The sequence below is a fragment of the Bacillus sp. Marseille-Q3570 genome, from assembly GCF_946151055.1.
In the GTDB taxonomy this organism is placed as follows: Bacteria; Bacillota; Bacilli; order Bacillales; family Fictibacillaceae; genus Pseudalkalibacillus.
The window spans coordinates 1-96,413 of the sequence record NZ_CAMGYZ010000017.1; the positions used below are offsets into that span (position 1 = coordinate 1).

Below are 96,413 nucleotides of genomic sequence, written 5' to 3' on the forward strand. Positions count from 1 at the left end.
TATTCATAATTAATTCCCCGTTCTCTCCATTTGTTTTGATTATAACGGGTTTTCTGATTGAATTAACACAAAAAATCCCGAATAGTGGACTTTTTTATAAGTGTCCATTATTCGGGATACAGTTCAATCTTTTAGTTAAGAGCCTTCCTTTTTAAAGAATCAACCTTCGCACAAGGCTAGGCTTTGCCAAGTTTTTTTAAGTTAACGGACACCAGAGCCGTTATTTGGGACAAAATCGCTGTTCCTGAAACGCTAACGGACACCACAGCCGTTATTTGTGAACAAAGCAGCTGAATTTATTGGATATACCCAAAATAAGGTCCCTGGTGTCCGTTAAGTTTGTAAAGTTCCATTAATTTGGTTAAATAAGGTCTTCTGTGTCCGTTAGTGGTAAGTGAAATGTGTGGAGGTAAAACATTGGTTGCTATCCTTATGATTTGGCCCATACAGAGCAGGTCTTTTGGTTTGAGACTCCTCTTCAGTTTTCAATGACTTATGTGACTAATCGGGTTGCTTCAGTGTTTCATTCGCCCACGGAAAGCGGGTATATTTCCACGCCATCCAAGGAATTGAGAAAACAACAATCTTTACTAAAAAAAGCCTAAAATAAATTAGTCAGGTGAAAGTCATGTTCTTATTCGATTTGCTTAATATCGTTTTCCCCGTATTTTTCATTATATTGATCGGCTTTATCGTCGGAAGATATCTAGGAGTAAACCCGAAACCAGTCTCTGATCTATGTATCTATGTTTTCAGCCCCGCCCTGTTCTTTTATTCGGTGACCACTTCATCCCTGGATTTTTCTGATTTAGGGAAAATCGCCCTGTTCGGCGTCACTCTGTTTGTTTTATTTGCAGGTTTGATGAATGTCATCAGTTTTTTCTTCAAATGGGCTCCTTCTTATAAAAATGCGATGATGCTTGCAAGTGCTTTCCCGAATGCAGGGAATTATGGACTTCCGATCCTCATGTTCGCTTTTGGTGAAAAAGGTGTCACAATCGGTATCATTTTTGCGGTCATCCAATCTTTACTTATGAATTCTGCAGGGGTTTATTACGCTTCGAGAAATGAAGAGACCGGTTTTGGACAAGCCTTTTCAAACATTTTTAAAATGCCTGCATTTGTAGCAATCCTATTGGCTATCTTTTTAAATTAGCGGGTATCCAGGTTCCGGCGGCTTTGGCTAACCCGGTTGAACTATTAGGGAACGCGGCCATACCGGCTTTATTGACCTTACTAGGAATCAACCTTTCAAACATCAATGTAAAGAGTGCGATGTCATTCATCAGCATTGCAACTACTTTCAAACTGATCGTCTATCCGGCGATTGCTTTTTTGATCATCGGATTTTTTTATCCGTTAGATTCACTTTGGGCAAAAGTACTCATCCTTTCGTCTGCCACCCCGACAGCGGCGACGACTACTTTACTTGCGACAAAATTCGAGCTGAAATCGGAGTATGTCTCAAGTGCGATGTTTGTCAGCACAGTAACCAGCTTAGCCACAATTTCATTTTTATTATTCATGATTTAACGTTCCAAGCTCCCTCTTTCAGCTATTTTGAAAATATTTCAAGGTGCTAAAGCGCATACATTTTTGATAAGATGTTGGTAGGAGGGATTGTTATGGAGTTAGGTTTATATCAAACACAATCGATGAAACTTGTCATGACGCAAGAGTTACGACAAGCGATAACGATTTTACAATATCCTACACTCGAACTTTCTCAATTTTTACATCAACAGGCAATGGAAAATCCTTTGATCGATCTGCAGGAAAAACAACCAGTGGATGTCAAAAGTGAACGAACTTCTACGACTGAAAGCGATCAGGATTCCTGGTTTTATGATGAAGATAATGATTTCAATCCAGTCAATTTCATCAAATCAGAAGATGATTCTTTACAGTTGCATCTTCTAGAGCAATTGGCCTGGGTTGAATTGACTGATGAAGATAAAGCGATCGCAGAATATATGATTTATTGTTTAGATGAGAACGGGTATCTTGACTGCAGTTTAGGGTGTCTACAGGAAGAGCTCGATGTACCGATTGAAAAAATCGAAATCATTCTGAAGCGAATTCAACAGCTCGAACCGATCGGTGTTGGAGCAAGATCATTGTCTGAATGTCTGATGCTGCAGTTGAAAGCGACGGATTGTGACAAGCCTGTAGTAGAAGAGATCATCAAGCACCACCTTGATGCATTTGCGGATAAGAAGTTTTCCTATCTATCCAAAACGCTGAACATCACGATGAAAGACTTGAAGGAAGTAGAAGATTTCATTCGTTCGTTGAATCCGAGGCCGTGTTCCGGATTTGAAAAAGACCGGCCTGAATGGGTCGAGCCTGAATTCTTCATTGAACAGGATAAGCTGGGGGATCTTTATGTAAGGATGAATGAAGAGCTTGTTCCTGAAGTTTCGTTGAATGAGCGGTATTTCCGGATCTTGAAGCAGCACGGTGAAGCGAAGTCCTACCTTGAAAACCAACTGCAAAAATTCGAATGGCTGAAGCGGAGTCTTGACCAGCGTAGGCAAACGCTCCAAAATCTTGGGGAATACTTGCTGCAAGCACAACGGGCTTTCTTCGAGAATGGATATGAGGCACTTCGACCAATGACGTTGAAGGAAGTCGCAATGCAAATCGATGTCCATGAATCGACGATCAGCAGAGCAGTGAAAAACAAAACGATCCAAACGCCTAAAGGAACAATCCCACTGAAATCTTTGTTCACTTCAAAGTTGGATAAGACAAATCAAATGGAAGATACTTCATCAGCGCAGGTGAAAATACAAATTCAGCGTATGGTGGATGCTGAACCGAAGCACAAGCCTCTTTCTGATCAGAAAATCGCCAACTCTCTTAAAGAAGAAGGGATCGACATATCGAGGCGGACGGTAGCAAAATACCGTGAAGAACTGAGAATCCCATCATCATCGAAACGAAAAAGCATCGTCGTATAACGGTGGAAATGTCGTGGTTCCATCGTTTTCAGCTTATTTTAGTTAGGAATTTGGATCTGAACTATTCACATTTAAATTAGAGGACAACTGTTCCGTTATTTGTGAAAAATAGAGCTGATTTTCTATAGATATCATCGAATAAGATCTCTGGTGTCCGACAAATTTTGTTCCAAAACGTGTGGGGCAATAAAAGATAAACTGATTTGTTTTATATGGTAAAAAGGAGCAAAAATCATGTTGACTGTCCGATTTTATACGAAAACAAATTGTCCATTGTGCGATAAAGCACTCTTGATCCTTGAAGAATTACAGGAAGAAATCGATTTTACCATAGAAGAGCGGGACATTTATACAAATGATCAATGGTTAGAGGCTTATGGGGTGATGATTCCAGTCGTACAAGTGAATGGAGAAGATCTTCAATACGGTATCATCGACCAAAATGATTTAAGAAAACGCTTACTTACATTTTTCGAGTGATTTTTGTTGAAACCATTTGAAGGACTTGCTAATATAATAAGTGTATTAGCAAGTCGTATTTTTTTTACACTTATTGGGACATAATACGACTAACCGGGACAATAACAGTCCCGACCCTGATTAAAGGGGAGTTGCGATGGAACCGTTAATTGATTTACAAAGAAAATTATTACCTGACTTGCTCGATGTTATGCAAAACCGATACAGGATCCTTCAAAATGTACGGTATATGCAACCGGTCGGCAGAAGAAGTCTAGCAGCGAATTTACAACAGACCGAGCGAGTTCTTCGTGCGGAAGTGGAGTTTTTGAATAAGCAAGAACTTTTGAAGATTTCTACTTCAGGTATGACTTTGACTGATGAAGGTAATCATATTCTTCTAGAACTTGAAAACATAATGAAGCAAGTTTCAGGACTTCATGTTTTAGAAGGACAATTACAGGAAAAATTAAAGTTGGCAGAAGTCATCATCGTTCCAGGGGACAGCGATCGGGAATCCTGGGTGAAAAAAGAGATGGGGAAAGCAGCGATCAAGCGGCTTTTACCACTTTTAAAAAACCAGAAGACGATTGCAGTGACTGGAGGAACGACGCTGGCAGCAGTTGCAGACATGATGACGCCGCTTTCAAAGAAGCGGCAGCCAATGATCGTACCAGCTCGAGGCGGTCTCGGTGAACGAGTAGAAAATCAAGCCAATACGATTTGCGCTACGATGGCTAAAAAAGCAAACGGAGAATACCGATTGCTTCATGTCCCCGATCAATTAAGCAATGAATCTTATCAAAGTTTAATTGGAGAGCCAGGTGTTAAAGATGTACTGGAGGAGATCCGGTCAGCGGAAATCGTCATCCATGGGATCGGAGAAGCGAAAACGATGGCTGAACGAAGGAATTCTTCCTCTGAAGTTTATCAGCAGATTGTAGAACACCAGGCTGTTGCTGAAGCGTTCGGATACTATTTCGACAAAGACGGCAACATCGTCCACAAGGTGAAAACAGTCGGCCTACAGCTCGACGATCTTACAAACGACAAGACGATATTTGCTGTAGCAGGCGGCAGCAGTAAAGCCAGCGCAATCGCAGCATATATGAAACGCGGCCCCAACCAGATCCTCATCACAGATGAAGGCGCCGCAAAACAACTGATCGAATTCGATTAAGTGCTATAAGTGTTTCCGTGCCAGGCACCGAAGCAAAACCCTTTCATAGCAAGGCTTTCAAAATGGTGCCAGGCACCGTTCAGGAAGCTAGAATTACCAAGGGGTTTGAAACGGTGCCAGGCACTTATCAAATATATACTTTCAATTTATTTATTAAATCCAAGGAGGAGTTTTATAATGGCTACAAAGATTGGTATCAATGGTTTTGGACGTATTGGACGTAACGTATTCCGTGCAGCATTGAAGAACAATGACGTTGAGGTAGTAGCAGTCAATGACCTTACAGATGCTGAGATGCTTGCTCATCTATTACAATACGACACTGTTCATGGAACACTAGATGCTAAAGTAGAAGTTAACGGTGAAAATCTTGTCGTAGATGGAAAAGAGGTAAAAGTTCTTTCTGAGCGTGATCCTGCTCAACTAGGTTGGGGAGATCTTGGCGTAGAAATCGTTGTTGAATCGACTGGTCGTTTCACACAACGTGACGATGCAGCAAAACACCTTGAAGCAGGAGCAAAAAAAGTCATCATTTCTGCTCCAGCGAAGAACGAAGACATCACAGTTGTTCTCGGTGTTAACGAAGATAAGTATGATGCAGCAAGCCACAATGTCATCTCAAACGCATCTTGTACGACAAACTGCCTTGCACCACTTGCTAAAGTATTGAACGACAAGTTCGGCATCAAGCGTGGAATGATGACAACAGTCCACTCTTACACGAACGACCAGCAAATCCTTGATCTTCCGCACAAAGACTATCGTCGTGCGCGTGCGGCAAGTGAAAACATCATTCCGACTACAACAGGTGCAGCAAAAGCCGTATCTCTTGTACTTCCAGAGCTTGAAGGCAAACTGAATGGTATGGCAATGCGTGTACCTACACCAAACGTATCATTAGTCGATCTTGTAGCTGAGCTTGATAAAGATGTAACTGTCGAAGAAGTGAATGCAGCATTTAAAGAAGCTGCGGAGTCTAACTTGAAAGGTATTCTTGGATACAGCGAAGAGCCTCTAGTATCTCGTGACTACAACGGAAGCCCGGATTCTTCTACAATCGATGCGCTTTCTACAATGGTCATGGAAGGCAACATGGTAAAAGCAATTTCCTGGTACGACAATGAGAGCGGATATTCTCACCGTGTTGTTGATCTTGCAGCGTTCATCGCTTCTAAAGGACTTTAATAGAAAAATTAAGAAGCCACAGGCTTTTTAAACAAACAGTTTTTCAATAGGAAAAAACTGTACCATTTTCATAAGTTTATATAGAATGTGGGGGAGGGGTAATTTTACTCCTCTTTTCACATGTACTTAGGGGAAGTTAACAATTAAGCCGGAGTTAAAAGCAGAAGTTCAACAATTAAATGAAGGATTTATTAAAACGAAGGAGGCTTTTCCGTATATGCAAAAACAGTCTTTGCGTGATGTGAATGTTGAAGGGAAGAGAGTTTTCTGTCGCGTTGACTTCAACGTGCCGATGAAGGATGGAGAAGTGAATGACGAAACTCGAATCCGTGCGGCATTACCGACAATCCAACACTTAGTAGAAAACGGAGCAAAAGTCATTCTAGCAAGTCATCTTGGACGTCCGAAGGGACAAGTCGTTGAAGAATTGCGTCTTGATCCTGTCGCAAAACGTCTAAGTGATCTCTTGAACCAGACCGTTACAAAAACCGATCAAGTTTATGGTGAAGAAGTCGACCAAGCAATCTCTAACCTGAGCAATGGAGAAGTCTTACTGATTGAAAACGTTCGTTTTGAACCTGGTGAAGAAAAGAACGATCCAGAGCTAGCGAAGGCATTCGCTGCTATGGCTGACGTGTATGTAAATGATGCATTTGGAGCTGCTCACCGCGCACACGCATCAACCGAAGGTATCGCTCATCATCTTCCAGGGGTCTCAGGACTTTTAATGGAAAAAGAACTTGATGTTCTCGGAAAAGCACTTTCAACTCCAGAACGTCCATTTACAGCCGTAATTGGCGGCGCAAAAGTCAAAGATAAAATCGGGGTTATCGATAATCTTTTAGATAAAGTGGACAACCTGATCATCGGGGGCGGACTGGCGTATACGTTTGTAAAAGCGCTCGGGTATGACGTCGGGAAGTCTCTTTTAGAAGAGGATAAAATCGACCTGGCAAAATCATTCATGGAAAAAGCGGAGCAAAAAGGCGTAAAGATGTATCTACCGAAAGATGTCGTCGTTGCAGATGATTTTTCTAGAGATGCCAATACGAAAGTCGTCTCGATTGATGAAATCCCTTCAGATTGGGAAGCACTAGATATTGGACCAGGTACTCGTGATGAGTACAGAACCGTGATCGAAGGCTCGAAACTTGTAATATGGAATGGTCCTATGGGGGTATTCGAATTTGATGCCTTTGCGAACGGTACGATGACAATCGCGAAAGCATTAGCCGACGCGAAAGATACGTACAGTGTCATCGGTGGCGGTGATTCAGCGGCAGCAGTCGAAAAATTCGACCTCGCAGATGCAATGGATCACATCTCTACCGGTGGAGGTGCCTCTCTGGAGTTTATGGAAGGAAAGGTTTTACCGGGCGTCGCTGCGTTAAAAGATAAGTAAATAGACAAATGATTATCGTCGAATTTCGTCGTTACTCGGTTTCTCCGGTCCTCACGTATTAGTGACATACGCTCCGGTCCTTGAAACCTTCGTGCCTCGAACTTCTTGATACTAATTTGTCTATGAAGTTGAAAGTAACAGATCACAAATCATCGTCCCTAGAAATCTTGCCCGCGGAATCTTGAAAACAACAATGTAGAACAACATACTTAAATTAATGAAAGGTGGTCCTTAAAGGATGCGTAAACCGATCATCGCAGGAAACTGGAAAATGCATAAAACATTAGAAGAATCCAAGAGCTTTGTAAAAGAGATATCAGGTCTTGTGCCAGATGAATCGAAAATTGACTCAGTCATTTGTGCGCCTGCACTCTTTTTGAACGCTCTAGTGAATGAAACTGCTGAAACAAAGCTGCATATCGGAGCACAGAACATGCATTTTGAAGAAAGCGGAGCATTCACAGGTGAAATCAGCCCGGCAGCATTGAAAGATTTGAATGTCGAGTATGTCATTCTAGGACACTCTGAGCGTCGTGAAATGTTCGCCGAAACGAATAGCTCTGTCAACAAGAAAGTACACGCGGCCTTTAAGCATGACCTTGTACCGATCGTTTGTGTCGGTGAAACATTAGAGCAACGTGAGAACAATGAAACGAAACCTCATGTAAAAACACAGGTAGAGCAAGCCTTAAGCGGTCTTTCTGAAGAACAAGTCGCTAAGACGGTCATCGCCTATGAGCCGATCTGGGCGATTGGAACAGGAAAATCAGCGACTGCTGAGGATGCCAATGAGGTATGTGCATATATCCGCAGTGTGATTACTGATAAATTTTCAAAAGAGATCGCGGAGCAAGTGCGTATCCAATACGGCGGAAGTGTGAAGCCGGAAACGATTGATGAATTGATGAGCCAATCAGACATCGATGGTGCGCTTGTCGGTGGGGCTAGCTTGAAGCCTCAGTCTTTCTTACAGTTGTTGGAGGTTGTAAATAATGGCTAAAAAACCAGTCGCACTCATCATTCTTGATGGGTTTGCGTTACGGGATGAAACAAAAGGGAATGCGGTCGCCCAGGCGGAAAAACCGAACTTCGATCGCTATTGGAATGAGTTTCCCCACTCGCAGTTGCAGGCTTGTGGCGAAGCGGTCGGCCTTCCTGTAGGTCAGATGGGGAACTCTGAGGTCGGCCACTTGAACATCGGAGCTGGCCGGATCGTCTATCAAAGCTTGACTCGGGTCAATCTCTCGATTAAAGAAGGGGAGTTTTATGAAAAGCAAACCTTCCTTGATGCGATGGACCATGTGAAAAAGAAAGATTCTGCGCTTCATATTTTCGGATTGCTTTCAGATGGCGGAATCCATAGTCACATCGATCATCTTTATGCGCTATTGAAGCTGGCTGCAAAAGAAAATGTCGAAAAAGTTTATGTTCATGGATTTCTGGATGGCCGGGATGTTGGACCGCAAACTGCGAAGACCTACATCAAGGCGCTTCAGGAAAAAATGGCTGAATATGGCGTCGGGGAAATTGCGACGTTATCTGGACGTTATTATTCGATGGACCGGGATAAGCGCTGGGATCGTGTAGAACGTTCTTATCGCGCGATGACCTACGGTGATGGCCCATCGTATCACGATCCGATTGAAGTTGTCGATGACTCTTATGCCAACGATATCCATGATGAATTCGTCCTGCCATCAGTGATAACGAAGGAAGACGGTTCTCCGGTTGCGACGATCGAAGATGATGACGCGATCATTTTCTTCAACTTCCGTCCTGACCGCGCAATTCAGATTTCACAGGTCTTTACGAACGAAGATTTCCGTGGATTTGACCGTGGTGAAAAACTGCCGAAGGATCTCCATTTCGTCTGTCTGACTCATTTCAGTGAAACAGTGGATGGGGAGGTCGCCTTCAAACCGACGAACCTCGACAACACGCTGGGTGAAGTTTTAGCACAACAGGATTATAAACAGCTACGGATTGCTGAAACCGAAAAGTATCCGCACGTCACGTTCTTTTTCAGTGGCGGACGGGAGAACGAATTCCCTGGCGAAGAGAGGATTCTCATCGATTCACCGAAAGTTGCGACGTATGACTTGAAACCGGAAATGAGCGCTTATGAAGTGACGGATGCGCTGCTTGAAGAACTGAATGCGGACAAACATGATGTGATCATTTTGAACTTCGCGAATCCGGACATGGTCGGTCATTCCGGTATGCTTGAGCCTACCATCAAAGCAATCGAAACAGTGGATGAATGCCTTGGTAAAATCGTTGACTTGATTTTAGAAAAAGATGGGGCGGCAATCATAACGGCTGACCACGGAAACTCAGATGAAGTCATCACGGTAGATGATAAACCGATGACAGCTCATACGACGAACCCTGTACCGGTCATCGTCACGAAAAAAGGTGTAGACCTTCGAGATGACGGAATTCTGGCGGACTTGTCGCCGACGGTGTTGGACCTGCTTGGCGGGAAGCAGCCGAAAGAGATGACAGGGAAAACCCTTATTAAGGAATAATCCGGATTTTAAAATAGTGTTATTAAAACTAAGGAGATGAAACGTTATGACATCAAATATCGTTAATATTTTTGCACGTGAAGTATTAGACTCCCGCGGTAATCCAACTGTAGAAGTTGAAGTTTGGTTAGAGTCAGGAGCACGTGGACGCGCGCTTGTGCCAAGTGGAGCTTCAACTGGTGAATACGAAGCAGTGGAGCTGCGTGACGGTGACAAAGACCGTTACCTTGGAAAAGGTGTTCTGAACGCAGTGAACAACGTCAACGAAATGATCGCGCCAGAACTTGTATTTTTCGACGCGCTTGATCAAGTGGCGATCGACAAGCAATTGCTTGAACTTGACGGAACAGAAAACAAAGGAAAGATCGGAGCGAACGCGATTCTAGGTGTATCTATGGCCGTTGCGCATGCTGCAGCTGATCACCTTGATGTTTCTCTTTACAACTACCTTGGTGGATTTAACGCAAAAACTCTTCCAACGCCAATGATGAACATCTTGAACGGTGGAGAGCATGCTGATAACAACGTAGATATCCAGGAATTCATGGTCATGCCTGTCGGGGCTGATTCGTTCCGTGAAGCACTTCGTGTCGGAGCAGAAATTTTCCACACGTTGAAGAAAGTATTGAAGGAAAAAGGCTTGAACACTGCAGTTGGTGATGAAGGTGGATTCGCGCCTAACCTCGCTTCAAACGAAGAAGCGATCTCTACGATCATTGAAGCAATCGAAAAAGCTGGTTACAAGCCGGATGAAGAAGTGAAGCTTGCATTAGACGTGGCATCTTCTGAGCTCTATAAAGATGGCAAGTACCACTTAGCTGGTGAAGGTGTAACGAGGACTTCCGAAGAAATGGTCGCATGGTACGAAGAGCTGACTGCCAAGTACCCGATCATCTCAATTGAAGACGGACTTGACGAAAACGATTGGGACGGTTGGGAGAAGCTGACTGCTGCAATCGGCGACAAAGTACAGCTCGTAGGTGACGACCTGTTCGTAACGAATACAGCGAAGCTTTCCGAAGGAATCACACGTAAAGTCGGTAACTCGATCTTGATCAAAGTGAACCAAATCGGTACGTTGACTGAGACGTTCGACGCGATTGAAATGGCGAAGCGTGCAGGATACACTGCAGTCATTTCCCATCGTTCTGGTGAAACAGAAGACAGCACGATTGCTGACCTCGCTGTTGCAACGAACGCTGGCCAAATCAAGACAGGTGCGCCATCCCGTACAGACCGTGTAGCGAAGTACAATCAACTTCTACGCATCGAAGACGAACTCGACTACACATCCATCTATGCAGGAAAAGACGCATTCTACAACATCAAAAAGTAAGTGTAGAGTAAAAGCAAATACTCTTCTTATACTGGAAGAACCCCGAACACCGCATCACAAGCGGCATTCGGGGTTCTTTTTATGGCACTGCGTGCCAGGCACGACAATTTCGCCTTACTTTCCCAAGGGTTCTCAGAAGGTGCCTGGCACCGAAATGGATCCCTTGTGCGGCAACGGATTAGAAATTGTACCTGGCACCGAGCAGCATCGAAGCGTCGCTACATGTCTTCGTTGTCTGCGTGTACGTCACTTCGCTCTAGCTCCATCCCATTGTCGGCCTGGTCAATGAGAAGGTCTAGTGGTTGGAAGGCATCACTTTGAACCGTGAATCCTGGGTTCATATTCGTTGCAGTTGGAAGCTCTTTCTCGCGATTTCGGTTTTTTCTTTGCATCGCATAAACACCTCCATGATTTTAATATGCTTGTCGCATAGTGAAAATATGTTACTCATCATTTTCCAAACCTTTTGACATACTACATGTTAACTGATTGAACGGAGGATTTCAGATGACAGTTGTTCGCCTAGGTTATGTAGCGATGAGCCTCAAGGTTAAAAATGCATCGCCATCTCAGACCATGACCATAAAAAATTTCTCGCAAATTGAAAACCGCAATGCTGCGATGTTGAAGCTGGAACGGATTACGCGTTCCAATCTCCAGAATACGTTAAGGATCCTCCGGCACAATGCCGCCTATGATATCAAGTTTTACCGGATGACCTCGAGATTGGTGCCGCTTGCTACATTCGAAGAACTTCCTGATTGGGATTACATGACGGCAATTGAAGAGAATCTTGACGAAGTCGGGAACTTTGTAGCGGAAAAAGAAATGCGGGTCGATTTCCACCCTGATCATTTTGTATTGATCAACTCACCGAAAAAAGATGTCCTTAAAATGACAGTGAAAACCTTGATGCTGCACAAGAGACTTCTAGAGGGAATGGGAATTCTTCCGAGACATCGATGTGTTCTTCATGTCGGAGGGGTTTATGGAGATCGGGAGCTTGCCCTGGAACGATTTATCCAAAACTGGATGCTCGTACCGACCTCCATTCAGGAGATGATCATATTAGAAAATGACGATAAATCATTTCATTTGAATGATACCCTGTACCTGTGTGAAAAGTTAGGTGTTCCGTTGGTATTCGATTATCATCATCACCTGGCGCATCATGAAAACAAACATTGGGAGGAAGAGTGGGAGAGAATCGTAAACACATGGTCAGAGTCACATCTCCCCATAAAAATGCACATTTCCAGTCCAAAGAACGAAAAACAATTCAGAGCACATAATGATTATATTGATGTCGAGATGTTCATGGATTTCCTCAACGAAATCAAAGGTAGTGTCGATCAGATTGATTGCATGATCGAAGCAAAGAAAAAAGACGAAGCCCTCTTTAAACTCATGGAGGATCTTAAACAACACAACAACATTGAGATCATCGACGGCGCAAGCTTCAAGATCAAATAAACGTGCACAATCAGGCGTGCCTGGCACCAAATGAGAGTCCTTGCGCCTCAAGGGATTTGGAACGGTGCCTGGCACCAAATGAGAGTCCTTGCGCCTCAAGGGATTCAAAATGGTGCCAGGCACCGTCCGAATCTTCCTGTGCGATTTTTGTTGAATTTTCCATCTTCGTTGTGATACATTTATAGTACTGGATTGTGTCGTTGGAGGTGGATGAATTGGAAACATTCTTAATGGTTTTATTGATTATTGATGCGCTTGCAATTATAACTGTCGTATTACTTCAGTCTGGTAAGAGTGCTGGATTATCCGGTGCGATCACTGGTGGAGCAGAGCAACTTTTCGGTAAGCAAAAAGCTCGCGGTATCGATGCTGTGTTCCAAAAGTTGACGATCGTACTCGCGGTATTATTCTTCGTTCTTACGATCTTGTTAGCATACGTATATTAATTTGTTTGCTAGAACAGCAAGTGTAAAAGCTTGCTGTTTTATTTATTTACTTAAAGTTCAGGTGCACAAGCTGGCGGCTTCGGAAGCAATACACCGCACGAAGGAAAAGTAGCAATTTCTTTTTCGAGGAACGAATGGCTCAGCCAAAGTCTAAGTTGGCTATGTATGAGAAAAATAAGGCTGTGAAAAAATAAATTCATATGACAAGACTTGCCCGAAATCACGGCTGTAGTGTCCGTATGAAGGGTTCATACGACAAGTCTGCTCCCAAAACACAGTTTAAATGTCCGTATGAAGAGTTCATACGGCACATATTACCCAAAAATACAGCTCAAGTGTCCGTATAAAATAAATCTTTGGGATATTTCCTCTATCGGATTACGTTACATACGTTTTAATGATTCTTTCAAGGGGCAAACTATAAGAAAGAAATGAAGGAGCACAAGCATGATTGGATGTCTTTGTCTGCATGGTTTTACCGGAAGTCCTTATGAGGTTGAGCCGCTCGTCCATTTTATAAAAGAAAATACCAATTGGCTTGTCGTTTCACCAACTTTTCCGGGACATGATACGGTTGATGGAAGGATGGAACGCGTCACATATCAAGACTGGATCCAGACAGCAGAAAAAGAACTCCGTGAAATGCAAAAGACATGCGACAAAATCTACGTGGTCGGTTTTTCAATGGGGGGAATCATCGCAGGATACCTGGCCGCATCAAATAAAATCGATCGGCTGGTCCTATTAAGTGCGGCTGCTCATTACGTCAGTTTCTCACGCTTAGCGCAGGACATCAAGCATATGCTCCAGGATCTTTTCAAAGGCAATATCAAGGAAAACGAAATGTTCCAGCGATATGTGCGGAAGTTCAAAGGGACTCCGTTATCGATGACCTTCCAATTTCGAAGTCTGATCCGTTCCTTGCGTCCATACCTGAAAAAAGTGAACACCCCAACACTCATCATACAGGGGGAATGTGACGGTGTGGTCCCGAAAAAAAGTGCGCAATATATCTACAACACCATTCGCAGTAAAAATAAAGAAATCATATACTTACCGGAATCAAAACATATCATCTGCCATGATATTGAACAGGAAGACGTCATTAGACACGTCTATCGATTTCTTACAGACACAGAAAGAGATGAAGCAAAAGGAGAGGTAACTTCATGAAAATCGTTTCACCAAAACCATTTTACTTTGAAGGGGGAGACCGTGGAGTTTTACTGTTGCACGGTTTTACAGGAAATTCAGCAGATGTGCGTATGCTCGGCCGTTATCTGCAAAAAGAGGGCTATTCCTGTCTGGCTCCGCAATACAAAGGACACGGCGTCCCACCGGAGGAACTCGTCCACACCGGTCCGGATGATTGGTGGCAAGATGTCGAGAAAGCCTACAACGAACTGAAGGACAAAGGATTTGAAGAGATTGCAGTAGCAGGTCTTTCGCTTGGTGGTGTCTTTTCACTGAAACTCGGCTACACATCTACGATCAAAGGAATTGTACCCATGTGTGCGCCCATGTATATAAAAAGCGAAGAAACGATGTATCAAGGCGTTCTTGATTACGCAAAAGAATACAAAAAATATGAGGGAAAGTCGGATGATCAGATTGAAAAAGAAATGGAGGAGTTCAAAAAGACACCGATGAACACCCTCAAAGCGCTCCAAGAATTGATTGCCGATGTCCGCGATAATATCGATATGATTTACACACCGACATTCGTGGTACAGGCGAGGCATGATGAGATGATCAATACAGATAGTGCCAATATCATCTATGATTCCATCGAATCTGACCAAAAAGACTTGAAATGGTACGAGGAATCCGGTCATGTCATCACACTCGACAAGGAAAAAGAACAACTTCATGAGGATGTTCTCAATTTCCTTAATTCATTAGACTGGTCCAACTAAGTCTATTAAAGGTCCTATAACTGTAAAACATACAGCTCAAAACGAAGGAGGGAAAGAAGCAAATGGATCAAGAAAGAATTTTAGCATTTATGAAAGAAGAAGCGTATAAACCGCTGACTGTGCAAGAACTTGAGCAAGAGCTCAACTTGGATGATGCGGATGAATTTAAAGAACTTGTAATTACATTGAACGAGATGGAAGAAAACGGGGACATTGTGCGGACCCGGAGCAACCGTTATGGTGTACCGGAACGCATGAACCTCATCAAAGGAAAACTCCAGGGACACGCGAAAGGATTTGCTTTCCTATTACCCGAACAAAAAGGGGAGAAGGATGTCTTTATTCCACCATCCGAGTTAAATGGAGCAATGAGCGGGGATACTGTCCTTGTGAGGATATCTTCCCGCCCTGGGGATTCAAAACCTGAAGGGACCGTCATACGGATCATCGAACGCGGCGTAACTGAGGTGGTCGGGACGTTCATCGATAGTAAAAGCTTTGGGTTTGTCGAAGCTGATGACAAGAGGATTCCGAATGACATCTTCATTCCGAAAGAGGCAATCAACAATGCTGTCGATGGCCATAAGGTCCTTGTAAAAATAACAAGCTATCCAGAGGAACGGTCAAGTGCGACAGGTGAAATCATCGAGATTTTAGGGCACAAGAATGATCCTGGTGTCGATATCCTGTCAATCATTTATAAACACGGGCTTCCAAGGGATTTCCCTAACGAGGCATTGGAACACGCAAACTCCGTGCCTGACGAAATCGATGTAGCCGATCTCACTGACCGCCGGGATTTACGAGATGAAACCATCGTTACGATTGACGGTGCAGACGCAAAAGACCTCGATGATGCCGTCAATGTCGTCAAACTCGACAACGGAAATTACAAGCTCGGGGTTCATATTGCAGATGTCAGCCATTACGTGACAGAAGGTTCGCCGATCGATCAGGAAGCGCTTGATCGTGGGACATCCGTCTATCTGGTTGACCGTGTCATCCCAATGATTCCGCATCGACTTTCAAACGGAATCTGCAGTTTGAATCCGAAGGTCGACCGTCTCACTTTATCATGTGAAATGGAAATCACATCGAACGGGGAAGTCGTCAATCATGAGATCTTCCAGAGCGTGATTCGCACAAATGAACGAATGACCTATACAGATGTTCGTAAAATCCTATTGCGTGAAGACGATGAGGTTCTAGAACGTTATAAAGAACTTGTCCCATTTTTCGATTTGATGGGTGAGCTTGCGAAAATCCTTCGTAAAAAACGTTTTGATCGCGGTGCCATCGATTTTGATTTCAGTGAAGCACGAGTGCTGGTCGATGAAGAATCGAAGCCTGTCGACGTCGTCCTTCGTGACCGGACAGTCGCTGAAAAACTGATCGAGGAATTCATGCTGGCAGCGAACGAAACCGTAGCGGAACACTTCCATTGGATGAACGTTCCATTCATGTATCGGATCCACGAAGATCCAGATGAAGAAAAGCTGACAAACTTCCTTGAGTTCATCACAAATTTTGGCTACGTGGTCCGTGGATCTGCGAATTCCATCCACCCGCGTGCACTTCAGCAGATTTTAGAAGAAGTACAAGGTGAACCGGAAGAAGCCGTTATCAGCAAGGTCATGCTCCGTTCGATGAAACAAGCACGATATGAACCGGAAAATCACGGGCACTATGGATTGTCCACTGAGTTCTATACGCACTTCACATCGCCGATTCGTCGTTATCCTGACTTGATCGTCCACCGTCTGATCCGGACTTATCTGATTGAAGGAAAGACAGACGGAAAAACGGTCAGCCACTGGAAAGAGGAGCTTCCGGAAATCGCTCAGCATGCTTCAGAACGTGAACGTCGTGCGGTCGATGCGGAACGTGAAACCGATGACCTGAAAAAAGCGGAATTCATGCAAGATAAAATCGGTGAGGAATTCGAAGGTGTCATCAGCGGTGTGACGAACTTCGGATTGTTCGTCGAATTGCCGAACACGATTGAAGGTCTGGTACATGTCAGCTATCTGACTGATGATTACTATCATTTCAACGAACAGCAATATGCGATGATCGGTGAACGCACCGGAAAAGTGTTCCGGATCGGGGATGAGCTTCAAATAAGAGTGCTGGCTGTCAACGTGGAAGAACGTGCGATCGACTTTGAAATCGTCGGCATGAAAGCACCGGTTCAACGAAAACGCCGGGATCGTGCTCGTGTGATCTCGAGCGGCGGCAAGAGCCCTACAAAAGAGAAAAAGCGGAATGACAAAGGGCAAAACGGCGGCGGATCCCGTAAAAAGAAAGGCAACAAACCTTTTTATAAAGATGTATCAAAAAAGAAAAAAGGGAAAAAGAAAAAGCGTCGTTAGACAGGTTGAACCTCATTCAAAAGCTGGATGAGGTTCTGCTTTTCAACAGACCCGTATCCTTGACTTTTCCTGACCAAAGTTGATAAAATGTATCATGCAGTTTGAAAGGGGAAAACGAAGTTATGGCACGGCACGAAGGAAATCTGATCGCACAAAATAAAAAAGCAAGACACGATTATACCATTGAAGATACGTTTGAAGCTGGTCTCGTTCTTCAGGGTACGGAGATCAAGGCGATCCGTGGAAGAAGAGTGAACCTGAAAGATTCTTTCGCACGTGTCCAGAATGGTGAGGTTTTTCTGCACAACATGCACATCAGCCATTATGAACAAGGAAACCGCTATAACCATGATCCTTTACGGACACGCAAACTGCTTTTACACAAAAAAGAAATCAGCAAGCTGATCGGTGTTTCGAAAGAATCCGGGTATGCGCTCGTACCGTTGAAGCTTTACATCAAAAACGGTTTTGCGAAGCTTTTGCTCGGAGTCGGAAAAGGGAAGAAGAAATACGATAAGCGTGAAGATTTGAAACGCAAGACAGCAAAACGCGAAATCGAGAAAGCTTTCCGTGAACGCCAGAAGATGTAAGTTGTTTCCATTAACAACGTACGTTCGATATGTTATAATAAAAGTTGTCGCCAGTTAGATGAAGTTCTATTTAATTTTGAAAGCAACTTCCAGTAACACTCATTCTATATGGGGACGTTACGGATTCGACAGGGATAGGTCGAGCTTAAGTTGCGAGCCGAGGGGGTCGGCCTCGTAAAAACGCCAACGCCTATAACTGGCAAAGAAAACAACAACTTCGCAGTAGCTGCGTAACAGTAGCTTTGCGGTTCCTCCCTGCATCGCCCATGTGCTAGGGTAAGGGACTCAACTTAAGTGGGCTACGCCGGATTCCACCGCCTGAGGATGAAGGAAGAGACCAACCAGGCTAGCCACACGGAAGCCTGTCGATAGGCTGAAGTGCTGGCGAAATGCCAATATATCGACTACGCTCGTAGAAGCTTAAGTGCCGATATTTCTGGACGTGGGTTCGATTAGGAAATAGTCGCCTTTTGTGGCAACACAAAAGTGATAATCCGGCTTAATCGATGAAACCTAAGTCGCATAAAATTAAATTTAATTTCAAAATCAACAAATGAGAACCGAGAAGTTCGAGGCACGACGGTTTTGAGGACCAGAGCGTATTCAAATACGTGAGGACCGGAAAAACCGAGTAACGTGGAAATTCGAATGTTATCATTTGGTTTGTTTTGAACATCCATAAATGCGATAGGGCAATATCGAGCGGTATGTGGAGCAATCCAACAGCCGTGTATCGACTCATAGGCTGCCTTCAGGGTAGTACTAGGATACGGAATCCTTGCTTGTACTCAAGCAAAAATTACATTTCGTATAATACGCCGGAGGACCTGATCAACAGGTTCAAGATATAGTCAGTGCCATGACGAAAGCATGGAACAGCATGTCCCACCGTCTCCACCATACATAACTATGGTGGTTTTTATTTGCTTAAAATACAAAGAAATCTTTTTCGAATTTAATTTTTTTGATTAATAATTCTTTGTTATACTTTCCATTCCTTGGCGTAACATCATCATAATTTTCTAAGATCCATATTGCGCGCAGTTTTTTCTTTTTGATTCTCAGGTAGGGTGTAATGTTTTGTAAGACATAAAACACATCTTTCTTTTTCTTAATATTAAGAGTAAATGAGTCTTTATGTATACCGGGGTTGTAATTCTTTTTCTTAGTAATACTACCATTTATTAGTGTCTTTATATAATCGAGTAATTCTTTATCAGTCGAGGGTATAGTGACACATGGTCGACGATGCTCTTTTTCATGCATCCTTGTTAAAGTTATACTTCCTTCGCCATCAATTATGCCGGCTAAATAGACTGCTTCCCAATTCTTCATAATATCCCCCCTGAAATAAGAACATTCGTTCTATCCATATTATACCATGATTAATAAAAAAGTATTAGAATAGTAAAAACCCCCGGATAGGACCTTTTCAAAGTCAATGATCCGGGGGTTTTTATTCATTTAAAGAACTTTCTTCATTATAAGCGCAACTAAAGCTCAGCCTGCACCAACGGCTTGGCTTTGCTAAGTTTTCTGTATGGATCAGTAATTGACTGCTTCTCCTTCTTTTTGTTCCTCGTGTACAGTTTTTTCGATCTTTCTGATGTCTTTTTTCATCAGGATCGAGAAGACCAGGGCAATGAGAATCAGCCCGAGGAACACGTAAAATACAGGGGTATAGCTATCCGTTCTTTCCCTGATCTGCGTCACGAGCATCGGACCGAATACGCCTCCTAGAGACCATGTCGTCAACAAGTACCCATGGATTGCACCAAGTTGTTTAGTTCCAAACAGATCACCGATGAAAGCGGGCAGATTAGAGAAACCTCCGCCATAACAACTGACCACCAGTAAAATGAACAGCTGGAATAACAGGACATTTGTCGTAAATGGAAGCGTGAAAAACGCAACAGTCTGGATCAAGAAAAAGATCAAGAACACATTCGGACGGCCGATATAGTCCGAGGCTGTGGCCCAGGCAAGTCTGCCTCCACCATTGAAAATTCCCATGATTCCCACCATCATCGCTGCTGCCCCTGCTGATAATCCGACTACTTCCTGAGCCATAGGCGAAGCGACAGAAATCATCATGATACCGGCTGTCGTATTGATCAGCATCATTGTCCAAAGCAGCCAAAAACGCTTTGTTTTGACAGCTTCTTTAGAAGTCAATTGCTGCAAGTCTTTTTTGAAGACTTTTTTCCCTGAAGCGATATCTTTTTTCATAGATGAAGGCATCCAACCTTCAGGAGGAGGGGCAATGTATAAGGCACCTAACAAAATGAAGACGAAATAAGCAGCACCTATGATATAAAACGTATTCGTAATACCGACGCTGTTCATCAAGTTTGCTGCAATAGGTGCTGTGATGAGCGCACCAGTTCCGAAGCCGAGTACAGCTAGCCCAGTTGCTAAACCTCTTCGGTCAGGGAACCATTTGACGAGCGTCGAGACAGGTGAGATATAACCGATTCCAAGGCCAAGACCGCTTGCCACTCCATATGTAAATAAGAAAAATGGCAATGAATCAATGATGAGTGCGATGCCGGAACCGGCTTGTCCTAATCCGAATAAGATGCCGGCTAGGATCGCTGATTTTCTTGGACCGTTCTTTTCAACAAATTTTCCGAAAAGGGCTGCTGACGATCCAGCAAGCGCCATCATGATGGTAAACGCGACTGTAACTTCTGTCGGTGACCAACCCATTTTCTCACTGATCGGTGTCGTATATACGCTGTAAGCATATGCGCCCCCGATGGAAAGATGGATGGAAATGGCTGATAAAGCAATCAACCACCTGTTTTTCGATGTGTTCATGTTGTTCCTCCTCTATGTCTTGATCTTGTAAGCGTTAACACACACAATACATGGGACGGAATAAAAAATCAAACAATTTAAAATAGTTAAAAAACAAAAACGAATCACTCATAGTTTAAATGATGATAAGGTCTTGGGCAGTTTTTCACCTTAACCTTCCATTCACTTCTTATAGTTGTGACATACCTCACTAACAAACCTGGAGAAAAGGAAACCATACAGAGAGTCCTAGAGAATAGCTTCTACAATATAAAAGTGTGATAATATATGGCCATTTGGAAAGCAGATAATGAAAGGCAAAAAGTCCTGAATTGAATCTGTTTAGTTTCTAAGATATGGATAAACCTATATCAATCTTCCTTATTATTGAAAATGAACATTTTAATACCTTTTTTTATGGTAAAGTTTATTTGTTGAAAAATTTTGTAAATTAAAGGAGGGTATTATTATGTTACGCATGAAAATGTTCATTTTTATCGTTTTAGCAAGTTTGCTTCTCGGTATTACGACAGTATTTGCGAATCCTACTAATTCTTCCTTAGCACATAATGACGACACGAATACCATTAACAAACCCCTGAATCACCAAAGTTGGAAAGGAGCATGGGCTGCGAGTCCACAGCCACCTTATGAAACTGGTATTTCTCAAGAGGGTTTTGAAAATCAAACGGTCAGGATGATCATCCATCCACATGCTTCTGGGGAGGAAGTTCGTCTTCGCTTTTCGAATGTATTCGGTTCAGAGTCTTTGACGTTCGGAAATGTAAGTATTGCGCTTTCAGAAAATGAAGCTGCCACAGTACCCGAATCAAATGCTCCCGTTACTTTCTCAGGGGAGAGAAGTATTACGATCCCACCTGGTGCGGAAGTGATTAGTGACCCATTGGATTTTGAAGTGGAAGATGACCAAAATCTCGCAGTCAGTGTGTACATACCAGAAGCGAGTGGTCCGACGACGTGGCATAATCTTTCGAGACAAACATCTTATATCTCAGAGAGCGGTGATTATACAGAGGCAGAAGAGGGAGTTGCTTTTACTGATTCAGATGTTTCCTGGTTTTGGCTCTCTGGAGTAGATGTGCTGACGAAAAAGAATGATGGTCGGGTTATTGTCACATTGGGGGATTCCATTACCGATGGCCATAGTTCGACGATTGATGCGAACCTGCGCTGGCCGGATATTCTGGATGATCGTCTCGATGAGAAATATCATAATAAGAATTACTCGGTACTGAATGCGGGCATTTCCGGGAATAAGATTTTAAGGGATTCACCTGTTTATGGTGTGAATGCCCTGGCACGGCTTAATCGAGATGTATTGTCCCAAACAGGTGCAACCGATGTGATTTTACTTGAAGGAATCAATGATATCGGTCATCTCCCTCATACCCTTGATTCTGAAAAAATCATCGCTGGTATGGATCAAATTGCAGCTCAAGCACACGCGAAGGGTTTACGGATCTATGCAGGGACAATACTGCCATTTAGAGACACTACGATTAAAAATTACTTTATTGAAGAGGGAGAAATCGTAAGGCAAGAAGTGAATGAATGGATTCGTACAAGTGGGGTTTTTGACGGTGTCATCGACTTTGACATGGTGATGCAGGATCCGGAAAATCCACAAAAGCTTCGGCCGGAATATGATGCAGGAGATCATTTACATCCCAATGATGCAGGATACAAAGCGATGGCTGATGCAATCGATCTAGCTTTATTTCGCCATTAAAATAAACTTGAGGCTGGTCTCATAAGTGTCTGACACTTTTCTTTGAGCTCAGCCTCACTTTTTTGTAAGAAGATTATTTCGCAAATGTTGTTGCTCTTGCACTTAAAGAAACCATAAAATACTTTCTTCAGTATAAGGGCAACTAAGGCTCGACCTACAAAAGGCTTGGTCTCGCTAAAGTTTTCTTTAAAAGTCGTTGACCGGATGCTCGCTTTCCGCGGGGCGTGCGGTGAGCCCACTCGTCGCCTTGCTACCACAGGAGTCTCCTTTGCAAGGAAGCATTTGTGCTCCTGCGTCTACAAGAAAGTCCTGTCGAAGCGAGCTTCCTCGTCGCATGCCTTGCGAGGAGATTATTCAGGTAGTAGGCACGCTGATCCCGCAGAAGTCCCGCACCTTGCTCTCCAATCAACTTGCACAAGGTGAGTTATAAAAATGACTCAAAAGCAACACTCTTTTAGAAAAGGGAATTGCAAGAAGATCATTTCGCTACAAGTACAGAGCAGTCTGCCTCAGATACGACTTTCTGACTGACGCTGCCAAGCACCCATTTTTTCAGCCCGCTTAAGCCACGGCTTCCAATCACGATCAAATCAACCTGCTTGTCTGATGCATACTCACAGATTGCTCTCGCCGGTTCTCCTGCAAGCAATTCGATTTTCACATTATTATAAAAAGGTTCCGTATATTCTTTCGCTTCTCTCAATACTTTTTCGTTCCGTTCCACACTTGTGTCGACTTCTCTCATGCTATCGCGTAAGATCGCCGTATTATCTCCACTTAGTGTATGGCCAACACCGTACGGGGCAAGGGCTAAATCTTCGTCAACATAAACAAGAGTCAAGTCACCGTCTGCCATCTTTGCGATCTCGGCACCGGTTTTTATTGCTTTCTTACTACCATCAGAACCATCAATCGGAATCAGGATATTTTTGTAAATCATGTTCATCCTCCTTTCATCCCTGTAAGCTTCTTTCAACGACATAATCCAGGAATTGCGGGACACGGGGGTACAGTGTGTAAACATGAGGTCTTTTGACGTACATCCTGTCTTCTTTTAAAGTTACATGATGATTCTCCTCCTTTAGTATTATTATAGTACCCTCTGTATTTTCTTTCAAACTTCACCTGGATACTGGAAAATAGCGGAAATAAAAACCCCCACCATCGAGTGGAGGTTTAGACTTATTGCTCCATTAAGCTGTCAACAGGAACACTTTCTTTGCTGTTCGGATTATCAAGTGGATGGATCGTAGCTGTTCCATTCGATTGGTCCACGTGTTCGATGTAAACATTCTGCCCATTGTAGGTCACCTCAACCATCTCGGGGGATGAAGTGATTTCTTGTGCGCGGCGAGCGTCCATTGTGTCACCTCCTTTAGATATCAACAGTACTACTATGTGTTTTGAACATTTGGGATATACGTCTACGTCACCCTTTCGAGATCAGTGATAAAACCCATTCTTTCAGATCTACCGTCCGTAATTGGCTTGGACTGGAACTCGTCCCTGTAACAATCATCGGAATGTAGGAGTCCTGTGCATGCAAACCGCCATGGCTAGCTCCTCCTACATGGGTCGGAGAGCTTTCCCCTTTGAATTCATAACCTGGTTTCACGCTTGCAATAAGGTAATCGCCTTCATGGGAATTCAGACTACTATGGATTCGGGCGAGTGCATCAGGATAGTCCCCGTACTCAAGGTCGTTTTCTTCTTTGGAAATGTCGAGTAATCCAAGATCTCCTTCAACTGACCATGTTTGCCCGTATTCATCTGTGTAATCCCCTTCAGGATGGAATTTCAGCTGTCCTTTTTGAACACCCGATCTCACTTCGATCCAGTTTTCAGCTTTCCAGGCAATCATGTCGATCCGTTCATCTTTTTCAAGAAGAGGAACGAGGTCGGAGATTGGAAGTTTATTTGGATCAAGCGTATAAATGAAGGTCATTCTTTCATTCACACCAAGGACAACTTGATCATCCGGTAAGACACCTTTTTTCAACTTCATCACTTCATAATCTTGAAAAGTCTGTTGCAAATCAACGAGAGCTTCTTGTTTATCAGCATCAATCCATGCTTGGCCATTGTCACCAAGTATGATCCAATTGCATTTATCTAGGGCATCATTCCATGAGTCAAACGAATTCAATACCTTCTGCAATTGTCGATCCACTTTTTCAATTCCTTTTGTATACATTCGTCCATGCTTATGAATCCATTTGTCCAAATCTGGTAAATATACGATTGTAAATGGTGGTAGCTTGTCCTTTTTTATCAAATGGATCAGCTCCTGGGAAGAAAATGTGTTATTGAAACCGAACCTTTGCCAAAAATGCTGATGCTGTGTTGATGGTATGTATTTAGAGAACCTTCCATACGTGAATCCATCTGGAGCTTTGACAGCCATTTCTGACTTCATTCCTGTCAGCCATTTCATAAGCGTCGGGAACGTATAATAATGGTCCTTTTTCCCTCTGAAGATAAGTGCATTGATTGATGTGGAAGTCTGTTCTTGATCACCCAATTCCTCATGAATGGTACGGACCTGTTGACTGATGTGTTTATTGTTCATATTGAAAAATAGATCTTCAAGCGACTGATGAAGTCCGAGCTTAAGGGATTCTTGAAATGAACTTCCATAGTTGATGAGCCGGTTTTCTTGCTTGTTGAACCATACTAACCCTGGAAGCTGGTGCTTATCGGGATAGGTTCCGGTCAACAAAGTGGTATCTACAGTGACGGACATGGTTGGAAAGGGACAGACAAGCTTAGGGAAGTACTGACCCTTATCCATTAAAAATTTGAACGCAGGTGCCTGGTTGTTTTCAAGTGCTTTTTGTAACGTTTCATCCATTAATGTATCAACCATGATCATGATCACAGGTTTTCCTTGGGATTTTTCAGGTATTCTCGACATTGGTTACCATCCTTTATTGTTCTATTGTTGATTGAAGCGAAATACACGACACTCCTGTAGCCAAGTGACCAAGGCAAGAGCGCGAAGCCATGTTTTTTGGTAACGGACATCAGAGCCGTTTTTTTCTCAAAATCCTATGGTTATGATCAGAATTCCTGAAATAAGGTCCCTGGTGTCCGTTAAGTTTGAGGAATTTCCTTATTTTGGCCGAATAAGGTCTCCTGTGTCCGTTAAAAGGGTTGGGACAACTTGGTTTCAGCAAGGATAAAGCGTGGCAAGTGGTTCACCCGCGGATAGGACGCAAAAATTAACCAAGTTATGCATATCGTTCTTATTCTCTCTAAATAAATGGATTTAATAAGCTGAAATGGGGGACTTTCTGTGGAATTGAAAATAATGACCTTTAATATCCGTCATGGCAAAGGAACAGATCAGAAACTTGATTTACAACGAATCATTAAAGTGTTGATGGATTCTGATGCAGACATTATCGGTCTTAATGAAGTGGATAAGCAGTTTTCGAAAAGAAGCGAATTCATGGATCAGGCAGAGTCGATTGCGGGTGCGCTTGAAATGGCGTATGTTTTCGGCCCTGCAATTACAATGAAATCTGGAGGAAATGGTGAATGCCGACAATATGGAAGTGCGATTCTGACACGGTTTCCCATTTTGAAATCGACAAATCATCCATTCGACTTCTTGCCAGGGATCATAGAAGATCGCGCTTTATTGGAAGTCTTGATTGAGATTGAATCAAAAACTGTGGCTGTTTATACGACCCATTTAAGTCTTGCACCTTTTCTGCACGGAAAACAAACTGACTTCATCATTGACCATGTAAAGAAAAAGAATATACCTGCAATCATTATGGGTGATTGGAACATGAAGCCTTATTCAAGCAGCTGGCGATCAGTGACAGAGCAGTTGAATGATACGTGGGTCGAACAGCATGGCGATAAAGAGAGAGGTTACACCTACCCTTCGAAAAAGCCACGGATGAAACTGGATTATATTTTTACGAATGAATTTTTCAAGGTAGAAGATGCGAAGGTGATCAAAGCAAATAAGGAAGCATCCGATCATTTGCCATTATTAACGACATTGAAATTCAACGAATGATTTGTCAGTTTTCGACAAAATAATTGACTTTTTCTATACATTTAAAGAAAGTATTAAATATTTTCTTTAAAATAAGCGCAGCCTGCGCCAAAGGCCTGATTTTGCTAAGTTTTCTTTAAATTTTTACTTTTTTACTTACTCCCACTTTCATCCAAATCACTTCGAAAAACTTATAGAATCATAAAGTTGATTGGAAAAATTAGCTAAATTGAACATCTTAGGAGGGACATCATGGAAAATACAATCAACGAAAATTCGGAAGCTGCAACGAAAAAGAAGCAAAAGCATCCGAAGGGTCTATTTTTATTATTTATTACCGAGATGTGGGAACGTTATAGTTTCTATGGAATGCGTTCGATTCTCGTACTCTACTTAACCGCTGAATTATTCAGTGGCGGATTAGGGATGGACAATGAGTCTGCACTGATGCTATACGGACTTTATACTGGATTAGTTTATTTCACACCTCTCATTGGAGGTTATCTTACAGATAAACTGATGGGGCTCAGGACAGCAATCACCATTGGTGGGATCACGATGGCACTTGGAGATTTCTCCTTGTTCGCCATACAATCTGAATGGGGATTATATTTAGGGTTGATCTTACTGATTATCGGTAACGGATTTTTCAAGCCGAATATTTCTACCCTGGTAGGTGAATTGTATTCTAAAAATGATCCTAGGAAGGATTCAGCGTTCACCATTTTCTATATGGGAATCAACCTTGGTGCATTCATTTCGCCGCTAGTAGCAGGTTTTATCTATGCAAACTGGTTCTACTCGAATACAGGCGGAGTTGAAGTATTCGGATTCAAATATGCGTTCCTAGCATCATCAATTGGAATGATCATCGGACAAGTAACGTTCAATGCGTTATCTAAAAAGTACCTAGGTGATATCGGGACGAAGCCGGCAGCTGCAAAAGCGAAACCTTCACTTGATGAAACGGTAAAACCAAAGCCTCTATCTCGTCAGGAGAAACACCGTACAGCCGTCATTTTGATTTTGGCATGTTTCACTGTCATGTTCTGGGCAGGCTTTGAACAAGCAGGGGCATCGTTCACACTTTATACACGTGACTTTGTAGACCGTACGATTTTTGGATATGAAGTACCAGTATCCTTCTTCCAATCATTGAATCCATTATTCATCCTGTTGTTGGCACCTATCGTTTCAGCTTTTTGGCTTAAGCTATCGAGAACGAAACGTGGTGACTTTGCAATTCCGACAAAAATGGCATTTGGATTGATTTTACTTGGAGCAGGGTTCATGGTCATGGTTCCAGCTGTCATGATGTCTGGAAGCAATGAAGCGGATCCGATCAAGGTATCAATGATGTTCATGATCGTGACTTACTTGCTTCATACGTTGGGTGAATTAGCATTATCACCAATCGGATTGTCACTTGTAAGTAAGATGGCACCGATCAAAATCGCCTCTTTATTGATGGGTGTTTGGTTCTTGAGTAATGCTGCAGCAAACTATGTCGCAGGATATATCGCATCACTTACAACGAAATTCGGATATCTTGAGATTTTCATGTATCTTGGACTTTCAGCAGTTGTACTAGGTGTAGTTCTACTCGTGATTTCCAAGCCACTGCAAAAACTTATGCATCTTGATGAAATCGAGAATGCAACAAAACCTTATTAATTTCAGTTAAGAGGGCTGTCATTAAAAAGTGTCAGAGTAACTCCATCACAATATTTTTATGTGGTTAAGTCGAAGAGGCTCAGACACTTTTGAGGCAGCTTTTTTCTTATGTGAAAACTTATATGGCTTGGCTTTGCCACCATACGAGTGATATCGGTGCAATCTCGAAATTTATCGGTGTAAACATCCGAAATAACGGGGGAAGTTTGAAAATTATCGGTGCAAATCTCAAATATATCGGTGATTCAGAAAGATTAAGATGATAAAAACGTCCAGTAGGGCGTTTTTTCCTATTTTATGTAATACTTTGAACAGATCTGCTAAACATGTTTAACTAGAAGAGTACAGTTGATTAACTGTGTGAGAAAGGAGGAGTCTTATGGCATGCAATATTGACCATACCTTAGAGGATGTAGAAAAGAAATTGGCATCTCAATCTGATTATGTACCAGTTGATCTATACCGGAGCAGTGTGAATTTTCTCAAAGGTGACCCTAATCAAGAAGAACTGAACGAGTTGTTCCATTTACTGAAAAAATATGATTTAGCTTCTGAAGAGGAAAAACTGGAACGGGACAAAAAAATTTCAGCATTGACGAGATAGAATTTGAAGGTAAAAGGCTTCGGCATTAGAGCTGAGGTCTTTTTTGCATTTAAAGAAAGTATAATTGCTTTCTTCGATATAAGATAAGGTAACTAAGGATTGGCATGCCAGGTTTTCTTGATTTGTCACAGAAAATCAATTTAATTAAGCGGTTCAATATTATTATCGATACAGGTGTAAAGGTACCGATTAAAGTCAAACTTCAACAGTTTATGACTACCGGACACAGGAGACCTTATTTAGTTCGTAACGGACATCAGAGACCTTATTTTGGAAAATTTAATCATAATAAAAGGATTTTGAGACGAATAACGGCTCTGATGTCCTCTAGTTGTTTGAAACATCCCTTTTTTCCCAAAATAATGGCGCTGGTGTCCGTTAAAATAGAAGCTGCGTCTTTCATTTTCTATCCTATTCTAGTCATAAAACCCAACTTCTTTAGATATGATTTTAGGAGAATCGAAAGGGAGGGTACTCCATGGCTGATTTTACAAAAACAGCGAGGTTTGAACATGGATTCTGGTTACAGATCCTTGGTGATCACGCCCGTTTCATCCATGACTCGCTTGCCCCGGATCAGACGAAGGAAATTGCTCAGGCGAATCAATTCATAAAGACCTTCGATCAACTATTAAGCCAGGTGAAAAACGGGGATTTGATTGAACTTAGCAAAAAAGCGGAAGAGGAAGGAAAGAAGCTTAGACAATTCAAGCTGGATCTTATCAAACGTCATCTGGTCGGAAAAATCAAAATTGGTTTAGGGCCGACGTTCCTGAACCATATGGTTAATGAATTGGAAGAGTATTTGCGAATTTTACCTTATTTGAAAAAAGGAGAAGTGCCGCCTACGTTGCATGAAGTCCATTATCATCTAATCTGGTTGTTGGATGCGGCTGGCCATGCCGGTGCCATCTCTGATAACATGGATCGGATTGAAAAAAAAATCAAAGAGAAAAGTGATGACTTCACGAAAGACTTTGAATCTTTCTATCTGAAGGCGGTTGAACTGGCAGGATTTCTCCGTACTAACCTGTCCACGTTTCCTGCATTGGAGAAATTCAACGATGATATTTCACTTGAAATGAAGCTGTTCATGAATTTCCTGCAAGAAATCGAGGAAATGGGGTTGAGCAAAAAAGCGTTGGGTACCTTCGCGCCATTGATGGCTGACCATATGATGAGGGAAGAGTGCTATTATCTAATGAAACTCGCTGAGGTTACACAGCTTTCCCAACCAAAATGCGATCCGACAAAACCACGATTGAAAACCTGAGAATCAAAACCATCCTCGCGAAAAGGATGGTTTTATTATAGCTAGCCGCGCTTCCCCTGGTTGAAAACAAAGCTACCGAAACCACCTAACGGACATAGGAGACTTTATTTAACCAAATTAATGGGGGTTTTCAAACTTAACGGACACCAGGGACCTTATTTCACAAAATCTGATCATAACCATAGAATTTTGAGACAAATAACGGCTGTGGTGTCCGCTAAAATTTAGATACAACGATTTTGCCTACAAATAATGGCGCTGGTGTTCGTTGACTAAAATAGCCTGGCTCGTTTTTCCCGCAAGAGCGTTGCAAATTTCGCTAGAAATCAATCTTACTTTGCAAAGCCGATTTACATCATGTATTTATCCATCATATTTTTTCAAATTCATATGGAAAATGAAAGGTTGAAATGGAATTAAGTAGGGTACTGCACCTGTAAATGGGGTCAATGTTCTGTGAAATGAATAATTTACGCAAAACGACAGAACTTAACGTTTAGGTACATATGGAACAGTTGACCTTAAAACTTCGAACGGGGGGAGAAAAATTGGCTTTGAATGTTTCCCAAAAATTGATCAAGGACCATTTGATTTCAGGTGAAATGACACCTGGTAACGAAATCGGTTTGAAAATCGACCAGACCCTTACTCAGGATGCGACTGGTACGATGGTGATGCTGGAATTGGAAGCTATGAAACTTGATCGGGCAAAAACAGAAGTATCAGCTCAATATGTCGATCATAATATTATCCAGGAGGACAGCAAAAATCCGGATGACCATTTGTTTTTACAAAGTGCCACAAAGCGTTTCGGTTTGTACTACAGCCGTCCAGGAAACGGTGTCAGTCATCCGGTTCATATGCAACGTCTCGCTATCCCTGGTAAAACGTTATTAGGCTCGGATTCTCATACATGTGCCAATGGCTGTATGGGTATGCTTGCCATGGGGGCAGGTGGAATTGATGTCGCGATGGCGATTGCTGGAGAGCCGATCTATATCAAAATGCCTCAAATCTGGGGCATCAAATTGACTGGAAAACTTCCAGAGTGGGTGAGCGCTAAGGATGTCATCCTCGAATTGCTGCGCCGTCATGATGTAAAAGGGGGTGTCGGTAAAATAATCGAGTATTATGGTCCAGGGCTGGAAAACTTGAGTACGATGGATCGTCATGTCATCGCGAACATGGGTGCAGAACTCGGAGCGACAACGACCGTCTTTCCATCCGATGATGAAGTGAAGCGCTTTTTAAAAAGCCAAAATCGAGAGAATGACTGGGTGGAAATCGTTGCCGATAAAGGTGCAACGTATGATCTGCATGAAGAAATCGATCTATCAGAGCTTGAGCCGATGATCGCCAAACCATCAAGTCCTGGGAATGTCGTCCCTGTTCGGGAAGTAGCTGGAGAACCGATCTATCAATCCTATATCGGATCCTCTGCAAATCCAGGATATCGGGATTTTGCGATAGCTGCTGAAATGATGAAAGGCAGAAGGGTTGCAGATGGCGTTTCCTTCGATATCAACCCGACGTCCAGACAAATGTTGACAGACCTTGTCGATGATGGACATATCGGCAGCCTTCTCACTGCAGGTGGACGCTTGCATCAAGCAGGTTGTAACGGCTGTATCGGTATGGGCCAGGCACCGGCCACAGGGCGGAACAGCTTACGGACGACACCACGTAATTTTCCTGGGCGTTCCGGAACGAGAGAAGACAGCGTCTTCTTATGTAGTCCAGAAACAGCAGCAGCTTCTGCACTGACAGGAAAAATTACTGATCCAAGGACATTGGATATCACATATCCGAAAGTGAAAGACCCGGACCATCCGACGGTTGATGATGCGTTACTGAATAAGCCGCTTCCACCAGAAGAAGCTAAGAAAATCGAGCTTGTTAAAGGACCGAATATCGCTTCGATCCCTGAAATGGATGAATTGCCGGATGAACTGGAATTACCGATTCTGTTGAAAATGAAAGATAACATCTCGACGGATGAAATCTTAGCGGGTGGTGCCCGGGTCCTTCCATACCGGAGCAACCTTCCGGAAATCAGTAAGTTCACCTTCGAGATCATTGATGAAACCTATTATGATCGTGCGATGGAAATCCAAAAGATAGGCGGCCATGCGATTGTCGGGGGCTTCAACTATGGTCAGGGATCAAGTAGGGAGCACGCTGCTCTTGCACCGAGATTTCTTGGCTTACGTGTCGCATTGGTCAAGGACTTTGCCCGGATCCACTGGCAAAACCTCGTGAATTTTGGCGTCTTACCGCTAACGTTCAAGAATGAGGCAGATTTTGATCTGTTGGAAGAAGACGATATCATCCAACTGAAAAACCTGAGGGCACAGCTTAAACAGGGGAAAGAATTGACTGTCTTCTTAAAGGAAAAACAGAAAGAAATTCAAGCTCTCCATACCTTATCAGATCGTCAAGTAGACATCATGTTGAAAGGTGGACTGATCAACTGGGAGAGGGATCGACAACATTAAACGAACGCATCGAAGAAAGGAATGAGATCCATGGTTGATCGGAACCAAGTTTGTAAAGCGTGTGATGGCAGCGGGCTTTTAGCTGATGATGAGAATTGGCGATATAGCTGTACAGTTTGTGGTGGAGACGGCATTTTCGTCTCGGGAGACAAACCAGAACCGGATCACCTTTTTAAAGTAGATGAAAACAACCGGACAATGGAATAGAAATGAATGATGGCTGTCTCCTGAATAGGGACAGCCATTTTTTATTAGATATGTTATGAATGCAGTTTCTAAAGGACACTATCGATGGTTCGTCAAAATTTCAAGGACTTTCGAGACGAAAACCTCCTCATTGATTCTGAGTGCGATGCGTGAACAGCCCGGGCCGAAACAGTTTCGTGTTCCTGGACGGAAATCTGCGACACTTTCACCGCTCGTATATTCACCTGCATCTTCAACATTGACTTCCCGTCTCCTGTATTGGAATAACCCATCAATTTCAAGTGCAGCCATCAAGGCCGCCAAATCATGCTGTGGTGTACCCTCAATACCTGGTTCAAGTTGCTGATATACCTCGTAATAAAAGTCCAGGATCGGTTTGATGAGTTCTTCTAAAGCGGAATCTGCATGGGAATCGATGAAATTGACTTCTTCGGGAGTGAGGATCGCGTCCCTTGTCACATTTAAAGGAATGATCGTAAGGTTCTTGACATTCTGTGTAATGAAATCCGCCGCGATTGGATCACCAAAAAAGTTCGCTTCCGCTACCTCGGTTGCGTTGCCTGGAACGTGGAATGCACCGCCCATCAAATAGGTTTCCTTTACATCATCCATCACTTCAGGACTTAAATAATGGGCAATAGCTAGTGAAGTGCATCGTCCCACATTCACAATCGTAACTTCTTTAGGATTTTCTTTGATCAAACGGAACAGCTTGCTGAAATTTGTCCGATTCGCGTATCGTTCTTCAGGAATCGGGGGATCAATCGGGCCAAGGCCTTCTGCCCCATGGATGTCAGGAAAAAAGATGGGATCTTCACCGCTCAGGGGACGTGTCGCACCGGCAATGACTGGGATATCAGTACGGCCGGCAAGCTCGAGCAAATACTCGACATTCCGATAGGCTTTTTCCCTATCGATGTTCCCGTAACCACTGACGACTCCGATCAAATCTACTTCTGGATTTTTCAACGCATAAATCAATGCAATTGCATCATCTATACCTGTATCTGCAAATAAGATTATTTTCTTCATTTCTTCACCTCATCCTATCCTATGAAAAAAGGACAAGCATGGCTTGGATGCTTGTCCTGTGGGACTTTTTCAAAAGGAAGAGGTTGTATCTTTATTCGGAGGTTGTGACTCTTTCCGGATCAGCCGGTCCTGCGTGTTCGAGTGCATCAAAGACAAAGTTGAAGGCAAGGGGATCTTGAGCGATGAATTGATGATCGACCTGATCGTAAGGGTAATGATCCTGGATGGTGATGTTGCTTACCATGGCAGCAGCTCCATTCAAGAAGGCTGAAGAGTAAGGCACGACCACTTCATCATTTCTCGTTGTAACCACCGTGTAAGAGGTATCTCCAGGAGTTTCGTCATCCATGTTCAAATTCGTTAAAAAATCCGATCCTTGCAGCTGTTGTTGACAAGCGATACAAGAACTGAGATCTGATCCGGTTTCCGTCAGTTCCCTGAAGCCGGCAAGACCATCCGTTCCATGGTTGGATGGAACAAGTCCGATCAGATCCTCGACTTTTTCACCCTCGACAAGGAACTTCATGAAATAACGTGGCATCATTCCACCCTGACTGTGCCCGACAATCGATACTTTTTCTGCTCCAGTCAGATCGAGCACTTTTTCAATAAAGATTTTGAGCTCTTCAGCTGACTCTTCGATCGGCCCGGTTGAAGGACCCGCAGTACTGAACCCATAGTTCAAAGCGAATACGCAATAGCCTTTTTCTTTTAACGCCGGGGAAAGATTGATGAAGTTCCGTTCCATTGTTTCAAAAGTTCCGGGAACAAGTACGACTGGTTCGGGATGCTCTGTGCTAGACTTACAGTTTGGATCATTCGCTCCAGGTGGGGGAGGTCCTTCTTCAAGCAAAAATCCCGAATCACTTATGGCTTTGGCTTGATGATGATCAAGTGCGGCAATAGCAGCAAACAGCAGGATAGAGAAGACGATCTTGTACATTTTTTTCACAAATTCACCTTCATTTCAAAGATTGGTTAGTCATTATTAAATAGCAAGGGAATGACGAGGTCAATCACGTTAAGGAGAAAACCGGATAAATGTGCACTAAGACTCATTTTATTCAAAATAGAGGTTAATCTTGTTGCGATGATTTAAAATGAAGGTAATCCAGTGAAAGAGGGTGAGTTGATTGACAAGTAATCTTGAAGTGAGAATTGCTGATTTGACCAGGAATGACAAAGGCGATTTGAAAGGACAAGATGTCACTGTCAAAGGATACCTTGCCGCAAAACCCGATGAGCCGCTTGACGATGGGTACAACTATCCTTTTATCGATGAGGATATGAATGGAATCCTCGTCAAGTCGAAAAAGAAGCTTGATGATCTTGAGCCAGGTAAGTGGTTTGACGTACACGGAAGACTGGATGAAGATCACCTGCAAGAAATGCATGTCACGTCTGAAACAGACATCACAAAATCCGATGCTCAGCAAGAATCTCCTTCCCACTCACGCCAATTTTCATCCTCAGTTAAAAAAGTAGTCGATGGCGACACCATTCACTTAGAAAAAGCTGTATTAGGGACGACGAAAGTCCGCTTTGTTTCAATCGACACCCCGGAAACGAATTACCAGGGAGATTCTCAGGGATATTATGCAGAAGAAGCGACGAGACAGCTTCAAAATCTTTTGCCTGAGGGTGAGGATGTATCGATACGTGTCGGTGATGAAGCCTTCGATCAATATGGACGCTTGCTCGCAATTGTCTTGAAAAAAGAACATAATATCAATAGAGAAATGATTGAGATCGGTATGGCAGTACCTTATTTCATCTATCCGAATTTGGACAACTTTGAAGAGTATGGGGATGCTGTCGTTCGAGCGAAAGAAGCGGGCAGGGGACTATGGAATCCTGACCGGCCGATCGATGAACTTCCATACGAGTTCCGTTTCAACAAACGTGGTGGCCCGAATAAATTTGTCGGGCATTTCGAAACGAAGCAATACGTTGAGCCGGAAAAATGGGAGAGCATCCCGATCGAATACCGCGTCTTCTTTTTAAAAGAAAAAGACGCAATTGACGCAGGTTATAAAAAGAATTCAGAAGCACCAGGATGTTAATAGAGATGACGAATCCCGCCTATGATGGCGGGATTTTTCTATATTGATGAAGTGAACAGATTACCTTGGAAAGTGAACAGATTATCTATGGAGTGAACAGAATAATCGGAGAAGTGAACAGAATATTCCGAAAGGCGAACAGATTGAATCCTTTCTGAAAGGGGTACATTGATAGATAGATTGTCTAGAGAGGAGCATCTTTCGTGTCATTCAAGAACAAGGTGGTTATCGTAACAGGTGCAGCGAATGGAATCGGAAAATCGATCGCTAAGGAATATGCGGGGAACGGTGCAAAGGTGGTTCTCGCGGATCTTGATGAAACACAAGGAAAGCGTGTGATCGATGAAATCACTATGCAAGGTAGCGAAGCTTATTTCCTCAAAACAGATGTACGGAACGAAACCGACATCATCAGCCTCATCAACCAAACGAAGAGTGAGGTTGGTCCGATCGATATTCTAATTAATAATGCGGGAATTTCCGAATTCAAATCACCATATGAACTTACCGTAGACGAGTGGGATAACATCATCAATACGAATTTGAGAAGCGTATTCCTCTGTTCGCGTGAGGCAGCGAAACATATGCGTCAAAATGAAGAAGGGGGAGCGATCGTCAATATCGCATCCACCCGAGCCAGTATGTCAGAGCCCAACTCGGAAGCTTATGCGGCTTCGAAAGGGGGAATCACCTCGATCACACACGCGCTTTCTGCATCTTTTTCAGCTGATAAGATCACTGTAAATGCAATATCTCCAGGCTGGATTGAAACTGGAAAGTATGAAGAACTTAGAGATATCGATCATGAACAGCATCTGTCCAAACGTGTCGGAAAACCGGAGGATATCGCTCGTGCCTGTCTGTACTTAACTGATGAAAAGAACGACTTCGTAACCGGAGCGAACCTCGTCATTGATGGCGGTATGACAAGAAAGATGATTTATGAACATTGAATCGATAAAAAAGAAGATGATCCCAACCAAATGCTGTGGCTGGGATCACCTTTTACTATACTACTTAAAGAAAGTATAAAATACTTTCTTCAGTATAAGCGCAACTAAGGCTCAGCCTGTGCCAAAGGCTTGGCTTTGCCAAGTTTTCTTTAAATCAATCACCATTCATGACGTTGAAATAGCGTGCTTCTGGATGTGCGAATACGATTGCGGATACGGAAGCTTCTGGTTCCATCATATAACCATCGGTCAGTTCGATACCGATTTCTTCTGGTTGGATAAGTTTGAACAACTTCTCCTGATCTTCCAATTCTGGACAGGCAGGATAGCCGAAGGAGAAGCGTTGACCTTGATAGCGGGCGGAAAAGCGTTCTCTCATCGTAAAATCAACTGAATCCGGGAAGCCCCACTGGTCACGGATCTGCTGATGGATCAGTTCCGCGAATCCTTCTGCGGTTTCGAGTGCAAGAGCTTGGAGCGCGTGGCTTTCCAGGTACCGTCCTTCTTCTTTCATCTGGGTGGCGAGTTGACGGATTCCTCTCCCTGCAGTTACCGAAAAGAAGCAAACATAGTCCATTAGTCCGCTGTCTTTCGTTTTCAAATAATCAGCCAGACATAAATGAGGTTCTTTCGGCTGTCTAGGAAACTCGAATTGTTCAATGACTCTCGTATGATCGTCCGGGTCATAGATCAAGACCTTTTCATCTTCCGCCTGAGCAGGAAAGAATTGATAGGCAGCAGCTGGTTGGATCAGACCTTCTACTTTTGCCTTGAGCAGGAGTTGATCGACCACCGCTTTGACATTGAGCGCTTTTTCATCCTTTACGTCTAGCAATCTCGAAACCTTGCCTTTGACTCCAAGATGGTGTCCCAATAGCATCTGCCAGTTGATATATGGTTCGATATGCGAGATTGAATGATTCTTCAAAATATGTCGTTTCGTATCCCTTGGAATGAAAACCTGGACATCCCGCGAAACCTTGGACCGTACTTTGACGGCAACTCCGGCACCCCCTCCAGAATCGGTTTGAAGAACGGGTTCAGCGGTATTCCTTTTCTTCTCTTCGTGAGCCCCGATAAGTTCCTCGAATCCGGCTGGTGTTTGGATTTGATTCGCCAGTGAGAGACCGGTCATTGCGTCTTTAGCATATAATACAAGGCCGTTGTATCCGTTCGAAATTTTCGTATCGGTGAATTTCCTTGATAACGCAGCGCCGCCAACCATAATCGGTATTGAAATGTCCGCTTGCTGCATATCACTAGCGGTGATGACCATCTGCTGTGCCGATTTGACTAAGAGTCCAGAAAGACCGATGATATCCGGGTTTTCCTTCCTTACCGCTTCAATCAAAGCCGCAGGGGTCACTTTGATTCCTAAATCGACGACGTCAAAGCCGTTGTTACTGAGGATGATGTCGACCAGGTTTTTACCGATATCGTGCACATCGCCCTTGACTGTCGCCAAAATGATCTTCCCTTTTGACGACCTGGTATCGTTCTTTTCCATATAGGGCTCTAAAAAAGCGACGGAGGCTTTCATCACTTCCGCACTTTGAAGAACCTCGGCTACGATGAGTTGATTGTCGTTGAATAGACGGCCGACTTCCTTCATGCCTTCCATCAACGGACCATTGATGATGTCTAAAGGCTTATCGTATTTTCCCAGCGCTTTTTCGAGATCAGGGAGCAGCCCTTCTTTCGTACCTTCGACCACATAATACGCAATCCGCTCTTCGAGTGTCATTTTCGGAAGCAGTGATTTGACTTCTTTCTTTTTCCCTCTATAAAATTCAGTGAATTTGGCAAGCACGTCATCTGTCGTTCGGAAAAGCAGATCTTCCGCCATCTGGATCTCTTCCTGCGGAATCGAGGCGAAACGTTCGAGCTTTTCTGTATTGACGATTGCATAATCCAAACCAGCCTGGGTGCAATGATAGAGATACACGGCATTCAATACTTCCCGGCCGACAGGAGGAAGGCCGAATGAGACATTGCTTACCCCCAGGATCGTCAGGCATTCAGGAAACTGTTCCTTGATGAGTCGAATTGCCTCGACGGTCTCGTTAGCTGAACCAATATATTGTTCGTCCCCGGTACCGACTGGAAAAACCAGCGGATCAAAGATGATGTCGGTAGGGGAAAGTCCATACTTGTTGACAAGAAGGTCATACGAGCGTTTGGCGATCTCAAGCTTCCGTTCGACCGTCACACCCATGCCTTCCTCATCTATCGTGCCCACGACAACCGCGCCTCCGTACTTATGAAGGAGTGGGACGATCGCTTCGAATCGCTCTTCACCATCTTCCAGGTTGATCGAATTGATGATGGATTTACCCTGGGAATACTTCAGTGCGGTTTCGATGACATCTTCGTCTGTGGAATCAATGACAAGAGGGACCTTGACCTTCTTGACGACTTCCTGGATGAAGACCTCCATATCCGCCAGTTCATCACTGTCCGGATCCGCGAGACAGATATCGATGACATGCGCGCCTCGTTTTACTTGAGCTCTCGCAATTTCTGCAGCTTCTTCAAACTTCTTTTCAGCAATCAACCGTTTGAATTTCCTGGAACCGATGACGTTTGTCCGTTCACCGACCATGATCGGACGCAGATCGGGACTATCATATAAAAACGGCTCGATTCCGGAGACCATGTGGAGTTCTTTTTCAGGAAGTGTCCGCGGTTTGTAACCGGACAGTTTCGTCGCGATCGCTTTGATATGTTCCGGTGTCGTTCCGCAGCATCCACCTACGATGTTCAGCCATCCTTTTTCTGCAAATCCGGCAAGCTTCGTCGCTAGAGATTCTGGTGTTTCATGATATTGACCTTCTTCATCAGGCAGTCCGGCATTCGGATAACAGCTTATAGCTGACGTTGAAAGATCCGCGAGAGCACGTACATGATCCTGCATGAATTCTGGTCCGGTGGCGCAGTTCAAGCCGACAGCGATCGGGTTCATATGTTTCAGTGAAATATAGAACGATTCGATCGTCTGGCCGGCAAGGGTCGTCCCCATCGGCTCGATCGTACCGGATACGATCAATGGAACTCTCCGGCCCGTTTCCTCAAACGCTTTCTGGATGCCTGAAAAACCAGCTTTAACGTTAAGCATATCCTGGCTCGTTTCGAGAAGTAACAAGTCAACATCACCATCTAAAAGTCCTCTTGCTTGCTCAGCGTATGAATCCGTCAATTCGTCAAAGGTCGTTCCACCTGTGACGCTCAGCGTTTTCGTAGTCGGGCCGAGTGCTCCAGCTACGAACCTCGGCCGATCTGGGATTGAAATTTTCCTTGCCGCCTTTTTGGCGATTTCGGCTCCTGTTTTATTGATTTCATAGGCTCTGTGTCCGAGTTCGTATTCATCCAATACGAGGCTTGTGCCACCGAATGTATTTGTTTCGATGATATCTGCACCCGCTTCGAGATAGGTGGTATGGATGGATTCGATCAGATCTGGCGCAGTTATGTTCAAGTATTCATTACATCCATCATAAAATTCACCGCCAAAATCGTCAGGGGTCAACTGGGCCTGTTGCAGCATCGTCCCCATCGCGCCATCCATGATCAGGATTCTTTTATTCAATTGTTGTTCAAATGGTTGATTAGACATTTTGTAGCCTCCTAGATGACTGGTTAAGATGGTGGTTACGTGCGTAGCGGGCAAGCTCTACTGTCATTGAGTATCGCATGAACGGCGTGACAAGGTAAATACCGTTGAATAATCCGATTGCGGTATCGAGAAGGGATTTGGCGATTTCGACGCCCTCCTTACTAGCGCGTTGACGATCATCCTTATATCTCGCCATACGTTCTCGAACCTCCGGGGATAGCTTGATGCCAGGCACTTCATGATGGAGGAAATCTGCATTCTTACTGCTTGTGAGCGGCATGATTCCGATATATATGGGAACATCCAAATGTTTGACAGCCTCATGGATTTCCAGCAGTTTTTCCTTAGAAAAGACGGGCTGGCTGATGAAATAATCTGCCCCGGACTCGATTTTCTTTTCCAATCGCTCGACAGCTTTATCGATGTAACGGACATTCGGGTTGAATGCAGCCCCGACAGAAAAGTTCGTTTTTTGATCAAGTTCTTTTCCTGATAATGAAATCCCCTGGTTGAACTGTTTAATGATTTTGATCAGCTCGAACGATGTTACATCATATACAGAAGAAGCACCAGGGAAATCCCCAACCTTCGTTGGATCCCCGGTAACTGCAAGGATGTCCCGGATTCCAAGCGTGTGAAGGCCCATGATGTGGGATTGCAGGCCGATCAAGTTCCGATCCCGGCATGTGATGTGGATGAGGGGACGGAGACCGATCTGTTCTTTGACGATGGAACCGACGGCAGTGTTGCAGATCCGCGGGGATGCCAGCGAGTTATCAGCAAGAGTAATTGCATCGATTCCTGCATCTTTAAGGGCTTTGGCCCCTTCCATATAGCGAGTGGTATCGAGTTTTCTAGGCGGATCCAATTCGACAATGATCGATTGTTCTTTTTTTATTTTTTCATGTAGAGGAGGAGGTCCTGGATCTACAGATTGAACAGCAGCCTGGGGTGTCTGCCGTTTTTTGACCTCTTTTTCTGTTATAGGCTGTACAGATTCAAGTTCATTAGCGAACGCCTCTATATGTGCAGGCGTCGTGCCGCAGCAACCGCCTAACAAGCGTATCCCTTGTTCTCTGAAAGAACGGGCGCACTCTTTAAAATAGTCAGCATCACTCTCGTATTGCAGCTTTCCATCCACATACGACGGAAGACTTGCGTTCGGATAGGCGGACAAATATGCTTGCTTTGGGAGCGGTACCTCTTCCAATGTTGAAAGCATGTGATAAGGACCGAGTCGGCAATTGATTCCGATGATATCTGCACCTTGTTCTTCCAGCCTGGTAAACGCTTCTGTGATGTGCGTACGGTTTTGCAGATAACCGGTCTCTTCCAACGACACTTGTGCAATGATCGGGAGTGACGTCTCTTTCCGGGCGATCGATAATACTGTTTCCAACTCTTCTAAGTCGTAGAATGTTTCTAGTAAAATACCATCAAGGTCCTCTGAAAGGAGACAATACAATTGCTCACGGAACGTTCGCTTGATCTCATCCATGGTGATCGTATGGGGCTTGATACCACGGATACCTCCGATCGTACCGACCACATAAGCGTGATCTCCGGCAGCTTTTTTGGCCAATCGGACTGCGGCTGTATTGATTTCCTTCACTTGATCCTGTAGACCATAGCGTTCGAGTTTAATATAATTGGCCGCGTATGTATTCGTCTGGATGATATTTGCTCCGGCTTCGATATATGCCCGATGGATATTAAAGATTTGATCTGAATGCGATAAGTTCAATTCTTCAAAACACCAGTCGGAGCCATACGAATGGAGAAGCGTCCCCATCGCGCCATCACCAATCAAAATTTTATCTTGCTTCAAGTCATCTAAAATTCCCATTTGAATCCCTCACTGACATTGTTGTTATTTTCGGGTCTTGCTGATCTAGATATAGAAAACCAGGCGAGGCTGAGCCTTAGGTGTAGGCTGAGCCTATAGTGGAACTTATACTGGAGAAAGTATTTTAGACTTACTTCATGTATAAAAAGAAAAAAGCCTTCTTATAAGAAGAAGACTTTAATAGGCACGGTCGTTCTTCTTATCTTTACAAGTGAATCCACTTGTATGGAATTAGCACCTTTTCAATGTTTGCCACATTGAAGGTTGCTGAGGTGTCATCGGGCCATTCCCTCTACCTCTCTGGATAAGAAACAGAATTTTTAAATTTTATTAACTGTACAACAAATTGTTGTAGAGTTCAACCCTTTTTTAAAAAAAGAAAAGCTTGTTTGTTGAACCTTCGAAACTCTTACTTCCTTTCCGGAGGTGCTTCACAATCCACTTCGCGCGTTCCATGCTGGGGATTCATTCTTTTTCGTTTTCTTGGGGCAAAGGCGTAATTTTTATTCAACCATCTGCTGTTTCTGTCCGGATAAAAGGTGCATTCGGACAGGGGAGCAAGAAAACCAGAGTTAGCTGTCTCGAAAAGAGAAGTTATGGGACAGGAGAGCAAGAAAAACAGAGAATGCTGTCTCGAAAAGGGAAGTTATGGGACAGGGAAGCAAGAAAAACCCTGTTTGCTGTCCCGATAATGGCTGTATTCAGTCAGGAATTCTCTCTAACCTATGCTCGCTGAATAAGTTCCACTTTCATACAACCCTCAGCTTTTTATTTTTTTAAATTGTTGAGACAGCAAAATGTCTATTAAAGACAGTACATTACATAAATTGTCGAATTAATAATTTAGAAAATTTTCAAAAAACTCTTGAACTGAAAAGGCTTTCATGGTAATTTTTTATATAAGGTTATCGAAACGTTTCGACGAAAATGCGAAATAGAGATGTGGAAAATTGGCGATTTTTGGATTAGGAATTTCAGAAACACAGCCCAAGACTATGTCGTTCGTTTGATAGATCACTAACATTTTCACCTTGTCGTTAGTTCTGGAGGAATTGTCCGATATCTCAATTGGACAAGGCATTTACATACTACGATGAATCTGCACCCAAGCCTGGTTTTTCTCTGGAATGAAACGAATAATAAGCAGTTATTTTTCCCTTTTTGAAAGTGTTATCCAACACGATTATGAAAGGGTAAAAATATACGTTTTTATCGATACGTTTCAATGTATGTGTTAGTCAAGTTTATAGGCAAATCAACAGGATGGAAGGGGGAACAATCTTTCTGATATTTTCCAAGTTTGTCAGCACTAGTTTAGTTAGGGAGGGCTCTGTTTACGTAAGCTTACTCTTTTAGCGGAATTTGCCGCATTCCTTCGGGAAAAGCGAGCTAGGCAAAGGACCCGCGGAGAGAGTGCATTTAAGCGAAAGCAACTATTTAGAATCACAGAGCCTTTAGAAAAAAACACAAAGTGAGGGATTAGATTGAGGGTAAAACCGGTATTTCAATGTTTATTAGTCGTTTTGCTGATTCTTACTGCAGGTCTGGCAGGTTGCTCGAACAATGAAGGAGCAAGCTCAGAGTCCAAAAACGAAAATTCCGAAAAAGAAGAAACATCTTCAGATTCTGGGGAGAAGGTAACCATCACTTACGGTACTTGGCAAGACAGTAAGGAAGTCGATCAAGTCATCAAAGCATTCGAGAAAGCACATCCGAATATTGATGTGAAACAAGATAAGTCTCTTGGATGGCCATGGAACGAAAAACTCTCAGCAGCAGCTGCAGCAGGTAAACTTCCGGATGTTTTCTGGACATTCGGCGTACCGACCGCAATAACTAACGGATGGTTGGAAGACTTGACCCCTTACTTGGAAAAAGATGAAAACTACAATCCTGAGAATACCTTTGAAAGTGTCCTCAATACCGCGAATTATGATGGTCACCAATACGCAATGCCTCATTCAATGCATGCCATCATAATGATCCTTAATACAGACTTGTTTGAAAAAGAAAATGTTTCTGTACCTGACAGCAGCTGGACACTAGATGACTTGAGGAAGGCATCTGTACAGTTGACTGACTATAATAATCAACAATTCGGCTTTTTAAATCCTAGAGCATACCGTGAAGTACTGCCTGTTCAATTTGATAATTCTCTAGAATGGGGTACGTGGGATGGCGAACAATATAATTTCAGTTCAGCAGCTTATGTAGATTCACAGAATTATATCAATACGCTATGGAATGAGGATAAAGTCAGTCCATCCGTTTATACCCAAGAAGAAAGAGATAAGTGGTACGGAAAGGACAAGGATCCATGGACGCTTGGGAAAATCGGAATCCGATATGATGGGACATGGGGATTGAAGGGCAATACAGATAACAACAAATTCAACTGGACAGTCCTCCCGGTTCCCGGAGTTGATGGCCACCGAGTACCATTGGTAGCGGATTATGTAGGTATTTCAAAGGAATCGAAGCATAAGGAAGCTTCCTATGAATTTTTGAAATGGCTGACATTCTCTAAGGAAGGCTGGTTCGACCGTAAAGATGCCGGAGTTCCTGTAGCAAGAAGTATTCCACTCATCAATGATGAAGAAATCTGGGATGCGTACTTAAGCGACGAGGCTGTACCTGAAGAGATGAAAGAAATCATCAAACTGATCCCTGATGGCACAGTCGATCCTCTTAAAGCTCACCCTGGGTATACGGAAGCCCTCAATATGATAGCCGAAATGAATGTAAAGTTCGATAAAGGTGAAGCAAACCCTAGTGATGTGGGAGCAGAAATGGATCAAAAGGCAAATGCAACCTATGAAAAGGCTACAGAGGAATTGGATAAAGCAATAGAAGAATGATAGACCAATCAGAACGAATGGATGGGGCCAAGTAACTCCCCATCCAATTCTATTTCACTCAGACCCCGCTTCGAAAAGGAGAAATCCTATGCGCAGAAAAATAATAACCATCCTGTTGATCGGATTGATGGTCCTATCAACTGGATCATTCCTGAATCAATCCTCGCATGTCAGTTATGCGAACACGGACAAAAAATCAGATACCGGGGACTTATTAGACGATCTATTCGACAAAGACAAGAAGGATTCCGATAAGTCCAAGGATGATAACAAGAAAAAAGACAAAAAAGAGAACTTTGAAACAAGAGTCATTGAAGCTGAATACAAAGATAAATTAATAGAATGGGACAAAAAAGGCATTAAAGCTACCAAAGGGTTTGAGAAAGTCATTGAGCCAGAAGAGTTTACTAGTCCCAATAAAGAAGTGGAACTGTCCAGCCATGACGAATACGACGGGAATGTATTCCGCTGGGAAGAACAAACGAAAGAATTGCAATTATCCATCAACGTACCTAAGGAAGGTCTTTATGAAATTGAAGTCGATTACTTCGCCTTACCAGGTAAAATCATACCAATTGAACGCGGAATCAAAATAAATGGTGATTTCCAATACTATGAATCGAGAAGAATTGTGCTTCCAAGGTTATGGAAGGACACCGTCAATAAATTTGAAGAAGATAAACTCGGGAACCAGGTGTACCCGAAACAGGAAGAAATCCATACCTGGCAGTCCCGGCCGTTCATGGATGCGAGCTACTTATTCGACCAGCCTCTAAAGTTCCATCTTGAAAAAGGGGAAAACACGATTTCCTTGTTGAATATCCGTGAGCCGATGTTATTGGGCGACGTAACCGTCAAGTCTCCTGAAAAGCAGCCTTCTTATAAAGAGTACCTTCAAAAACATGACGGAAAACAAACAAAGGGTCTGCTCGAAATTGAAGCTGAACATCCATACTCTAAATCAGATTCTTCCATAAGAGCTCTATCCAATGGTGAACCGAATGTAACACCGAACCGTGGCAGCAAGCTTTCTCTCAATGCTTTTGGAGGAGACACGTGGAAAGCTGGAGGACAAGCTGTCACATGGAAAGTGAAAGTGGATGAAACAGGGTTCTATCAGCTAGGGTTCAAGTACAATCAATATTTCAATGTGAATGTCCCTGTCTATCGGACAATCAAAATCGACGGCGAAATACCTTTCGACGACATGCTGAAATATCCATTCGACTATACAACAGAATGGAAAAACGAAACCCTTTCAGATGCAAACGGGAAACCGTATCAATTTTTCCTGGAAAAAGGGGAGCACGAACTAACGCTTGTATCAAACCCGTCCCCTTATCAACCAGTCATCAGCACGATTAAAGATGTCATGAAAGAAGTGAACGATCTTTCTTTGGAAATCCAGATGGCAACAGGGAAATCCAATGATCTCTATCGGGATTGGGATATCGAAGAACAGATTCCTGACATTGTTCCTCGACTGAATGAGCTTGCTGGAGAGCTGAGGGACAGATATGAATACCTTGAAAAATTGAGTGACAGCAAACCCGATCAAGCAAGGAATCTGATCATCAGTGCAAAGCAAATGGAGGATATCGCCAGCGAACCTGGTGAAATACCAGTACGTTTCAAAGAACTTTCCCAAAGCTCAGGGTCCGTGACACAGAAACTTGGAGATCTTCTTTTGTTACTGCCAAACCAGCCTTTACAATTCGATAAATTTTATGTTTATTCGGATAAGAATTTGCCTGGTGCGGAAGCGAATCTCTTTCAAAAAGCCGGATCCATGGCTGTCAATTTCTTTTCCTCATTTACAAAAGACTACAACCAGGTAAGTTCGAGTGATGAAGAATCAATCGAGATTTGGGTGAACCGACCGCGTCAATATGTAATGCTGATGCAGCAAATGGCCAATGAGGATTTCACTAAGGAAACCGGAATCAAGGTGAATCTAAGCTTGATGCCTTCTGAAGAGAAACTGATTCTTGCGAACGCTTCTGATGAATCACCTGATCTGGCACTCGGTGTGAACCAAAAGTTCCCGTTTGAACTTTCCGTACGTGGCGCGCTGGCAGATCTGAGCGAGTTCCCGGATTATGACCAAGTGGCGAAACGTTTTTCTCCTGGTGCGCTACTTCCGTTCATGTACGATGATGGGACCTATGCACTTCCGGAAACCCAGGAATTTTATGTCCTTTTCTACCGGAAAGATATTTTGCAAGCCCTTAATATGTCTGTTCCTGACACCTGGGAGGATGTCCGGAAAATGCTTCCGAAACTGCAACGGTTCGGAATGAATTTCTATGTACCGATCGCTGGTTTGGGAGGACTTAAAGAAGCGAAAGTGACGGTCCCTTATATCTATCAGAACGGCGGTGAGCTTTTTAATGAAGATGGCATGAGTACCGCTATAGGCAGTGATGCCGCTTTAAAAGGCTTTAAGCAGATGACGGATCTGTTCACGATCTATAGTATGCCTCTTCAGGTACCGAATTTCTACAGTCATTTCCGTCAAGGTGACTTGCCGATCGGTATCGCTGATTTTGATAATTACGTCAAAATCACAGCAGCAGCACCTGAGCTTCAAGGCTGGTGGGGCATTGCTCCTTATCCTGGTGTGAAAAATGAAGATGGAGAAGTCGTACGCTGGGCGCCGGGAACAGGGAAAGGCGTCATCATGTTCGACAGCAGTGATAAGAAAGAAGAAACGTGGGAGTTCATCAAATGGTGGACTTCAAAAGAGACGCAATCTGAATTCGGCAATTTGATCGAGACCATCTACGGCACAGAGTTTCGCTGGAACACATCCAATGTGGAGGCACTTAGCGAGCTGCCTTGGCCTGATGAAGATTTAAATGTGATCAAAGACCAATGGAAATGGTTGAGAGACATTCCGCATGTGCCGGGTGATTACATGCTTGAACGTGAAATCAGCAATGCATGGAATGAGGTTGTCTTCGAAGGTGAAAATGAACGAAAAGCCGTAGAAGATGCCGTCATCACAACCAATAGAGAAATGCGAAAGAAATTGGAAGAATTCGGTTTCATTAAAGATGGAAAAGTTGTAGAAGAACTTGAAGTGCCATCAATTGAAAAAATCGAGTCTAAGGGGGGCGGCAGGTGAAACCAGCTACGAATACAGAACAAAACATCAGCGTTAGAACAAAGACGTTCAGCAGGAAAGCGATTTGGTTGGATGGACTCAAAAAAGAGTTGAGCGCTCTTGGGTTTGTCGCTCCCTTCCTGATCGTATTTTCACTATTCATCGTCATACCCGTCATTGTTGCTGCTTACTTTGCGTTCACTTATTTCAATACCATCCAGCCACCGACTTTCATCGGACTTAAGAACTTCGTGAATTTGATCACCCAGGACAATGTTTTCATGATGCATGTGCTTCCGAATACATTCAAATTTGCGCTGATTGTCGGAGTAGGTGGATATGTCCTGGCGTTCTTTTTGGCCTGGTTGTTAGCTCAGATTCCGAAAAAGCCGAGAACGATCTTGACACTGGCGATCTATTCACCGTCCATGACTGCCGGGGTCGCCATGTCGGTCGTGTGGCTCATTTTGTTCAGTGGAGACCGGGCAGGGTATTTGAACAGCATCCTGATCCAGATCGGCTTCATCAATGAACCGATCCAGTGGCTTCAATCTCCGGCACACTTGATGACGATCATGATCCTCGTATCGCTTTGGAACAGCATGGGTGTAGGGTTTCTGGCAATGCTTGCAGGAATCTTGAATGTTGATCGCGAGCTTTATGAAGCGGCCTATATTGATGGATTGAAAAACAGGTTCCAAGAAATCTGGTATATCACCATCCCATCGATGAAACCACAAATGCTGTTTGGAGCGGTCATGGCAGTTGTACAGACCTTCCAGGCTGGAGATATCGCCGTCCAGCTATCAGGATCGAATCCGACGCCTCAATATTCAGGGCAACTGATCCTTACACATATTGCAGACCATGGTTTCATTCGTTTTGATATGGGTTATGCTTCCGCCATATCCCTTGTCCTTCTCATATTTGTGTATGGTGTTTCCCGGTTCTGCTGGCGTCTGTTCGGCGAAAGGGATGATTAAGACCGGGGATATTTGGACCCGGAGAGTACTTTTTGCGGAAAAAGTGACTCATGCGGAATCCTAGTGTGAGGCAGGTTTCAGGTTAACGGACACCAGAGCCGTTATTTGTGACAAAATCGGTGTTTTGAGATTTTTAACGGACACCAGAGCTGCTATTTATGAAAAAAACAGCTGATTTCCTATGAAAATCGCGAAATAAGGTCCCTGGTGTCCGCTAGCTTTGTAAAATCAAGTGGTTTTGGCGAAATAAGGCCTCCTGTGTCCGTTAACAGTCGCAAACTTGTTTTCAGTAAGGACGAGCAAGATGGCTCATGGAGCGTCCGCTGAATTTCGAAGAAATCAACAGGAGTAAATAACATGCATAGATAACATCACCAACGAAGAAAAGGGGAAAATTTCATGGCTTCTTTTCAAGGGTCCAAAATCGATCCAAGTAAATTAAGTTTCAGTCAGACGAAGTTTTTTGCATTTCTGATACCGCTATCGATTTTTATGGCGTTGCCGATCATTTTCATATTTTCACAGGCACTGAAGCCGATCGATGAACTCTTTCTCTATCCACCAAGGTTTTTTGTTGAAAAACCGACGTTACAAAACTTTGGTGATTTATTCAAAGAGACGAGCGTCACCGTCATTCCAATGACACGATACCTCTTCAACAGCATCATCATTTCATCCGGAATCGTGTTTGCCAGTGTCTTCATCAGTGCAATGGCTGGCTTCGCCTTATCGAAGTTGGATTTCAAACTGAAAAAAGTGATTTTCGAGGCGAATATCATCGCTTTGATGTTCGTTCCTGCAGCTGTTGCGATCCCAAGATATTTCATCATCGACAGGATCGGTTTGACAGATAACATGTTCGGCCATATTTTACCGGTACTGGCCATGCCAGTGGGGTTGTTCCTGATCAAACAGTTCATCGATCAGATTCCGGATGCGTTGATTGAAGCGGCTCGGGTAGACGGAGCAAGCAATTTCTATATTTTCCGGAAGATCATCATTCCGATGGTCACACCAGCGATCGCTACTGTTGCCATACTTGCTTTCCAAATGGCATGGAACAATACAGAAACATCAGAAATTTACATGAATAATGAGAGTTTGAAAACATTCGCTTTCTATATGAGTACGTTAGCAGGAAATATGGGGAACGACAATCAGGTGGCAGGCCAGGGAATGGCGGCAGCCGCTGCTGCACTTATGTTCTTGCCGAACCTCATCATTTTCTTGATTATGCAAAGTAAAGTGATTGATACGATGGCTCATTCAGGATTGAAGTAAGGGAGGAGGTAAAAAATGGCGCGGCTTAAGATCATATTACTTTTGACCGTTGCTGTTGTCCTTTTTGGTACATCAACGGCATCCGCAGAAGCACCTTTCATCACCTATACATTTGATAAAGATGACTACCCGATCTACACCCAGACAGCATACCAGCCGATCGGGACCATCGATGGATTCGACATTCCTTCCGACGAATCGGACCCTCTTGCCGGAGAGAGTGATCCATTGTTTCAACCAGAGGATATCTTCATCGATAAAAACGACACGATCTATGTTGCGGATACAGGCAATTCAAGGATTGTCGTATTTGATTCGTTCGGAAATTTCCAGCGAATTGTCGGGGAAGATGTCCTGTCAAAACCTACAGGTGTATTCGTTGATGATGAGGGCTTCATTTATGTAGCGGATTATCAAAAAAAGAAAGTATTCAAATTCAAAAAAGACGGATCACTCGCTTTTGAATATGAAAAACCGGAATCAGTCATCTATGGAAAGAAGAGTCCCTTCAATCCAACTAAAGTCATCATCGATAAACAGAAGAATGTCTACATAGTCGGTGATGGATCGACGCAAGGATTGATCCAGCTTGGTCCGGAAGGAGACTTCCTCGGTTATTACGGGGGGAATCGTACAAGTTTCGATTTCGTCCAACAGATGCAGAAGATGCTTTATACCGAGAAACAGTATAGTCAATTGATGAAGAAATACCCTCCTTCAGCCACGAATGTCGCAGTTGATGACGAAGGGCTGATCTATACGAGTACAGCAGGGTTGAAAACAGAAACGATCAAGAAACTGAATGTAGCAGGTGAAAATCTTCTGCCAGATGTATCTGCATCAAATAATATCGCGGATATAACCGTTGATCAGGATAAGAATATTTTTGCTGTTGATTCAAAGTATGGATACATCTTCGAATACGATCCAGATGGAAATCTATTGTTTGTTTTTGGGGGACTGAACACTGGTAACCAGAGACTAGGATTATTTAAAACACCTTCTGGAATCGCTGTTTCTTCCGACCATAAATTGTTCGTCCTGGACAAGAAACAAAGTAATATTCAAATTTTGAAGCCTACTGAATTCACAAGTTTGATCCATGACGCAATCGCTCTTAATTCAGACGGAAAATATCTGGAAAGTGAACAATATTGGAACGAAGTACTGAAGCGGAACAGCATGTTTTCCCTTGCTCACAACGGAATCGGAAAGGCAGCCTTCAAAAAAGGGAATTATGAAAAAGCCCTTGAAGAATTCAGGCTTGCCGGGAACGATGAGAGCTTATCAGAAGCGTATTGGGAAATCAGAAGGAACTGGTTGATGAAATATGTTTCCTGGGTTTTGATCGGAATCGTTCTTCTGGGATTATCGATTTTCCTGGTAAAGAGACTGTACAGAAAATATGGATATGGAAGCAAGATGGTAGACCTGTGGAACAAATTCAGAAAGATTGAGATCGTCTCCCACTTATTACATGTTTTCCGAATGTTAAGGCATCCAGTCGACGGTTTTTATGAGTTGAGAACGAACCAAAGAACTTCTGTCTTCTCTGCAACGTTATTATTGCTGTTCCTTTTCATTGTGCATATCTACACGATTTTTGAAACAAATGCATTATTCAGCGACGTCGATACGAATCGGGTCAACATCATGACAGAACTGTATAAAGTCTATCTCCCATTGTTAGCATGGGTCATTTGCAACTACTTGATCAGTACCATCAACGATGGAATAGGTAAATTCAAGAGTGTTTATATTGGTACGGTCTATGCCTTGAGTCCGTATCTCATCTTTTCAATCCCTGTCACGTTGATGTCAAAAGGGCTGACGAATATGGAAGTTGTCCTTTATGACTTCTCTAAAAAAGCGATCATCCTGTGGAGCGCCTTTCTTCTCTTCATGATGGTGAAAGAGATCCATTCTTATGAAATCGGGCAGACGATCAAAAACATGGTTCTCAGTGTCGCCGGCATGCTTGTATTAGGAATCATTTCGTTCATCCTATTCGGTCTCTCCAATCAGGTGATCGATTTCATGTACTCTATCTTCCAAGAGGTGAAGCTTCGTGTCTAATAAAAAGAAAATGGTCATCATGCTCGGAAGCATCCTCCTGATGATTTTTCTAACCTATCAAATAGGATACAGTGAAGAAAACAAAAAGGAGAAGCCGGATAATCAAGAGGAGGAAGTCACTCATAGTACCTTTCAATTCAAAGGGAACGATTTCACCCAGCCTGAACAAGAAATGGAAAAGGATCTCCCGGTCAAGGAAATCCCAGAGGAGTACGATCTGGCTACTGAAAATGAGAAGCTCCAACTTTACGTTTCTCCACAAACCTTGAATATCATGATTAAAAATAAACAAACAGGTTATGTGTGGAGTTCAGTACCTGATGAATCAGTTTTAAAAGATACCAGGTTGAATGACGAATGGGCTGCCACTGTAACCTCACCGGTTGTTGTCCAATATTTCAATAAAGATGACATGCTCAAATCAGGAAGCTATGTATCTCTTAAAGGTGCGGTTGAACATCTCGAAAAGACGAAGGATGGTTTCAGAGCTGATTTTAAATTGGAAGAACTGGAAGTGGACATGTCCATTGAAGTCGTTTTGGAAGAGGATTCATTGGTCGTTCATATGCCTGATGAGACTTTCAAAGAAAATGGAGAGCAAAAGATCGCTTCTGTCCAGCTGTTTCCTTTTCTGGGAGCAGTGAAAAAAGAAGACATACCAGGCTATATGTTCATACCCGATGGAAGCGGGGCACTTATCCGCTATCAAGCCGAGCATCCGCTATATGATTCTCCGTACATCGGGAAAATCTATGGTAAAGATGAGGCGGTCGAGTCAAAAGGTGACTGGGAAGTGAAACCACAGTCGATATCGGTTCCGGTCTTTGGCATGGTACATGGTGTAAAGAAAAATGGGTTCATCGGGATCGTTGAAAAAGGGAAATTCAATTCAGAAATCGTCGCCTACCCAAGCGGCGTCAATACCGATTTCAATTGGCTATCGCCAAGATTCATCGTCAGGTATCCTTATTTCCAGCCTACGAGTAAGAGTATGGGTGGAATCAACACTTTTCAAAAAGAGAGGCTGCATGAAGATAAGGAAATCCGTTATGTTTTCTTATCAGAAAAGGATTCCGATTATGTTGGCATGGCGAAAACATATCGGGAATATCTGGAGAATAACGAGCAGATCAAAGTATCGGAAAATAAGAATTCAGATGAGGATGTTCCTGTAAGAGTCGAATTCCTTGGTGGCGAAATGGAACCTGGACTCATCGGGAATAAGCTTGTCTCGATGACGACATTCGATCAAGCCCAGATGATCATAGATGATTTGGAGAAATCCGGAGTCGATAAAATGACCGCTGTATACAGGGGATGGAGCAAGGGAGGTCTGACTGGTGGAAATCCAGCGAAATTCCCCGTGGAAGATAAATTAGGCGGTGGAGAAGGAATCGAAGAATTGAAAGAACACCTTGAGAAAAAAGGAATTCCCCTCTATCTTTATACGAATTATACAAAGGCATATGGGGATCAGGATAATTTTGATGTACAAGTGGATGGTGTAAGAAGGATCAGCAACCGGATCCTTGAACATTCGTTTTCCAATAATCTAGTAGATGAAAAGTTCTCTGATCTGAAAATCAATTATATGAACCCAGATAAAGCGTTGGAAATCGCAAGTGAAGATATGAAGCAATTTGAGAAATTGGGAATTGAAGGGGTTTCCATTGAAGATACAGGTTCGATCCTGTATTCAGACCATCATTCCAAAAGCAGGCTTTCCAGGGAAGAATCAGCTTCTAAATATGCAGAATTAGCTGACACTTTTTCAAAAAGTGTGGATAGAGTGGCGTTCTATCAACCGAATGACTATTTGTTCAAGTATAGTGATGAAATTTTCAGTATTCCTATGAGCTCATCACGGTACGCCTATGAAACAGACTCTGTACCATTCCTACAAATCGTGATGCATGGGTCGATTGATTATTACACGACTTTTTCAAACTATCATGCCGACCCAAAAAAACAATTGTTGAGGATGATTGAATACGGTGCATATCCATCCTTCTACTTGACCCATGAACCCTCATGGAAGCTGCAAAACACACCGTCCAAGGATCTTTTCACATCTTCCTATGAAGACTGGAGCGAAGATGTCGTCAGTCAGTACAAGCTAGTTAATAAAGCACTGAAAAAGGTCCAGAACGCTTCGATTGAAGATAGGAAGGTCATCGAGCTTGGTGTTGTGGAAGTCACTTATTCCAATGACGTGAAAATCATCGTCAACTACAACACGAAAGAGATGGAAGTCAATGATCACAAGATCGGAGCACTAGATTTCAAACTAATCGAAGGAGGGGATTAAGCTGAGAGTGCCATCGTTCAATCGGAGAACAAGAGAATACTTCACAGGATACATGTTCATCCTGCCATGGTTGATTGGATTCGTGCTCTTCATGGCGTATCCTCTCTTTTACTCCCTTTTTATGAGTTTCAATAAGGTGTATGTGACAGCGTCTGGTATCAAAACGACCTTTTTGAAATGGGAAAACTATAAATTCGCTTTTTTATCAGATCCTCATTTTTTAGAAGAGTTGATCATGTTTTTGAAATCCGTCGTGTTACTGATTCCGATTGTCATCGTCTTTTCGCTCATAGTCGCGTTGATGATCAATCAACCGATCCGGGGGAAAGGCCTTTTCAGGGCGATTTTCTTCCTTCCTGTCATCATCACAAGTGGTGAGGTAGTGAATGAACTGTTCGCGCAAGGGGCTGCAACGATTCCGATCATTGAACGATACGGGATCATCGACTTTCTGGATGCCAATTTAAGTCCGTCCTGGGCGGCACCGATCATCAATGTCATCGAGCAGTTGATCATCATCCTCTGGTATTCCGGGGTTCAGATATTGATTTTCCTGGCCGGATTGCAAAAAGTGAATAAACAGATTTATGAGGCAGCCGCCATCGACGGGGCATCTCCCTGGGAAATCTTTTGGAAGATCACGTTGCCGAGTATCAAGCCTTTTATCCTTGTCAATATCATCTATACCACAGTCGATCTTTCTACGAATTCGTTGAATAACGTGATCGTGTTGATCAAGGAGAACATGTTCAAGGTGGAGACGGGATTCGGCTATGCCACGGCCTTGTCGTGGATCTATTTCCTGATCATCTTCATCATTTTGCTTATCTCGATTTTCCTGTTCACAAGGAAGGAAAGATTGGAATTCAAAAAATCTTAACCAAGTAGGATGTGGGCACCTAATGAAACTGGACTATGCCACAAATAGAACGATAATAAAAAAAGTGAATACGGTCGGAACGAGGATGAAGAAACTATTAATGGGAATGCAGGGGAACGATGGTCTTGTTTTCAAGACGTTCATTTATGCCCTCTTGATCAGTGTAGGTTTCATCTATTTGTATCCGATCCTTTATATGGTTTCAGAGAGCTTCAAGAGTTTGAGAGATTTGTTGGACCCCACAGTTCTCTGGATTCCGAAAGAGTTGTATTTTGATAACTTTGTAAAGGCTTGGAATGTTCTCGAATTTCCGAAGACATTCATGACTTCGTTGTTGAATTCTGTCTTACCTGCTGTCGCCCAGATGGTTTCATGCGCGATTGTAGGATTCGGGTTTGCGAGATTCAAGTTCCCAGGTAAGAATATTCTCTTTGGTCTGATGCTTCTGACCTTCATCATCCCGACACAGATCGTGATGATTCCTATGTTCCTCATGTTCGAGCAATATGGAATGCTAGGGACACCACTGCCATTCATCTTGCCAGCGATTTTTGCAGGAGGAATCAAGAGTGCGTTGTTCATCTTGATTTACACACAATTTTTCAAATCGATTCCTCAAGTTCTTGATGAATCAGCACAGTTGGATGGAGCAAATTACCTGACCATCTTTTTCAGGATCATCTTACCGATCTCGATCCCGGCGTTGGTCGTTGTCTTCTTGTTTTCATTAGTCTGGCACTGGAACGAGACGTATACGGCTTCCCTCTATTTAGGGGACAGCATGTCGACACTACCGTTGAAGTTGAAAGAGTTCAATGATTCGTTCAAAGCCCTCTACTCATCAGCCGAAGCGGGAGGAAAGGGTGCAGACATCAATGAATCGATCAAATTTGCTGGAACAGTTCTGGTCATTCTCCCGCTTCTGGTCCTTTATATGTTTGCGCAAAAGTGGTTTGTCGAAGTGCTTGATAAAACAGGAATCACCGGCGAATAGGAATCAGGAAAAAATTTTGTAGGTTATTGAAACGTTTCAAATAATAATCTGAGGCAAGATCAAGTTCAGTTTGGAGGCGATATGATGGACAAAATTCGTGTAGGGATCATCGGTGTAGGAAATATGGGGACTGCCCATTCCGCTATGATTTTGAATGATCAGATCAAAGGGGCAGAGCTGACAGCTGTTTGTGATGTTCGGGAGGAAAGACAGAAATGGGCTAGAGAAAACCTCGGGGATGATGTGGAGGTGTATCGAACGCCGCATGAATTGATTACCTCTGGCCGAGTTGATGGTGTGATCATTGCAACACCTCATTACCAACATTCAGAAATCGCTATGACTGCCTTTGAACATGATCTTCATGTACTATGTGAAAAACCTGCTGGCGTTTACACAAAACAAGTCAGGGCAATGAATGAGGCCGCAGCACAAGCCGATAAGGTTTTTGCCATCATGTATAACCAGCGGACGAATCCGGTATTTCAAAAAGTCCGGGACCTTGTCGTCTCTGGCGAACTTGGGGAAATCAGAAGGACAATCTGGGTCATTGATTGGTACCGTTCCCAAAGCTATTATGACTCCGGTTCCTGGCGGGCGACCTGGGCAGGTGAAGGAGGCGGAGTGTTGATCAATCAATGTCCTCACCAGTTGGATTTGTGGCAGTGGACGATCAATATGATGCCGAAACGGGTTCGAGCCTTCTGTAATTTTGGAAAGTATCGTGATGTTGAAGTGGAAGATGATGTAACGGCGTATGTGGAATACGAAAACGGAGCCACTGGATTGTTTGTCACCTCGACTGGAATGGCGCCAGAAACGAATCGGTTTGAAATATACGGGGATCGAGGGAAACTGATCGTCGAAGATAATAAAATCACTTTCTGGCGGAACCGGATTCCGGAAACCCAATTCAACCAGGAATGGAAAGGCGGATTCGGTCTCCCGGAAAATTGGAAATGTGAGATTCCGGTGCAAGGGATTGAAACAGGGCATGGGGGAATCATGACGAACTGGGTTGATGCGATTCTTCATGGCAGTCCTTTGATCGCCCCAGGTGAGGAAGGGATCAAAGGTTTGACGCTTTCCAATGCGATGCATTTATCCACTTGGACGGATACATGGGTTGAGCTGCCGATCGATGAGGATCAATTCTTTGAAAACCTGCAGGATCGGATTGCTCAATCCTCGTATGATGAGGAAAAAGCTGAAGACAAAACACTTGATGTGAAGGGGACATTTTAAAAGCTGTAGATTGTATTTTAATAAGGCTGTTTTCGCAAACTTTGTTGCTCTTTAAAGTCGTTGATTTCCGCTCCAGGATGCTCGCTTTCCGCGGGGCGTGCGGTGAGCCCACTCGTCGCCTTGCGACATTGAATGGTCTCACCTGTCCCGCTGATCCCGCAGGAGTCTCGCACCTTGCTCTCCAATCAACTAGCACAAGGTGAGTTTTTAAAAATGACTCAAAAGCAACAATCAGAAAACAACCTTTAATAAAGACTGTTTAAAGTTAATTGCTAATGGAAGTGGAGGTGCTGAAACCTTTTGCAGTTTGCCGACCGTAAGCTAGTTATTTCCAAAACAGCCTTTTATAAAGATTAACGGACACAGGAGACCTTATTTTGCCCAAACAAGACGATTTTACAAAACTAACGGACACCAGGGCCCTTATTTCGTGCAAAATCATAAAAATCAGCTGTAAAAGATACAAATAGCGTCTCTGGTGTCCGTTAGATCTCAAAAAAACATCAATATGTCATAAATAACGTCTCTGGTGTCCGTTAACTTATCAACATGCCTCACTACGAGGCTTTCCCGAAAGAATTCACTTATTTTTATTGTTGAAAAACCTTTCTCAGAATCTGATGCTACAAACCAGGGAGGAGTTATGATATGAAGCATAAATTTGCAGCGCAGTTGTTTACTGTGAGAGATCTGCTCAAGGATGATTTTCCAGGAGTGTTACGAGAATTGAAAGAGATGGGGTGGTCTGGTGTCCAGATCAGCGGACTCTTCGGTTATTCGAAAGAGGAGATTGCGGCAGTTTTACAAGAAACCGGTTTAAAAGCTGCTGGTGTCCATGTGGGGATCGATCGATTACGGGAAGACCTGCAGGCAGTGGTTGAAGAAGCTGAGGTTTTCAATACGAAAGACATTGTTTGTCCATACGTACCTGATGAGCTGCGGACGGTTGAAGGCTATCAAGCGATTAAGCGGGACTTGAATGAAATTGCAAACAAGCTGGAAGGTGACGGTTACAGAATCAGCTATCATAACCACGATTTTGAATTCGAGACTATTATCAACGGTACACCAGCGCTGGAATATATGCTTGACCCTGATGAAGAGAACCAGGTATTTGCGGAGATTGATACGTATTGGGTCAAGAAAGCAGGCTATGATCCTTTAAACTTCATCCAAAAATATTCTTATCGGATGCCGATCATCCATCTTAAGGATATGACTCTTGACGATAATCAGACTTTTGCAGAGGTAGGAACAGGATCCATTGATTTCAAGCCGATTTTGACATGGGGTGAAGAAAATGGGGTCGAGTGGTACGCTGTCGAGCAGGATGAATGTCCAGGTGACCCGATGGACAGCTTGCAAATCAGTCTCGACAATTTGAATGGAATGGTGGAAAAACGGACGACCAAAACCAATTGACAGTAGAGGAATCCAAGGAGGAAACAATTAATGACGGTTGGAATGAATCGTAAGAAATTTATCATCAACGGCAAAGAAGAATTCCTATATGGTGGAGAATTACATTACTATCGCGTGCCAAAAAGTGAATGGAAAGATCGACTGAAAAAGTTGAAGGAAGCAGGCTGCAACCTCGTCAGTTCATACGTTCCATGGGTCTGGCATGAAATCGAAGAAGGTATTTATGACTTTACCGGTGAAACAAGAGGGGAAAGAGATTTGAAATCCTTCTTGGAGCTTGTGAAGGAGTTCGGACTTTATTGCATTGTACGGCCAGGTCCATATGTAATGGCAGAAGTCCGTTTTCATGGCGTTCCCGATTGGCTGTTGGAAACGTATCCCGAAGTCCTTTCCCGCACACGTGAAGGGAACGAACATGGCACCCGGGTTGTTTCATACAGGCATCCGGTGTTTTTGGAAAAGACGAAAAAATGGTATGACGCAGTGAATGAACTGATCGCCCCGCAGCAAATCGGACAAGGCGGACCGATCATCATGTATCAGTTATGCAATGAAATCGGGATGTTCCATTGGATCAGCAATACATCCGATTATAATCCGGATACACTTGAAAAATTCAAGGACTACCTCGAAGACAAATACAGTACGATTGAACGGTTCAACGAACAGTATCAAATCAAAGAGAAATCCTTCACTAGTTTTCTGGAAGCTTATAAGAAGGGCCTGCCTGAAGAATATCCTTCTTTCCATTATGAGTGGGGGGAATTCAGAAGAGAATACATCAAGGATTATACGGGTGACCTGCGTCAATTTGCGAAAGAATCAGGGATTACCGTTCCGTTTATCATCAATGTACATGGGTTCACGGATTTTTCAATCTACAGCAGAGGAATCCATTATCCAATCGGGTTATCCCAGCTTTACCGCACAGCCGAATTCGATGATGTTGTCATTGCAGGGGACTTTTATCCAGGCAGGATCGGCTATGACAATTACCATGATCTTGTGATGTCCACGACCTTCACTAGAGCGATTTCACAGGCGGATCAGCCTGTTTTCTCAGCAGAATTCCAGTCAGGTCGATTGGCGGACCGGCCCAGGCTTTACCCGCAAGATCTGGATTTGAATACGCGTACGTGTGTCGCGCACGGGATGAATGCCCTGAATTATTACATGTTCGTCGCAGGAGAAAACTTTGAAAATATCGGACTGTTCGGCAGACGACATGAATGGCAAGCGCCGATCGATTCAAAAGGCGAATTACGCCCTAACTACCAAAAAGCCCGACATCTAGGTGCCCTTTTCCAAACAGTCGGTAAGAGATTGATAAATTCAGAGAAAAAAATACATACCTACGTCGGCTTCAATCCAGATGATTATATGACAGAAGTGGTGGAGGAACGAGATCGGGGGCTGCTAGCTGATTCTACCGGAAAGCGCGACCATTTTGCCTATGATGGAATCCTCCGTTTGTTGGTAAGCGCAAACATCCACTTTGAAGCTATTGATCTTTTAAAAGAGATTTCTGTTGAATCCGTCCCTTCCTTATGGATATTCTCAGCCAAAAGAATGGATGAAAAGCTCCAAAGCCGTCTTGCGGAATATGTAAAACAAGGTGGGAAGCTCATCATCTATCCCGAACTCCCGACAATGGATCTATCAGGGAACCCTTGTCATATCCTTGTCGATGAGCTAGACCTGGGTGAATGGGAAGTTGTTGGCGGTACGGACTATGTGGATGTGCTCAATACGGACTCCGTCAATATCAAACAGCGTCTGCGATTCACTCGATTCGATGGAGAGCCGATCGCCACATTTACCCGTACCGGAGAAAATGAAGTTGCAGCATATAAGAAGCCTTGTGACAAAGGTGAAATCCTTGTGTTAGGAATTGCCATGGGTCATGATTACAACTATCAATTGGATGTCATCAAGGAACTTGCGGACAAGATGGGGATCACGGGGCATTTACAGGCGACGAATCCTGATCTGTCACTCGTCGAACGCAAGAATGGAGAAGAATCATTCATGTTTGTCAGCAACTATGATGAAATCGAACAAAAGGCTGCCATCTATGAAAAGGGGCAACCCCTGTTTGATGGTGAAGAGGTTGTTTTACCGCCAAGATCCTCAGCGATCTATATCCGAAACTTTGACATTACCGAGGGATTGTCAATCGAGTTTTTGACAGTCGAATTGACTGGTTTAGTTGTAGAGGACGATCACGTTGAAATGACACTACATCCAATCGGTCCAAAAGGCTCGCTTAAATTAAGGTGTAAGCGTGGATGGGTTGCAGAAAAGGATGCTTCAACTGATGATGAGTCGATTATATTCAAGGATATCGGTGAACCGAAGACAGTCGTGATAAAAAGATTGAGAGAGCCGGTTACTGGTTGAAGCGGATGCTGGTCGCAAAAATCACAGAGCTGGCTAAAAACAATAATGGAGCGGATTGACTTATGAAAGGTACAGGTTTCAAGGGGAAGTTGTTTGTATTATTTGAATGGATCACCAGGATCGCTTATGTCAACGTATTGTGGATCGGGTTTTCCTTACTTGGTGTGATGTTGTTCGGTCTTTTCCCGGCAACATCTGCCATGTTTGCGTTAATCCGGCGCTGGGTGCGCGGAGAAGATGATTTTTCAGTATTTCGGCTGTTTTGGAGTACGTATAAAAGTGACTTCGGAAAGGCCAATGCGTTCGGATGGATCATGACAGGCCTTGGGATTGTCTTGTATTTGGATTACCTATTCTTCACGTCCTCAGGGTCTACACTTTTTTTTCTTTTGAAATCCTTCACAATCATGCTTTTATTCGTGTATGTCCTGATTCTTGCATTGATTTTCCCAGTGTTCGTCCATTACAAATTAACCCTTTTCCACCTGTTCCGGAATACGATATTCATCGCAATGTTACATCCTTTTAAGAGTTTAGTGGCAATTTTGGGGATCGTGTCCATTAGTTTCATCATGTTCCTTGTACCGACCCTGATTCCGTTTTTCGGTGGAAGTGTGATTGCCCTATACGTGACCTGGATTGCACAAAAGATGTTTATGAAAATAGATGAAAAGCAACAGGAAGGTTTGAAAAATGGATAGCAAGCAAGCTATTTTCGCTTTCTGCGGAAACGATATAACAGGAGGGAAGTAAAATGATTGAAATCAAAAACAAGCAAATCCTCATAGATGGTGAACCTCAAATCCTGATGTGCGGTGAAATTCATTATTACCGCCTGGAACCAGAGGAATGGCAGGATCGTCTTGATAAGTTGAAAGCTTCTGGCTGTAATGCAGTTGCATCTTACGTCCCCTGGCTTTGTCATGAACCGGTCGAAGGCGAGGTTGATCTCGAGGGGAAATCACGCCCTGAACTTGATCTGACGGGCTTCATCGATTTATGCGCAAAGAATGATCTTTACTTTTTTGTCCGACCTGGGCCGTTCATCATGGCGGAAATGAAAAATGAAGGAATTCCTCACTGGGTAATAGAGAAACACCCTGAAATCGTTCCGATCACCTGGGATGGAAAAATGGTATCGGCCAAGACACTAGATTATCTTGCGCCATCATTTTTAGAAGAAACCCGCAAATGGTATGGAGCTGTTATGGACGTCATTGCCCCACGGTTGCATGCAAATGGCGGAAACATCATCGGGGTACAGCTCGATAATGAGATCGGGATGCTCTCATGGGTCAGCAACAGTCCGGATCTCACCGATCATGTGCTGGATGACTTTTCAAACTGGCTGCATGAACGGTATCAGCCTGAAGAGTTGAAACGCCGTTATCCGTTTGAAATGGATAATGAGGTGATCCGGAATGATTCGATCCGATCGCCGAAGGAAGACTATACGCCTGCCCTCCATCATGATCTCGGCTATTATATGAGGTACCGTTTTGCCAAATATGTTGCAATACTTCGCACTTATGCAGAAGAGTTTGGTGTAAAAGATGTTCCGTTTGTCATCAATATCCATGGTACAGGCGGCGGACGTGCTTTGACCTACCCGATCGGAATCAGCCAACTCTATGAATCTTATACCCAAGCACCAGGCTACATTTCTGGTTCAGATATCTATTTCGGGGATTTGGATATGAGCACGTTCCAGGACCTTTATCTGATCAATGGTTTCATGGATGCTGTCCACAATCCAGATCAACCACTGACATCGGTGGAGTTCAATTGCGGAGATGGGAACTTCGGAGAGACGCTGAGCAGCCGGTACGATCCATCAGCAGCAGATTTCAAGGTACGGATGTGCATCGCGCAAGGGAACAGGATGATCAACTATTATCTGTTCACGGGTGGACGGAACTACCGTCTTGACGAGAAATATGATGATGGCAATGATCGGATCGCTCATACTGGAGAACGGCATGGTTTCGCGGCGCCTGTCAGTCCTGAAGGGGAGTTGAATTATACGTTTCCAAGGATGGCTCGAGCCACAAAGACCGTGATGGCAGTCGCGGATAAGCTTGCCATTATGGAAGAGGAACATGATGATGTTTCTTTTGCCTTCATTCCGGATTATTTCATGACAGAATCACGTTATCCTGCGAGCGAAAAGATGAAGGAGATGTATCAGAACATTGAAGCCAATCGTGCGCCTGCCGCATGGGACAATATGGCCCGTGCAATGCTTCTGTCTGGTTATCGCTTCGGTTCTGTCGATATACAAAATAAACCGATTGATCCAGAAACAACACCTGTTCTAGTCCTTGCATCTGCCCTTTATATGGATGGGAAAGTCCAGCAAAAACTTTCAGATTATCTGAGCGACGGCGGTGGCCTTCTTCTTTACGGACAAGTACCAACGTATGATTTGGAAGCAGAACCTTGTACGATTCTTGCTGATGCGCTTGGTGTGCAACCTGCTGGTGTTCGACGAGCGTCGCAACATTATGCACTCTCTGTTTATGGGGATGATTGGGCAGGTTCTCGACCTGAAATCAGAACTCACATCGCACAAGTGTTTGATACTGGCGATGCTATCCCATTGATCCGTGTGTATGGATCTGATGAAGTGTGTGGTTTTGAATCCAGTGTTGGAAATGGTCGGGCAATTGTGATCGGCACAGTGTACAACTGTAACCTCGGTTTTTATAAGGAAGCGTTGGAAAGATTGGGCGTGAAGGCTGCTCTTCAACATGACTGCAAGTATCATGGAATATTCATGACCTCCACGGCAACGAAAGAAGGAGAGCGGTTCATCCATATTTTGAACCTCGATGGTTTTGAAAAAGAACTGCACATTAATGAGAACGGTACCGGGTTATTTGATGGACGTCTGTTGGAGCTGCAAAGTAAAGATGGAGTGATGCTGCCAGTGAATGTTTCCTTCGGTGATGTGAAAGTCCTCTATGCCACTGCCGAAATCAACAATGTGGCTGGGGATCAGATCGACTTCCGCCTCACACAAAGTGAAGATATCATCGCTTTTGAAACGGATCGAAAAATTACAGAAAGTGATGATTATGTTGTGGAGAGGAACGGAAATGTAACGTATGTTGTTTCCAAAAAACATGCAAAAGTCGATGACCATCTAACAGTACGCTTCACTTAAGAAATCTATCAGTCTACCTACCATAAAAATTCCATATTAAAAAACAGCGAGAAGCAAAGACATCAGGGAGACTTAAGCACAGATTGCCGGGGACACTATGTTGATCAGTGAAGGCATCTTTTATCGGATCATCTTGGAAGAGAAGTGACGACTGTTTAAGTGCGTAACCTATCAAAGTCAAGTATAGTAACCGTTTGATAGCAGGTGTGCATTACGGACAATGAACACCATTTTCAGTGCTCGAGTGGTCGTATGACGCATTCATACGGACAATGAATACCTATTTTCGTGTACGAGAGGTCGTATGACACCCATTTACCTCCATCATCTTTTCATCCTTGATGGTGCGGTTCCCATCCATTTTTTGAACATCCGGTTGAAATAAGATTGGTCGCAGTATCCGAGATATTCCGCGACCTCTCTTATCGTCATATTGGTATCTGTCATCAAGTCCCATGCTGTATTGATGCGTATCTGGTGTAAATACTGAATGGGTGTTACACCGATGACTTCTTTGAATAATATGGTGACGTAATTTGGTGTGACATCCACAATTGACGCCAACTCTTCTATTGTGATGTTCCGACGGAAGTTATACAGGATGTGGTCTTGCATTTTCCTTACGATCTGTTCTTTGACTGGTGAAGCATTCCGTTCTGATTTTTCTTGCGAAACCAGCAACAGAAGTTCAGCTATGACATGATAGGAAAGCTGCTCATAAAAGGTCTTTTGTCCGAGCCATTGCACGAAGAGAAAGGCAAATCTTTGTTCATAATAGGCGGGATTTCTCGGTTTGAACCTCAGCAATTGATTTTGTTCAGCAAAAATCGAATGAATAGAATCCTGCCATGAAAATACAGCAGTATATTTTTTATGAGATTCGTCCGGATGGTTCATCCAAGCACGATACTGATTGGAGGGAACATACAGAAACTCGCCCTTTTCCAAGTCCAACTGCTTATTGTCGATAAAGTAACGGACTTTGCCTTCCGTTACATAAACCAGCGTATTCAACCCACGTGATTTTTTTGTTGTCCAAGTCGGTTCCACATCATGATAAACACCATAGATCTTCATCATCTACACTCCTGATAAATAAATTTATGAATTATACAACTATTTAAATTTTGTTTATGTTCAGTCAGGAACTTTTCCCTTATTATATACAAAAGGGAGAGGCTATGAAACATCAAAGGTTATATAGGTTAGAGTTGGTATGTTTTATTCAAGGTCTCTCCATTTAAAAAACTACATTCTATGAAATGTACAAATCTTACAATTAAGGAAAGGAAGATTCATCATGCGTATACTCTACATTGATATCGATTCACTGCGTCCTGACCATTTGGGGTGCTACGGTTACCATCGGAACACGTCACCAAATATTGATAGCATTGCTGAAAGAGGTACAAGTTTCACCAACTATTATGCATCGGATGCCCCATGTGCCCCTTGCCGAAATGCTATGTTCAAGTCCCGGTTCGGCATACATACAGGTGCGGTGAACCATGGTGGGCTTGAAGCAGATAACCGTCCGATCGGCGCAGGACGTGAGTTCAACTACCATCATTCCCCATATCAGGCATGGGTTGATGTCATGCGATTCCAGGGACATCATACTGCTATGATCAGTCCTTTTCCTAGCCGACATGCAAACTGGGATGTTGTAGAAGGATTCCTTGAAATGATCGATACTGGAAAACATGCTGGCGAGACGGCAGGAGAAGTTTCGGATGAAGCATTGAGATGGATCAAGGGCAGAGGCACAGAAAAAGAAGACTGGTTTTTGTATCTCAATTTCTGGGATCCGCATACACCGTATCGAACTCCCGAATCTTATGGAAACCCTTTCAAAAATAATCCAGCTCCAGAATGGTTGACCGACGAAATCATCGCCCAGCACCAGGAGAGTTTTGGACCGATGAGTGCACGTAATGTGCCAGCAGGAAACCAATGGCCGGATCTCCCGCACGAAATCCATTCTCGGGAAGACTTCAAGAGGTGGATTGACGGGTATGATACCGCAATCCGATATGTTGACGACCATGTCGGCATGATACTTAATACGCTTGAAGAGGAAGGCTTACTTGAAGATACGATGATCATCATTTCGGCTGACCATGGTGAAAACCAAGGGGAGTTGAACATATATGGAGATCACCAGACAGCCGATCATATTACAAGTCGGATTCCATTGATCATGGCAGGTCCGCAAATACGTCAAGGACAAGTTGATGAAGATTTCCACTATCAAGTCGATTTAGGGCCGACATTAGTGGAGATGGCTGGTGGTGAGCCCCGCGGAAAATGGGATGGGACAAGCTTCCTACCAGCAGTTACGGAAGGTCGCTCAACTGGGAGACCTTACCTTGTCGTCAGTCAAGCTGCTTGGAGCTGCCAGCGTTCTGTCCGGTTCGATAATTGGATGTTGATCCGTACGTATCATGACGGGTTGAAGGATTTCCCTGATTTGATGCTTTTCGATATTGAAAATGACCCCCACGAAACGTCGAACCTTGTAGATGAACGCCCCGAAATCGTTGGACAAGGATTGAGGCTGCTGGATGAGTGGGTGGCAGAGCAAATGGTAACTTCTGATTATCCGACCGATCCGATGTGGAATGTCATTCACGAGGGTGGACCTTACCATACCAGAGGTGAATTTTCGAAACATGTGAATAAGCTTCGGGAAGAGGAACGCCATGAAGCAGCGGATCGCCTGGAAAGCCGTCATGAAAAGTTCCAAACCATTTATAATAAAGCCTAGGAAGGGGTAATAAACGTGAGCAATGTAACGGATTATTATAAGGATTTGCCCGAAAATGTGGAAAGCTTTTTCGACCGCCAATATAAAGATTCCTACGCTTTGCTGGACGCTTCTCGGAATCCCCGTACTGGTCTGTATGCTGATGCATATATGACGTTTGGCGAAAATCCGGACTTCAGATGTTCGATTGCAGCAACTGGTGTCGGCCTGATCGGTCTCTGTGTCGCAGATATGGAGGGCTGGGATCTAGAAGCAGCAGAAAAGGCTCTTGTCACATTGCGGTGTGTGATGGGAGAAATCGAAGGGTGTCAACCAGCACGTGATGATCAAACAGGTTTTTACGCCCATTTTGTCGATATGGAAACAGGTGAAAACCTCAATTCTGAAATATCAACGATTGATACGTCGTTATTGGTAGCGGGGGCACTTTTTGCGGGTCATCACTTCAAGGAAACTGCACCACAAATCAATGAAATGGCGACGGAGCTGTTGAAACAGATTGACTGGCGTGTCGTTGTTGCGGATAAAGAAAACGGAGTCATCAACATGATTGTAAAGGATGGCGAAGGAACCGCTCCATTGCCTGCTTTTAACGAGTATGCGCTGGTAGCGTATCTCGCCTTGTTGGGGCAGCCGGAAGATGAAGATATCCAAACGTTGTGGCATGGTAATTTTTCAGATCCGAAACTAAATGACCTTCCGCAAGTCGATTATCGGGATATTCCTGTCTTGACGGATAACGATAAAAACGCCTTTTTATCCTCATTCGTCCATCAATTTCCGTATTACCTCGTTCCGGAATACGGGAAGAGCAAGGTATATCAAGACTTCTTCACAAATGCCTGCCTGGCGGATCGGTTAAAATGGAAAGAAATCGAGGATGTACCATCTTATGTTTGGGGATATGGTGCTGGACCGAATGATGGTCTACATGGCGGGTATCATGCGGATAAAATCAACAACGCACCAGGTGACATCGCTTCGGCTTATATTGTAGCAGGATTCTTGCCTGTTTATCCTGCAGGAATCCATGACCTTTACGCGTTGTATCGCCTCCATATTCCTTATGATGTGTTTACGAATCCAGAAAATCAAGAAGATGAAGAAAAGTTCCGCCAGTCTTATCATTTCGGATTACACCGCTATTCCTGGTGGCATCTTGAACAAAAAGATCGGTGGTATCCGACCAAAATCACATTGATCGATTGGAGCTCGATGTTATATGGATTGACTGCATTCAAACGCGGGATGACCTTCTTCACCGAAAGACTACCGGAAACGAACACAGTACTCAAGTAAAGGAAACGAACAGTTTCTGTATAAAAGGATCAGCTATTCACATGGTTGATCCTTCTTTCACTGATTGTAAAAATCACTCCATTTCAGCTGATTCAGGAGTGAATTTACGCAATTTCCGGGTGATTTATGTACAACAGAGGTGATTCAAAGTAATTCTGAGTCGATTTGAGCAATTCCGATGTAAACATAATTTTCCAGATTCACATAGGTTCTTATTAAGGAAGGATGAACAACGTGAAAGTGATGACATTCAATTTAAGGGTTGATATTCCGGAGGATGGCAAAAATTCGTGGGCGCATCGAAGTAAGAAAGCAGCTTCGGTGATCAATAAGCATCGACCGCTTATCGTTGGTACCCAGGAAGGCCTCCTCCGAATGATTGAAGATATCGAATCGGAGTTGGCCGACTATCGATGGATCGGACAGGGAAGACGCGGGGGCATGTCCGATGAATTTTGTGCAATTTTTTATGATCACAATGAACTGGAAGTCCTTGAATCTGGCCAATTCTGGTTATCAGTGCAACCGGATGTCCCGAACAGCATAAGCTGGGAAAGTGATTTTCCAAGGGTTTGCACCTGGGGCCATTTCAGATTCAAAAAGGAACCTTACAACGAATTCATCCATTACAACACGCATCTCGATCACATCAGCCAGCAAGCGAGAGAACATGGTATCCATTTGATTTCGAAAAGACTGGACGAACTGCATCAGGAAAAGAATCTGCCTGTGATATTGACTGGGGATTTCAACAGTGAACCAGATGATCCCGTCATCCGATTTTTACAGGGGGATATCACCCTTTTAGGCTCAACAGCCAAATTGAACGACTCTTTTTCGCAAACGGACCTCAATCCTGGTTGTACGTTCCACAATTTCAAAGGAGGCAACGAAGGAGCGCCGATCGATTATATTTTTACAACGCCTGGAGTCCAGGTATTGAAGACAGAGATCGACCGGAGTCAAATAGACGGTGCATATCCGTCAGATCACTATCCTGTCATTTCGATAATGAAATGGTAAAAGAATATTCAGCAACAAGGATTGGTATTGGGAGGAGAAAAAATGAAGAAGTGTTGTGCACCAAGAAGAAACCAAGACCAAAAAAACATGGAATCCACAACTGGAACAGTAGAAAAAAACCAGTCACACACCAAAGAAGGAATGGTTTTGCTTGACGGTGGAACCTTCATCATGGGAACAGATAGCCTTAAAGGATTTCCTAAGGATGGAGAAGGGCCGGCAAGGAACGTTGAGCTAAACCCGTTTTATATCGACCAATATGCGGTTACGAACAGACAATTCAGAGCGTTCATAGACCAGACAGGTTATGTGACGGAAGCGGAAAAATTCGGCTGGTCTTTCGTCTTCCATCATTTCGTATCTGAAAAAGTGTGGGCGCAAAAGCCGCAGAGGGTTCCGAACATCCCCTGGTGGGTTGCCGTTGAAGGCGCTTATTGGAATCAGCCGGAAGGTCCAGGCTCGACAATCGAAAACCGCATGGATCACCCGGTCATTCATGTTTCTTGGAATGATGCGCAAGCGTTTTGTAAATGGGCTGGAAAGAGATTGCCCACAGAGGCAGAATGGGAATATGCAGCACGGGGCGGTCTTGAACAAAAACTCTATGCCTGGGGCGATGAGTTGATTGTTGATGGAAAACATCAGTGCAACATATGGCAAGGTGATTTTCCGAATAAAAATACAGCAAGGGACGGTTATGTAAGAACGGCACCAGTCGATTCGTATAAGCCCAATGGTTTCCGCCTTTACAACGTTTGCGGAAATGTATGGGAATGGTGTGATGACTGGTTCAGCCCGCGCTACCACCGGGAAAGTTCGAACACAAATCCCACGGGTCCTGATACAGGGCAAGTTAAATCGATGAGAGGCGGCTCCTATCTTTGCCACAAATCGTATTGCAATCGCTATCGGGTGGCCGCGAGAAGTTCGAACTCACCAGATAGCTCAACAGGGAATATCGGCTTTCGATGTGTTGCTGATGTCGATCACTAAGGAGGTTTTATAATGCAAAAAAGTGATGGGATGAATTATGCACCTGAAGGAAAAAGCGAGCCTGTCGTTAAGGAAGGAGAGTTCAATTTTGCTGCGATGGCTTTGGATCATGGCCACATTTATGGCATGTGCAATGGATTGACAGAAGCGGGCGCAACCTTGAAGTGGGTATATGATCCTGATCATGAAAAAGTGAAAAACTTCTGTAACGCATTTCCTCAAGTCAAAGTGGCAGCATCTGAGGATGAGATCTTGAATGACCCGTCTATCAAACTGGTCGCAGGAGCTGCTATACCTTCACGAAGATGTGAATTAGGCTTGAAGGTGATGGATCATGGAAAGCATTATTTCACGGATAAAACGCCATTTACGACCCTGGAACAATTGGAAACAGCAAAGAAAAAGACAGAGGAGACTGGGCTTATCTGGGCGGTCTATTACAGTGAACGGCTCCATGTTGAAAGTGCTGTTTTTGCGGGTCAGCTCATTGAACAGGATGCAATCGGTGAAGTAGTGCAAGTCCAGGGGGCAGGGCCGCATAGGATCAGTGTGGACAGCAGACCGGACTGGTTTTTCAAAAAGGAGATGTATGGTGGAATCTTGTGCGATATCGGCAGTCATCAAATTGAACAATTCCTTTATTACGCTGGCGCAAAAGATGCAAAAGTCGTTCATAGCAAAGTCGGGAATTACAAGCACGAAGAATATCCCGAACTTGAGGATTTTGGCGATGCTTCCTTGATTGCTGATAATGGGGCTACCAATTATTTCAGAGTTGATTGGTTGACACCGGATGGCCTCCGCACATGGGGAGACGGACGCACGCTCATCCTTGGAACCGATGGGTATATCGAGCTCCGGAAATACATCGATATCGCTCGTGATGAGCAAGGGGATCACCTTTATTTAGTGAACCATGACGGAGAGAAGCATTTCTCTTTGAGCGGTCAGGTCGGATTTCCGTACTTCGGTGAACTGATTTTGGATTGTATCAATGGAACAGAAAACGCGATGGAACAATCCCATACGTTCAAGGCAGCGGAATTATGCCTGATTGCACAGCGGGATGCCATCCAAATCAATAAAAATAATCAAAACGTTTATCGTTCAATAGCAGATTAAGGAGGTTTCCACATGAAAGCTTTTATGGATGAAGATTTTCTGCTAGAAACGTATGTTGCAAAGACGCTTTACCATGAATATGCAAAGGACATGCCCATTTTCGATTACCATTGCCATCTCTCTGCCAAAGAAATTGCAGAAAATGTATCCTTTTCGAATATGACGGAGATCTGGCTGAATGAGGACCATTACAAATGGCGTGCACTTCGAAGCAATGGTATATCAGAAGAGTACATCACGGGTAATCAGACGGATAAAGCGAAATTTGATAAATGGGCTGAAATGGTACCTTATTTAATCGGTAATCCTCTTTATCATTGGACTCATTTAGAGCTGAAGAGATATTTTGGGATAACGGTCCCTTTAAATAAAGAGACAGCTGATGGCATCTGGGAGCAGTGTAACACAGTGCTCAGAGGAAAGCGCTTCACTGCGCAAGAATTGATCAATAGATCGAATGTAAAAGCGTTATGCACGACAGATGATCCCCTGGATGATTTAAGGTATCACAAGCAGCTTCAAGAAAATGATCAGTTTCAAGTCAAGGTATTACCGACATTCAGACCTGATGATGCGTTGAACATAGAAAAAGAGTCATTTTCCGATTTTGTAGGACAGCTTGCAGATGTGACCGGCATCCTAATTCAATCCTTTGATGGTCTGGTCGATGGGCTGGAATCCAGGGTAGAGTATTTTCATCAAGCGGGATGCAGGCTCTCAGATCATAGTTTGGAAACAGAATTCTACCTTGAAGCGGATGCAGATGAAATTAACAGTATATTTAAAAGAAGGTTGTCTGGACAAGCTTTGACGCAAGCGGATGCCACAAAGTATAAAACAGCTGTCTTACGGGCGTTGGGGACAATATATTCCGAACGAGAGTGGGCGATGCAGCTACACATTGGTGGTCTGAGGAACAACAACACGTTAAAGATGGAAATGCTCGGTCCAGATAAAGGGTTCGATTCGATGGGTGATTTCAATTATGCCGAGGATCTCTCCAGGCTGTTGGACTCATTGGAATATAGCAATTCATTGCCAAAGACGATCCTATATAATTTGAATCCAAGAGACAACTATATGTTGGGATCCATGATTGGAAATTTCCAGGGAGAGCGTCCAGGAAAAATCCAATTTGGTCCAGCCTGGTGGTTCAATGACCAACGTGATGGAATGGAAGAACAAATGAAGGTTCTTGCCAATGTCGGTCTTCTTTCAAGATTCGTGGGTATGTTGACGGACTCAAGAAGCTTATTATCTTATACAAGACATGAGTATTTCAGGAGAATCCTATGCAACTTAATCGGTAATTGGGTAGAAAATGGCGAGTATCCAGAGGACTATGGAACTTTAGGTGAAATCGTTAAGGATATCTGTTACAACAACATTGAAAACTATTTAGCAATCGAATCTTATGAAACGATTGGGTGATGAGCAATGGAAATGGAGGGGAACGACCACTATTTTAAAAGGACTGTCCTAATAGAAAAGTGCCAGACTCCTCAAACACAACATTTGTATCAAAACCACGATTTTTCTCCAAAATGTTGTTAGTAGAGAGCAGACACTTATAGGACAGTCCCTTTTTCCATTGGATCAATCTTTGTTTTTGTCGGCGTATACAGCCATTGTGTCGCACATGAATTGTGCCAATCCGTCACCGAATTGATCGATGTTTTTCGTGAACCTTTCATCATCCACATACATCTGTCCTAAACCTTTGAAAGCGTCGAGTGAATAGTGATGACCAAAATTGCTGTTCAAGAAAACATACCATTCTTTGATTGCTGCTTGTGCTTCATCCGATTCGGGTGGAGTGTCGCGAAGATCAGCAAGGCTGCGGTAGATGGCGTTCATTTTTTCACCCAGCGCCTTCTGTTCCTCTTTCGACATGTTCCCCAATTTAGCGTTCGATTTGTCGACTGCCTCATCTCCCCAGCGTTTGCGGGCTTCTTTCTCATACGGATTCTGGCTGAAATCGAATCCTTCGAATTTCTCTTTATTCGTCATCGAAATCGCTCCTTTCGTGTGTTCAATTGTCTTATCGATCGTCGAAATCATCGTGTCGATCCTGCTTCGTTTCTCCACTAACATTTTACGGTGGAGTTCTAGCGCTTCTTTCTGATCGAAGGAAGGACTGTGGATGATTTCCTTGATTTTTTTCAAAGGGAAGCCGAGCTCTTTAAAGAACAAAATCTGTTGCAAGGTGGCAAGATTATCATCTGAATAAAGACGATACCCTGATGGGGATGTCTTTTCTGGTTTCAATAATCCGATTTCATCATAATGATGCAGTGTGCGCACACTGATGCCGACCAGGCCAGCTACTTCTTTTACCTTCATTGCTTAATGTACCTCCCTTCAATATCTACTTTAAAGTATAACGTAACGTGAGAGTCAATAAGGAAATGGAAATTTTTTTATTTCACGGGAATATGTAACACGACCAAACTAGGAAAGAGCGAGACATAACTGAGATTAATCGCAACATACTTTTACAAAATAGCGACAAGTCTTCGAATAATCACGACAAAACTCAAAAAAATCGCGACAAATGGAAAACGAGGCCACCGGTTAAAAGCGGCAGCCTCGAATCTTACAAACTTATTTTATTGTGATTTTCGCTTTGTTATAGTTGTTTCCGTTACCGTCTGGTTTATAGTTTTTCTCGACATTTCCAGCGGCATCCATCGCAAACCAGTGGATGGTCGTCGTTTCCTCGATCTTCAACGTTTCAGCGCCTTCCCGTGTGTCTTTGATCTGAATTTTATCAGACTCGAAGGTTGGCCTTGAACCATCCAGTGTGTAGTAGATGGTTGCTGGTTCACTTGATTCGAAGGAAATTTCTACAGGTTCATCATAGTTTCCTTTACCAGGTATCGCTTTGGATTTTGGCGGTTTCTTATCTTTTGCGTATTGGTAGGCGACATCAAACAATCCGTTCATCCCGTTTGCGAATTCCATCGCTTCTGCATGACCTTCTTCAAAAGGAGGTTGGAAGCCGACAGCTTGCCAGCGGCCTTGTTCTTCGTTCCAGATGTCAGCCCCGACTTCGAAGTCCCAGGCATAGATGCCATAGTCGTACCAAAGGGCATCTGCAGAATTACCTGCGGCAGAGTAAAGGACATCAGGAATTGGACCTGTACGGCTTGGCAGGATGACCGTGCCTCTGTAATCCTTGATCTCATCAAGGATCGTTTCAGATGCCTGCCAGAAATAGGCTTCTTCACCAGCAGTCGGACGCGGCAATGTTTCGCGGTTTTCCGTATAAGCGCCAGGTGGCCACATGAAATAACCACCATAACTATGAATGTTCATACCAAATTTGATATTCGGATTTTGTTCAGCCAGCCAGATGAGATTTTGCGCCTCCGGCTCTGAGACTTCCTCAGGTCCAGCATAGACTGCACTTGTACAATTAGTTGAGGCACCGATATAACCATCATGCACAGAGCCTACTGAATGGTTCCGATTCAAATCGACGCCCCAGTAATCCTTCGCTAGAGGATCCGAAAAATTCGTGTCCACACAATGGTTGGTCATATTCTTCCGCTGCCAATTATAATCATACATGCTGTAATGTGCGCCATCCGGATTGACGGTCGGTACGATGAAAATATCGAGATTATCGACATATTTACGTGTTTCTGGATCATGGGCATAGTTCCGTAACAGACGTTCTGCGGTTTCAACGGATACAAGAGGTGTGACCCATTCACGTGCGTGTTCCTGTGAATAAGCGAAGACGCCGGTTTTCGATCCGTCACGATGTTTCCCGATCCGAAGGGCTTTAACGGTATATGGATCTCGGGAAATCGAATCTGGAGCATCAAGATTGTCATCGAGTTGCACCGATGTTTCAGGAGTGACGATTCCATCACCTTCAGAGCCTCGGAACGTATCAGCGCTAAGGAGTTCATTCGCCTCCTCGTTCAATAGAGTGATGACATCTGAAGCGGTACTCGATACATTTCCATTTTCATCGGTTGCTAAAGACACGACAATTTCCTGCCCGTCTATGCTAAGTGATAATCCAGCTTGGTCTTCCTCAGGTTTTTCCAATGAGATGCTTATGTCATTTCCGCCTTCATGACCCCATTCATTCGAGGTCACGACGACAGCGTCATTCGTATTATTCCCAAGAATCGCTTGTGCGTTTCTGCGATAACCGTTTGACTGATTCGGCAGTTCTATCACTTCAGCCAGTTCCGGGAACTCTTCTGCCAGACTTTCGATCCGCTCAGTAATTTCAGTAGGGTCCATGTAGTGGTCTACGAAATCGCTGACATAGTGAGGCTTATCCGGGTCTGGTTTATCTTCTCCAAGCCATTCGCTGACAGTGGTGGTGGAAGTTCCGCCTTGATTGCTTTCAATTTTGATTTGATGAGGGATTTCTTCAATCGGGAGCAGCAATTGGTGATAAAGGTATTCACCATAGTCCTCGACACGTCGAAGAGTTGCCTCTCCGCCAGAGCCGATTCCTGTACCTTTACCGGAATCCCATCTGGCAGTCAGTGCGACGTTGCTTGCCGCACCAGCACTCGTTTTTGCTTCAACATATAAGAATGTACCAGAATAATTTTCAAAGTAATTGGCGCGTAAAATAGTGATGGAATCTTCTGAGGAAGCTACTTGAGCAAGCTTCTTCACCTGGGATTTTCTTTCTGCAATCCGTTGTTCAGCCTCCGCTTTTGTATAGACGGTTTCGAATTCGAAGCCTTGATTACGGATTATTTTCAATTCGGATGGCGTTACAATCGCATCGACGTCATAACTACCGTCTTCATGCTGATGGACATGTTCAGTAAGATCAAACCCAGCTTCTACGAGTTTGTCCAGTTCCATCCGATCTTTGACATGGATGGATACAAGTGCAGCCTTTTCTTCAAAACTCTTTAACGGCTGTGAAGTAGTGGCGATCGTCGTGTTGGAGTTGAAAAATGGGGTCGCGATCAACAAAATGGACAGGGTGACGAGTACAACGATTAAAGAACGCTTTTTCATAGTCATTCGTATGATAGACACCTCCAAATAGTTTAGAAGTTTACGATTTGCACTCCTTTCTTTCGTGTTACGAAATAGTTTAAATGGAAAGGGTTGAAATCTTTGTCAAAATATGCGTGTGACTACGGGGTTTATGGGCGGAAAATTTGAAGTTAAGTGGGTATTGCGGAGGAAATAAATCGGTTGATAGAATCATGAGGTTGAAAATGTTGTCGAAAAGAAAAGGGGTACCTCGAAGTATGAAGTAATTTTAGGAGAATGGTAGTGGACGTTTAAAGGTTTTCGGATGAAAGCAAAGTTCGGACAGGGTAGGGTGCAAAAATGCTGCGCCCTGTCCGAACATGAGCCAACTTTGGACAGGAGAGGATGCAAAAAGTGTGAGTCTGTCCGAACCCGCTTCTAACTTCGGATTCCTCTTCTGTCGATTTTTTGCTGTCCTATTCCGGAAGTGTTATCAGGAGTGAGCAGGTGGTTTATAATCTAAGTAAGAAAGGGAGGGAGTATGGATGGACTCAGAAACAATTTTCAAATCGGTTTATGAAACGATCTTAAAGCGTGATACCCGATATGACGGGCGATATTATGTCGGCATCGTCACGACCGGAATCTTTTGCAGACCGTCCTGTCGTTCAAGGACACCAAAACCGGAAAACGTCAAAGTTTTTAAAAGTATTGAAGAAGCACAAAAGGCAGGATTCCGCCCTTGTAAACGATGCCGCCCGGAAAATCCGAGTAAACATGGGCCTGATGCTGAAATCGTCCAAAGGGTAAATACGATGATCGAGAAAGATTTTGCGCAAAACCTTACGCTGGATCGCATGGCCTCAGAGCTGTTGATGAGTCCATACCATATCCACCGGGTTTTCAAACGGATGACAGGAACGACTCCTTCAAAAGTGCTTGTCCAGAGAAGGATGGAGAAAGCAAAAAGCATACTCGCTGATCAAAACACCTCGATCTCAGAGATTGCAAGACATGTAGGGTACAGTAGCGTTTCGCACTTCTCATCTGTTTTTAAAAAGATGACAGGTTGTACACCGATCGAATATAGGTCAGAAAGTCAACTTACCAATAGGAGGGGAGAAGGATGACAACAGTGTATTGGAGTTCATTTACACATCCGACGTTCCAAAACAAGCCGCTTTTTCTTGCTGCTACCGATAAAGGACTGTGTAAAATCACATGGCCGTCGGAGAATTTTGAATCGATGACAACATGGGTGGAAAAACAGATTCCTGATGCCGTGGTGATTGAGGATAAGGAGGTCATTGCACCATTTGCCAACCAATTAAACGAATATATGAATGGAGAACGAGAAGACTTCGATGTACCGCTTGATTTCAGAGGGACAGCTTTTCAAACCTCTGTATGGAACCAATTGACACAGATCCCGTATGGCCAGATTCGCAGTTATTCAGAGATTGCCGATGCTTTGGGCAATCCAAAGGCAGTCCGTGCAGTCGGAACAGCAAACGGTGCGAATCCGATTCCGATCATTGCTCCGTGCCATCGTGTGATTGGGAAGAATGCGGCGTTGACTGGTTTCAGAGGCGGATTGCAGATCAAAGAAAAGTTGCTTCAATTGGAGGGTTTTCATGACTACACGCAACAAGGACATGCACGCTTTCAATTTTGATCAAGAGTTGGAACAAATCACGATTCAGCCTCCACGCGAATTCAGTTTTGCCGAAACATTGCATTATCTGAAAAGATCGCCTGCGGAATGCATGCATCTGGTCGACGATGAAAAGGTGTATAAGCTGCTTCAATTCAAAGAAAGAACGATGATCATTAAAATCGGTGAAAACGAAGAGGGTAACATTCAAGTTGATTTTGTGCTGGATGCACCTGAGTCCGCAATAGTCTATCAGCAGGTTGCAGAATACATTGTAGAATGGTTCGATCTCAGAACCGATCTGAAACCATTTTATGAAATGGCTGAATGGGATCCCCTATTAAGTGAATTGATACACAAGTTTTCGGGTCTCCGGGTGATTGGAGTGCCTGACTTGTTCGAGGCGCTTTGCTGGTCGGTGATCGGGCAACAGGTCAACCTGCCTTTTGCTTATACGGTAAAAAGACGGTTTGTAGAAGCTTACGGGAAGAGCTTGGAGTGGAATGGGCGATTATTTTGGCAATTTCCTGATCCCCAAACAATCACTTCTGTTCCAGTTGAAGAGTTGAAAAAACTGCAATTCACTGGAAGGAAAGCAGAATACATCATCGGAATCGCAGAGCTTATGGCAAATGGTCATTTGAGCAAGCAATCGCTTTTAGAGGATCTTCAACAAGCAGAAAAGACCTTGATGTCCATTCGAGGAATCGGTCCCTGGTCCGCTCATTACGTCATGATGCGGTGTCTCCGTGATCCATCTGCTTTTCCGATTGGAGATGCCGGATTACAAAATGCGTTAAAAAAACACCTTGGGAGACAAACGAAGCCTGCTCCAGAAGAAATCCGAGAACTTTTTTCACACTGGGAAAACTGGGAAGCCTATGCCGTTTTTTATCTATGGAGAAGTTTATCTTCATAGGTGTATACATAGTTTGGAACCGGGAGTATACTTTTTAACAAGGTATTTTATAGGGGTATCGTTAAAACCTTGATAAAGGAATTTAAACTCTACTGAAAAAAACAGGTGAATTTATGACAGATTTCGTTAATCTAGGATTATCCTTAAACTATATAAAAAAGCTGGAACAGCAAGGGATCAAAAAGCCGACTCGAATACAAACAGATTCGATTCCTTTATTGAAAAGCGGGGATGATATCGTCGCTCAGGCTCAGACAGGTTCAGGGAAAACCTTGGCGTTCCTTCTACCGATGCTTGAAAAAATCGATCCAGAAGAAGCAGTCATTCAGGGCTTGATCATCATGCCGACGAGAGAATTGGCTTTGCAAGTCACGCAAGAGCTATACAAACTGACAGAAGATGAAGACATCAATGTTTTAGCAGTGTATGGCGGGCAGGATGTGCTTCAACAGATCAACAAGCTTCAGGGAAGCGTACATATCGTGATCGGGACGCCAGGTCGGATCCTCGATCATGTACGACGGGGTACAATTGATTTTTCACACGTATCGATGCTTGTTCTTGATGAAGCGGACCAGATACTGCATATCGGGTTCTTAGAAGATGTTGCAACGATCATTGATCAGACATCTGAATCAAGGCAGACAGCCCTTTTTTCTGCAACGATGCCTGATGATATACGGCAGCTTGCGAATCGTTATATGCGATCACCAAGACAGATCAAGGTAACGACGAAAGGGAAGACGGTTGAAGAAATCCAACAATATGTTGTGGAGACCACTGACCGGCAAAAACAAAATGCTCTCTTAAAGGTTGTGAAGGAAACACAGCCGATTCTGGCGATCATTTTTTGCAGGACGCAGCGGCGGGTCAGCAAACTTTATAATGCTTTATCGGAGAAAGGGTACTTGACCGATGAGCTGCATGGCGGATTGTCACAAGCGAAGCGTGAAGATGTTATGCAACGGTTCCGTACTGGGGAAGTCCATTTACTGATTGCAACCGATGTGGCTGCCCGTGGTCTAGATGTTGAAGGAGTTTCCCACATCTATAACTATGATGTACCTCAAGACGTTGAGAGCTATATCCACCGGATAGGCCGGACGGGGCGGGCAGGGGAAAAAGGAATGGCAATCACTTTCATCGCGCCAAAGGATGAGAAGGCGTTAACCATGATCGAAAATACGATTGATAAAAAGATTGAGCGGATGGAAGTGGTCGTTAAACCTGGTATCCAACCTTCAGCTAAGACGCCTACCAGAAAGATGTCATACGACGCTAACAATAGAAAACGAAACACTCGAAGAAAAAGATGACGATTTAAAAGCTATCGCTAGGCTCAAATTAACGTGAATTTTTATTGGAAAATGTCTCAATACATTAGTAATGAAACACCACTCTAATCCAAGTATAATTACTTTCTTCAATATAAGGTAACTAAGGCTTGACTTGCCAAGTTTTCTTTAGAAATTGTATGTTTTTCGTCACATCTTTTTCATCTGAAAAGGAGTAAAATATTGGTGAAATAGATGAACGAAGGGGATGTTTTGTATGGGAAAAATCATACTTAGTGTACCGTTCTTTTGGTTTGTCTTGAGTAATGCAGTATTTGCACAAACGACAGTGGATCAAACAGAACACACACTTGTTTTATACTTGATTGCAAGTATACCAATCTTATTTTTTGCGACTTTAATATATATTTTCGGTGATTATCGGGAGTTTTTCTGGAGAAAACGTGCTTTATTTCTAGTATCACGCTCATCAGCAGATAAAATCATCTCTATAAAAGATTGCCGAAAGATTTCAAATGCGAAAAAACATCTATCAAGAGGGGCTGGCATTTTTTAATGTCAGTTCCTCTTTCTTTTATAGGCAACATTTGTTCAAGATGGCTGCGAAATTACTCAAGATTGATTCGAAATTGCTCAAGATCACCCCGGAATTGAACCAGATCATCACAGAACTAGCTGGAATTTTATTTCATACTTTTAGCTCATTTAAGGAGTTTTGTAACTATTGTAGGCAATTTTTTGATATATCTATTTATGAAAAGGTTTCAGAAAATTTTAAAAATATAAGGAGGATTGTACATGTTAGGATTTTTACAAAGAATCGGCAGAGCCTTGATGCTGCCGATTGCCATCATGCCAGCAGCGGCATTGCTTTTACGTTTGGGACAAGATGATTTATTAGGGATCCCGTTTATTGCTGCTTCTGGTAATGCTATTTTTGCCCATCTGCCGCTTCTTTTTGCGATCGGGGTAGCAATCGGATTATCGAAAGACTCGAATGGCGCTGCCGGATTAGCTGGCGCGGTCGCTTTCTTCGTGTTGACAGAAGGGACGAAAGCCATTAATGAAGAAATCGATATGGCCTTCCTTGGGGGGATTTTATCTGGGGTAATAGCTGGATTACTTTACAACCGCTTTCATGATATAAAATTGCCAGATTACCTCGCCTTCTTTGGAGGGAGACGATTTGTTCCAATCATCACGGCTGGGGTGATGGTTGTACTGGCAGGTCTTTTCGGATTCGTATGGCCTCCGATCCAGGATGGCATCAATGCAATTGGACAATGGATCATTGATGCAGGAGCTGCAGGAGTCGGTATTTATGGTTTCATGAATCGTTTGCTTATTCCAATCGGTCTCCATCATGTCCTTAATAGTCTTGTCTGGTTCGTATTTGGCGAATATAACGGAGCGACTGGTGATTTGCATCGTTTCTTTGCAGGTGATCCGGAAGCAGGAATATTCATGGCCGGCTTCTTCCCAATCATGATGTTCGGTCTACCAGCAGCATGTTTCGCAATGATTGCTGCTGCTAAAAAGGAAAAGAAAAAAGCGGTCACCGGATTACTGGTCGGGATTGCTTTCACTTCCTTCCTGACAGGTATTACAGAACCGATTGAGTTCTCCTTCATGTTCTTATCACCTATATTGTATGGCGTGCATGCGTTATTGACTGGTAGTGCGATGGTGGTCACTTATGCATTGGACATCCATCATGGATTCGGGTTTTCCGCAGGGGCAATCGACTACATTCTGAATTTCGGACTTGCCCAGCGGCCGTGGCTATTGTTCATCGTCGGTCTGATATATGCAGTCATATATTTTGTCGTATTCTATTTCCTTATCAAAGCATTGGATCTGAAAACCCCAGGTCGTGAAGATGATGAGGATATGGTTGACACTGATGGTCCTACTAAGGTTGCTTCAGGTGACAAATATGAAGACATGGCTCATCACTTCATCACAGCACTTGGTGGCAAATCAAATATCCAGGCGATTGACAGCTGTGCAACCCGACTGCGATTAAATATTGCAGATATGGACGCGATTGATGAGCAGGCGTTGAAAAGGCATGGAGCAAAAGGGATTATGAAAATTGACCGGAGGAATCTCCAGGTAGTTGTGGGTACGAATGTCGAGTTCGTAGCCACCGCCATGCAGCGTCAAATGGCAAATGAAGAGAAGTCTCCTCAAGAATCAGTTGCTGTTGATAATGGAAAACCACCTGCCAGATCGGCATTTGGTAAAAAAGGTTTTGCTTCACCTATTGAAGGACGGATCATTCCAATAACCGATGTGGATGACCCGACGTTTTCTGAACGGATGATGGGCGATGGATTTGCAGTTGAACCTACTGGAAAAACGGTCGTCTCACCAGTTGACGGAAAAGTCATCAATCTGTTCCCGACGAAACATGCGATCGGCATTGAATCGAAAAATGGCTATGAAATCCTGATTCATGTTGGATTGGATACAGTGGAGATGAACGGTGAAGGGTTCCAGGCCTATGTCAAGGCTGGTGATGAAGTCAAACAAGGGCAAAAATTACTGGAGTTGAACCTGGACTATCTCCAAAAGAATGCAAAATCTACCGTTACACCGATCATCTTCACAAATCTGGATGAGGGTGAAAGAGTCGAACTGAAGAAATCTGGAACGATCAATCAAGGTGAAACGAACATTATTGAAATTAGAAAATGAATCTGTAAAAGAGCGGAGCTGCCTCTATTGGCCAGCTCCGTTTTTTAGTTTGTTACTCGTTCGGACAGTAGAGAGAGAAAACAGTGACAGAGTGTCCGAAGTTGGTGCTTTATGAGACAGGAAGAGGAGAAATCATCGAAAGTCTGTCCCAAAAGAGCGTGTTATGGAACAAGAAGAGGAGAAAACACCGAGAGTCTGTCCCGAAAGAGCGTGTTATGGGACAGGAAGAGGAGAAAACACCGAGAGTCTGTCCCGAAAGAGCGTGTTATGGGACAAGAAGAGGAGAAAACACCGAGAGTCTGTCCCGAAAGAGCGTGTTAAGGGACAGGAAGAGGAGAAATCATCAAGAGTCTGTCCCGAAAGAGCTTGTTAAGGGACAGGAAGAGGAGAAATCATCGAAAGGGTCCTTCAAGGTCAGTTGAGCTCTACAACAAAGGATCATCCTTAAAAAAATCCCTTCTGAAATAAAACTTCATAATCTAGCGTCGTAATTGTCATAATATTTCAAAAATAATTAATTAGGACTGAATCAATGGTCTTGATTAACGTACCGATATCGGTTGTTAGGGACTTAAGTGGTATAGACAACTTGTTTTACCCTTAGGTAACCTGAAAATAGATTTTGGAAGCACTTACATTTTCAAGGATGAAAGGAGGCTGCAGCAGCTCATAGTTCTGAAATGATCAACTATGGAAAAGGGAGGCACTATGAAAAACAAAACATTGACTGTTACATTAGCGGCTTTGTTGGCTTGTTCAAGTTCAGTAGCAGGCAGTACTTTTGTGAATGCGAATGACAATCATCCTACAGCTCCTAGCATTGAACAAAATGAAACCAAGATCAATAGCAGTAATGCACATCCTGCTTTTTCTTGGGGAAATCCCGGTCCTGTTTTACCCATTCTCAAACCAGGATCGATAAGGGGGGCAGGGATGAGGAGTGAACCGTTACAAGAAATCGATGGTGTGATGGACAAGATGATCGAAGACGAGGTCATGCCAGGTGCAGTAGCGTTGGTGGCAAGGCGCGGCCATATTGTCAAACATGAATCTTATGGGTATGCCGCTCGTTATACGGATGACAGCAAAAATGAAATGGAAAATCCGATCGAGATGCAAGATGATACCATATTCGATCTTGCGTCCATCAGTAAAATCTTCACAACCACTGCAGCAATGAAACTTTACGAAGATGGCTATTTTGAATTGGATGATCCAGTAGCAAATCACATTCCGGAATTTGCAGAGAACGGGAAGGAAAACGTGACGATCAAGCAATTGATGACCCACACTTCAGGTTTTACAGCATGGATTCCTCTCTATACGCAAGGCGATAGCCGTGAGGAACGGCTTCAGATCGTATTTGCACACCCTCTTAACAATGAACCGGGTACGACGTATACATACAGCGATTTGAACATGATCACACTCGGTGCATTGATTGAACGTCTTTCTGGCAAGCGGCTCGATCAATATATAAAAGAAAATATAACCGATCCGTTAGGCATGGACGATACGTTGTACAACCCGCATGAATCCCTAAAAGAGCGGATTGCTGCCACAGAATACCAGCCATGGACCAACCGTGGTCTTGTCTGGGGGGAAGTGCATGATGAAAATGCCTGGTCCCTAGATGGAGTGGCTGGACATGCTGGCGTCTTTTCCACAGCAGAAGATCTTGGCAAACTTGCACACATGTATGTGAATGACGGCCGGTATGGAAGCAAGCAGATCCTCAAGCCTGAAACGGTTGAACTACTCGTCGAAAACCAGATTCCAGAGTTTCCTGGAAATGATCATGGATTAGGATGGGAAATTCAGCAAGGCTGGTTCATGGATGCCCTCTCCTCCAGCTCGACAGTTGGTCACACTGGTTATACAGGAACATCGATCGTAGTGGATTTGAATAACGCAACAATCGCCATTCTTTTAACAAATCGTGTCCACCCGACCCGAAACACAGTTTCAACGAATGTGGCAAGACGTGCGTTTGCCAGACAGGTAGCTGACGCCATTCCGGTTGAGATGATTGATAACAGTCCGGCCTGGTTCTCTGGCTACGGAGATGCGATGGAGCGTTCGCTTACTGCTGAAGTCGATCTGAGTGGTCCTGCTACGCTGACCTTCGATACCTGGTACAGGCTCGAGTCTGGTTACGATACGGGTAAAATCGAAGTTTCAGAGGATGGAGAAAGCTGGTCTCAGCTCCATGATCCGTTTACTGGAAGCAGTGAATGGAATCAAGTTCAAGTAGAAGTGCCGGCTAATGCAAAATATGTGAGATTCCGTTATGAAACAGATAGTTACACGAATGGACGTGGCTGGTACATCGACAATCTGAAATTGGAAATGGAAGATGGGTCGGAAATATCTCCGGAATTTTCTGGTGAAGGCTGGGAGCTCCGAGACTTTTAATCTCTAAAACGAAACGGGAGGGTTTACAGTGAAAAAATGGTTCGTCATGGTCATTACGACCGTTTTTGTATTGTCAACGGTGGCTGTAGGGCTTGCTGATGGAAAAGGGAAAGGTAAACAAGGCAAGCAAGTAAAACTTGGCGTTGAAGTTTTGTTGGACGAGCAGATGGATCTGATTGAAGGGCAGAAAGTAGGATTGATTACGAATCCGACCGGCGTCGATCAGGAGCTTAATAGTATCGTAGATCTGCTCCATAATGATCCGGACGTGAATCTGACAGCCTTATACGGACCAGAGCATGGCGTTCGCGGGAGTGCGCAGGCTGGGGAATATGTGGAGTTCTACATTGATGAAGAGACAGGACTTCCGGTTTACAGCCTTTATGGTCAGACAAGAAAACCGACTCCTGAAATGCTTGAAAACGTAGATGTCCTTTTATTTGATATCCAGGATGTCGGCACTCGCTTCTATACGTATATCTACACGATGGCATACGCAATGGAAGCAGCAGCCGAAAACGACATCTCCTTCATCGTCTTGGACCGTCCGAATCCGATCAGCGGAACAAAAGTGGAAGGACCGGTACTTGACCCGGAATACAGTTCATTTGTCGGTATGTATCCGATCCCACTTCGTCATGGTATGACAGTGGGTGAGCTGGCACGCTTGTTCAATGAAGAGTTCGAAATCGGAACAGACCTGACAGTTGTTGAAATGGATGGTTGGAAACGGAATATGTATTACGATGATACGTCGCTTGAATTTGTCCTGCCATCACCGAATATGCCGACAGTCGATACGGCACTGGTCTACCCAGGTGCAGCTTTGATTGAAGGAACGAACGTATCGGAAGGAAGAGGGACGACGAAACCGTTCGAATTGATTGGAGCACCGTTCATCAACAGTACCGAACTGGCTGCGGAATTGAATGATTTGAAATTACGCGGGGTTACGTTCCGTGCAGCGTCGTTTACACCTGTGTTTTCAAAACATAGTGGGCAGTTGAGCCATGGCGTCCAGCTGCATGTGACGGATCAAAAAGCCTTCTCGCCAGTCGATACTGGTCTTCATCTCGTGAAAACGATTCATGATCTGTACCCGGAGGATTTTGAATTCCGTGCTGAAAACAGTGCAGGAGTATCATTCTTCGATTTATTGATCGGGAACGGTTGGGTCCGTGATGCGATTGAGGAGGGACAATCTGTAAAAGAAATCAAATCTCAATGGCAGGATGATCTCGAACAATTCAAAAATACACGCGAGCAATATCTGCTTTATTGATTCAGGAGATCGGTTTGATGTTAAAAGGTGGATTAATCAGCATCCAAGAATGTATGCCTTCCTTGAAGCCCTCTGAACGGAAAGTGGCTGAATACATTTTGACCAACCCTGGTGAAGTGGTGAACTTATCTGTCCAGAAGCTTGCGAAAAGGACACAAGTCAGTGAAGCGACGATCATCCGCCTTTCAAGAGCCCTCAGCTATAAAGGATTTCAGGAATTGAAACTGAGGATTGCAGGTGATCTTGCCCAATTCAATAACAATAACCATTCCTATCAGGAAATACCGACGAACGGTTCGATCGCTTCTTTGATCGGGACGATTTCACATAACAACATCCAGTCCATCAATGATACTCTTTCAGTCCTTTCTCCTGAACAGGTGGAAACGGCAGTAGACGTATTGAGCAAAGCCAGGAAAATTGCCATATACGGAATCGGGGCTTCAGCAGTCATTGCACAAGATTTCAAGCAGAAACTGACAAGGGTCAATCGTTGGTGTGAAGCGGCGTTCGACTTTGATACACAGGGAACCATCAGTGCGAATTTGACAGGAGCAGATGTTGCATTCGGCATTTCTTATTCCGGAAGGACAAAAGATGTGATTGAATCCTTGAAGATCGCAAAAGAAAAGGGAGCCAAAACGATTTCACTGACGAAATTCGGGAGCAATCCAGTAGCCGACTTGACGGATATCAATCTGTTCACAAGTTCTTTGGAGCAGAGTATCCGAAGTGGAGCGATGAGTTCCCGGATCTCCCAGTTGAATGTGATCGATGTTTTATATATCGGGATGACAAGCAGGAAATATGATGAAAGCATTGATGCACTCGAAAGGACAAGGAAAGCGGTGCAAGTATCAAAGCAAATGGATCGATGAGTTTGTAATTCATTTAATACGGTCACTCTAGCACGCTTTTCCACAGGAGCTTCGTATATTTTCCAACTTTAGGTTTTCACGCATCACCAGCTTTATTAAACATTAAATAGGAGGGGTTCAATGTGATGAAACGGTGGTTCAGTTTGTTTCTTGGAGTGCTCTTACTTTTGTCCCTTGCACTTGCAGGATGCAATAGTACAGGTGGAAGCGACTCCGATAGCAATGGGGATGACTCCAGTGGCGATGTTCTGACGATCGGAAGCTGGAGAACAGAAGATAAAGCTGCCTATGACAAAATCATCGAGGCATTTAATGAAGAACATCCAGACATCAAGATCGAGTTCAAGCCTTCAAAAAATACGGAATACGATACGATTCTCAATACAGCTCTACAAAGTGGCGAGGGACCGGACATCATCCAACTCCGACCTTACGCACCTGGAATGGAACTTGCGAAAGCAGGGTACCTTGAGCCGCTTGATGATTTAGAGGGAATCGATACGTTTACGGAAGATACGATTTCTGCTGCTACATCTGAAGACGGCAAAATCTACGGTGTCCCTCTGTCGCTGAATTCTGCGCAAATGTTCTACAACAAGAAAATCTTCGAGGAACATGGCCTGGAGGAGCCGAAAACGTGGGATGAGTTCATCGATCTAAACGAAAAGCTGAAATCAGAAGGTGTGACACCAATCGCACTTGGAACGAAAGAAGGCTGGTTATTGTCGTTAGCCCATGCGATTGTGGGTCCTGCACATTATGGAGCTGGCGGATTCGTGGAACAAATCACATCAGGAGATAAAACCTTCACGAGCGATGAATTTGTGTCTTCGCTTGATGCTATGGATGAGTTGAAGGAGTACTTCCCGGATAATTATGAAGGTCTCGGGATGGAAGATATCCGTACCCTTTTCTTTACGGAACAGGCTGCGATGTTCCCATTGGGAAGCTGGGAAATCGAGGTGCTTCGCGAAATGAATCCTGAGCTGGAGCTAGGATTCTTCCCGATGCCATCTGCTGAAGGTAATGAACCTACCATGACGACCTGGGTGGATGGGTCCTACGGAATCAATGCCAACTCGAAAAATAAAGAGGATGCGAAGAAGTTTCTAGCGTTCATGACGACAGAGAAATTTGCAAAACTTTTTTCGGATGAATTGGCGCGGATCCCAGCAGTCCCAGGAGTCGAAACAGAAGATGAACTGGTCACGGCGATGGCTGAAGCATCCAATACGTATACTACCCCTTACATGATGCTCGTCCATTTTAACAAAGGAAATCCGACAACGAAGGCGACACTGGAAACTGAACTTCAAGGGATGTATCTCGGAAAACAATCACCTGAAGATGTTGCAGAAAAGCTGCAAGGAAATGCCGAAACGTATTTCGAACCTTTTCAATAACCGATGACTTTATAAAGGTGGCGAGGATCGATGGAGCTCGAAACGAAGACGAACATACCGACAAAACCTAAGAGTAAGAAGGATTGGAGAAAGATGGTCATCCATCTTTTTCCGATCCCCGCCCTCGCTATTTATGTCACTTTCATCATTTATCCGTTGTTCGCTGCTTTTTCTTACAGCCTATTCGATTGGCAGGGGATCAGAAGAGGAGCATTCATCGGAATCGAGAATTTCATTGCACTTTTCACGAGAGAACCCTTCAACAGCATGTTTTGGAATGCATTCGAAAATAACATCATCTACTTTCTATTGGAGATGGTCGTACAAAATGGAATCGCCTTCATGCTCGCGTATATCATCTATAAAAAAATCCGGTTTGCGGAATTTTTCAAGGCAGCTTACTTTTTGCCCCGCTTGCTGTCTGTCATTATTGTGGGTTTTTTGTGGAAGCTGATCCTAAACCCGAATTTCGGTGCCCTCAATGTCTTTTTGAAAAAGATCGGGCTTGAAAGCTGGGCGAAGGCATGGCTCGGTGACCCAGACACTGCTCTGATCGCAATCATTCTCGTAAACTCTTGGTTTGGTCTCGGGTTTGCAGTATTGATTTTCCTTGCTGGTTTACAGGGGATTCCGAATGATCTGATAGAGGCTGCGCGGCTGGATGGAGCGACTGGATTCAAGTTGATCCGAAAAATCATCCTGCCATTGATGATCCCATCCATCACCATCATGACCGTGCTGACTTTCATTCATGCGTTTGAGGCTTTTGAGCTCGTCTATGCGATGCAAGGCTCAATGGGTGAACCGTATTATTCCACGGATACATTAGCCGTCTATTTTTACAGGCTGGCATTCGGTTCAGGCGGAGCAAATTCAGCGGCAATCGGTTTAGGTTCAGCATTAGCAGTCGTCTTGTTCATGATCATTGCGACAATCTCAGCGTTATTTTTGTTTGTGTTGCGTAAGCGTGAGGTTCAAATGTAGCCTTGTAGTTTTGTGATAACCGTCGAGCTTCATTGTCAGCTGTGTTCGCTCACATCCTCATGTACCGAAAAGTACACTGCGGTGATTCGCTCACGTGCTTCCTCGAATTTCTTGGTTCTGACAAATCTACTATCAGGAGTTGTGATAGCGGTCGAGTTGTCCGCTCTCGGTTTCAGAAAAATTCTACTGTTCTAGGAGGGAGAATATGAAAAACCATATCGCATCCAGATCCATCTATTATTTGATCGCATTCTTCTTTGCGGTGATCAGTGTATACCCCATCCTGTTGATGGTTTATTCTTCCTTCAAGACGAATGCTGAACTTTTTAAGAATCCGTTGTCGATTCCGAAATCTTTCAGTCTCGAACCCTATCAAAAACTCCTTGAGCAAATACCGTTCTTCACTTTCTTCTGGAATAGTGTTTTTGTCAGTGCGGTATCGGTGATTTTCATTCTATTGTTCGGATCGCTCGCAGCGTTTTACATTGCGAGATATTCATTCTGGTGGAATAACTACCTGTTTTTCTTTTTTTTGATCGGTATGATGATCCCGATCAAACTGGGGATCGTTCCTTTGTTCATGCTGATGAAGGATTTGAGTCTCATCAATTCCCTATGGTCGCTTGTGTTCCTTTATACAGCTACTGGAATTCCGTTATCCATCTTGATTTTGACCGGTTTTTTCCGAACCATGCCTAAAGAGTTGGAAGAAGCAGCCCGTATTGATGGAGCGACAGATATCAAGGTTTTCTGGCATGTGTTGCTCCCGATCATGAGACCTGCGCTTGGAACTGTGATGATCATCAATTTCATCCAATCGTGGAATGATTTCTTTTTCCCTTTAGTATTCATTACTGATGAAATGAAGAAGACGATTCCGGTTGGTATGCTTTCGTTATTCGGTGAATATTCTGCGGATTGGGGAGCGTTATTTGCAGGATTGACGCTCTCATCTTTACCGATGATCGTCCTGTTTTTCATCGCTTCCAAACAATTCATGGAAGGATTGACAGCAGGGGCGGTCAAATAAACATTCACTATTAAAGCTTTTTTAAAAAGAGAAACATGATCCGCAAGGGCGGTAAGTATGGATAGGGCGACAGGAGGGCAGTTATGATCAACAAAAACATGATAACAGAACAACGGAATAAGGAATCAGAAAAGCTGGATACCTTTTCTGTCCAAGAAATTATCCAGGTCATGAATCGTGAAGATAAAACTGTTGCCGGTGCTGTGGAGAGAAGCATACAGCAAATTACAAAAGCCATTGAAAAAATCGCTGAAGTGATGGAAAGAGGAGGTAGATTATACTATATCGGAGCCGGGACTAGTGGCCGACTGGGAATACTGGATGCGTCGGAATGTCCTCCTACTTTCGGCGTTGCTGATGATTTAGTCAATGGAATCATTGCTGGCGGAGACCAGGCGCTCAGGACGGCTATAGAGAATGCAGAAGATGATGAAATGGCAGGTAGGAATGATGTAGAGGCTGTCGTAACCGAAAAGGATGCTGTTGTAGGGATCACTTCTAGCGGCAGAACCCCATATGTGATTGGAGGCGTCAGAAAAGCTGCCCAAAACGGAGCGTTGACCGTAGGGTTATCTTGCAATCCGAACGCGGAATTAAGCCGGAATGTCCAGTATCCGATCGAGATTTTGGTGGGTCCGGAAGTGGTGACGGGATCGACCAGATTAAAGGCCGGTACTGCGCAAAAGATGGTCTTGAATATGATTTCCACGACTGTCATGATCAAGCTCGGAAAAGTGTATGGAAACCTGATGGTGAATGTGCAGGCGACCAACGAAAAGCTAAGACATCGAGTCGTCCACATCATCCAAGAAGTGACTGGGGTGGATGAAAAAACTGCACAGAAATATAGCAACTCCGCAAAAGGAGATGCACGAGCGGCGATTCTTATGATCATATTCCAAATCCCCTATGAAAAAGCTAGAGAAGCGCTTCGGAAAAATAAAGAAAACTTTCCAAAAGCCATGAAGAGTTTGAGGGCTTAGTAAGATTGGAAGACAGTGTCTCAGCGGGTTCTCTTTTATAATAGAATTTTTACAAATAGGAAGCACAGGTGGCGTACGAAATCACCTGTGTTTTTCATGTTTGACAGAGTGAATGTGGATGTAATTCTTCCTTGAATTGCTTTGTGATTTTAAAATATGAATAACAAAAGCTAATTTGAAAAATATGTTAAAATATAGTTCTGGAACACTGATGAGCGTTATACAAGAAAAGGGCAGGATTGTGGAATAAGGAGGTAAAAATGTTTACAATAATTTTTTACTTATTCTTAGTAATTGGGATATGTTTATTTGTGGTTGCAATAAAAAAGTCCTCATTGAAATTATACATTGTAGGTGGATTGTTGTTCTATATTGTAAGTTTTTTAGGTAGCTTTTCAATTGGTCTTTATATACTTGTGTTCACCTTTATATTGTGGACATTAGCCATTGTGAAATTCTTTAAGCTTTTGGAAAAGCCATATCATCAATTAACTTACTCTTTGATTGCTATTCCAATTTGGTTATTATCTATAACGTTCATCGATGATTATTGGTTGTTCTACCCATTTGCAATTTTGACTTTTTAGTATGCTTATTCCCTAATAGGGGGTGAGAGCTGAAGAACGATAGATGATCTCAGCCTTTCTTCATTGGTAGTTCTGTATTTTAGGAGGGATATTTTTGAACAATGTTGAAGAGGACTATCTTAAAATTATAGTAGGGCAACTAAAACATTTTAAAGAACGTGCAGAAAAGGGAATACTGCAATTATCAGATGACGAATTACACTTTAAGCCAAGTGAAGAATCTAATAGTATTGCAATTATCATCAAACATTTAAGTGGGAATATGCACTCTCGATGGGTAGATTTTTTAACTACTGATGGAGAAAAGGCTTATAGAAACAGAGACTTGGAATTTGTTGCTGATAATGAATCAAAGGAATATCTAATGCAAATTTGGGAAGAAGGCTGGGAAATTCTTTTTGATACAATTGTAAATCTAAAAGCGGACGATTTAAATAAGATTGTTTTTCTGCGACAACAACCTTTAAGTGTTCTTCAAGCAATTCAAACTGAAGTAGCTCATATTAGTTATCACTTAGGACAGATTCTTTATATTGGAAAACAAATAAAGGACAAAGATTGGAAAACATTAAGCATTCCTAAGAACGCTTCGGATGAATTTAATCAGAAAGTATCAGCTAAGAAGATTTGACAATGGTTTATCAACTTGGTGAGATGTCTTGGATTCATCCTCTTTGTTTAGCTTTACTATAGTAAGTTGTCCTTTGTTAACAATCTTTCGCAATTGGACTCAGATGAATTTTTAAATGTCTATTAATATAGAGGGGGGATATGTTGAATAGTCCTGACTTGAAAGCAAGATCACCTTGGTCCAGATTAAATAATGTTCAAGCTGTAAGAATTTCACCTATACAAAACAATAAAATTAATCATGATATTAGAGTCCCAGGGAGTAAGAGTTTTACAAATAGAGCATTAATTATGGCAGCTTTAGCTCGCGGAACTTCAACCCTAACCGGTATTCTAAAAAGTGATGATTCTTATTGGTGTATTGATGCACTTCACAAACTTGGTATTACCATCGAAACAGTTGATGAAACAGTTACTGTTCACGGTTGTAACTCCAAGTGGCCAGTGAAAAAAGGCGATTTATACATTGGTGCTGCTGGAACCATTGCCCGATTTTTACCTGGGGCCTTATCAACTGATAAGGAAGGGGATTGGGTCATAGAGGCAAGTAATAGAATGAGTCAACGACCACTAGAACCATTGATAATCGCTCTTACTGATTTAGGGGCTAATATTGAATATATAAACAAGGAAGGTTACTTACCCATACGTATAAAAGCAGGTGGGCTTAGGGGTGGCCCAGTTAGTATATCAGGTAAAGTTTCTAGTCAATTTATAAGTGGATTACTTCTGGCAAGTCCATTTGCTGAAAGAGAAGTAACCGTTGCGATTCCTGATACAATTGTTCAAAAGGATTATGTAAGAATCACTTTAAGTTTGATGGAACAGTTTGGTGTAGAGGCAAAATTTAATGACAATCTCACCCAAATCGTTGTTCCTAAATCACACTATCTTGGTAGAGATCTTGAACTAGAAGCTGATGCCTCAACGGCAAGTTATTTTTTAGCATTAGCAGCAATTACAAATGGCCGGATAAAAATAAATAATCTTTCAGTAAAGACGAACCAGCCGGATATTAAGATGGTTGATGTATATGAAAAAATGGGATGTAAAGTTGTCAGAGGTGAAGATTACATCGAATTAACAGGAACCCCAAATCTTTTAGGTGGATTTGAAATTAGCATGAAAGAAATGTCTGATCAAACCTTGACTCTAGCTTCAATAGCACCGTTTGCTTCGGCTCCGATAACAATGAAAGACGTTGAGCATATTCGTCATCACGAATCAGACCGTATCAGTGCTATTTGTAAAGAATTAGGTAAATTAGGAATTAAGGTAGAAGAATATAAAGATGGATTAACTGTTCATCCAGGTAACCCTCAACCTGAATCATTGGATTCACATGATGATCATAGAATTGCAATGTCTTTAACATTAATCGGAACTAGAATACCAGGTATTACGATAAATGATCCAGGATGTGTATCAAAAACCTGCCCAACTTACTTTGAGTTATTATCACAATTAGGTGTTAATATTGATTACAAAAAATAATATCCTGAATTTCAAAATAAGGTAGGTTCATTCAACGTATCCATAAATAGGGGAAATTTCAATATATGCCCAGTGTTCCGATTGGGGGTGAATCTAAGAAATACCACGTCCAAATCCTAATTATGTTTAAAGAGAGGGCTGTTTTAATGGGATTCTTGTTTGCTACAATTCTATTTTGGAGTTCAGTTCTTTTAACGCCTATACTATTTTTGTATGCTGTTTTTAAAAGCTCTTGGCGAGTAATGTTGAGTAGCTGTCTAACGATTTTACCCCTTTCCTTATATTTCATAAGTGGTGAACCGCCAGTTTTTTGGTTCGGATTTATTTTCTTAATCATTCCTTTAATTTTAAGTGTGGTATTTTACAGAAAACAAAAGACGAAAGTGAGCTTGACTAACGAGTAACCTTAAGTTGATTGTGGTTCAAGAAATATCATCTTCAATATTTGGGGACTAGACTTGAATATTTTTGGAGGTGAATACAGTTTTTTATAGAAAAATAGTTACTGCTTCTGTTTCTGGTACCATTTTTGTCTTCTTACTGGGCATAGCTATGCCGAATCCTTTTGGTGATGAAAACATAGTTTCTTACCAAAATTATTTTTATTCCTCAATTTCAATTATGCCGATTTATATGTTGTATAGTTTTCCCTGTATTTTAACTTACGGTGTAATCACTTCTATGATAAGTGATAAAATTGGGCAACTTCTGTTGAAGAAAACTGACGAAGTAAATATCGAAATCATAGTTTCAGGAGCACTACATCTAATATTTGGTCTAGTATTGTTTTGGTTCAGTTTAGTTGCTTCAATATTATTTTTTATCATTGATCGGTTATTTAAGAAGGTAAAAAACGATTATGGTTGGAAGGATGCTTTTCGAAGTTTAGTAATTCCTACATTAATGTGGCTTTTCCTTATGGGAGTGGTATGGGCAAATGACATACTACTGATCTTATAACTTGTTCAATTATAGGGGGCGAGAACTGAAGATTGATTCTGTTTCCAGTTTAAAGAACTGTGGTAAGTAGGACATAATGAATAAGTTTAAGGGGGATTTGATGGCTACACCAAAAAAGGAGTTCTTCTGGCTCTTATACT

At 43.3% G+C, this 96,413-nt stretch carries 73 protein-coding genes, 1 other RNA gene and 1 riboswitch; of the genes, 61 read left to right on the plus strand and 13 right to left on the minus strand.

Annotation, left to right across the window (positions count from 1 at the left end):
* Nucleotides 1-628 precede the first annotated feature (628 nt).
* From N8M93_RS19170 to eno, 10 genes are all read left to right on the plus strand, one after another.
* A complete protein-coding gene (locus N8M93_RS19170) occupies nt 629-1,156 on the plus strand; it encodes an AEC family transporter (protein WP_261134241.1) in 528 nt (175 codons plus the stop codon).
* Nucleotides 1,157-1,179: 23 nt separating this feature from the next.
* Entirely contained in the window at nt 1,180-1,533 is a 354-nt protein-coding gene (locus N8M93_RS19175) for an AEC family transporter (protein WP_396125716.1), read from the plus strand.
* 92 nt (nt 1,534-1,625) lie between these two features.
* Nucleotides 1,626-2,963, plus strand: a complete 1,338-nt coding sequence (rpoN, locus tag N8M93_RS19180; protein WP_261134242.1) for an RNA polymerase factor sigma-54 — start codon at nt 1,626-1,628, stop codon at nt 2,961-2,963.
* 237 nt (nt 2,964-3,200) lie between these two features.
* Nucleotides 3,201-3,443, plus strand: a complete 243-nt coding sequence (locus N8M93_RS19185) for a glutaredoxin family protein (RefSeq protein WP_261134305.1) — start codon at nt 3,201-3,203, stop codon at nt 3,441-3,443.
* A 136-nt stretch (nt 3,444-3,579) separates the two neighbouring features.
* Nucleotides 3,580-4,602 (plus strand): sugar-binding transcriptional regulator, encoded by a 1,023-nt coding sequence (locus N8M93_RS19190; protein WP_261134243.1) that lies wholly within the window; start codon nt 3,580-3,582, stop codon nt 4,600-4,602.
* Between the two features lie 177 nt (nt 4,603-4,779).
* Nucleotides 4,780-5,787, plus strand: coding sequence for a type I glyceraldehyde-3-phosphate dehydrogenase (gap, locus tag N8M93_RS19195; RefSeq protein ID WP_261134244.1), 1,008 nt, complete (start codon nt 4,780-4,782; stop codon nt 5,785-5,787).
* Between the two features lie 217 nt (nt 5,788-6,004).
* A complete protein-coding gene (locus N8M93_RS19200; protein ID WP_261134245.1) occupies nt 6,005-7,189 on the plus strand; it encodes a phosphoglycerate kinase in 1,185 nt (394 codons plus the stop codon).
* Nucleotides 7,190-7,427: 238 nt separating this feature from the next.
* Nucleotides 7,428-8,189, plus strand: coding sequence for a triose-phosphate isomerase (gene tpiA, locus N8M93_RS19205; protein WP_261134246.1), 762 nt, complete (start codon nt 7,428-7,430; stop codon nt 8,187-8,189).
* A complete protein-coding gene (gpmI, locus tag N8M93_RS19210) occupies nt 8,182-9,717 on the plus strand; it encodes a 2,3-bisphosphoglycerate-independent phosphoglycerate mutase (RefSeq protein ID WP_261134247.1) in 1,536 nt (511 codons plus the stop codon). The genes tpiA and gpmI overlap by 8 nt, the downstream gene beginning before the upstream one ends.
* 46 nt (nt 9,718-9,763) lie before the next feature.
* A complete protein-coding gene (eno, locus tag N8M93_RS19215; RefSeq protein WP_261134248.1) occupies nt 9,764-11,053 on the plus strand; it encodes a phosphopyruvate hydratase in 1,290 nt (429 codons plus the stop codon).
* A 218-nt stretch (nt 11,054-11,271) separates the two neighbouring features.
* On the opposite strand, the gene N8M93_RS19220 is transcribed toward eno, so the two are convergent.
* On the minus strand, nt 11,272-11,445 hold the full coding sequence (locus tag N8M93_RS19220) for a hypothetical protein (protein WP_261134249.1): 174 nt from the start codon (nt 11,443-11,445) through the stop codon (nt 11,272-11,274).
* Nucleotides 11,446-11,560: 115 nt separating this feature from the next.
* Between N8M93_RS19220 and uvsE the strand changes: the two genes are divergently transcribed.
* The 7 genes from uvsE to ssrA all read left to right on the plus strand — a co-directional run bounded on the left by uvsE (nt 11,561) and on the right by ssrA (nt 18,305).
* Nucleotides 11,561-12,526 carry a UV DNA damage repair endonuclease UvsE gene (gene uvsE, locus N8M93_RS19225; protein WP_261134250.1) on the plus strand — a complete coding sequence of 322 codons (966 nt, stop codon included), beginning with the start codon at nt 11,561-11,563 and terminating at the stop codon, nt 12,524-12,526.
* Between the two features lie 230 nt (nt 12,527-12,756).
* Nucleotides 12,757-12,972: a preprotein translocase subunit SecG gene (gene secG, locus N8M93_RS19230; protein ID WP_396125734.1), complete on the plus strand. Its 216-nt coding sequence runs from the start codon at nt 12,757-12,759 to the stop codon at nt 12,970-12,972.
* A gap of 447 nt (nt 12,973-13,419) precedes the next feature.
* Nucleotides 13,420-14,145, plus strand: coding sequence for a carboxylesterase (locus N8M93_RS19235; protein WP_261134251.1), 726 nt, complete (start codon nt 13,420-13,422; stop codon nt 14,143-14,145).
* Nucleotides 14,142-14,888 carry a carboxylesterase gene (locus N8M93_RS19240; protein ID WP_261134252.1) on the plus strand — a complete coding sequence of 249 codons (747 nt, stop codon included), beginning with the start codon at nt 14,142-14,144 and terminating at the stop codon, nt 14,886-14,888. Before N8M93_RS19235 ends, N8M93_RS19240 begins: the two co-directional genes overlap by 4 nt.
* A gap of 62 nt (nt 14,889-14,950) precedes the next feature.
* Nucleotides 14,951-17,260: a ribonuclease R gene (gene rnr, locus N8M93_RS19245; RefSeq protein ID WP_261134253.1), complete on the plus strand. Its 2,310-nt coding sequence runs from the start codon at nt 14,951-14,953 to the stop codon at nt 17,258-17,260.
* 122 nt (nt 17,261-17,382) lie between these two features.
* The gene (smpB, locus tag N8M93_RS19250; RefSeq protein ID WP_261134254.1) at nt 17,383-17,850 is read left to right on the plus strand and encodes an SsrA-binding protein SmpB; all 468 of its coding nucleotides are present in this window, start codon (nt 17,383-17,385) and stop codon (nt 17,848-17,850) included.
* Nucleotides 17,851-17,968: 118 nt separating this feature from the next.
* Nucleotides 17,969-18,305: a transfer-messenger RNA gene (gene ssrA / locus N8M93_RS19255) on the plus strand.
* Nucleotides 18,306-18,777: 472 nt separating this feature from the next.
* On the opposite strand, the gene N8M93_RS19260 is transcribed toward ssrA, so the two are convergent.
* Nucleotides 18,778-19,185: an LAGLIDADG family homing endonuclease gene (locus N8M93_RS19260; protein WP_261134255.1), complete on the minus strand. Its 408-nt coding sequence runs from the start codon at nt 19,183-19,185 to the stop codon at nt 18,778-18,780.
* A 210-nt stretch (nt 19,186-19,395) separates the two neighbouring features.
* Entirely contained in the window at nt 19,396-20,670 is a 1,275-nt protein-coding gene (locus tag N8M93_RS19265; RefSeq protein ID WP_261134256.1) for an OFA family MFS transporter, read from the minus strand.
* Between the two features lie 448 nt (nt 20,671-21,118).
* Between N8M93_RS19265 and N8M93_RS19270 the strand changes: the two genes are divergently transcribed.
* The gene (locus N8M93_RS19270) at nt 21,119-22,399 is read left to right on the plus strand and encodes an SGNH/GDSL hydrolase family protein (RefSeq protein ID WP_261134257.1); all 1,281 of its coding nucleotides are present in this window, start codon (nt 21,119-21,121) and stop codon (nt 22,397-22,399) included.
* A gap of 478 nt (nt 22,400-22,877) precedes the next feature.
* On the opposite strand, the gene N8M93_RS19275 is transcribed toward N8M93_RS19270, so the two are convergent.
* From N8M93_RS19275 to N8M93_RS19285, 3 genes are all read right to left on the minus strand, one after another.
* The gene (locus N8M93_RS19275) at nt 22,878-23,339 is read right to left on the minus strand and encodes a universal stress protein (protein ID WP_261134258.1); all 462 of its coding nucleotides are present in this window, start codon (nt 23,337-23,339) and stop codon (nt 22,878-22,880) included.
* Nucleotides 23,340-23,581: 242 nt separating this feature from the next.
* Nucleotides 23,582-23,761, minus strand: coding sequence for a small acid-soluble spore protein H (locus N8M93_RS19280; protein WP_221566833.1), 180 nt, complete (start codon nt 23,759-23,761; stop codon nt 23,582-23,584).
* A 67-nt stretch (nt 23,762-23,828) separates the two neighbouring features.
* The gene (locus N8M93_RS19285) at nt 23,829-25,313 is read right to left on the minus strand and encodes an alkaline phosphatase family protein (RefSeq protein WP_261134259.1); all 1,485 of its coding nucleotides are present in this window, start codon (nt 25,311-25,313) and stop codon (nt 23,829-23,831) included.
* Between the two features lie 381 nt (nt 25,314-25,694).
* Between N8M93_RS19285 and N8M93_RS19290 the strand changes: the two genes are divergently transcribed.
* From N8M93_RS19290 to N8M93_RS19315, 6 genes are all read left to right on the plus strand, one after another.
* Nucleotides 25,695-26,432, plus strand: a complete 738-nt coding sequence (locus N8M93_RS19290) for an endonuclease/exonuclease/phosphatase family protein (RefSeq protein WP_261134260.1) — start codon at nt 25,695-25,697, stop codon at nt 26,430-26,432.
* 231 nt (nt 26,433-26,663) lie between these two features.
* Nucleotides 26,664-28,085, plus strand: a complete 1,422-nt coding sequence (locus tag N8M93_RS19295; protein ID WP_261134261.1) for a peptide MFS transporter — start codon at nt 26,664-26,666, stop codon at nt 28,083-28,085.
* A gap of 379 nt (nt 28,086-28,464) precedes the next feature.
* Entirely contained in the window at nt 28,465-28,689 is a 225-nt protein-coding gene (locus N8M93_RS19300; protein ID WP_261134262.1) for a group-specific protein, read from the plus strand.
* Nucleotides 28,690-29,167: 478 nt separating this feature from the next.
* The gene (locus N8M93_RS19305; RefSeq protein WP_261134263.1) at nt 29,168-29,962 is read left to right on the plus strand and encodes a DUF2935 domain-containing protein; all 795 of its coding nucleotides are present in this window, start codon (nt 29,168-29,170) and stop codon (nt 29,960-29,962) included.
* 548 nt (nt 29,963-30,510) lie between these two features.
* A complete protein-coding gene (locus N8M93_RS19310; RefSeq protein ID WP_261134264.1) occupies nt 30,511-32,457 on the plus strand; it encodes an aconitate hydratase in 1,947 nt (648 codons plus the stop codon).
* Between the two features lie 30 nt (nt 32,458-32,487).
* Nucleotides 32,488-32,664, plus strand: coding sequence for a hypothetical protein (locus N8M93_RS19315; RefSeq protein ID WP_261134265.1), 177 nt, complete (start codon nt 32,488-32,490; stop codon nt 32,662-32,664).
* 78 nt (nt 32,665-32,742) lie between these two features.
* On the opposite strand, the gene N8M93_RS19320 is transcribed toward N8M93_RS19315, so the two are convergent.
* Together N8M93_RS19320 and N8M93_RS19325 are read right to left on the minus strand one after the other, a co-directional pair.
* Complete coding sequence (locus tag N8M93_RS19320) at nt 32,743-33,696, minus strand: nucleoside hydrolase (RefSeq protein WP_261134266.1); 954 nt, start codon at nt 33,694-33,696, stop codon at nt 32,743-32,745.
* 91 nt (nt 33,697-33,787) lie between these two features.
* Entirely contained in the window at nt 33,788-34,639 is an 852-nt protein-coding gene (locus N8M93_RS19325) for a triacylglycerol lipase (RefSeq protein ID WP_261134306.1), read from the minus strand.
* A 190-nt stretch (nt 34,640-34,829) separates the two neighbouring features.
* Between N8M93_RS19325 and N8M93_RS19330 the strand changes: the two genes are divergently transcribed.
* Both N8M93_RS19330 and N8M93_RS19335 read left to right on the plus strand, forming a co-directional pair.
* Nucleotides 34,830-35,759 carry a thermonuclease family protein gene (locus N8M93_RS19330; RefSeq protein ID WP_261134267.1) on the plus strand — a complete coding sequence of 310 codons (930 nt, stop codon included), beginning with the start codon at nt 34,830-34,832 and terminating at the stop codon, nt 35,757-35,759.
* Between the two features lie 203 nt (nt 35,760-35,962).
* The gene (locus N8M93_RS19335) at nt 35,963-36,712 is read left to right on the plus strand and encodes an SDR family NAD(P)-dependent oxidoreductase (RefSeq protein ID WP_261134268.1); all 750 of its coding nucleotides are present in this window, start codon (nt 35,963-35,965) and stop codon (nt 36,710-36,712) included.
* A gap of 154 nt (nt 36,713-36,866) precedes the next feature.
* Here N8M93_RS19335 and metH read toward each other — a convergent pair whose 3' ends face one another.
* Both metH and N8M93_RS19345 read right to left on the minus strand, forming a co-directional pair.
* Nucleotides 36,867-40,325, minus strand: a complete 3,459-nt coding sequence (metH, locus tag N8M93_RS19340) for a methionine synthase (RefSeq protein ID WP_261134269.1) — start codon at nt 40,323-40,325, stop codon at nt 36,867-36,869.
* Nucleotides 40,318-42,171 (minus strand): bifunctional homocysteine S-methyltransferase/methylenetetrahydrofolate reductase, encoded by a 1,854-nt coding sequence (locus tag N8M93_RS19345; RefSeq protein WP_261134270.1) that lies wholly within the window; start codon nt 42,169-42,171, stop codon nt 40,318-40,320. The genes metH and N8M93_RS19345 overlap by 8 nt, the downstream gene beginning before the upstream one ends.
* Nucleotides 42,172-42,367: 196 nt before the next feature.
* Nucleotides 42,368-42,482, minus strand: a riboswitch (SAM riboswitch).
* A 1,173-nt stretch (nt 42,483-43,655) separates the two neighbouring features.
* Here N8M93_RS19345 and N8M93_RS19350 point away from each other — a divergent pair.
* The 13 genes from N8M93_RS19350 (at nt 43,656) to N8M93_RS19410 (ending at nt 64,890) form a co-directional block, all read left to right on the plus strand.
* Nucleotides 43,656-45,029, plus strand: coding sequence for an ABC transporter substrate-binding protein (locus tag N8M93_RS19350; RefSeq protein WP_261134271.1), 1,374 nt, complete (start codon nt 43,656-43,658; stop codon nt 45,027-45,029).
* Between the two features lie 88 nt (nt 45,030-45,117).
* Nucleotides 45,118-48,156 (plus strand): extracellular solute-binding protein, encoded by a 3,039-nt coding sequence (locus tag N8M93_RS19355; RefSeq protein WP_261134272.1) that lies wholly within the window; start codon nt 45,118-45,120, stop codon nt 48,154-48,156.
* A gap of 68 nt (nt 48,157-48,224) precedes the next feature.
* A complete protein-coding gene (locus N8M93_RS19360; RefSeq protein ID WP_261134307.1) occupies nt 48,225-49,118 on the plus strand; it encodes a carbohydrate ABC transporter permease in 894 nt (297 codons plus the stop codon).
* Nucleotides 49,119-49,517: 399 nt separating this feature from the next.
* The gene (locus N8M93_RS19365; RefSeq protein WP_261134273.1) at nt 49,518-50,399 is read left to right on the plus strand and encodes a carbohydrate ABC transporter permease; all 882 of its coding nucleotides are present in this window, start codon (nt 49,518-49,520) and stop codon (nt 50,397-50,399) included.
* A 15-nt stretch (nt 50,400-50,414) separates the two neighbouring features.
* Entirely contained in the window at nt 50,415-52,475 is a 2,061-nt protein-coding gene (locus tag N8M93_RS19370) for a YIP1 family protein (protein ID WP_261134274.1), read from the plus strand.
* On the plus strand, nt 52,468-54,783 hold the full coding sequence (locus N8M93_RS19375) for a DUF5696 domain-containing protein (protein WP_261134275.1): 2,316 nt from the start codon (nt 52,468-52,470) through the stop codon (nt 54,781-54,783). Before N8M93_RS19370 ends, N8M93_RS19375 begins: the two co-directional genes overlap by 8 nt.
* Before the next feature lie 7 nt (nt 54,784-54,790).
* Nucleotides 54,791-55,663, plus strand: coding sequence for a carbohydrate ABC transporter permease (locus N8M93_RS19380; RefSeq protein ID WP_261134277.1), 873 nt, complete (start codon nt 54,791-54,793; stop codon nt 55,661-55,663).
* Between the two features lie 22 nt (nt 55,664-55,685).
* A complete protein-coding gene (locus N8M93_RS19385; protein ID WP_261134278.1) occupies nt 55,686-56,657 on the plus strand; it encodes a carbohydrate ABC transporter permease in 972 nt (323 codons plus the stop codon).
* 84 nt (nt 56,658-56,741) lie between these two features.
* Entirely contained in the window at nt 56,742-57,902 is a 1,161-nt protein-coding gene (locus N8M93_RS19390) for a Gfo/Idh/MocA family protein (RefSeq protein WP_261134279.1), read from the plus strand.
* A gap of 648 nt (nt 57,903-58,550) precedes the next feature.
* Complete coding sequence (locus N8M93_RS19395) at nt 58,551-59,324, plus strand: sugar phosphate isomerase/epimerase (protein ID WP_261134280.1); 774 nt, start codon at nt 58,551-58,553, stop codon at nt 59,322-59,324.
* A 30-nt stretch (nt 59,325-59,354) separates the two neighbouring features.
* Nucleotides 59,355-61,724, plus strand: a complete 2,370-nt coding sequence (locus N8M93_RS19400; RefSeq protein ID WP_261134281.1) for a beta-galactosidase — start codon at nt 59,355-59,357, stop codon at nt 61,722-61,724.
* Between the two features lie 62 nt (nt 61,725-61,786).
* Entirely contained in the window at nt 61,787-62,425 is a 639-nt protein-coding gene (locus N8M93_RS19405; RefSeq protein ID WP_261134282.1) for a YesL family protein, read from the plus strand.
* A gap of 53 nt (nt 62,426-62,478) precedes the next feature.
* A complete protein-coding gene (locus N8M93_RS19410; protein WP_261134283.1) occupies nt 62,479-64,890 on the plus strand; it encodes a beta-galactosidase in 2,412 nt (803 codons plus the stop codon).
* Nucleotides 64,891-65,214: 324 nt separating this feature from the next.
* Here N8M93_RS19410 and N8M93_RS19415 read toward each other — a convergent pair whose 3' ends face one another.
* Nucleotides 65,215-65,970, minus strand: coding sequence for an AraC family transcriptional regulator (locus tag N8M93_RS19415; protein WP_261134284.1), 756 nt, complete (start codon nt 65,968-65,970; stop codon nt 65,215-65,217).
* A gap of 220 nt (nt 65,971-66,190) precedes the next feature.
* On the opposite strand from N8M93_RS19415, the gene N8M93_RS19420 reads away from it, so the two are divergent.
* The 6 genes from N8M93_RS19420 (at nt 66,191) to uxaC (ending at nt 73,525) form a co-directional block, all read left to right on the plus strand.
* Nucleotides 66,191-67,657, plus strand: a complete 1,467-nt coding sequence (locus N8M93_RS19420; protein ID WP_261134285.1) for a sulfatase — start codon at nt 66,191-66,193, stop codon at nt 67,655-67,657.
* A 15-nt stretch (nt 67,658-67,672) separates the two neighbouring features.
* Entirely contained in the window at nt 67,673-68,956 is a 1,284-nt protein-coding gene (locus tag N8M93_RS19425) for a hypothetical protein (protein WP_261134286.1), read from the plus strand.
* Between the two features lie 243 nt (nt 68,957-69,199).
* Nucleotides 69,200-69,979 (plus strand): endonuclease/exonuclease/phosphatase family protein, encoded by a 780-nt coding sequence (locus N8M93_RS19430; RefSeq protein WP_261134308.1) that lies wholly within the window; start codon nt 69,200-69,202, stop codon nt 69,977-69,979.
* A gap of 42 nt (nt 69,980-70,021) precedes the next feature.
* Complete coding sequence (locus N8M93_RS19435; protein ID WP_396125729.1) at nt 70,022-70,972, plus strand: formylglycine-generating enzyme family protein; 951 nt, start codon at nt 70,022-70,024, stop codon at nt 70,970-70,972.
* A 12-nt stretch (nt 70,973-70,984) separates the two neighbouring features.
* The gene (locus tag N8M93_RS19440; RefSeq protein WP_261134287.1) at nt 70,985-72,094 is read left to right on the plus strand and encodes a Gfo/Idh/MocA family protein; all 1,110 of its coding nucleotides are present in this window, start codon (nt 70,985-70,987) and stop codon (nt 72,092-72,094) included.
* A 12-nt stretch (nt 72,095-72,106) separates the two neighbouring features.
* Nucleotides 72,107-73,525 carry a glucuronate isomerase gene (uxaC, locus tag N8M93_RS19445; protein WP_261134288.1) on the plus strand — a complete coding sequence of 473 codons (1,419 nt, stop codon included), beginning with the start codon at nt 72,107-72,109 and terminating at the stop codon, nt 73,523-73,525.
* A 165-nt stretch (nt 73,526-73,690) separates the two neighbouring features.
* Here the strand turns inward: uxaC and N8M93_RS19450 are convergent, their stop codons facing one another.
* Nucleotides 73,691-74,437, minus strand: coding sequence for a MerR family transcriptional regulator (locus N8M93_RS19450; RefSeq protein ID WP_261134289.1), 747 nt, complete (start codon nt 74,435-74,437; stop codon nt 73,691-73,693).
* 261 nt (nt 74,438-74,698) lie between these two features.
* Complete coding sequence (locus tag N8M93_RS19455) at nt 74,699-77,104, minus strand: M14 family metallopeptidase (RefSeq protein WP_261134290.1); 2,406 nt, start codon at nt 77,102-77,104, stop codon at nt 74,699-74,701.
* A 500-nt stretch (nt 77,105-77,604) separates the two neighbouring features.
* Here N8M93_RS19455 and N8M93_RS19460 point away from each other — a divergent pair, with 500 nt between their 5' ends.
* The 16 genes from N8M93_RS19460 (at nt 77,605) to N8M93_RS19535 (ending at nt 96,273) form a co-directional block, all read left to right on the plus strand.
* Complete coding sequence (locus N8M93_RS19460; protein ID WP_261134291.1) at nt 77,605-78,189, plus strand: bifunctional transcriptional activator/DNA repair enzyme AdaA; 585 nt, start codon at nt 77,605-77,607, stop codon at nt 78,187-78,189.
* A complete protein-coding gene (locus tag N8M93_RS19465; protein WP_261134292.1) occupies nt 78,186-78,734 on the plus strand; it encodes a methylated-DNA--[protein]-cysteine S-methyltransferase in 549 nt (182 codons plus the stop codon). The genes N8M93_RS19460 and N8M93_RS19465 overlap by 4 nt, the downstream gene beginning before the upstream one ends.
* A complete protein-coding gene (locus N8M93_RS19470) occupies nt 78,715-79,632 on the plus strand; it encodes a DNA-3-methyladenine glycosylase 2 (protein ID WP_261134310.1) in 918 nt (305 codons plus the stop codon). The genes N8M93_RS19465 and N8M93_RS19470 overlap by 20 nt, the downstream gene beginning before the upstream one ends.
* 113 nt (nt 79,633-79,745) lie before the next feature.
* Complete coding sequence (locus N8M93_RS19475) at nt 79,746-80,948, plus strand: DEAD/DEAH box helicase (RefSeq protein WP_261134293.1); 1,203 nt, start codon at nt 79,746-79,748, stop codon at nt 80,946-80,948.
* A 235-nt stretch (nt 80,949-81,183) separates the two neighbouring features.
* Entirely contained in the window at nt 81,184-81,483 is a 300-nt protein-coding gene (locus N8M93_RS19480) for a hypothetical protein (RefSeq protein ID WP_261134294.1), read from the plus strand.
* 242 nt (nt 81,484-81,725) lie between these two features.
* Nucleotides 81,726-83,627, plus strand: coding sequence for an N-acetylglucosamine-specific PTS transporter subunit IIBC (gene nagE, locus N8M93_RS19485; RefSeq protein ID WP_261134295.1), 1,902 nt, complete (start codon nt 81,726-81,728; stop codon nt 83,625-83,627).
* A 708-nt stretch (nt 83,628-84,335) separates the two neighbouring features.
* Nucleotides 84,336-86,042: a serine hydrolase gene (locus N8M93_RS19490; RefSeq protein WP_261134296.1), complete on the plus strand. Its 1,707-nt coding sequence runs from the start codon at nt 84,336-84,338 to the stop codon at nt 86,040-86,042.
* Between the two features lie 28 nt (nt 86,043-86,070).
* The gene (locus N8M93_RS19495) at nt 86,071-87,324 is read left to right on the plus strand and encodes a DUF1343 domain-containing protein (protein ID WP_261134297.1); all 1,254 of its coding nucleotides are present in this window, start codon (nt 86,071-86,073) and stop codon (nt 87,322-87,324) included.
* Between the two features lie 17 nt (nt 87,325-87,341).
* The gene (locus N8M93_RS19500; protein ID WP_261134298.1) at nt 87,342-88,202 is read left to right on the plus strand and encodes a MurR/RpiR family transcriptional regulator; all 861 of its coding nucleotides are present in this window, start codon (nt 87,342-87,344) and stop codon (nt 88,200-88,202) included.
* 125 nt (nt 88,203-88,327) lie between these two features.
* Entirely contained in the window at nt 88,328-89,605 is a 1,278-nt protein-coding gene (locus N8M93_RS19505) for an extracellular solute-binding protein (RefSeq protein ID WP_261134311.1), read from the plus strand.
* A gap of 30 nt (nt 89,606-89,635) precedes the next feature.
* Nucleotides 89,636-90,589 carry a carbohydrate ABC transporter permease gene (locus N8M93_RS19510; protein ID WP_396125733.1) on the plus strand — a complete coding sequence of 318 codons (954 nt, stop codon included), beginning with the start codon at nt 89,636-89,638 and terminating at the stop codon, nt 90,587-90,589.
* Between the two features lie 205 nt (nt 90,590-90,794).
* The gene (locus tag N8M93_RS19515; protein WP_261134299.1) at nt 90,795-91,619 is read left to right on the plus strand and encodes a carbohydrate ABC transporter permease; all 825 of its coding nucleotides are present in this window, start codon (nt 90,795-90,797) and stop codon (nt 91,617-91,619) included.
* Nucleotides 91,620-91,702: 83 nt separating this feature from the next.
* Entirely contained in the window at nt 91,703-92,602 is a 900-nt protein-coding gene (murQ, locus tag N8M93_RS19520) for an N-acetylmuramic acid 6-phosphate etherase (protein WP_261134300.1), read from the plus strand.
* A 681-nt stretch (nt 92,603-93,283) separates the two neighbouring features.
* Nucleotides 93,284-93,820, plus strand: a complete 537-nt coding sequence (locus N8M93_RS19525; RefSeq protein ID WP_261134301.1) for a DUF1572 domain-containing protein — start codon at nt 93,284-93,286, stop codon at nt 93,818-93,820.
* Nucleotides 93,821-93,960: 140 nt separating this feature from the next.
* The gene (gene aroA, locus N8M93_RS19530; protein ID WP_261134302.1) at nt 93,961-95,313 is read left to right on the plus strand and encodes a 3-phosphoshikimate 1-carboxyvinyltransferase; all 1,353 of its coding nucleotides are present in this window, start codon (nt 93,961-93,963) and stop codon (nt 95,311-95,313) included.
* Between the two features lie 474 nt (nt 95,314-95,787).
* Nucleotides 95,788-96,273, plus strand: a complete 486-nt coding sequence (locus N8M93_RS19535) for a hypothetical protein (protein ID WP_261134303.1) — start codon at nt 95,788-95,790, stop codon at nt 96,271-96,273.
* The last annotated feature ends 140 nt before the right edge of the window (nt 96,274-96,413 follow it).

Coding starts and splice junctions, on each gene's coding strand:
- N8M93_RS19170 (WP_261134241.1), top strand. CDS start 629: ATGTTCTTATTCGATTTGCTTAATATCGTTTTCCCCGTATTTTTCATT.
- rpoN (WP_261134242.1), top strand. CDS start 1,626: ATGGAGTTAGGTTTATATCAAACACAATCGATGAAACTTGTCATGACG.
- N8M93_RS19190 (WP_261134243.1), top strand. CDS start 3,580: ATGGAACCGTTAATTGATTTACAAAGAAAATTATTACCTGACTTGCTC.
- gap (WP_261134244.1), top strand. CDS start 4,780: ATGGCTACAAAGATTGGTATCAATGGTTTTGGACGTATTGGACGTAAC.
- N8M93_RS19200 (WP_261134245.1), top strand. CDS start 6,005: ATGCAAAAACAGTCTTTGCGTGATGTGAATGTTGAAGGGAAGAGAGTT.
- tpiA (WP_261134246.1), top strand. CDS start 7,428: ATGCGTAAACCGATCATCGCAGGAAACTGGAAAATGCATAAAACATTA.
- gpmI (WP_261134247.1), top strand. CDS start 8,182: ATGGCTAAAAAACCAGTCGCACTCATCATTCTTGATGGGTTTGCGTTA.
- eno (WP_261134248.1), top strand. CDS start 9,764: ATGACATCAAATATCGTTAATATTTTTGCACGTGAAGTATTAGACTCC.
- N8M93_RS19220 (WP_261134249.1), bottom strand. CDS start 11,445: ATGCAAAGAAAAAACCGAAATCGCGAGAAAGAGCTTCCAACTGCAACG.
- uvsE (WP_261134250.1), top strand. CDS start 11,561: ATGACAGTTGTTCGCCTAGGTTATGTAGCGATGAGCCTCAAGGTTAAA.
- secG (WP_396125734.1), top strand. CDS start 12,757: ATGGTTTTATTGATTATTGATGCGCTTGCAATTATAACTGTCGTATTA.
- N8M93_RS19235 (WP_261134251.1), top strand. CDS start 13,420: ATGATTGGATGTCTTTGTCTGCATGGTTTTACCGGAAGTCCTTATGAG.
- N8M93_RS19240 (WP_261134252.1), top strand. CDS start 14,142: ATGAAAATCGTTTCACCAAAACCATTTTACTTTGAAGGGGGAGACCGT.
- rnr (WP_261134253.1), top strand. CDS start 14,951: ATGGATCAAGAAAGAATTTTAGCATTTATGAAAGAAGAAGCGTATAAA.
- smpB (WP_261134254.1), top strand. CDS start 17,383: ATGGCACGGCACGAAGGAAATCTGATCGCACAAAATAAAAAAGCAAGA.
- N8M93_RS19260 (WP_261134255.1), bottom strand. CDS start 19,185: ATGAAGAATTGGGAAGCAGTCTATTTAGCCGGCATAATTGATGGCGAA.
- N8M93_RS19265 (WP_261134256.1), bottom strand. CDS start 20,670: ATGAACACATCGAAAAACAGGTGGTTGATTGCTTTATCAGCCATTTCC.
- N8M93_RS19270 (WP_261134257.1), top strand. CDS start 21,119: ATGTTACGCATGAAAATGTTCATTTTTATCGTTTTAGCAAGTTTGCTT.
- N8M93_RS19275 (WP_261134258.1), bottom strand. CDS start 23,339: ATGATTTACAAAAATATCCTGATTCCGATTGATGGTTCTGATGGTAGT.
- N8M93_RS19280 (WP_221566833.1), bottom strand. CDS start 23,761: ATGGACGCTCGCCGCGCACAAGAAATCACTTCATCCCCCGAGATGGTT.
- N8M93_RS19285 (WP_261134259.1), bottom strand. CDS start 25,313: ATGTCGAGAATACCTGAAAAATCCCAAGGAAAACCTGTGATCATGATC.
- N8M93_RS19295 (WP_261134261.1), top strand. CDS start 26,664: ATGGAAAATACAATCAACGAAAATTCGGAAGCTGCAACGAAAAAGAAG.
- N8M93_RS19300 (WP_261134262.1), top strand. CDS start 28,465: ATGGCATGCAATATTGACCATACCTTAGAGGATGTAGAAAAGAAATTG.
- N8M93_RS19305 (WP_261134263.1), top strand. CDS start 29,168: ATGGCTGATTTTACAAAAACAGCGAGGTTTGAACATGGATTCTGGTTA.
- N8M93_RS19315 (WP_261134265.1), top strand. CDS start 32,488: ATGGTTGATCGGAACCAAGTTTGTAAAGCGTGTGATGGCAGCGGGCTT.
- N8M93_RS19320 (WP_261134266.1), bottom strand. CDS start 33,696: ATGAAGAAAATAATCTTATTTGCAGATACAGGTATAGATGATGCAATT.
- N8M93_RS19325 (WP_261134306.1), bottom strand. CDS start 34,639: ATGTACAAGATCGTCTTCTCTATCCTGCTGTTTGCTGCTATTGCCGCA.
- metH (WP_261134269.1), bottom strand. CDS start 40,325: ATGTCTAATCAACCATTTGAACAACAATTGAATAAAAGAATCCTGATC.
- N8M93_RS19345 (WP_261134270.1), bottom strand. CDS start 42,171: ATGGGAATTTTAGATGACTTGAAGCAAGATAAAATTTTGATTGGTGAT.
- N8M93_RS19355 (WP_261134272.1), top strand. CDS start 45,118: ATGCGCAGAAAAATAATAACCATCCTGTTGATCGGATTGATGGTCCTA.
- N8M93_RS19365 (WP_261134273.1), top strand. CDS start 49,518: ATGGCTTCTTTTCAAGGGTCCAAAATCGATCCAAGTAAATTAAGTTTC.
- N8M93_RS19370 (WP_261134274.1), top strand. CDS start 50,415: ATGGCGCGGCTTAAGATCATATTACTTTTGACCGTTGCTGTTGTCCTT.
- N8M93_RS19385 (WP_261134278.1), top strand. CDS start 55,686: ATGAAACTGGACTATGCCACAAATAGAACGATAATAAAAAAAGTGAAT.
- N8M93_RS19390 (WP_261134279.1), top strand. CDS start 56,742: ATGGACAAAATTCGTGTAGGGATCATCGGTGTAGGAAATATGGGGACT.
- N8M93_RS19395 (WP_261134280.1), top strand. CDS start 58,551: ATGAAGCATAAATTTGCAGCGCAGTTGTTTACTGTGAGAGATCTGCTC.
- N8M93_RS19400 (WP_261134281.1), top strand. CDS start 59,355: ATGACGGTTGGAATGAATCGTAAGAAATTTATCATCAACGGCAAAGAA.
- N8M93_RS19405 (WP_261134282.1), top strand. CDS start 61,787: ATGAAAGGTACAGGTTTCAAGGGGAAGTTGTTTGTATTATTTGAATGG.
- N8M93_RS19410 (WP_261134283.1), top strand. CDS start 62,479: ATGATTGAAATCAAAAACAAGCAAATCCTCATAGATGGTGAACCTCAA.
- N8M93_RS19415 (WP_261134284.1), bottom strand. CDS start 65,970: ATGATGAAGATCTATGGTGTTTATCATGATGTGGAACCGACTTGGACA.
- N8M93_RS19420 (WP_261134285.1), top strand. CDS start 66,191: ATGCGTATACTCTACATTGATATCGATTCACTGCGTCCTGACCATTTG.
- N8M93_RS19430 (WP_261134308.1), top strand. CDS start 69,200: ATGACATTCAATTTAAGGGTTGATATTCCGGAGGATGGCAAAAATTCG.
- N8M93_RS19435 (WP_396125729.1), top strand. CDS start 70,022: ATGAAGAAGTGTTGTGCACCAAGAAGAAACCAAGACCAAAAAAACATG.
- N8M93_RS19440 (WP_261134287.1), top strand. CDS start 70,985: ATGCAAAAAAGTGATGGGATGAATTATGCACCTGAAGGAAAAAGCGAG.
- uxaC (WP_261134288.1), top strand. CDS start 72,107: ATGAAAGCTTTTATGGATGAAGATTTTCTGCTAGAAACGTATGTTGCA.
- N8M93_RS19450 (WP_261134289.1), bottom strand. CDS start 74,437: ATGAAGGTAAAAGAAGTAGCTGGCCTGGTCGGCATCAGTGTGCGCACA.
- N8M93_RS19455 (WP_261134290.1), bottom strand. CDS start 77,104: ATGACTATGAAAAAGCGTTCTTTAATCGTTGTACTCGTCACCCTGTCC.
- N8M93_RS19460 (WP_261134291.1), top strand. CDS start 77,605: ATGGACTCAGAAACAATTTTCAAATCGGTTTATGAAACGATCTTAAAG.
- N8M93_RS19465 (WP_261134292.1), top strand. CDS start 78,186: ATGACAACAGTGTATTGGAGTTCATTTACACATCCGACGTTCCAAAAC.
- N8M93_RS19470 (WP_261134310.1), top strand. CDS start 78,715: ATGCACGCTTTCAATTTTGATCAAGAGTTGGAACAAATCACGATTCAG.
- N8M93_RS19475 (WP_261134293.1), top strand. CDS start 79,746: ATGACAGATTTCGTTAATCTAGGATTATCCTTAAACTATATAAAAAAG.
- N8M93_RS19480 (WP_261134294.1), top strand. CDS start 81,184: ATGGGAAAAATCATACTTAGTGTACCGTTCTTTTGGTTTGTCTTGAGT.
- nagE (WP_261134295.1), top strand. CDS start 81,726: ATGTTAGGATTTTTACAAAGAATCGGCAGAGCCTTGATGCTGCCGATT.
- N8M93_RS19490 (WP_261134296.1), top strand. CDS start 84,336: ATGAAAAACAAAACATTGACTGTTACATTAGCGGCTTTGTTGGCTTGT.
- N8M93_RS19500 (WP_261134298.1), top strand. CDS start 87,342: ATGTTAAAAGGTGGATTAATCAGCATCCAAGAATGTATGCCTTCCTTG.
- N8M93_RS19505 (WP_261134311.1), top strand. CDS start 88,328: ATGAAACGGTGGTTCAGTTTGTTTCTTGGAGTGCTCTTACTTTTGTCC.
- N8M93_RS19510 (WP_396125733.1), top strand. CDS start 89,636: ATGGAGCTCGAAACGAAGACGAACATACCGACAAAACCTAAGAGTAAG.
- N8M93_RS19515 (WP_261134299.1), top strand. CDS start 90,795: ATGAAAAACCATATCGCATCCAGATCCATCTATTATTTGATCGCATTC.
- murQ (WP_261134300.1), top strand. CDS start 91,703: ATGATCAACAAAAACATGATAACAGAACAACGGAATAAGGAATCAGAA.
- aroA (WP_261134302.1), top strand. CDS start 93,961: ATGTTGAATAGTCCTGACTTGAAAGCAAGATCACCTTGGTCCAGATTA.